The sequence below is a fragment of the Bacteroides clarus genome, from assembly GCF_015555825.1.
Classification (GTDB): domain Bacteria; phylum Bacteroidota; class Bacteroidia; order Bacteroidales; family Bacteroidaceae; genus Bacteroides; species Bacteroides clarus.
The window spans coordinates 1-115,343 of the sequence record NZ_JADNLF010000003.1 but is presented as its reverse complement, the minus strand read 5'-3'; the positions used below and the strand labels follow the sequence as shown (position 1 = coordinate 115,343).

95 protein-coding genes and 4 tRNA genes (1 of these 99 running past the window's edge) are annotated in these 115,343 nt (G+C 43.8%); 44 read left to right on the top strand and 55 right to left on the bottom strand.

The genetic code is table 11. From position 1 onward, the window contains the following. The 6 genes from I2F54_RS04550 to I2F54_RS16165 form a co-directional block, all read left to right on the top strand. On the top strand, positions 1–1,182 hold the 3' portion of the coding sequence (locus I2F54_RS04550; protein ID WP_039950416.1) for a carbon-nitrogen hydrolase family protein. 354 nt of this gene lie to the left of the window's left edge; the window shows 1,182 of its 1,536 coding nt (coding positions 355–1,536); its start codon lies off the left edge, out of view; its stop codon occupies positions 1,180–1,182. A 216-nt stretch (positions 1,183–1,398) separates the two neighbouring features. Next, positions 1,399–4,887 carry an isoleucine--tRNA ligase gene (gene ileS, locus I2F54_RS04545; RefSeq protein WP_195500608.1) on the top strand — a complete coding sequence of 1,163 codons (3,489 nt, stop codon included), beginning with the start codon at positions 1,399–1,401 and terminating at the stop codon, positions 4,885–4,887. Positions 4,888–4,920: 33 nt separating this feature from the next. Then, complete coding sequence (locus I2F54_RS04540) at positions 4,921–5,301, top strand: TraR/DksA family transcriptional regulator (protein ID WP_004290962.1); 381 nt, start codon at positions 4,921–4,923, stop codon at positions 5,299–5,301. Positions 5,302–5,303: 2 nt separating this feature from the next. Next, positions 5,304–5,933: a lipoprotein signal peptidase gene (locus tag I2F54_RS04535; RefSeq protein WP_009120968.1), complete on the top strand. Its 630-nt coding sequence runs from the start codon at positions 5,304–5,306 to the stop codon at positions 5,931–5,933. After that, positions 5,930–6,865, top strand: a complete 936-nt coding sequence (locus I2F54_RS04530; protein ID WP_195500607.1) for a DUF4296 domain-containing protein — start codon at positions 5,930–5,932, stop codon at positions 6,863–6,865. The genes I2F54_RS04535 and I2F54_RS04530 overlap by 4 nt, the downstream gene beginning before the upstream one ends. Beyond that, positions 6,865–7,269, top strand: coding sequence for a hypothetical protein (locus tag I2F54_RS16165; protein WP_022219135.1), 405 nt, complete (start codon positions 6,865–6,867; stop codon positions 7,267–7,269). Before I2F54_RS04530 ends, I2F54_RS16165 begins: the two co-directional genes overlap by 1 nt. On the opposite strand, the gene I2F54_RS04525 is transcribed toward I2F54_RS16165, so the two are convergent. Then, complete coding sequence (locus I2F54_RS04525; protein ID WP_022219134.1) at positions 7,220–7,981, bottom strand: RNA methyltransferase; 762 nt, start codon at positions 7,979–7,981, stop codon at positions 7,220–7,222. The two genes, I2F54_RS16165 and I2F54_RS04525, sit on opposite strands and share 50 nt — an antisense overlap. A gap of 80 nt (positions 7,982–8,061) precedes the next feature. Between I2F54_RS04525 and tamL the strand changes: the two genes are divergently transcribed. Then, the gene (tamL, locus tag I2F54_RS04520; protein WP_009120965.1) at positions 8,062–10,374 is read left to right on the top strand and encodes a translocation and assembly module lipoprotein TamL; all 2,313 of its coding nucleotides are present in this window, start codon (positions 8,062–8,064) and stop codon (positions 10,372–10,374) included. A 103-nt stretch (positions 10,375–10,477) separates the two neighbouring features. On the opposite strand, the gene I2F54_RS04515 is transcribed toward tamL, so the two are convergent. The 3 genes from I2F54_RS04515 to I2F54_RS04505 form a co-directional block, all read right to left on the bottom strand. After that, a complete protein-coding gene (locus I2F54_RS04515) occupies positions 10,478–11,035 on the bottom strand; it encodes a DUF3332 domain-containing protein (protein WP_009120964.1) in 558 nt (185 codons plus the stop codon). Positions 11,036–11,182: 147 nt separating this feature from the next. Beyond that, positions 11,183–11,611, bottom strand: a complete 429-nt coding sequence (locus tag I2F54_RS04510; protein WP_022219133.1) for a DoxX family protein — start codon at positions 11,609–11,611, stop codon at positions 11,183–11,185. 57 nt (positions 11,612–11,668) lie between these two features. Then, positions 11,669–12,955 (bottom strand): NAD(P)/FAD-dependent oxidoreductase, encoded by a 1,287-nt coding sequence (locus I2F54_RS04505; RefSeq protein WP_195500606.1) that lies wholly within the window; start codon positions 12,953–12,955, stop codon positions 11,669–11,671. 195 nt (positions 12,956–13,150) lie between these two features. Between I2F54_RS04505 and I2F54_RS04500 the strand changes: the two genes are divergently transcribed. Continuing rightward, entirely contained in the window at positions 13,151–14,344 is a 1,194-nt protein-coding gene (locus tag I2F54_RS04500) for a BamA/TamA family outer membrane protein (RefSeq protein WP_195500605.1), read from the top strand. After that, the gene (locus I2F54_RS04495; protein WP_195500604.1) at positions 14,331–16,037 is read left to right on the top strand and encodes a phosphoethanolamine transferase; all 1,707 of its coding nucleotides are present in this window, start codon (positions 14,331–14,333) and stop codon (positions 16,035–16,037) included. The genes I2F54_RS04500 and I2F54_RS04495 overlap by 14 nt, the downstream gene beginning before the upstream one ends. Before the next feature lie 77 nt (positions 16,038–16,114). On the opposite strand, the gene I2F54_RS04490 is transcribed toward I2F54_RS04495, so the two are convergent. The 4 genes from I2F54_RS04490 to I2F54_RS04475 form a co-directional block, all read right to left on the bottom strand. Then, the gene (locus I2F54_RS04490) at positions 16,115–16,672 is read right to left on the bottom strand and encodes an NAD(P)H-dependent oxidoreductase (protein WP_009120959.1); all 558 of its coding nucleotides are present in this window, start codon (positions 16,670–16,672) and stop codon (positions 16,115–16,117) included. A 102-nt stretch (positions 16,673–16,774) separates the two neighbouring features. Further along, positions 16,775–16,847 (bottom strand) — tRNA-Lys (locus tag I2F54_RS04485). A 92-nt stretch (positions 16,848–16,939) separates the two neighbouring features. Next, entirely contained in the window at positions 16,940–17,743 is an 804-nt protein-coding gene (locus I2F54_RS04480) for an MBL fold metallo-hydrolase (RefSeq protein WP_022219129.1), read from the bottom strand. Positions 17,744–17,902: 159 nt separating this feature from the next. Further along, entirely contained in the window at positions 17,903–19,285 is a 1,383-nt protein-coding gene (locus tag I2F54_RS04475; protein WP_195500603.1) for a peptide MFS transporter, read from the bottom strand. A gap of 78 nt (positions 19,286–19,363) precedes the next feature. Between I2F54_RS04475 and I2F54_RS04470 the strand changes: the two genes are divergently transcribed. Then, positions 19,364–20,056, top strand: a complete 693-nt coding sequence (locus tag I2F54_RS04470; protein ID WP_022219128.1) for an HAD family hydrolase — start codon at positions 19,364–19,366, stop codon at positions 20,054–20,056. 140 nt (positions 20,057–20,196) lie between these two features. Here I2F54_RS04470 and uxaC read toward each other — a convergent pair whose 3' ends face one another. After that, positions 20,197–21,603 (bottom strand): glucuronate isomerase, encoded by a 1,407-nt coding sequence (gene uxaC / locus I2F54_RS04465; protein WP_022219127.1) that lies wholly within the window; start codon positions 21,601–21,603, stop codon positions 20,197–20,199. Between the two features lie 230 nt (positions 21,604–21,833). Between uxaC and I2F54_RS04460 the strand changes: the two genes are divergently transcribed. The 4 genes from I2F54_RS04460 to I2F54_RS04445 all read left to right on the top strand — a co-directional run bounded on the left by I2F54_RS04460 (position 21,834) and on the right by I2F54_RS04445 (position 25,783). After that, positions 21,834–22,895, top strand: a complete 1,062-nt coding sequence (locus I2F54_RS04460; protein ID WP_195500602.1) for a LacI family DNA-binding transcriptional regulator — start codon at positions 21,834–21,836, stop codon at positions 22,893–22,895. A gap of 62 nt (positions 22,896–22,957) precedes the next feature. Then, positions 22,958–24,436 carry a tagaturonate reductase gene (locus tag I2F54_RS04455; protein WP_009120952.1) on the top strand — a complete coding sequence of 493 codons (1,479 nt, stop codon included), beginning with the start codon at positions 22,958–22,960 and terminating at the stop codon, positions 24,434–24,436. A 163-nt stretch (positions 24,437–24,599) separates the two neighbouring features. After that, positions 24,600–25,034 carry a DUF6078 family protein gene (locus tag I2F54_RS04450; protein WP_195500601.1) on the top strand — a complete coding sequence of 145 codons (435 nt, stop codon included), beginning with the start codon at positions 24,600–24,602 and terminating at the stop codon, positions 25,032–25,034. Between the two features lie 296 nt (positions 25,035–25,330). Continuing rightward, a complete protein-coding gene (locus tag I2F54_RS04445; protein ID WP_129618390.1) occupies positions 25,331–25,783 on the top strand; it encodes a hypothetical protein in 453 nt (150 codons plus the stop codon). On the opposite strand, the gene I2F54_RS04440 is transcribed toward I2F54_RS04445, so the two are convergent. Together I2F54_RS04440 and I2F54_RS04435 are read right to left on the bottom strand one after the other, a co-directional pair. Continuing rightward, entirely contained in the window at positions 25,761–26,282 is a 522-nt protein-coding gene (locus I2F54_RS04440; protein ID WP_009120949.1) for an FHA domain-containing protein, read from the bottom strand. The genes I2F54_RS04445 and I2F54_RS04440 overlap by 23 nt on opposite strands. A 45-nt stretch (positions 26,283–26,327) precedes the next feature. After that, complete coding sequence (locus tag I2F54_RS04435) at positions 26,328–27,419, bottom strand: HU domain-containing protein (RefSeq protein ID WP_195500600.1); 1,092 nt, start codon at positions 27,417–27,419, stop codon at positions 26,328–26,330. 244 nt (positions 27,420–27,663) lie between these two features. Here I2F54_RS04435 and I2F54_RS04430 point away from each other — a divergent pair, with 244 nt between their 5' ends. From I2F54_RS04430 to I2F54_RS04415, 4 genes are read left to right on the top strand one after another with little or no spacing between them, the layout of a single operon-like run. Continuing rightward, on the top strand, positions 27,664–29,097 hold the full coding sequence (locus I2F54_RS04430) for a capsule assembly Wzi family protein (protein ID WP_009120946.1): 1,434 nt from the start codon (positions 27,664–27,666) through the stop codon (positions 29,095–29,097). A 4-nt stretch (positions 29,098–29,101) separates the two neighbouring features. Next, positions 29,102–29,650: a dTDP-4-dehydrorhamnose 3,5-epimerase gene (gene rfbC / locus I2F54_RS04425; protein ID WP_009120945.1), complete on the top strand. Its 549-nt coding sequence runs from the start codon at positions 29,102–29,104 to the stop codon at positions 29,648–29,650. Between the two features lie 3 nt (positions 29,651–29,653). Next, positions 29,654–30,967 (top strand): UDP-glucose dehydrogenase family protein, encoded by a 1,314-nt coding sequence (locus I2F54_RS04420; RefSeq protein WP_009120944.1) that lies wholly within the window; start codon positions 29,654–29,656, stop codon positions 30,965–30,967. A gap of 15 nt (positions 30,968–30,982) precedes the next feature. Continuing rightward, on the top strand, positions 30,983–31,771 hold the full coding sequence (locus I2F54_RS04415; protein ID WP_195500599.1) for a DUF4738 domain-containing protein: 789 nt from the start codon (positions 30,983–30,985) through the stop codon (positions 31,769–31,771). A 14-nt stretch (positions 31,772–31,785) separates the two neighbouring features. Here the strand turns inward: I2F54_RS04415 and I2F54_RS04410 are convergent, their stop codons facing one another. Both I2F54_RS04410 and serB read right to left on the bottom strand, forming a co-directional pair. Continuing rightward, positions 31,786–33,093: a DEAD/DEAH box helicase gene (locus I2F54_RS04410; protein ID WP_195500598.1), complete on the bottom strand. Its 1,308-nt coding sequence runs from the start codon at positions 33,091–33,093 to the stop codon at positions 31,786–31,788. A 210-nt stretch (positions 33,094–33,303) separates the two neighbouring features. Then, positions 33,304–34,533, bottom strand: a complete 1,230-nt coding sequence (serB, locus tag I2F54_RS04405) for a phosphoserine phosphatase SerB (protein WP_009120941.1) — start codon at positions 34,531–34,533, stop codon at positions 33,304–33,306. 276 nt (positions 34,534–34,809) lie between these two features. Between serB and I2F54_RS04400 the strand changes: the two genes are divergently transcribed. Next, positions 34,810–35,313: a thioredoxin-like domain-containing protein gene (locus I2F54_RS04400; RefSeq protein WP_005654168.1), complete on the top strand. Its 504-nt coding sequence runs from the start codon at positions 34,810–34,812 to the stop codon at positions 35,311–35,313. A gap of 231 nt (positions 35,314–35,544) precedes the next feature. Here the strand turns inward: I2F54_RS04400 and I2F54_RS04395 are convergent, their stop codons facing one another. The 3 genes from I2F54_RS04395 to lon are packed head-to-tail and all read right to left on the bottom strand — an operon-like array spanning position 35,545 to position 40,291. Beyond that, positions 35,545–36,687 (bottom strand): LptF/LptG family permease, encoded by a 1,143-nt coding sequence (locus I2F54_RS04395; protein ID WP_009120940.1) that lies wholly within the window; start codon positions 36,685–36,687, stop codon positions 35,545–35,547. Further along, a complete protein-coding gene (gene tgt / locus I2F54_RS04390) occupies positions 36,684–37,814 on the bottom strand; it encodes a tRNA guanosine(34) transglycosylase Tgt (RefSeq protein ID WP_022219119.1) in 1,131 nt (376 codons plus the stop codon). Before tgt ends, I2F54_RS04395 begins: the two co-directional genes overlap by 4 nt. A 5-nt stretch (positions 37,815–37,819) precedes the next feature. Next, on the bottom strand, positions 37,820–40,291 hold the full coding sequence (lon, locus tag I2F54_RS04385) for an endopeptidase La (protein ID WP_009120938.1): 2,472 nt from the start codon (positions 40,289–40,291) through the stop codon (positions 37,820–37,822). 170 nt (positions 40,292–40,461) lie between these two features. Here lon and I2F54_RS04380 point away from each other — a divergent pair, with 170 nt between their 5' ends. Continuing rightward, positions 40,462–41,172, top strand: coding sequence for a tRNA1(Val) (adenine(37)-N6)-methyltransferase (locus tag I2F54_RS04380; protein ID WP_022219117.1), 711 nt, complete (start codon positions 40,462–40,464; stop codon positions 41,170–41,172). 285 nt (positions 41,173–41,457) lie between these two features. On the opposite strand, the gene I2F54_RS04375 is transcribed toward I2F54_RS04380, so the two are convergent. Then, a tRNA-Pro gene (locus I2F54_RS04375) sits at positions 41,458–41,532 on the bottom strand. 198 nt (positions 41,533–41,730) lie between these two features. Between I2F54_RS04375 and I2F54_RS04370 the strand changes: the two genes are divergently transcribed. Both I2F54_RS04370 and I2F54_RS04365 read left to right on the top strand, forming a co-directional pair. Continuing rightward, positions 41,731–42,069: a hypothetical protein gene (locus I2F54_RS04370; RefSeq protein ID WP_087411954.1), complete on the top strand. Its 339-nt coding sequence runs from the start codon at positions 41,731–41,733 to the stop codon at positions 42,067–42,069. Positions 42,070–42,091: 22 nt separating this feature from the next. Continuing rightward, positions 42,092–42,448, top strand: a complete 357-nt coding sequence (locus I2F54_RS04365; RefSeq protein ID WP_009120928.1) for a lipocalin-like domain-containing protein — start codon at positions 42,092–42,094, stop codon at positions 42,446–42,448. A 61-nt stretch (positions 42,449–42,509) separates the two neighbouring features. On the opposite strand, the gene I2F54_RS04360 is transcribed toward I2F54_RS04365, so the two are convergent. The 3 genes from I2F54_RS04360 to spt all read right to left on the bottom strand — a co-directional run bounded on the left by I2F54_RS04360 (position 42,510) and on the right by spt (position 45,473). Beyond that, entirely contained in the window at positions 42,510–43,196 is a 687-nt protein-coding gene (locus tag I2F54_RS04360; protein ID WP_118045656.1) for a hypothetical protein, read from the bottom strand. A gap of 184 nt (positions 43,197–43,380) precedes the next feature. Next, complete coding sequence (locus I2F54_RS04355) at positions 43,381–44,187, bottom strand: M48 family metallopeptidase (protein WP_009120925.1); 807 nt, start codon at positions 44,185–44,187, stop codon at positions 43,381–43,383. Positions 44,188–44,285: 98 nt separating this feature from the next. After that, positions 44,286–45,473: a serine palmitoyltransferase gene (gene spt / locus I2F54_RS04350; RefSeq protein WP_009120924.1), complete on the bottom strand. Its 1,188-nt coding sequence runs from the start codon at positions 45,471–45,473 to the stop codon at positions 44,286–44,288. A 206-nt stretch (positions 45,474–45,679) separates the two neighbouring features. On the opposite strand from spt, the gene I2F54_RS04345 reads away from it, so the two are divergent. The 3 genes from I2F54_RS04345 (at position 45,680) to I2F54_RS04335 (ending at position 49,075) form a co-directional block, all read left to right on the top strand. Continuing rightward, on the top strand, positions 45,680–46,723 hold the full coding sequence (locus tag I2F54_RS04345) for a diacylglycerol/lipid kinase family protein (protein WP_009120923.1): 1,044 nt from the start codon (positions 45,680–45,682) through the stop codon (positions 46,721–46,723). Positions 46,724–46,916: 193 nt separating this feature from the next. Further along, the gene (gene aspS, locus I2F54_RS04340) at positions 46,917–48,674 is read left to right on the top strand and encodes an aspartate--tRNA ligase (protein WP_195500597.1); all 1,758 of its coding nucleotides are present in this window, start codon (positions 46,917–46,919) and stop codon (positions 48,672–48,674) included. A gap of 20 nt (positions 48,675–48,694) precedes the next feature. Next, complete coding sequence (locus I2F54_RS04335; protein WP_009120921.1) at positions 48,695–49,075, top strand: GtrA family protein; 381 nt, start codon at positions 48,695–48,697, stop codon at positions 49,073–49,075. Between the two features lie 15 nt (positions 49,076–49,090). Here I2F54_RS04335 and I2F54_RS04330 read toward each other — a convergent pair whose 3' ends face one another. The 3 genes from I2F54_RS04330 to I2F54_RS04320 all read right to left on the bottom strand — a co-directional run bounded on the left by I2F54_RS04330 (position 49,091) and on the right by I2F54_RS04320 (position 51,832). Next, positions 49,091–49,975 (bottom strand): carbon-nitrogen hydrolase, encoded by an 885-nt coding sequence (locus I2F54_RS04330; RefSeq protein WP_022219112.1) that lies wholly within the window; start codon positions 49,973–49,975, stop codon positions 49,091–49,093. A 34-nt stretch (positions 49,976–50,009) separates the two neighbouring features. After that, positions 50,010–51,125, bottom strand: a complete 1,116-nt coding sequence (locus I2F54_RS04325; protein ID WP_195500596.1) for an agmatine deiminase family protein — start codon at positions 51,123–51,125, stop codon at positions 50,010–50,012. 167 nt (positions 51,126–51,292) lie between these two features. Beyond that, on the bottom strand, positions 51,293–51,832 hold the full coding sequence (locus I2F54_RS04320) for a ferredoxin domain-containing protein (RefSeq protein ID WP_009120918.1): 540 nt from the start codon (positions 51,830–51,832) through the stop codon (positions 51,293–51,295). Between the two features lie 101 nt (positions 51,833–51,933). Between I2F54_RS04320 and I2F54_RS04315 the strand changes: the two genes are divergently transcribed. The 9 genes from I2F54_RS04315 (at position 51,934) to bla (ending at position 62,557) form a co-directional block, all read left to right on the top strand. Next, positions 51,934–52,554, top strand: a complete 621-nt coding sequence (locus tag I2F54_RS04315; RefSeq protein ID WP_022219110.1) for an ABC transporter ATP-binding protein — start codon at positions 51,934–51,936, stop codon at positions 52,552–52,554. 22 nt (positions 52,555–52,576) lie between these two features. Next, positions 52,577–52,855, top strand: coding sequence for a hypothetical protein (locus I2F54_RS04310; RefSeq protein WP_022219109.1), 279 nt, complete (start codon positions 52,577–52,579; stop codon positions 52,853–52,855). A gap of 140 nt (positions 52,856–52,995) precedes the next feature. After that, positions 52,996–53,802 carry an ABC transporter permease gene (locus I2F54_RS04305; protein WP_118468691.1) on the top strand — a complete coding sequence of 269 codons (807 nt, stop codon included), beginning with the start codon at positions 52,996–52,998 and terminating at the stop codon, positions 53,800–53,802. A 44-nt stretch (positions 53,803–53,846) separates the two neighbouring features. After that, positions 53,847–54,941, top strand: coding sequence for a Nif3-like dinuclear metal center hexameric protein (locus tag I2F54_RS04300; RefSeq protein WP_118468688.1), 1,095 nt, complete (start codon positions 53,847–53,849; stop codon positions 54,939–54,941). Positions 54,942–54,946: 5 nt separating this feature from the next. Further along, positions 54,947–55,777, top strand: a complete 831-nt coding sequence (locus I2F54_RS04295; RefSeq protein ID WP_022219106.1) for a zinc ribbon domain-containing protein — start codon at positions 54,947–54,949, stop codon at positions 55,775–55,777. Between the two features lie 79 nt (positions 55,778–55,856). Further along, positions 55,857–57,290: an efflux transporter outer membrane subunit gene (locus I2F54_RS04290; RefSeq protein WP_118468686.1), complete on the top strand. Its 1,434-nt coding sequence runs from the start codon at positions 55,857–55,859 to the stop codon at positions 57,288–57,290. Positions 57,291–57,308: 18 nt separating this feature from the next. Further along, a complete protein-coding gene (locus I2F54_RS04285) occupies positions 57,309–58,406 on the top strand; it encodes an efflux RND transporter periplasmic adaptor subunit (protein ID WP_009120911.1) in 1,098 nt (365 codons plus the stop codon). Between the two features lie 41 nt (positions 58,407–58,447). Beyond that, complete coding sequence (locus I2F54_RS04280) at positions 58,448–61,567, top strand: efflux RND transporter permease subunit (RefSeq protein ID WP_118468682.1); 3,120 nt, start codon at positions 58,448–58,450, stop codon at positions 61,565–61,567. Between the two features lie 72 nt (positions 61,568–61,639). Beyond that, a complete protein-coding gene (bla, locus tag I2F54_RS04275; protein ID WP_195500595.1) occupies positions 61,640–62,557 on the top strand; it encodes a class A beta-lactamase, subclass A2 in 918 nt (305 codons plus the stop codon). A gap of 79 nt (positions 62,558–62,636) precedes the next feature. On the opposite strand, the gene I2F54_RS04270 is transcribed toward bla, so the two are convergent. Further along, positions 62,637–63,086 carry a type I restriction enzyme HsdR N-terminal domain-containing protein gene (locus tag I2F54_RS04270; protein ID WP_009120908.1) on the bottom strand — a complete coding sequence of 150 codons (450 nt, stop codon included), beginning with the start codon at positions 63,084–63,086 and terminating at the stop codon, positions 62,637–62,639. Between the two features lie 96 nt (positions 63,087–63,182). Here I2F54_RS04270 and I2F54_RS04265 point away from each other — a divergent pair, with 96 nt between their 5' ends. The 5 genes from I2F54_RS04265 (at position 63,183) to I2F54_RS04245 (ending at position 68,077) form a co-directional block, all read left to right on the top strand. Continuing rightward, positions 63,183–63,959 carry an AMP nucleosidase gene (locus tag I2F54_RS04265; protein ID WP_022219100.1) on the top strand — a complete coding sequence of 259 codons (777 nt, stop codon included), beginning with the start codon at positions 63,183–63,185 and terminating at the stop codon, positions 63,957–63,959. Between the two features lie 11 nt (positions 63,960–63,970). After that, positions 63,971–64,990, top strand: coding sequence for a DNA polymerase III subunit delta (holA, locus tag I2F54_RS04260; RefSeq protein ID WP_195500594.1), 1,020 nt, complete (start codon positions 63,971–63,973; stop codon positions 64,988–64,990). 880 nt (positions 64,991–65,870) lie between these two features. Further along, positions 65,871–66,329, top strand: coding sequence for a helix-turn-helix domain-containing protein (locus I2F54_RS04255; protein WP_195500593.1), 459 nt, complete (start codon positions 65,871–65,873; stop codon positions 66,327–66,329). 72 nt (positions 66,330–66,401) lie between these two features. Continuing rightward, the gene (locus I2F54_RS04250; RefSeq protein WP_009120903.1) at positions 66,402–67,178 is read left to right on the top strand and encodes a dihydroorotate dehydrogenase electron transfer subunit; all 777 of its coding nucleotides are present in this window, start codon (positions 66,402–66,404) and stop codon (positions 67,176–67,178) included. Then, on the top strand, positions 67,166–68,077 hold the full coding sequence (locus I2F54_RS04245) for a dihydroorotate dehydrogenase (RefSeq protein ID WP_195500592.1): 912 nt from the start codon (positions 67,166–67,168) through the stop codon (positions 68,075–68,077). The genes I2F54_RS04250 and I2F54_RS04245 overlap by 13 nt, the downstream gene beginning before the upstream one ends. Positions 68,078–68,169: 92 nt before the next feature. On the opposite strand, the gene trmD is transcribed toward I2F54_RS04245, so the two are convergent. Then, positions 68,170–68,847, bottom strand: coding sequence for a tRNA (guanosine(37)-N1)-methyltransferase TrmD (gene trmD, locus I2F54_RS04240; protein ID WP_022219095.1), 678 nt, complete (start codon positions 68,845–68,847; stop codon positions 68,170–68,172). 97 nt (positions 68,848–68,944) lie between these two features. Here trmD and ligA point away from each other — a divergent pair, with 97 nt between their 5' ends. Together ligA and dapA are read left to right on the top strand one after the other, a co-directional pair. Further along, positions 68,945–70,942 carry an NAD-dependent DNA ligase LigA gene (gene ligA, locus I2F54_RS04235; RefSeq protein ID WP_195500591.1) on the top strand — a complete coding sequence of 666 codons (1,998 nt, stop codon included), beginning with the start codon at positions 68,945–68,947 and terminating at the stop codon, positions 70,940–70,942. 103 nt (positions 70,943–71,045) lie between these two features. Continuing rightward, positions 71,046–71,939 (top strand): 4-hydroxy-tetrahydrodipicolinate synthase, encoded by an 894-nt coding sequence (dapA, locus tag I2F54_RS04230; RefSeq protein WP_022219094.1) that lies wholly within the window; start codon positions 71,046–71,048, stop codon positions 71,937–71,939. Between the two features lie 262 nt (positions 71,940–72,201). Here dapA and I2F54_RS04225 read toward each other — a convergent pair. From I2F54_RS04225 to I2F54_RS04205, 5 genes are all read right to left on the bottom strand, one after another. Beyond that, positions 72,202–72,275 (bottom strand) — tRNA-Arg (locus I2F54_RS04225). A 20-nt stretch (positions 72,276–72,295) separates the two neighbouring features. Next, positions 72,296–72,369: transfer RNA gene (locus tag I2F54_RS04220), tRNA-Arg, on the bottom strand. Between the two features lie 75 nt (positions 72,370–72,444). After that, positions 72,445–74,742: a patatin-like phospholipase family protein gene (locus tag I2F54_RS04215; RefSeq protein ID WP_009120898.1), complete on the bottom strand. Its 2,298-nt coding sequence runs from the start codon at positions 74,740–74,742 to the stop codon at positions 72,445–72,447. Between the two features lie 176 nt (positions 74,743–74,918). Beyond that, on the bottom strand, positions 74,919–76,967 hold the full coding sequence (gene htpG, locus I2F54_RS04210) for a molecular chaperone HtpG (protein ID WP_195500590.1): 2,049 nt from the start codon (positions 76,965–76,967) through the stop codon (positions 74,919–74,921). Between the two features lie 110 nt (positions 76,968–77,077). After that, positions 77,078–79,606 (bottom strand): ATP-dependent Clp protease ATP-binding subunit, encoded by a 2,529-nt coding sequence (locus I2F54_RS04205; RefSeq protein ID WP_087426375.1) that lies wholly within the window; start codon positions 79,604–79,606, stop codon positions 77,078–77,080. A gap of 464 nt (positions 79,607–80,070) precedes the next feature. Here I2F54_RS04205 and gyrA point away from each other — a divergent pair, with 464 nt between their 5' ends. Then, a complete protein-coding gene (gene gyrA, locus I2F54_RS04200) occupies positions 80,071–82,599 on the top strand; it encodes a DNA gyrase subunit A (protein WP_195500589.1) in 2,529 nt (842 codons plus the stop codon). After that, complete coding sequence (locus tag I2F54_RS04195) at positions 82,583–83,845, top strand: tetratricopeptide repeat protein (RefSeq protein ID WP_009120894.1); 1,263 nt, start codon at positions 82,583–82,585, stop codon at positions 83,843–83,845. The genes gyrA and I2F54_RS04195 overlap by 17 nt, the downstream gene beginning before the upstream one ends. Before the next feature lie 200 nt (positions 83,846–84,045). On the opposite strand, the gene I2F54_RS04190 is transcribed toward I2F54_RS04195, so the two are convergent. The 19 genes from I2F54_RS04190 to tsaD form a co-directional block, all read right to left on the bottom strand. Then, on the bottom strand, positions 84,046–85,173 hold the full coding sequence (locus I2F54_RS04190; RefSeq protein WP_009120892.1) for a universal stress protein: 1,128 nt from the start codon (positions 85,171–85,173) through the stop codon (positions 84,046–84,048). Positions 85,174–85,257: 84 nt separating this feature from the next. Next, positions 85,258–85,539, bottom strand: a complete 282-nt coding sequence (locus tag I2F54_RS04185) for a hypothetical protein (protein WP_005654248.1) — start codon at positions 85,537–85,539, stop codon at positions 85,258–85,260. 200 nt (positions 85,540–85,739) lie between these two features. After that, positions 85,740–86,582 (bottom strand): tetratricopeptide repeat protein, encoded by an 843-nt coding sequence (locus tag I2F54_RS04180; RefSeq protein ID WP_195500588.1) that lies wholly within the window; start codon positions 86,580–86,582, stop codon positions 85,740–85,742. Positions 86,583–86,598: 16 nt separating this feature from the next. Further along, positions 86,599–88,440, bottom strand: a complete 1,842-nt coding sequence (locus tag I2F54_RS04175) for a BatD family protein (protein WP_022219085.1) — start codon at positions 88,438–88,440, stop codon at positions 86,599–86,601. 21 nt (positions 88,441–88,461) lie between these two features. After that, positions 88,462–89,169, bottom strand: coding sequence for a tetratricopeptide repeat protein (locus I2F54_RS04170; RefSeq protein ID WP_087411974.1), 708 nt, complete (start codon positions 89,167–89,169; stop codon positions 88,462–88,464). Continuing rightward, positions 89,166–90,194 carry a VWA domain-containing protein gene (locus tag I2F54_RS04165; protein WP_009120887.1) on the bottom strand — a complete coding sequence of 343 codons (1,029 nt, stop codon included), beginning with the start codon at positions 90,192–90,194 and terminating at the stop codon, positions 89,166–89,168. The genes I2F54_RS04170 and I2F54_RS04165 overlap by 4 nt, the downstream gene beginning before the upstream one ends. An 82-nt stretch (positions 90,195–90,276) precedes the next feature. Continuing rightward, positions 90,277–91,260: a vWA domain-containing protein gene (locus tag I2F54_RS04160; RefSeq protein ID WP_009120886.1), complete on the bottom strand. Its 984-nt coding sequence runs from the start codon at positions 91,258–91,260 to the stop codon at positions 90,277–90,279. Positions 91,261–91,317: 57 nt separating this feature from the next. Further along, the gene (locus tag I2F54_RS04155; protein WP_195500587.1) at positions 91,318–92,391 is read right to left on the bottom strand and encodes an ETRAMP family protein; all 1,074 of its coding nucleotides are present in this window, start codon (positions 92,389–92,391) and stop codon (positions 91,318–91,320) included. Between the two features lie 7 nt (positions 92,392–92,398). Continuing rightward, positions 92,399–93,268, bottom strand: coding sequence for a DUF58 domain-containing protein (locus I2F54_RS04150; RefSeq protein WP_022219081.1), 870 nt, complete (start codon positions 93,266–93,268; stop codon positions 92,399–92,401). 178 nt (positions 93,269–93,446) lie between these two features. After that, positions 93,447–94,442, bottom strand: a complete 996-nt coding sequence (locus tag I2F54_RS04145) for an AAA family ATPase (RefSeq protein WP_009120883.1) — start codon at positions 94,440–94,442, stop codon at positions 93,447–93,449. Between the two features lie 191 nt (positions 94,443–94,633). Beyond that, on the bottom strand, positions 94,634–95,872 hold the full coding sequence (locus I2F54_RS04140; RefSeq protein ID WP_195500586.1) for an HU family DNA-binding protein: 1,239 nt from the start codon (positions 95,870–95,872) through the stop codon (positions 94,634–94,636). A 25-nt stretch (positions 95,873–95,897) separates the two neighbouring features. Beyond that, positions 95,898–96,170 carry an HU family DNA-binding protein gene (locus I2F54_RS04135; protein WP_022219080.1) on the bottom strand — a complete coding sequence of 91 codons (273 nt, stop codon included), beginning with the start codon at positions 96,168–96,170 and terminating at the stop codon, positions 95,898–95,900. Between the two features lie 80 nt (positions 96,171–96,250). Then, complete coding sequence (gene rimO / locus I2F54_RS04130) at positions 96,251–97,549, bottom strand: 30S ribosomal protein S12 methylthiotransferase RimO (RefSeq protein WP_195500585.1); 1,299 nt, start codon at positions 97,547–97,549, stop codon at positions 96,251–96,253. Further along, the gene (ftsY, locus tag I2F54_RS04125; protein ID WP_009120879.1) at positions 97,546–98,505 is read right to left on the bottom strand and encodes a signal recognition particle-docking protein FtsY; all 960 of its coding nucleotides are present in this window, start codon (positions 98,503–98,505) and stop codon (positions 97,546–97,548) included. Before ftsY ends, rimO begins: the two co-directional genes overlap by 4 nt. A 160-nt stretch (positions 98,506–98,665) precedes the next feature. Continuing rightward, entirely contained in the window at positions 98,666–98,824 is a 159-nt protein-coding gene (locus tag I2F54_RS04120; protein WP_005654275.1) for a DUF4295 domain-containing protein, read from the bottom strand. A gap of 14 nt (positions 98,825–98,838) precedes the next feature. Beyond that, positions 98,839–99,027 (bottom strand): 50S ribosomal protein L33, encoded by a 189-nt coding sequence (gene rpmG / locus I2F54_RS04115; protein WP_002560155.1) that lies wholly within the window; start codon positions 99,025–99,027, stop codon positions 98,839–98,841. A gap of 21 nt (positions 99,028–99,048) precedes the next feature. After that, entirely contained in the window at positions 99,049–99,309 is a 261-nt protein-coding gene (rpmB, locus tag I2F54_RS04110; protein WP_004291052.1) for a 50S ribosomal protein L28, read from the bottom strand. 121 nt (positions 99,310–99,430) lie between these two features. Next, positions 99,431–99,898 carry a CinA family protein gene (locus I2F54_RS04105; protein WP_195500584.1) on the bottom strand — a complete coding sequence of 156 codons (468 nt, stop codon included), beginning with the start codon at positions 99,896–99,898 and terminating at the stop codon, positions 99,431–99,433. A 20-nt stretch (positions 99,899–99,918) separates the two neighbouring features. Next, positions 99,919–100,938, bottom strand: coding sequence for a tRNA (adenosine(37)-N6)-threonylcarbamoyltransferase complex transferase subunit TsaD (gene tsaD, locus I2F54_RS04100; protein ID WP_195500583.1), 1,020 nt, complete (start codon positions 100,936–100,938; stop codon positions 99,919–99,921). Positions 100,939–101,141: 203 nt separating this feature from the next. On the opposite strand from tsaD, the gene I2F54_RS04095 reads away from it, so the two are divergent. Next, positions 101,142–105,554 (top strand): translocation/assembly module TamB domain-containing protein, encoded by a 4,413-nt coding sequence (locus tag I2F54_RS04095; RefSeq protein WP_195500696.1) that lies wholly within the window; start codon positions 101,142–101,144, stop codon positions 105,552–105,554. Between the two features lie 134 nt (positions 105,555–105,688). On the opposite strand, the gene I2F54_RS04090 is transcribed toward I2F54_RS04095, so the two are convergent. The 6 genes from I2F54_RS04090 to I2F54_RS04065 form a co-directional block, all read right to left on the bottom strand. Then, on the bottom strand, positions 105,689–106,597 hold the full coding sequence (locus I2F54_RS04090) for a Ppx/GppA phosphatase family protein (protein WP_087426384.1): 909 nt from the start codon (positions 106,595–106,597) through the stop codon (positions 105,689–105,691). 21 nt (positions 106,598–106,618) lie between these two features. After that, complete coding sequence (locus I2F54_RS04085) at positions 106,619–108,667, bottom strand: RNA degradosome polyphosphate kinase (protein ID WP_195500582.1); 2,049 nt, start codon at positions 108,665–108,667, stop codon at positions 106,619–106,621. 47 nt (positions 108,668–108,714) lie between these two features. Next, entirely contained in the window at positions 108,715–109,854 is a 1,140-nt protein-coding gene (locus tag I2F54_RS04080) for a glycosyltransferase family protein (RefSeq protein ID WP_195500581.1), read from the bottom strand. A 134-nt stretch (positions 109,855–109,988) separates the two neighbouring features. Continuing rightward, positions 109,989–110,171, bottom strand: coding sequence for a type II toxin-antitoxin system HicB family antitoxin (locus I2F54_RS04075; RefSeq protein WP_087426478.1), 183 nt, complete (start codon positions 110,169–110,171; stop codon positions 109,989–109,991). 255 nt (positions 110,172–110,426) lie between these two features. Then, complete coding sequence (gene proS / locus I2F54_RS04070; protein WP_009120873.1) at positions 110,427–111,920, bottom strand: proline--tRNA ligase; 1,494 nt, start codon at positions 111,918–111,920, stop codon at positions 110,427–110,429. A 524-nt stretch (positions 111,921–112,444) separates the two neighbouring features. Then, complete coding sequence (locus tag I2F54_RS04065; RefSeq protein ID WP_195500580.1) at positions 112,445–114,565, bottom strand: PL29 family lyase N-terminal domain-containing protein; 2,121 nt, start codon at positions 114,563–114,565, stop codon at positions 112,445–112,447. Between the last annotated feature and the right edge of the window lie 778 nt (positions 114,566–115,343).

Below are 115,343 nucleotides of genomic sequence, written 5' to 3'. Positions count from 1 at the left end.
GCACGCCGTATGTACGAATACCGCAAGGAAATCTGCGAAACGCTGAACCTGAAAGCCATCATGTTCGGCGGACGCATTCCCAATTACCATAAATACGCCGACCAGATACGCCCTAAGGAGTATATCGATAAAGTAAAACAAAAAGAGATTTACGACCCCGTGCTGACTTTCCAGTTGAGCAACGACTTCCACGTGCGTAAAGTGATGCGCAACTATCTCCCTAACGATGAGGAATCCAAGCACTACGCCTGCCTCTTGCAATGGGATAATATTTATTACCAGCCGCCTACGCAGGAGTATATTAGTCCGAAAACCACCGTGCGCGTCGGCCTGGTGCAATGGCAGATGCGTACTTACAAAACATTGGACGATTTATTCGAACAGGTGGAATTTTTCGTAGATGCCGTATCCGACTACAAAAGCGACTTTGTACTTTTCCCGGAGTATTTCAATGCGCCGTTAATGGCGAAATTCAATGACGAGGGAGAGTCGGAAGCCATCCGCGGACTGGCCGCTTATACCAATGAAATCAGAGAACGGTTTGTAAAACTGGCCATCAGTTACAACATCAATATCATTACAGGCAGTATGCCGCTTATCAAAGAAGAGGACGGACGTTTGTACAATGTAGGTTTTCTGTGCCGTCGCGACGGAACATACGAAATGTACGAAAAGATACATGTCACTCCCGATGAGATTAAAAGCTGGGGATTGAGCGGCGGTAAATCCTTACAGACATTCGACACGGATTGCGCCAAAATCGGTGTGCTGATATGTTATGATGTGGAGTTCCCGGAACTATCACGTATCATGGCAGACCAGGGAATGCAAATATTGTTTGTTCCGTTCCTTACCGATACGCAGAACGCCTACTCGCGCGTGAAGGTATGCGCTCACGCCCGTGCCATTGAAAACGAGTGTTTTGTCGTCATTGCGGGCAGTGTGGGTAATCTTCCCCGTGTACACAATATGGATATACAATATGCCCAGTCAGGTGTGTTTACTCCTTGCGACTTCGCTTTCCCCACAGACGGAAAGCGTGCCGAAGCCACTCCGAACACGGAAATGATTCTTGTGTCCGACGTGGATTTGGATTTATTGAACGAGCTACACACCTATGGCAGCGTTCGTAACCTGAAAGACCGCAGAAATGATTTATATGAAGTGAGAATGAAGAAGTAAGGATAAATCCGCGTAACCGGCGGCGAGCTTTTGTCGCGATACACGTATGCAACAATGCATCATTTTAAAATTATCTATTCAAAAATCTCTTTTCTCTAACTTTTTTGTAAATTTGCACCCTTAAAACAAAGAGGATAGCTCCAGGTGCGCTGAAAAGACTCCTCGGGCTATCTCTAAGAGTAGTAAATCGTAAATAGTCAAATCGTAAATATCAAGATGGGTAAGAAGTTTGCCGAATATTCAAAGTTTGACCTTTCGGAAGTAAATAAGGAAGTGTTGAAGAAATGGGACGAAAACCAGGTTTTCGCCAAGAGTATGACAGAACGTGAAGGTTGTCCTTCTTTCGTGTTTTTCGAAGGACCTCCCTCGGCCAACGGTATGCCGGGTATTCACCATGTAATGGCTCGCTCCATTAAGGATATTTTCTGCCGCTACAAAACCATGAAAGGTTTCCAGGTGAAGCGTAAGGCCGGGTGGGACACACACGGGCTTCCTGTGGAATTGGGTGTGGAAAAAGCGCTCGGCATTACCAAAGAGGATATCGGTAAGACTATCTCCGTTGCCGAATATAATGCCGCATGCCGCAAGGACGTGATGAAGTTCACCAAAGAGTGGGAAGACCTTACCCACAAAATGGGTTATTGGGTGGATATGCAGAACCCTTATATCACCTATGACAATCGTTACATCGAAACCTTGTGGTGGCTGTTGAAGCAACTTCATAAAAAAGGACTTCTTTATAAAGGGTATACCATACAACCGTACTCTCCAGCTGCAGGAACCGGCTTGAGCTCTCACGAGTTGAACCAGCCCGGTTGCTATCGCGATGTAAAAGATACAACCGTGGTAGGACAGTTCAAGATGAAGAACCCGAAGCCTGAAATGGCGGAGTGGGGTACTCCTTATTTCTTGGCATGGACTACAACTCCTTGGACATTGCCCTCAAATACCGCTCTCTGCGTAGGTCCGAAAATCGACTACGTGGCCGTACAGACCTACAACGGCTATACGGGTGAAAAGATGACTGTGGTACTTGCCAAAGCATTGCTCTATACTCACTTCAACAAAAAAGCGGAAGAACTTGCATTAGAGGATTATAAACCCGGTGATAAACTGATTCCGTTCAAGATTGTAGGCGAATATAAAGGCCCGGATTTGGTAGGAATGGAATATGAACAACTCATTCCGTGGGTGAAACCGGTGGACGTGGATAATGACGGTAATTGGAGCGTCAGCGACAAAGGCTTCCGTGTAATCCTCGGTGACTATGTGACCACGGAAGACGGTACGGGTATCGTACACATCGCTCCCACATTCGGTGCGGATGATGCTTTCGTAGCCCGTGCGGCAGGTATCCCTTCCTTGTTCATGATTAACAAGCGCGGTGAAACCCGTCCTATGGTAGACCTTACCGGTAAGTTCTATTTACTGGACGAACTGGATGAGAAGTTCGTGAAAGAATGCGTCGATACAGATGCTTACAAAGAATATCAGGGCCGTTGGGTGAAGAATGCCTACGACCCTCAATTTACCGTTGACGGCAAATATGATGAGAAAGCCGCGCAAGCTGCCGAAACTCTCGACATATATATATGTATGATGATGAAGGCAGCCAACCAGGCGTTCAAGATAGAGAAGCACGTGCATAACTATCCGCATTGCTGGCGTACGGACAAACCCGTATTGTATTATCCGTTGGATAGCTGGTTTATCCGCAGTACCGCCTGCAAGGAACGTATGATAGAGCTGAACAAGACTATCAACTGGAAACCGGAAAGTACCGGTACGGGACGTTTCGGCAAATGGCTGGAGAACCTGAACGACTGGAATCTGAGCCGTTCACGTTACTGGGGTACTCCGTTGCCTATCTGGCGTACGGAAGACGGTGATGAGGAGAAGTGTATCGAATCCGTGGAAGAACTCTACAACGAGATAGAGAAATCCGTTGCAGCCGGACTGATGGCGTCCAATCCTTACAAGGAGAAAGACTTCCGCCCGGGTGTATACACGCAGGAGAACTATGACAAGATAGACCTTCACCGTCCTTACGTGGATGATATCATCCTCGTATCCAAAGACGGCAAGCCTATGAAGCGCGAATCAGACTTGATTGACGTATGGTTCGACTCCGGTTCCATGCCGTATGCGCAGATACACTATCCGTTTGAAAACAAGGAATTGCTGGATAGCCATCAGGTATATCCCGCCGATTTCATCGCAGAAGGCGTAGACCAGACACGCGGTTGGTTCTTCACCCTGCACGCTATCGCCACAATGGTGTTCGACAGCATATCTTATAAGGCTGTAATCTCAAATGGTCTGGTACTCGACAAGAACGGCAATAAGATGTCCAAGCGTTTGGGCAATGCCGTAGACCCGTTCTCTACTATCGAGAAATACGGTTCCGACCCCCTACGCTGGTATATGATTACCAATTCTTCTCCGTGGGACAACCTGAAGTTCGACGTAGACGGAGTGGAAGAAGTACGCCGTAAGTTCTTCGGTACCTTATATAATACGTATTCTTTCTTCGCCCTCTACGCAAATGTGGACGGATTTGAATACAAGGAAGCCGATGTACCGATGGCGGAACGTCCGGAAATAGACCGTTGGATTATCTCCGTACTGAACACGCTGGTGAAAGACGTAGACAACTGTTACAACGAATACGAGCCGACCAAAGCCGGACGATTGATTTCGGACTTTGTGAACGACAACCTTTCTAACTGGTATGTCCGCCTGAACCGTAAACGTTTCTGGGGTGGTGGCATGACACAAGATAAGCTGTCCGCTTTCCAAACGCTCTATACCTGTCTGGAAACCGTAGCCAAACTAATGGCGCCTATCGCTCCGTTCTATGCCGATATGCTCTATTCGGACCTGATAGCGGCAACCGGACGTGACAATGTCGTGTCCGTTCACTTGGCCAAATTCCCCGAATGCGAGGAAGAAGCGATAGACAAGGAGCTGGAAGCACGCATGCAAATGGCACAGGACGTTACTTCTATGGTATTGGCTTTGCGCCGCAAGGTGAACATCAAAGTGCGCCAGCCGCTGCAATGCATCATGATTCCGGTTGTGGACGAAGAGCAACGTGCCCACATCGAAGCCGTAAAAGCGCTTATCATGAACGAGGTGAATGTAAAGGAAATCCGGTTTGTGGACGGTGCGGCCGGGGTACTCGTGAAGAAAGTGAAGTGCGACTTCAAGAAGCTGGGCCCGAAATTCGGCAAGCAAATGAAAGCTGTTGCCGCCGCCGTAGCCGAAATGCCGCAGGAAGCCATCGCCGAACTGGAAAAGAACGGTTCTTATACACTGAACCTGGACGGCGCGGAAGCCGTAATCGAAACATCCGACGTGGAAATCTTCAGTGAAGATATTCCGGGCTGGCTGGTTGCCAATGAAGGCAAGCTGACTGTCGCTCTGGAAGTTACCATAACCGAGGAGCTTCGTCGCGAGGGTATCGCCCGCGAATTGGTGAACCGTATCCAGAATATCCGCAAGTCAAGCGGCTTTGAGATAACGGATAAAATAAAGATTACATTATCAAAAAATCCGCAAACAGATGATGCGGTAAATGAATATAAAGACTATATTTGTAACCAGGTTTTAGGAACCTCACTGACGCTGGCAGACGATGTAGAAAGCGGTACAGAACTTGAGTTCGACGATTTCAAACTGTATGTAAGCGTTGTAAAAGAATAAATTATTAATACTAACGATTAAACACGTAAAGTTATGGCAGAAAAGACAAGATACTCGGATGCTGAATTGGAAGAATTCCGCGCCATTATTATGGAAAAGTTAGAGTTGGCACAACGCGATTATGAATTGCTGAAAGCCAGTCTGACAGGTGCAGACGGTAATGATACCGACGATACATCTCCAACGTACAAAGTACTGGAAGAAGGGGCTAATACCTTGTCTAAGGAAGAAACGACACGTTTGGCGCAACGCCAGCTGAAGTTCATCCAGGGTTTACAGGCGGCTTTGGTACGTATCGAGAACAAAACGTATGGTATCTGCCGCGAAACAGGTAAACTGATTCCTGCCGAACGTCTGCGTGCGGTGCCTCATGCAACATTAAGCATTGAAGCTAAAAACAACGGCAAGAAATAAGGATGAAGAAATTTTTCACGAAAGGGCGGATAGCCTTACTCGTTATTTTCTCGGTATTGATTATCGACCAGGTAATCAAGGTGATTGTTAAGACGCAAATGTATTGGCATGAGAGTATACGCATCACTGATTGGTTCTATATCTATTTTACCGAAAACAACGGTATGGCTTTCGGCTTGGAGATATTCGGGAAATTGTTCCTTACTTCATTTCGAATCGTTGCGGTAGGAGTGATAGGCTGGTTCCTGTATAAGTTCATAAAGCATGGCATGAAGACGGGATTTATTGTCTGTGTTTCACTCATTCTGACGGGAGCATTGGGCAATATCATCGACAGCGTATTCTACGGAGTGCTGTTTAATGAAAGCACCTATTCGCAACTGGCAACTTTTATGCCCGAAGGCGGCGGATATGCTCCGTTGTTCTACGGCAAAGTGGTCGATATGTTCTATTTCCCCATTATCGAAACAAACTGGCCTGAATGGATGCCGTTCATAGGTGGAAACCATTTCATCTTCTTCAGCCCGATTTTCAACTTTGCCGATGCTGCGATCAGTTGCGGTATCATAGCACTGTTGCTGTTTTACAGTAAATATTTGAATGATTCCTATCATGTTATAAAGAAATCATGAAAAGGAAAAAACGGATTCAATGGTATAGCGTAATCCTTTTGGCGTTCGGTCTGACAGCGTGCCAGGTTAAAAGACCTGATACGGTCATACCGGACGCCAAAATGGAAAATGTGCTTTATGACTTCCACATTGCAAAGGCAATGGGAGAGGAAGTTCCTTATAGCGACAGTTACAAGCGTGTGCTGTACATTGAATCGGTTTACAGGAAACACGGCATCACTCAAGCCGATTTCGATACCTCAATGGTGTGGTATGCCCGCCATCCGGATGCTCTCACAAAAGTCTACGAGAAAGTGAACCAACGGTTAAAGGCCGAGAGAGACGGTATCAACCATTTAATAGCTTTGCGTGACAACAAGCCCAAAGAATCTCTTCCGGGCGACAGTATCGACGTATGGATAGGCCGGCATATCTATCATCTTACCGGAACGCCGTTGGACAACAAGCTGGCCTTTACGCTTCCTTCGGATACCAACTTCAAGGACAGGGATACACTGCGGTGGACGGTTCGCTTCCGTTTCTTGAGCGGAACGCCCGACAGCCTGCATGCTCCATTAATGGCCATGCAGATTCTTTATGCCAAAGATACGCTGAACGAGATGCTTAAAGTAAAGCGATCGGGTACGGAAACCATTTCTTTATTTGCCGATACATTGGGAGAAATAAAAGAAATACGAGGTTTTATCTATTATCCTGCACAGAAATCTGCGCAAAGTATATTAGCAGACCGTATCAGCCTGATGCGTTATCATGCAACGGATACCTTGTTTAACGTTGATAAAGAAAGTCTGCAAACCGATGATAAGGCGATAAAGAAAGATACGGTTCCGGGCAAACCCGTAGAATTGAAGAAACAGGATGAAAAGAAAGACAGTATCCGCCGTCCTGAAATGCGTCCTCGTCCGAGATTACGCCAAACTACCGAAAAGTAATGAAACGCTTCGCTTCCCATTTTTTGTTCTTGCCCGCATATGGCTATCTAAAGCAATATGCGGTAGAAACGGAGGAAGGTGTGGTTGTACGTTTATTTCCATTAACCGAGGAGATGGAAAATGTGGAATGGTTGCCGGGGGCTATCGTACTGCTGACGCAAGAAGAGTTGAAAGAACCTGACATAAATTCCCCCATACCAAACGCTCAACAAAATTATAGTAAAACGTCCGCAGAATTTTACTATAATTCTAAAAAAAATATAGTAAAATTCCCCCGGAATTTATTAATGGCTCCGCCGCCCTCTATTGACGGGAGTTGCAGACTGCGACCCGTCTATTTCTCTAATTTTGACATTACAACAATGCTGCCTGTCGACGGAACTCGGCACAAACTACTGCGGTAGCAATGGCAACATTCAAAGATTCGGAAGTTTCACGTTCCGACGGATAGTTGGGAATATAAAGTTTGCGATTGATAAGTTGCTCCACCTCGTTTCCTATACCGTTGCCTTCATTTCCCATAACAATCAATCCATGGGCCGAAAGCGGTTGAGTATACATGTTTGCCCCATCCAAAAAAGTACCGTATACCGGTATGTCTTTTAATGAACCTATCAGTTCGGGTAGGGAAGTATAATGCAGTTTTACCCGCGCAATGCCGCCCATAGTGGCCTGTACGGTCTTGGGGTTATAGACATCCACCGTATTGGGCGAACAGAAGATATGCTCGATACCAAACCAGTCGGCAAGGCGGATGATAGTGCCCAGATTACCGGGATCCTGTACATCATCCAATGCCAGACAGAGGGAACGGCCTATAACGGAAGCATCCATTGCTTCTTCCGGTTGTTCAAACACGGCGAGTACCTGTTGCGGAGTTTTCAACAGACTGGCGCGTGAGAGTTCCTCTTCGGAGACTTCGGTTATGTCTTCTACCGATAGATGTTTGTGTGCGGAAAGCCATTCTGCCGTTGCAATCAGAAAGCGGCAACGGAAGTGCCCCAACAAATCGCCTACGAGCTTCGGTCCCTCCGCCAGAAATACTTTATCAGCCTTACGATTCTTCTTCAACTCCAATGAACGGATATATTTGATACGATTCTTACTCAGTGCCATAAGTTGTTTGGTTTTATTTGGCAAAAGTACACGATTATTTCTATATTTGCAGTAATTTATGCGCCAATTAATAACTTAGTATGAAGAAAGGCTTTCGCTACGCACTACTTGCTACCGCCATACTTTTATTAGCTTCATGTTCTGCCACGAAATATGTGCCGGAAGGTTCGTATTTATTGGACGAAGTGCGCATACAAACGGACAACAAGGAAATCAAGCCTTCAAGCCTCTCGATGTATGTCCGCCAAAATCCGAATGCCAAATGGTTCAGCTTGATAAAGACACAGTTGTATGTTTACAACTGGTCGGGCAGGGATTCCACACGCTGGATAAATCGTACCTTGCGACGAATGGGAGACGCGCCGGTTATCTACAAGGCGGAGGAAACCGAACGGTCCGGTGAGGAAATGACAAAGGCCATACAAAACATGGGCTATATGAGTGCCACCGTAGAACCGGTTACACATGTCAAGAAGAAGAAATTAAAGTTGACTTATAAGGTTTCCAGCGGAAAGCCCTATAAAATCCGTTCGCTTAAATACGACATCAAAGATGAGAAAATCAAGGAATACATGCGACAGGATTCGGCAGATACCTATCTGACCGAAGGCATGTACTTTGATGTGAACCGTTTGGATGCGGAGCGTCAGCGCATTACGGACAATCTTCTTCGTAACGGATATTATAAGTTCAACAAGGAGTACATCTCATATACGGCAGATACGGTACGGAATACCTACCAAGTGGACGTAACCATGCATTTGGCGCCTTTTCGGCAGCACAATGACGATACCCCGCAAAATCATCGGCAGTACTACATCAACAAGGTAAATTTTATAACGGACTACAATGTGTTGGAATCATCTGCTTTGAGCAGTATAGAAATCAACGACTCCATACATTACAAGGGCTTTCCCATATATTATAAGGATAAACTCTATCTGCGCCCGAAGGTACTGACCAATAATCTGCGTATTGTACCGGGCAGCTTGTACAACGAACCGGATGTGCAACGTACCTACTCCAATTTCGGACGCTTGCAGGCATTGAAATATACCAATATCCGTTTCTTTGAAACGCAGGTAGGCGATACCGCCAAGTTGAATGCTTATGTGATGCTGACGAAAGGGAAATACCAGTCCGTATCGTTTGAGCTGGAAGGAACCAATTCTGCGGGAGACTTGGGTGCTGCCGCATCCGTATCATTCCAGAACCGGAATATGTTCAAGGGTTCCGAAACCTTTATGATAAAGCTGCGTGGCGCATACGAAGCGGTATCTGGTTTGCAGGGCGGTTATAATCACGAAGACTATACGGAGTTAGGAGCGGAAGCAACCATAAATTTCCCGCGTTTCCTCTTTCCGTTCCTCTCCAACGACTTTCGGAGGAAAATACGCGCCACTACGGAATTCGGCGTACAGTACAATTATCAGATACGTCCGGAGTTTTCACGCATCATCGCCTCTGCCAGTTGGAGCTACAAATGGGGGTTGCAACGCCAGAGGGCACAGCACCGCATTGACTTGCTGGACATCAACTATCTGTACATGCCTTCCATTTCGCAGGAGTTTCGCGACAAATATTTGAATAACGAGCAGAACTATATTTTAAAATACAACTACGACGACCGTCTGATTGTTCGTACAGGGTATAGTTATACATACAATAGCGCAGGACAAGCCCTGATGAATAATGCAATCATCGGCAATTCATACTCTATTCGCTTTAATTTTGAGTCGGCAGGTAATCTCTTGTATGCTTTTGCCAAAATGACAAACATGAAGAAGAATGAAGACGGGGAATATTCATTACTGAGTATCCCATTCGCACAATATGTCAAGGGAGATTTTGACTTTGCCAAGAATGTCGTTATAGACAACCGTAACTCCATTGCGTTCCATGTGGGAGCCGGTATTGCCGTACCTTACGGCAATGCAACGATTGTACCTTTTGAAAAGCGTTATTTCTCCGGCGGTGCAAACAGCGTACGCGGCTGGTCGGTACGTGATTTGGGTCCGGGTGTTTTTCCCGGTGACGGAAACTTCATGAATCAGTCGGGAGATATTAAACTGGATGCAAACATAGAATATCGCACGCGCCTGTTCTGGAAGTTCAGAGGAGCAGTCTTTGTGGACGCGGGTAATATCTGGACATTGCGCGATTACAAAGACCAGCCGGGCGGTAAGTTCGAATTCAATAAATTCTATAAGCAGATAGCCGTAGCTTACGGTTTGGGATTACGATTGGACCTGGATTTCTTTGTTCTGCGTTTTGACGGTGGTATGAAAGCTGTCAACCCGGTGTACAACAACAGAAAAGAACATTTTCCTATTATACATCCCAAATTCAGTCGTGACTTCGCATTCCATTTTGCAGTGGGATATCCGTTCTAACATGAGAATATCCGCCTGAAAAAATATAAAACAAAAGGCTGCGCAATATTCTTTAAAGAACCACGCAGCCTTCTGTTTTATCTTAATTCTTATTTTTCAGTTCTCAACGTGCGGCATAATACGTATTGATCATAGTTGCCTGACGAGCGGCAGATACACCTTGAGCGTCCAAAGTAACAGTCATATCTTCACCGTTAGGTAAAGTCATCTGTGCCGTACCGTCATTGTTCATCTGCAAAAGTTCGGTACTTACGCCGTCTGCTACAACATTCCAGGTATTTAAATCCTTATCGTAGATTAGCTCCATAGATGCGGTTTCATCACCTTCTTTTGTGATGGAATAACCGTTTTCAAGAGTTTCTACCAGGTAGTTTCCGTTTTCGCCTTTTACTTTCTTTACATCACCGATACTTGCCAAAGGATTATTTCCACTCCAGAATTCGATAGAGTTGATTACCAAAGCATCTGCCAAGTAGCATACGCCATACACCGGAATGATGTTGAACGCAAGAAAAACAAGTTCATTGACAAACTTATTGCTGACACCCTGGTTCCAGCTTAACAACTTGCCGTGCAAGGCAAAAGAACCGATACATGAACTGAAAAGAAAAGCACCGCATACCATTACAGTTGCGGCCAATTTCAAATTGAACTTTTTCATAATCACTTTCTTTTATTTTACTGTATTTATTGAGATAGTATCTCATTATCTATTTATAGGTTAGTGCAAATATAACCATTTTTATAAAAAAACACAAAAAAGCCGCAAAAAACAACATTTTGTAAAATAAAAGAATAGCCTTTCTCTCTATTTGCGAGAAAGGGATTTGGAAATCCAGCGGTCTACCGCAAATTTACCCGGGCCTATGATGTACATCAGTACAAATACTACCAAATAAACGAACGCAAGTTCTTTTACCGCAAACGGGTCGCTGCCATGAACGACGAAGAATGCCACACACATTGTAAATATCATGGGAATCATGGCCAGTCTGTATAAGAAACCGATAATAAACGCCATTGAACACGCCAGCTCACCAAAAATAGCCAAGCCGAGAGAAAGAGGACTACCGATACCGAGAGGGTCAGGAAATACCGCGGATAGTTCCTGATAGTTTGCCCATTTATCAATGCCGTGGTTCATCATCAGAATGCCGAACACAACTCTGACCGTTAATAATATAACAGATATAAAGGTACCGTCCGGTTTAGAGGGGAATAAAAATCGCTTTAACATAATCATTCGTTTTTTTAAGTTGATATATACTCTTAACAAATAAGAATGAATAAATGTTTACTCCCGCTTCAATGGTTTGATGATTATCCGTAATGACGGATCGTAAGTAAAGTAGCTCCACATCCAGTCTACAAATATAAACAAGCGGTTTTTTACGCCCACAATACTCATTAAATGAATAAACAACCATACAGCCCATGCCGGAAAACCGCCAAAACGCAGTTTTTTTAATTCAACAACCGCATGATTACGGCCGATGGTGGCCATAGAACCTTTGTTGTGATAAACAAAAGGTTGCAAAGGCAGACCTTGCTCGATACGTTGCAGGTTTATTATTAAATTCCTTGCTTGCTGAATGGCAGGTTGGACAACCTGCGGATGCCCTTTGGGAAAAACATCGGAAGTCATCAAAGCTGTATCGCCAATGGCAAAAATATTGGGATACTCATACAAACGGTTATACTTGTCTACTTTTAGGCGGTTTCCCGGTCCGTAGGCTTCAGCCGGTAAGCCTTGCAGGCTGTTTGCCTTTACACCGGCCACCCAAAATACATTTTTCGTGTCGATTACGGGGCCCTCGCTCAGTACAAGCTTATTGTCTTCATAATTCATCACTCGCGCGTTCAGCTTTATCTCTACATCCCGGCTTCGCAGGTAGTCCGTCACCTCTTGAGAGGATTTTTCTGAAAAAGCAGACAAGAGGCGGGAAGCGCCGTCTATCAGAATGATACGCATTTCGTTGATATTCAAGTCCGGATAGTCTTGCGGCAATACAAACTTTCGCATTTCCGCCAAAGCGCCTGCCAACTCTATCCCCGTAGCTCCACCACCCACTATGGCGAATGTCATCAGACGCTTACGCTCTTCCTGATTTCCGGTATTTTGAGCTTGTTCAAAACTGTCCAGAATTTGATTACGGTTGAACAGGGCTTCCGATGTATTCTTTAGAGCCATGGTCTGCTTGGCCATATCGTTGTTGCCAAAATAGTTTGTATCGCATCCGGTGGCGATCACCAGATAGTCATAAGCCAGCGTACCGATGGAGGTTTCCAATAAGTCGTTCTCCGGAATTACGCGTTGAGCTTCACAAATACGTATGTGGAAATGGTCTCTTTTCTTAAAGATTTTGCGGTAAGGAAAGGAAATGGCGCTTGGCTCGATACCTGCCGTAGCCACTTGATAGAGTAGAGGTTGGAAAATATGGTGGTTGTTCTTATCCAGTAAGACGACCTGATACTTATCACTCTTTAGTTTTCTTGCCAGTTTCAGTCCGCCAAAACCGCCACCTACAATGACCAGTCGTTTACGTCCCTCTTTATCGGGGATATCCATTGCTGTTTTCATATTTCAAGTTGTTCTTTGTTCATTATAAAGAAACACAAGGAATTAAGGAATGTTCTGTCAAGACCCGGGTTAAAATACTCTAAGGAAATTATAGACACTAAATAGGAAGAAATGGAAACAAAAAGGCTCGTAACATTGTTGTAACATGGATTATTTACAACTAACTTTGCCCCGAAGTTTTCTTAGCAATAGAGAATGAGCACAAAACTAAAAGGATGTCTATTATCTTTAATCTTGTTGGTGACTGTAACTGCTGTTCATGCACAAACACATTTGGCAGAAGCAAATACTTCGGCAGACAAGGATTCTGCCATCACCCTTGACTCTGTTCCTGCAAAGCGGAACTTCTTTAAAAAGTTCCTGAATTACTTCAATGACGCCAATAAAGAAAAGAAAAACAAGAAATTCGATTTCAGCATTATCGGCGGACCGCACTACTCCAGCGACACCAAATTAGGACTGGGACTGGTAGCTGCGGGACTTTACCGCTCCGACCGGAACGATACGATTCTTCCGCCTTCCAATGTTTCACTGTACGGAGATGTTTCTACGGTAGGTTTTTATCTGTTGGGAATACGCGGAACGCATCTGTTTCCTCATGACAGATACCGTTTGAATTACAACCTGTATTTCTATTCTTTTCCCAGTTTGTATTGGGGAACAGGGTATGACAACGGAGCCAACAGCGATAATGAAAGCGACTATGACCGTTTTCAGGCACAAATGAAAGCCGACTTCATGTTTCGGCTGGCTCCGAACTTCTACATAGGTCCTATGGCTGTATTCGATTATATATACGGACATGATTTTGAAAAACCGGAATTATGGGAAGGCATGAGCGCACGTACTACCAATCTCAGTTTAGGCTTGTCGTTGCTTTATGATTCGCGCGACTTTCTGACGAACGCATACGAAGGATACTACCTGAGAATAGACCAGCGTTTCAGCCCTGCCTTTTTAGGAAATAAATATGCGTTCAGCAGCACAGAATTGGATACAAGGTACTATCATACCGTATGGAAAGGCGGTGTTCTGGCCGGACAGTTTCATACGTTGCTGAATTATGGAAATCCTCCCTGGGGACTGATGGCAACTTTAGGCAGTTCGTATTCCATGCGCGGCTATTATGAAGGACGTTATCGCGACAAATGCGCGATGGATGCCCAAATAGAACTTCGCCAGCATGTGTGGAAACGGAACGGAGTGGCCGTATGGGTAGGAGCGGGTACTGTTTTCCCGAAAGTCTCCGAGTTCGATGTGAAACATATTCTTCCCAATTATGGTTTCGGCTATCGCTGGGAATTTAAGAAGAGAGTGAATGTACGTTTGGATTTAGGGTTTGGCAAACACCAGACCGGATTTATATTTAATATCAATGAAGCTTTTTAGAGAAATCAAGAAATGGTTTGAAAACCAAGAGAATTTGTTTTATTTGTTCCTGATAATTCTGATAGTACCCAATATTGTACTATGCTTTACGGAACCTATGCCGCCGGTGGCAAAAACGTGTAATGTGCTATTGCCATTCTCCGTCTACTATATAGTGATGAGCCGGTCGAGGAATTGCGGCAAGACTTTCTGGATATTGTTCCCTTTTTTGTTTTTCGGAGCATTCCAAATCGTATTGTTATACCTTTTCGGACAGTCCATCATTGCGGTAGATATGTTTCTCAATTTGGTAACGACCAATTCCAGTGAAGCATTGGAATTACTGGATAATCTGATTCCCGCCATTGTCATCGTAGTATTACTGTACATTCCGGCGTTGATTCTGGCTGCGGTATCTGTCATCAGGAAACGGAAACTGCCGGAACCGTTCATCCACAGAGAGCGCAGACGTGCCCGGATAGCGATAATCATCGGAGTCCTGTCATTGGGAACCGCCTATCTGTTCGATTCCCGCTATGAATTGAAATCGGATTTATATCCGGCCAATGTGTGCTATAACATTGCACTGGCCTTTCAACGTACCGCACAGACACAGAACTATGCAGAGACCTCGAAAGATTTTACTTATCAGGCAAAAGCCGTTCATCCGGGAGAGGATAGGGAAGTCTACGTCATGGTAATTGGAGAAACATCCCGTGCCGCCAACTGGTCGCTTTATGGTTATAATCGTGAAACGAACCCGAAACTTTCCCAAATAGAGGGGTTGACAGCCTTTTGTCACGTGCTGACCGAGTCTAACACCACGCACAAAAGCGTACCGATGCTGATGTCTCCGATTTCGGCTCATGACATCAATTCCATTTATCAACAAAAAGGAGTTATTACAGCATTCAAGGAAGCGGGATATCGAACGGCTTTTTTCTCCAACCAGCGCTATAACCATTCATTTATCGACTTTTTTGGAAAAGAAGCCGATACGTACGATTTTATTAAAGAAGATGCGGAAGACGCCAACTATAATCCTTCTGACGATGAACTATTGAAGCTGGTAGCTGCCGAATTGGCCAAAAATGCTTCCAAACAATTTATTGTTCTCCACACCTATGGCTCTCATTTCAATTATCGGGAACGTTATCCGTCGGACAATGCTTACTTCCTGCCGGATTTTCCGGTAGATGCAGAAGTGAAATATAAGGATAATCTGGTAAATGCCTATGATAACTCCATCCGCTATACGGATGATTTTCTGGCACGTCTCATTGAGATGTTGCAAGAGCAGAATGTAGATGCGGCAATGCTCTATACTTCAGACCATGGAGAAGATATTTTCGATGATAACCGTCGTCTTTTCCTGCACGCATCACCGGTACCGTCCTATTATCAGATACACGTACCTTTCCTTGTGTGGATGTCTGACGGATACCGACGGCATTATCCGGTTCTTCTGCGAAACGCTGAAGCAAACAAGCAGAAAAACATTTCATCCAGCGCGTCTTTCTTTCAGACTATGCTGGAACTGGGAGGAGTGGAGACGCCTTACCGGAATGATTCATTATCCGTTACAAGCGCTTTGTATTCCGAAAAGCCCGGCGTATATCTCAACGACCACAATGAAGCCCGGTCTTTGGATGATATAGGAATGCGCAAAGAAGATTTTGAAATGCTGCAGAAGAAAGGAATAATATATCGGTAAAACAATATTCCGAACACTAAAACAACAAAGAGAGGCAGAACGAATTTCAAATCTTATTCTGCCCCTCGGTTTGTATATTACCAATCACTGCCTGCGTGATTCTTTCCAATCAGAGATTCTATCTTCAGTTTGTAATTATTAGCCCCTTCCGCAATATTCTTTCCGGCGTCTGCCGTTCCCATACCATACGCGACGACAGGAGTTTGCCATACCATTCCGGCATGTATGGCGCTTCCCTGATAAGGTCTTAATAATTCATCTATCGTAAAGTTGTTTCTTCCGCCGCTACGATATGCACTGTATTCGGAACCGGTAGTAACCGCCACCAACAACGCCTTGCCCGCCACTGCCGGAGTCTTAGCCAGATAAGTAAACACCTCATCCTGCCATTTCTTCAACAAAGAAGGAGCCGACATCCAATATAACGGAAACTGAAACACAAGAGTAGACGCCTGGGATATAATCTTGCTCCATAAATCTACATTAAAAGCGTCTTCGGGACGCATTTCATACAAATTGTATATCGCCACTTCTTCCAACTCTTTGATGGCATCCGCCAATGCCTTATTGGCTTGCGAACTTTTAATATCGGGGTGTGCCAGAAGAACCACGACTTGTTTTGCACTTTTATCCATAGTGTATTTTATAAATTAGAAATATCTGTTGATTAGTCACAAAGATAGAAAAACATGGATATATAACAAAAAAGGAACAACTATTGTTGTTCCTTTTTTAAGTACACCCTCAGGGATTCGAACCCTGGACCCACTGATTAAGAGTCAGTTGCTCTACCAACTGAGCTAAGAGTGCATTCTTATTTCCTGTTTGCGGGTGCAAAGGTAGTCCTTTTATTTTATTCCGCAAACAATTCCAGGACTTTTTTCGATGGAATCGGTATCTTTTTATTCAAACTCGTATAGTTCGGAAGGAGTAGTCCTCTTTAAAGCACAGAGTTGCACGTCTTTACCTACAATGATACCTTTCTCTCTCAATTTCCATTCAACGGTTTTATAGGCCAGTTCCGGATGGTTGTTATCTTTGCTTAAATGGCAAAGCCAGATATATTGCAAATGCTCAGTGATATTTTCAGCAAGAAACTCTGCGGTGGCGATGTTACTCATGTGTCCGGTACGGCTGGTGATACGCTCCTTTAAGTATTGGGGATAAGTACCCATGCGCAGCATTTCGTCATCGTAATTGGCTTCCAATATCAGATAATTGGCTTTGCAGATATAATGCGCCGCGGTAGGAGTGATTTCTCCAAGGTCGGTAAGGAAAGAGAACACTTTTCCGTCTATCTCGATACAATAACCTACATTGTCCGTACCGTCATGGGGAACTTCAAAAGATTCGATATGGAAATCTTCCAACTGCATAGGTTGTTGCTTTTCCAGATAACGGACGGACGAATGCAGCTTCTCCGTCATACAGTAACTTTTGTTTATACCTTCGTGAATGCGCGCCGTCGTATAAATAGGTATATTCAGTTTCTCTCCCAGTCCGCCTACCGCCTTTATATGGTCGGCATGGTCATGGGTAACGAACACCGCACGTATCATTTCCATATTGATACCTGCCTCTTTTAATCCTTTTTTTATGGTACGGACAGCGATACCGGCATCAATAAGTATTCCGTATTTCTCTGTGCCTATATAGTAACAATTGCCACTGCTACCACTTGCAAGGCTTATAAATCTTACTTTCATTCTAATCTACTTAATTACAAAAAGCCGTCACTTTTTTGAGAAAAAATGACGGCGAAGACAGTGCAAATGAGGGCAGAATTAAGCGTACTTAAATTATGCCGAAAGCAGCCTGTCTTCGCATTGGGCGACAAATATACGGAAAATATGCAATATAAAAGATTATACTTTCTTCTTTTTGTCGATGAATTCGGTGGTTTTGGCAAAAATCAGCAGAGCTACGGCGGCCACCAATCCTATTCCCGCAAAATAATACCAGATATAATGCGCGTTCATACTGGCCGCTTCCCAAGCTTCCCGACTTGCAAACAAAGCTGGATCGGGACAGTATTTGGTCAGTAGCACACCCGCTATGCCAAATCCGAAAATGGATGACAGAAAAGAATGGAGATGGCTGAACCCGAGATACATACCTTCTTCTCCCTCAGGAGCCTGCAATGAGAAATATTCCAAATATCGTGGAGAAATAAAACATTCCGCCAACGCTTGTACCACAATACCGAGTATCATCATCAAGGTAATATTGCTCATTCCCGCAATAACATCGCTGCCCAACAGATTTCCGCATGCCATCAGCAATGCAGAAACAGGAATCAGGAACATACCGATATTCATGGAAGTAATGGCCGTGCGTTTCGCCATCCATCTGGTGATGAAACTTACACAACAAACCACCACAAAAGGATTTACATTGGCTATCCAACCCGGTTTGGCAGTTTCGCCGGCCATACGGATAACATATTTAGGCATTGTGGCGTACAGTTGCTGTTGCACCATCCAGAATCCCGTTACAATAAGGATAAGAATCAATAAACGCCAGTTTGTGATGATGCGCAGAAAACCTCGTCCTATCTCACTCATACTTTTACCTTCACCTGCCGTATGCGCCGATTTATACAGAAGAATAACGGACAACAACGCCAGAATGGTCATTGAGGCGGAAAAGAAATTGATATAGATATAAGCCTGCTCGCCGATAGCGTTGCGCAACGGATCGATAATGGTCTTTCCTGTAAAAGCGCCGAAGTTCACCATCATATAAAAGATGGAATAACCGCGGGCACGGGTTACTTCGGTGGTTTCTTTCGCCACCGATGCGGAAATAACAGACTTAATGAACGAACCGCCAAGCATGATGACAAACAGCACAGGAACAATCATCCAGCGTTCACTGCTATCGGTCAGTCCCGAAAAGCGTGTCACTTCGCCATATTCCACCAGTCCGGCTGCTTCCAGCAAGGTAGGTAACACTCCCAAGCCCAAATAACCCGCAGACAACAAAGAGAATGCGATAATCATCGATTTACGGAAACCTATCTTATCGGCATAAGCTCCGGTAAATATGGGAAGCAGATACAGCCCGCCCGAGAACAGACCGGAAATCATACTCGCCTCAAAATCATTGAAACCTAAAATACTGGACAGATAAATGGTGAGAACAATAAATACGGCATAATACGCCATGCGTTCAAAAAGTTCTACCGTGTTGCTTACCCAAAAGGCCTTGCTAAAACCTTTGGCATTAGTTTGGGGTGATTGAGTCATCCTTTACTGATTAATTATTACGTTTTTATTACTTATCTTTGCGGCAAAGATAGACAATAACAATAAAACGGACAACGTATGACAGACAAAATAGAAGTTGTGGCATTCGATGCGGACGATACCCTTTGGGAAAACGAGCTTTATTTTCAGGAGTTCGAACATAAGTTCTGTGATTTGCTAAAAGCATATCAGCCATCGGCAACAGTCTCGCAGGAACTGTTTAAGACAGAGATGAAGAACCTACACATGTATGGATATGGTCTGAAAAGCATGATGCTCAGTATGATTGAAACCGCATGCCGGATTACCGACGGAACAGAAAACATGCATTGCGTGGAAGAAATCATCAAATTGGGACAGGAACTTCTGCAAAAGCCCGTCACGCTTTTAGACGGAGTAGAAGATGTATTACTCCAACTGCAAGGAAAATACAAGCTGGTACTGGCAACCAAAGGAGACCTGTTCGACCAAAGAAGAAAGGTGATGAGCTCGGGACTGATGAAGTACTTCTGCCACGTTGAAATAATGAGTGACAAGAAAGAAGCCGATTATCAAAAACTTCTCGACACCATGAAATGCAATCCGCGAAATTTCCTGATGCTGGGAAACTCCGTCAAATCGGATATACTGCCGGTATTGGAGTTAGGCGGATATGCCGCCCACATTCCTTACCATATTACCTGGCAATATGAAACCCATGACGGAAACATAACAAACCCCAACTTCATCCAATTAAAGAACATCAAAGATATAACGGAACACCTCTTATAAGGTAATCTGTCATTCAGAGCGCAACGAAGAATGACAGATAGTATAAGTCTAAAATCAGCAGTATTTAATAAAAAGCCCTTCCACGCTCGCCATAAAGTATCAAGTGTGGAAGGGCTGATTTTAATTATCTCGTCCTTGTCTTAGAACTGGAAGAACTTCTTAGCGTTGTAGTAGCTGATATCTTCAATCATCTGATTTACGCGTTCCATTTCAGCAACAGGAATTTCGCCGTTTTCCACATCACGACCTACGAGGTTACACAATGTACGACGGAAATATTCATGACGCGGATAGGAGAGGAAAGAACGTGAGTCTGTCAACATACCTACAAAACGGCTCAGCAAACCAAGTACGGAAAGTGCGTTCATTTGCTTTTCCATACCGTCTTTCTGGTCGAGGAACCACCAGCCTGAACCGAACTGAATCTTACCGGCAATCGTACCGTCCTGGAAGTTACCCAGCATAGTAGCGATTACTTCATTGGCACACGGGTTCAGATTATAAAGAATGGTCTTGGTCAGTTTGCCTGCCGAATTCAAGCGATCGAGGAACTTAGCCATTGCTTTAGCAGTAGTAAACTCACCGATAGAGTCAAAACCGGTGTCAGGCCCGAGCAACTTGAACATTTTACTGTTGTTGTTGCGGATGGCTCCATAGTGGAATTGCTGTGTCCAGCCCTTCTCCCAATCCATTTCACCAAAGGCAATCAGCATAGCCGACTTGAACTTCAGGATTTCTTCCTTGGTCAATTCGGCGCCGCCATACACTTTATTGAAGATTGCCTTGATTTCCGCATCCGTATAATCTTCCGCATAGAATTCTTCGATACCATGATCGGACAGTTTACATCCTTGAGCGGCGAAGAAGTCATGACGCTTGCGCAAAGCGGCAATCATATCGTCGAAAGTAGAAATAGCCACACCGCTCACTTCCGCCAGCTTCTCTACATAAGCGCGGAAATCAGCAGGAACTTCTACCGCCATCGCCTTGTCGGGACGCCAAGTAGGCAACATCTTGATTTCAAAGCCGCTTTCACGGGTCTTGATATGATATTCCAGTGAATCGACGGGGTCATCGGTCGTACAAACAGCTTCCACGTTGTAACGGCGCATCATGCCGCGAGCCGAGTATTCGGGTTGTTTCAGCTTCTCGTTACATTCGTCATAGATTTCACGTGCGGTTTTAGGGTTCAAAATCTTGTCGATGCCGAATGCAGTCTTCAATTCCAAGTGCGTCCAGTGGTACAAAGGATTACGGAAAGTATAAGGTACGGTTTCCGCCCATTTCTCGAACTTTTCCCAATCGGTGGTGTCCTTACCGGTGCAGAAACGTTCGTCCACGCCGTTGGTACGCATTGCGCGCCATTTGTAGTGGTCGCCACCCAACCAGATTTCCGTCAGTGACTTGAATTGGTAATCGTCTGCTACCATTTGTGGAATTAAGTGACAGTGATAGTCGATAATCGGCATTTTAGCCGCATGTTCGTGGTACAACTTCTGTGCGGTTTCTGTCTGCAACAGGAAGTTCTCGTCCATAAAGTTTTTCATCTTCTTGTGTTTTAAGTATCTAAAAAAATTACTTTCTTGTTATTACACCTATATAGTATTGATTGTAAAGCTGATAGGCCTGATAAGGCTTTTTGCTTTTATTAACCGTTATCGAACACAAAAGTAGAAATTTTACTTGGAGAAACAAAATAATTCGTATCTTTGCGGCAAATATTTATAATATTTAAGTTTTGAACGTAAGACCTTTAAACGCCTTTAGGTAGGAGAGAATGGAAAACAAGAATTATACGATAAAGGACATTGCACGTATGGCAGGCGTGTCTGCCGGAACTGTAGACCGTGTGCTCCATAACCGGGGCGACGTATCCCGCGCAAGCAGAGAAAAGGTTCAGAAAGTTCTTGATGAAATAGATTATCATCCCAATATGTTTGCCATAGGTCTGGCGGCCAAAAAGCGTTATCATGTGGTATGTATCATACCTTATTATATAGAGCATGATTACTGGCATTCCGTGGCGCGGGGAATAGACCGAGCCGCGCAGGAAATGCGTCCGTTCAACGTAGGCGTGGATTACCTGTTTTACAGCCATGCAAACAAGCCTTCTTATCAAGAGGCATGCACGCGGCTTCAATCCGAATCCGTCGATGCGGTATTGATTGCTCCGAATTTTCAGGACGATACTTTGAAACTGACATCGTATCTGGAAAGCAAGAATATACCTTACGCCTTTATCGACTTCAACATGGAGCAGACCCATGCTTTATGTTATATAGGCCAGGACTCTCAGGTCAGCGGATACATTGCGGCCAAGATACTGATGCGCCGTTACCGGGAAGGCCAGGAGCTGGTGCTTTTCCTGAACAACCAAAAGAACAGCCCCGCCGAGGTGCAGATGCAACGCCGTCTGGAAGGTTTTATGCAATACCTTGCCGCCGAGCACCGGAATCTGATTGTACACGACTTTGTTCTCCACAAAGAAAACACCGACGCTAATGAAAAGCAGCTGGATACTTTCTTTGCCGAACATCCCAAAGTCGCTTTAGGAGCCGTCTTCAACTCTCGCGTATACCAAGTGGCAGGCTACTTGCAGAGAAAGAAGCAAAAGCTGGACGCGCTGGTAGGTTACGACCTGCTTCAAAAGAATGTGGAATACCTGAAAAGCGGCGAGGTGAACTATCTTATCGGACAACGCCCCGGATTGCAAGGATATTGCGGCGTTAAAGCGTTATGCAATCACATCGTATTCAAGAAGCCGGTGACTGCCGTAAAGTATATGCCCATCGACGTTCTGATGAAAGAAAACATCGACTTCTACTTCGAATTCGAGTAGTTCCCCAAGCATCGTACAATTTAAATCATAATCCATAAATCATAATTAAAATCAGTTTTAAGATGAAAGCATTAAACAAACAGACGGCTCCCAAGTCCGTTGCTCCCGAGCGAATTATCCAATTCGGTGAAGGTAACTTCCTTCGTGCATTTGTAGACTGGATTGTTTACAACATGAATCAGAAAACCGACTTCAACAGTAGCGTTGTAGTGGTTCAGCCCATAGAAAGAGGTATGGCAGAATGGCTGAACGGCCAGGACTGTCTTTACCACGTCAATCTGCAAGGCCGTCTGAACGGTGAGGCTGTCAACAGCCTGACGCGTATCGACTGTATCAGCCGCGCATTGAATCCGTATTCTCAAAACTCCGCATTCATGGCGCTTGCCGACCAGCCCGAGATACGTTTCGTTATCTCCAACACAACGGAAGCCGGTATTGCATTCGACCCGAATTGCAAATTCACCGACGCTCCCGCATCGTCTTATCCGGGCAAACTGACTCAGCTTCTGTACCGTCGTTTCAAAACTTTCAAGGGCGACAAGAGCAAAGGTCTTATCATCATGCCTTGCGAATTGATTTTCCTGAACGGCCATCACCTGAAAGAATGCATCTACCAGTACATCGAACTGTGGAAAGATGACTTCGGCGCAGATTACGAGAAGTTCAAGACTTGGTTCACAAAGTACTGCTACGTATGCGCTACTCTGGTAGACCGTATCGTTCCGGGCTTCCCGCGTAAGGAAATCGCGCAGATTCAGAAGAAAATCTGTTATGCCGACAACTTGGTTGTACAGGCCGAAATCTTCCATCTGTGGGTTATCGAAGCTGCCGAGAACCTTTCTCTCCGCCAGTTGGCAGAAGAATTCCCCGCAAACAAGGCAGGCATGAACGTACTCTTCGTGAAGTCCGAGGCTCCTTACCACGAAAGAAAGGTAACCTTGCTGAACGGTCCTCACACCGTGCTTTCTCCGGTGGCTTACCTCAGTGGCGTAAACATCGTGCGCGACGCCTGCAACCACCCTGTTATCGGCAAGTACGTCCGCAAAGTACAGTTCGACGAGCTGATGCAGACATTGAATCTGCCCATGGACGAATTGAAGAAATTCGCCGCCGATGTATTGGAACGTTTCGACAATCCTTACGTAGAACATCAGGTGACCAGCATCATGCTGAACTCTTTCCCGAAATACCAAACCCGCGACCTGCCGGGCTTGAAGACTTATCTGGAACGCAAAGGCGAACTTCCGAAAGGACTCGTGCTCGGTCTTGCCGCCATCATCACATATTATAAGGGCGGTGTGCGTGCCGACGGTGCGGAAATCACTCCGAACGACGCTCCCGAAATCATGCAATTACTGAAAGACCTTTGGGCGACAGGCGACACCCGCAAAGTAGCGGAAGGCGTATTGGCAGCCAAAGACCTTATTTGGGGCGAACACGGGGACTTGAACACCATCCCGGGATTAACGGATATGGTTACCGGTTTCTTGAACTCCATTCAAGAAAAGGGTATGCTGGAAACAGTGAAAGGTATTCTCTAAACAAGAACCGATATATAACGAAAGAAAACAGGGTAAGACTTCGGTTTTACCCTGTTTTTTTATACCTGCCACACTAAATATAACAGTAGTTATATGATGCCCGGCCGACTTTTTTCATGTACCTTTACCAGATAATACATATTCATTAAAATCCGAACAAATAATGGAAAACAACTCCGACTTAAACAACCAGGCAGCCCGATACACCCTATGCTTCAACGACTGCTGCGCTAAGGCCGAAAGCTGCTTGCGACACAGTATGACACACTACAATACGGCGAAAAACATCCGACTGTCCGTTATCAATCCCCTCTGTTATCCGGAAGCGGGAAAGGAGTGTCTGCATTTCCGTACAAACAAGAAGATACGGGTAGCGTGGGGTTTCAAAAACCTGTACGATGACATGCCCGCACGCATTTCCCGCGCCATCCACCTCAATTTGGAAGCCATCTTCAATCATTCTCCCTATTACCGATACCGCAATCAAAAGTTGGGACTTACTCCGAAGCAACAGGAATGTATCCGCCAAGTGTGCAGGAAACATGGTTGGAACAAGGAGATCGCTTTCGACCGATACACCGAAGAATACGACTGGTAGGCATCCCGCCCGCGTTTCCCTGCGGAACCGCCGATTTTCTCCCGCATGATATTTTAATTTCCAACGGTTGGTACAAGGAATACCAACCGTTGGTACGTCTTGTACCTTACTATGGTACACGTCGTACCACAGTAGGGTACAGGCCGTACCACGCTGAGGTACGGGACGTACCAAAGGCAGGAACTCCCTGGTACATACACAGGTCTGATAGACAGTGAAGTATACAATATGAATTTGCGAACATATTTTTCCTATCTTTGTTCCCTGTATCAGTAAGATTACCCAAATATAGAAAAATGAAATACGGAGTAAACAGGAAAGTATTGCTTATCACCGCCGGAATCGTGTGGATGGCAGCCGGAGCCAATATCCTCCGGATAGGAATCGTGACATGGCTGACGGATTCACAATATTGGCTGTTCAAGATAGGAGAGGCTACGGTTGTATTTCTTCTGTTCTTTTTGCTGGTCTTCAAGAAACTCTACTACAAGCACACCAAACGTATCGAACAAAAAAAGAAAGAGAAGAATTGCCCTTTCTCTTTCTTCGATGTAAAAGGTTGGATTGTAATGGTCTTTATGATAACGTTCGGCATTACGATACGCTCGTTCCATTTATTGCCGGACGCGTTTATTTCGGTATTCTATACCGGGCTTTCGCTTGCGCTCATGTCCACCGGGGTATTGTTTATACGCTATTGGTGGGTAAGCAGAAAAAGCAATCTGTTTACTCCGCCGCCCGAAGAATGAAGGTGGTGGCGCCGATGGTTACAATAGCTCCGTCCTCAATACGGACACGGTCTTTATCGCCCAGAATTTCATTGTTAAGGAAAGTACCCGTCAGGCTCGGAGCGTCACGCAGCGTATAAACGAGTTTGCCCTGTTTGTTGCGTTTCACGTTGATAACGCAGTGGTTGCGGTCCATGCTCATATCCGAGGTTTCTATCGGGACATTGATAACCGTTCCTACGCAGCGACGGCCTATCTTATTGTCGCCCTCTTGCAAAGGCAGCACTTGCTTGAAGCCAAAGACATTCTCAATGACCGTAATGTTTCCGAAAGCTTCCTTGTATTCGGTCTCGTCCGGATTCTCTTCTTTCTGCGGCGCTTTCATTTTCGTCTTGCCCAAACGTATGCTGAATTGCTTTTTGCAGTTCTCGCAGACAAACACCAAGGACTGGCCTTCCGTGTATTTTGTTTCGTCGAAAGTCAGATAGTTCTCACATTTGGGGCAACGGATACGTTTCATTGAATTGATGGATAGTTGGTAATTAATAATTCACTATGGAGAAAGTCATCTTTTCAGCACCCAGGCGTTCTGAAACGCTTCATCCTGACGAATCTTATTTAAAGCGCGATAGGCTTCCGCTTCTGTGGCGCACGACTGAATGCTGACACGCATTTTGCCGTCACCGATAATCGCTTTGGCGCCGGTATGGCCTTTGGCAATCAACCGCTGCGCCATGGCATCGGCATCCTTTTCGGTTCCTACGCTGGCAATGATGATATGGTAAGGCGTCTTGACGGGCTGAACGACAGGAACGACAGCTGTCGTTTCCGTTTTAGGCTGAACGGGAGCCGCTGCGGACTGCCTGCGGACTTTCACTTCTTTCACGGCAACAGGGGCGACGACTTTTTTACCCGCAGACTGCGACAGGCCGGTTTGAGAGGCTTTCGCCTTCTTAGCGGCTGCCTGCTGATGAACGACAATCGGAGTAATAACCAGCGATTGCTTTTCTATCTGCTCGAATAACTCACCGGGCAGCAGACGGGCATAGTTGGCCTCCACCACTTCCGTATTCTCTATGGGCGCGGAAAAGAAGAAGAACAGAGCCACAATGGCAATCATGGCAACCGCATTGGTCAGATAAGAGGGGTTGATACGAATCTCGTACTTACGCTTCTTTTCTTCCCGGACAACGGGTGCGAAAGGAATGGTCTTGCTCTCGTAAGGCTTACGCAGAACGGCCAGTTCCTGCATCTCGAAACTGTCGAGCCCATATAAGTAAGGAGTGGTAATCTTATTGTCGTACGGTACGAAATCGTAGGCATCGTGAATGTTGTAGCGCAACTCGCCGATATTGGGCAAATCCGCTTTGCCATTCTCATGGAGAAGCGACAGCAGCTCTTTCACCGATTTATCCACAATCCTGGTGGCATCGGAAAAGTCCGTACCGTACACAGCCATATAGGATTGCACCAGCAGTCCGTCATTCATCTTCAACTGCGGATTGAAACCGATAATACGGGTGGGGGGCAGGAAAGTATTTTCTTCCGCCACTCTCATTGCCGGAGTATAATGAGCGACAAATCCGCCCAAACCCGGAACAATGACACAATCATTCTCCAATAACAATACTTCTATGTGCTGCGCTAATTCAATCATGTTGCAAAAGTAGCGGTTTTATCGGATATACGCCACTTTCGGACAGCTTTTCTTATTAACAACTTATAAACACGGCGAACTTTGGAAACTCCTTTATCGCCCATGGCCGATATATTAGATTTTTTTCCTACTTTTGCACCGTCTTCCACATCTCTCTTTAATTAGGACTATAAACTATATTATATATTTTGAAATGAACACAGATAACTGTCAGCACTTAACCAGATACAGACTATTCACCATCATGCGTATCCCTATCTGTTTATTGGCCTTTATTCTCATGGGCGGCAACATGGCAACGGCGCAGGTTTCTCCTTTCGTGGAATACGGGGCTACCGTGCATACGGGAGACAACACTCCTTTATGGCAAGTAAGCAACCAACAGGGGCTCGGCTCTGTTTATGACAATACATACATACGGGGCGGACTGGGCTACAAGCATCAGCTCGGCAAGTGGAAATTCGAAGAGAAGCTGGACATGGTAGCTGCCGTGGGCATGAACTTCAAAGGCGACAAGGACATCTTTATCCAGCAGGCATATATAGACGCGCGTTACAAGTGGCTGGGGCTGTTTGCCGGAAGCCGTGAGAAAGGCGCTCCGTTGCTGAACAACGCTTTGAGCAGCGGTGACATGACATGGTCGGGCAACGCCAGGCCGATTCCCCAAATCATGGTGGGCATCCCCGAGTACCTTTACATACTTCCGCGCCTCGCCATCAAAGGTGAAATATCTTACGGATGGTTCACCGACAACAAATACCAGGAGCGCAAAGTAGGAGCAGGGCATTGGTACACAAAAGACATCAAGTATCATCACAAAGAGGGATTTATCCGCGTCGGCGTGCCTAATGGAAAATGGCAGCTCGACATCGGCATGACGCTCGATACGCAATTCGGCGGAAGCATAGTAGATTCGAACGGCAACGTAGCCAATCTGGGAAACACGTTGAAAGATTATTTCAGAGTATTTATTCCCGGCGCCGGCGATGAAGACAAGCCGTGGAACGACAGCAACTTCTTTCAGGGCAACTTCCTGGGCAGCGAGCAAATAAGGCTGACCCACCGTTCCGATAAGTTCTCAATCAGCGCATATCTGTGCAACCACTTCGACGACTTTTCCGCCATGGGTAAGCAGAACGGCTGGGACGGATTGTGGGGACTTGAAATGAGTTTCAACCATTTCAAACCTGTCAACGCGGTTGTGTTCGAGTTTTTGCAGACTACCAACATGAGCGGTCCGCTGCACGGCTTGCACGAACCCGAAGAAGGCCCTGTGCACAAAACAGGCGGCTCCGACAACTATTACAACAACGGCCTTTACCCCGGCTGGGCGCATTGGGGCATGATGATAGCCAATCCGTTGATTGCGTCGCCCATCTATAATAAAGACGGCGACATGACCTTCAAGTACAACCGTGTAAAAGCGTTGCACATCGGCTGGAGCGGACAGATAAGTCCGGAATGGAGCTACATCGCCAAGATGAGCCACAACAGGACGTGGGGTACTCCCGGCGCTCCCACGCTGGATATTCTGGAGAACTTTTCGGCCTACGCCTCGTTCTCTTATGCTCCCGAAAGATGGAAAGGCTGGAACTTCAACGCTTCTCTTGCCTTGGACATGGGAGAGATATACGGAGATAATTTCGGATTTCAATTAAAGATACATAAATCGTTCTAAAGCAATGAACTACATACAAACAGAAATTGATGGCGTATGGATCATCGAACCGAGAGTGTTCAATGACGCGCGCGGCTACTTTATGGAAGCGTTTAAAGAAGAAGAATTCCGTGCCAACATCGGCGATGTACATTTCGTACAGGACAACGAGTCTAAATCTTCTTTCGGTGTATTACGCGGACTGCATTATCAGAAAGGCGAATACAGTCAGGCCAAACTGGTACGTGTCATAAAAGGCAAGGTACTGGATGTTGCGGTCGACCTGCGCCGTTCGTCTCCTACATTCGGCAAGTACGTCAGCGTGGAGCTGAGCGAGGAGAACAAGCGTCAGTTCTTTATTCCCCGCGGCTTTGCCCATGGCTTTTTGGTGTTGAGCGACGAGGCAATCTTCACTTATAAAGTAGATAACGGCTATGCACCGCAGGCAGAGGCCTCCATTCGCTTCAACGACGAAACCGTCGGTATCGACTGGCCGGTTGCGGAATCTCAATTCATAGTATCAGAGAAAGACGGACATGCCGTATCGTTCAAAGATGCGGAATATTTTGAATAGGATATGAAAATAGCCATTGTCGGTACGGGATACGTCGGCTTAGTAACCGGTACTTGTTTTGCAGAAATAGGCGTCAACGTTATTTGCGTCGATACGAACGGCGAAAAGATAGAAGCGCTGAAGCAGGGAGTGATTCCAATCTACGAAAACGGACTGGAGGAAATGGTAAACCGGAACGCGAAAGCGGGACGCCTGCAATTCACTACTTCTTTGGAAAGTTGCCTGGACGAGGTAGATGTTATATTCAGCGCTGTGGGTACTCCGCCCGATGAAGATGGCAGCGCGGACTTGAGTTATGTGCTCGAAGTGGCGCGTACCATCGGACGCAACATGACGAAATACGTACTGGTGGTAACCAAGAGTACCGTTCCGGTGGGCACTGCCGGAAAAGTACGTGCGACGATTCAGGCTGAACTGGATAAACGGGGAGTACGAATAGAGTTTGACGTTGCTTCCAATCCCGAATTCCTGAAAGAGGGAAATGCCGTGGCCGACTTTATGAGCCCCGACCGGGTAGTGGTGGGAGTAGAGTCCGAACGGGCAAAGCAGCTGATGAGCAAGCTCTACAAACCGTTCTTGCTGAATAACTTCCGCGTCATCTTCATGGATATCCCATCTGCCGAAATGACAAAGTATGCGGCTAATTCCATGTTGGCTACCCGCATCAGCTTCATGAACGATATCGCCAATCTGTGCGAGCTGGTGGGAGCTGACGTCAATATGGTGCGCAGCGGCATCGGCTCCGATACGCGTATCGGCCGCAAGTTCCTCTATCCGGGCATCGGGTATGGCGGTTCGTGTTTCCCGAAAGACGTAAAGGCGTTAATCAAGACCGCCGAACAGAACGGTTATCGGATGCGTGTGCTCCAAGCAGTGGAGGAGGTCAATGAAAAGCAGAAAAGCGTCTTATTTGAAAAGCTGCAGCGACACTTCAGCGGCGATTTGCAGGATAAGACAATCGCCTTATGGGGATTGGCTTTCAAGCCGGAAACAGACGATATGCGCGAGGCGCCTTCGTTGATTCTGATAAACAAGTTGCTGAATGCGGGCTGTAAAGTGCGCGTGTACGATCCGGCCGCCATGACGGAATGCCGCCGCAGGATAGGCGATAGCGTCTGCTACGCTACCGACATGTACGATGCCGCACTCGATGCGGATGCCTTGATGCTGGTGACGGAATGGAAAGAGTTCCGCTTGCCGTCATGGGCTGTCATCAAAAAGGCCATGAGAACCCCGGTGTTATTGGACGGTCGCAATATCTACGAAAAGAAAGAAATAGAAGAACTTGGATTTACCTACCACTGTATAGGTAAATAAAGGAAGGAGACAGACATGAAAAAACTCGTAATAGAGTTGTGTTGCGTCATAGTGTTGGCTGCATGCGGTAATGGTAAGGAGCAAAATACTGTCGAAGAGGACTCTACGGCCAAGGCTCTGCTTCAAGGCGTTTGGATAGATGATGAAACCGAACTGCCCTTGATGCGCATAGAAGGAGACACCATATACTATGCCGATCCCCAGAATATCCCCGTATCATTTAAGATTATACGAGATACGATATATGTGTACGGCAACAATACCGTAACCTACAAGATTGACAGGCAGACCGAGTACAGCTTTTGGTTTCATTCATTGGCGGATGAGATTGTAAAGCTGCATAAATCGGAAAGTCCCGAGGATGCGCTTGCCTTTGAGAACAGGGAAGTGGAAGTCATACCCACTACGGAAGTAGTGAAAAAGGATAGCGTAGTAATGTACAAAGGTACACGCTACCGGGGATATGTGTACATCAATCCCTCGAAGATGAAGGTTGTCCGCTCGTCCTATTCAGAGGGTGGCATCAGTGTGGATAATGTTTATTACGACAATGTCATACATATCTGCGTGTATGAGGGCAGGCGGATGTTGTATGGCAAAGACATTACCAAGAAAATGTTTGCCGGTATCTTTCCTGAGGAGACTTTGAGCCAAATGATTCTTGCCGATATGAATTTTATGGGAGTTGACAACGAAGGCTACCGATACCAGGCAACCTTACGCGTACCGGAAAGTTCCGTATACAGTCTGGCGGATATTACAATCGGATTCGACAATCGGACGGAGATAAAAAAAGCGGAATAAATTCCGCTTTTTACTTATTCTTGTTTCTTTGCCCGGGCAGGCTTTTTGCCGCCTTCCCTGCGTTTGTTGTTATTCCGGTTACCGCCTTTGCCGCTTCCGCTTTTTTCGTTTCCGCCGCTCCGGCGTCCGCCGCCTTTGAAGTTGCTGCGTTTGCGTCCGTCATTGGAGCGCGGTTTATACTCGGGGGCTTCGCCCAATTCTTCCGGCACCGGTATCTTATAGATTTCCTTTTCCAGAAAATTCTCTATGCCCTTGAAGTTCGTCTGTTCCTTTTCGTTGACGAAAGTAAGAGCTACGCCGTCATTGTTGGCACGTGCCGTACGTCCGATGCGGTGTACGTAGTCTTCGCTGTCATGCGGCACATCATAATTGATAACCAAGCGGATATCGTCTATATCGATACCGCGCGCCACAATATCGGTGGCAACCAATATATTGACCCGACCCGCCTTGAACTCGTACATTACTTCCTCGCGCTGCGCCTGCTCGAGGTCGGAGTGCATTTCCCCGACGTTCAGCTTCATCTGCTTCAGCGCTTTGGTTACTTCTTTCACCTTCAGCTTGGAAGAGGCGAAGATTATGACGCGTTCGGGCGTCTGCTCGGCGAAAAGACTGCGGATGATTCCTAACTTTTGGTTCTCATAGCATACATAAGCGGCCTGCACAATCTTTTCGGCAGGTTTGGAAACGGCAAGTTTCACTTCTGCCGGATCGTTCAGGATACTCTGCGCCAGTTGCTGTATCTTGGCAGGCATCGTAGCCGAGAACATAATGGTCTGACGTTCTTTAGGCAGGTATTTCACAATCTGCATAATGTCATCATAGAATCCCATGTCCAGCATGCGGTCTGCTTCATCCAGAATGAAGTAGGAGACGCGTGAAAGGTCTACATATCCCAGACTGAGATGCGCTATCAGGCGTCCCGGAGTTGCGATTACAACATCCGCACCCAAAGTCAGACCTCTTTTTTGCTGCTCGAAAAGCACTCCGTCATTACCGCCGTACACAGCCACGCTGCTCACCGGCATGAAATAGGAGAAACCCTCCATTTGCTGGTCTATCTGTTGTGCCAACTCCCGTGTAGGTGCCATTACTATACAGTTGATGGAATCTTCGGGATGCCCGCCTTCCGAAAGCTTGTTCAATATGGGCAACAGGTACGCGGCGGTTTTTCCGGTTCCGGTTTGTGCAACAGCTATCAAATCCCGGCCTTCGAGTATAACTGGTATTGATTTTTCTTGTATGGGGGTGCACTCGTCGAAACGCATTGCATCCAGTGCTTCAAGCACGTTGTCGTTTAATTTTAGTTCAGAAAACTTCATGAATTTCGTTATATTTGCCACAAAGATAATGCAAACCGAGAACAGAATAAAATGAACTTGTTCATTTTTTATGCCGAGGTGCAGCTTATTTTCGTATTTGGTACAAAGATAATGCAAACCGAAAGTAGAACAAAATAAGCTTGCTAAAAAATAAGCTCCTGCGATAATTAATTATCGCAGGAGCTTACGCATATATGGTATGAACTTATTTTATCGTGGAATATCTATATAAGAATCTTTGAATCCCAGGAAGTAAAGCACTCCGTCCAGACCGATTGTGTTGATGGACTGCTTGGCATTTGCCACGACCTTAGGCTTGGCGTGGAAAGCGATACCCAATCCGGCGATACCCAGCATCGGCAAATCATTGGCGCCGTCACCCACCGCAATGGTTTGGGCTATGTCTACTTTCTCAACTTGCGCTATCAGGCGCAGCAGTTCGGCTTTGCGCTTGCCGTCCACTACATCGCCGAGATAACGTCCGGTCAGTTTGCCGTTCTCTATTTCCAGTTCATTGGCATAGACATAGTCGATACCATATTTCTGCTGGAGATAACGCCCGAAATAAGTGAAACCGCCCGAAAGGATGGCAATCTTATAACCGTATTTCTTCAGAACATACATCAGGCGGTCAACACCTTCCGTAATAGGCAGGTTCTCGGCGATCTCCTGCATGACAGACTCGTCCAGGCCTTTCAGCAGAGCCACCCGCTCGCGGAAGCTTTCCGTAAAGTCTATCTCTCCACGCATGGCACGTTCCGTAATAGCCTTTACCTGCTCGCCGACACCTGCACGTATGGCCAGTTCGTCTATAACCTCGGTCTCTATCAATGTAGAGTCCATGTCAAAGCAAATAAGGCGGCGCATACGACGATACATATTGTCCAGCTGGAAAGAAAAGTCCATTTCCAGTTCGCTGGCCAGTTGCATCAGCTGCTCCTGCATGGCTATGCGGTCTTTAGGTGTGCCTCGTACGGAGAACTCAATACAGGCGCGTGTTTTCGTATCGCATTCATCCAGCGGAATACGTCCCGTAAGGCGCTTGATGGCATCGATATTCATACCTTGCTCCGCCAGAATACGGGTAACCGCCGAAATCTGGCGGGCAGACAACTTACGTCCGAGCAGCGTGAGAATATAACGGTTCTTACCCTGCATGCTCACCCAGTTTTCATACTCTTGCGCCGTAATAGGATAGAAGCGGATAGTGACACCCAAAGACGATGCCTTGAAAAGCAACTCTTTCATGATAAAGCCGGAATGTTGTTCTTCCGTTTTACATAGGATACCCAATGACAGGGTGTTATGGATGTCGGCTTGTCCGATGTCGAGGATGGTCGCATCGTACTTGGCAAGAATTTCTGTAACCGAAGCCGTCAGTCCCGGACGGTCTTCACCTGTTACGCGGATAAGAATAAGTTCTGTACTTAATGGTTGCATAAGTTGTCTATTAATAGGATAACAAGCCACAAAAGTAAGGAAAAATCTCGCCTTTTATGCTAAATAACATAAAAAAGTGCACTAAAAAAGTGAGAAAATTGCTTGTTTATTTGGAAGTTACTTTAAGAATTACTTACCTTTGCACCCGATTTCAGAATTAAAGGCTTTGAGTATCAATGAATTCCTCTCATTGCAAGGTCTGAGAAGATGACGTTCCGGGAAGAAATCACTGCCAAAAAGGACAGTCCCGGATAGTATTAACCAAAATCGTGTTACATGAAATATGTAAAATGGATTTTTGTTGTATTACTAATTGGTTCCTTGACTTCTTTTGTAGAAAAAGACAAACCGACCGGTGGTTTGAATGTGGGTGACATAGCCCCGGACTTTAAAATCCAATCTATGTCTGCCGGGCAACCGTTAGCCGAACTTTCAGACATGAAAGGCAAATATGTGTTGCTTAGCTTTTGGGCAAGTTATGACGCGCACTCCCGGATGCAAAACGCAAGTTTGAGCAATGTGCTTCGTTCCGCTTCCCGCAATGAAAATGTGGAAATGGTTTCCGTCTCATTCGATGAGTACCAATCTATTTTTAAGGAAACTGTTCGTAAGGACCAAATAGTTACGCCCACTTGTTTCGTGGAAACTAAAGGCGAGTCCTCCGGCTTATTCAAGAAATATCGCTTAGGCCGCGGATTTACTAACTATTTATTAGATGAGAATGGTGTGATTATTGCCAAAAACATCTCTGCTGCAGAGCTTTCAGCTTACTTGAATTAAGCGCTTCAATGCACAACGCTGCAACGAAGGGATTAAAGAACCTGTAAGAAGAAAGTGGGGTTTCTTCCGACAACGGGCGGTCTGTCCGCTTGAAAAGAAGGAAGAACAAAACAAAAGAGGAAATGAATACAACAAAAAAGCCGTCCCGCACTTGTGGAAACACAAGAGCGGGACGGCTTCTTATTTTATAATATCCTGTGACTTGCCTTGGCGACAGCTTCCTGCAATAACTTACTTCGGCGCTTTCTTATACAGGTAGAATGCTATGAATGCATAAAGCAGGTTCGGTATCCATACCGCAATGACGGGCGGCACATTACCGTTCACCGCAAATGTGGAGGCAATCGTTTGGAACAGAATGTACGAGAAACTTAATCCCAAGCCTATACCCAGATGCAATCCCATACCGCCTTTTGTCTTTTTCGAAGAAAGAGATACACCTATCAGCGTCAGGATGAACGAGGCGAAAGACATGGCTATACGTTTATGATATTCTATCTCGAACTCCTTGATATTGGCAAAACCACGCTGCCGTTGCCTGTCTATATACTCGCTCAGCTGAGGGCTGGTAAGCATCTCCTGCTGGTTCTTCATGATAAGGAAGTCGGCAGGCTCCATAAACAGGATGGTATCCAGCCGCTCTCCTTTGACGATACTTTCGCGCATACCGTCCATTTCACGAATCATGTAGTCTTTCACTTTCCATTTATGCACGGCTGCCGTATCGTAGGTGATGCTGCGTGCAGTGAGGTGAGACACCAGCTGTTTGTCCTTGAACTTATCGAGTGAAAAGCGATAACCCGTTTTGCTGTAATCCTCAAAACGCTCTATATAGGCAATGACTCCCGAATCGACTTCCAACTGAATATTGCGGGCTGTGGTGGACTTACGGGGCTTATAGTATTTATCCTCGAAATTAAGTCGCGTGACGCTGCCTTTAGGAATGACGTACGAACCGAGACAGAACGTAGTGATCGCGATGATAGCCGCCGACACCATATAAGGACGCAGCATACGCTTAAAGCTCATTCCCGTAGAGAACATTGCGATAATCTCCGAGTTCTCCGCAAGCTTGGAAGTAAAGAAGATTACCGCGATAAAGACGAACAGCGGGCTGAACAGATTGGCAAAGTAGGGGATGAAGTTCATGTAGTAATCGAAGATAATGGCTTTCCACGGCGCTTCATGGGACATAAAGCGGTCCATTTTCTCATTAAAGTCGAATACTACGGCGATGGAGATAATCAGGGCTATGGCAAACACGTATGTTCCCAGGAACTTCTTGATGATGTACCAGTCCAGCCGCTTGAGGAACTTGTTTTTCCCGACAGGCAGTTTTATATTTTTCAGTATCTTCCGGTCAATCTTGCTCATAATCTTGTCGATACACGTTGTACCATCATCGGTTTCCATGTAGAGAAATCACCGGCGATAATATGCTTGCGGGCTTCACCGGCAAGCCAGAGGTAAAACGCCAGATTGTGAATGGAAGCAATCTGCATGGCCAGCAACTCCTGCGCATGGAACAGATGGCGCAGATAGGCCTTACTATATAATGTATCTACGTAAGATGCGCCGTCCGCCTCAATAGGAGAGAAGTCGGTTTCCCATTTCTTATTACGCATATTGATGATACCGTCTTTGGTGAACAGCATCCCGTTACGTCCGTTGCGTGTAGGCATCACGCAGTCGAACATGTCAACTCCGCGTTCGATGCCTTCCAGAATGTTCACAGGCGTACCTACCCCCATCAGATAACGGGGTTTGTCTTTCGGAAGAATCTCATTCACCAACTCTATCATTTCGTACATCTTCTCCGTAGGTTCACCTACGGCCAGACCGCCGATTGCATTACCCTCGGCTCCTTTAGAGGCTATGAACTCCGCCGACCGTTTACGCAGGTCGGGATAGACACATCCTTGCACGATAGGGAAAAGCGCCTGATGATAACCGTACTTGGGTTCCGTTTCGTTGAATCGCGTGATGCAACGGTCCAGCCAACGGTGCGTCATTTCCATCGACTTCTTGGCATAGGCATATTCCGCATCGCCCGGAGTACATTCGTCAAACGCCATCATTATGTCCGCTCCGATAGTACGCTCGATGTCCATTACCCTCTCCGGAGTGAAGACGTGCTTGCTTCCGTCGATGTGCGAACGGAACTCGGCGCCTTCTTCGCGCAGCTTGCGGATACCCGCCAATGAAAAGACCTGGAAACCGCCGCTGTCGGTCAGCATCGGACGGTCAAAGCCGTTGAACTTATGCAGTCCGCCGGCTTTCTCTATAACATCCAATCCGGGACGCAAATAAAGATGATAGGTATTCCCTAATATAATCTGCGCCTTTATATCTTCTTTCAATTCTGTCAGATGCACGCCTTTTACGGTTCCCAACGTACCTACCGGCATAAAGATGGGAGTTTCAATCTGCCCATGGTCAGTGGTAATCAAACCTGCACGCGCATTCGTCTTGCTGTCTGTGTACTGTAACTCAAATGTCATTCTTCTTACTTTTCTATCTTTTCTTTTTTAACGGACAAGTCGATGGCATCAGCTACCTTTTCATCAGTCAGCGCAATGGCAAACACCTCTTTTACGTCTTTCACATAGTGGAAAGTCAGTCCTTTCAGATAAATTTCCTGTATCTCTTCAATGTTCTTGCGGTTCTCGTCGCTGAGGATAATCTCCTTGATGCCGGCACGTTTGGCAGCCAGAATCTTTTCTTTGATGCCACCGACGGGAAGCACTTTTCCACGGAGCGTGATTTCGCCCGTCATGGCAAGGTTGGCTTTTACTTTTCTCTGCGTAAGTGCGGATGCCAGCGAAGTAGCCATCGTTATACCCGCCGACGGACCATCCTTGGGAATAGCTCCTTCGGGAACATGAACATGGATATTCCAGTTGTCGAAAATATCTTCATCGAGATTCAGCAGCGAAGCATGTGCCTTAATGTACTCCAGCGCCAGCATAGCCGACTCTTTCATTACATCACCCAAGTTTCCGGTCAGCGTCAGGCGGCCGCCTTTGCCGCGACTGAGACTGGTTTCGACGAACAGAATCTCACCGCCGACAGCAGTCCACGCCAAGCCGGTAACCACACCGGCATATTCATTGCCTTGATACTTGTCGCGCGTATATTCGGGAGCGCCCAGGAATTCGTACAAATCGCCCGGCTTAATTTCGGTCTTTGCGAAATAACCGTCCGTAGCATATTGACGAGCCGATTTACGCAGAATCTTTCCAATCTTCTTCTCCAACTCACGCACACCGCTTTCACGGGTATAAGACTCTATAATCGCTTCCAGCGTATTCTTGGGAATCTTGATATCGTTTTTCTTCATACCGTTTGCTTCCAACTCTTTGGGAACCAAATGGCGACGGGCAATCTCTATCTTTTCCTCGGTGATATAACCGCTTACTTCAATCAACTCCATGCGGTCGAGCAACGGTCCGGGAATCGTATTCAGATTATTGGCGGTAGCAATGAACATCACTTTCGACAAATCATAATCCACATCCAGGAAGTTGTCGTGAAACGTAGTATTCTGCTCCGGGTCGAGTACTTCGAGCAGAGCGGAAGAGGGGTCTCCCTGACGGTCGGCGCTCACCTTGTCTATCTCATCCAATATAAATACCGGATTTGAAGAACCGGCTTTAATCAAACTTTTGATGATGCGTCCCGGCATCGCTCCGATATAAGTCTTGCGGTGTCCGCGTATTTCGGCTTCATCGTGCACGCCACCCAAAGACATACGGATATACTTCCGCTTCAAAGCAGCCGCAATAGAACGCCCCAAAGAGGTTTTACCCACACCCGGAGGGCCATACAGGCAGATGATAGGCGACTTCATGTCTCCCTTCAACTTCAATACGGCGAGGTGTTCCAATATACGTTCCTTTACTTTCTCCAAACCGTAATGGTCTTTATTCAACGTCTTCTCGGCATTGGTCAAGTTCAGATTATCCGTTGTATAAACGCCCCACGGCAGACTCATCATGGTTTGCAGATAGTTCAGTTGCACACTGTAATCGGGCGATTGCGGATGCATGCGCTCCAACTTATCCACTTCTTTCAGGAAGGTGCTTTTTACTTCTTCATTCCATTTTATGGTTTCCGCTTTTTTACGCATCTCTTCCAATTCCTGCTCCTGGCTGCCGCCACCCAGTTCATCCTGAATGGTTTTAATCTGCTGTTGCAAGAAATACTCGCGTTGTTGCTGGTCTATATCCTCGCGGGCGCGCATCTGGATAGATTCCTTGATTTCGGCGAGCTGAACTTCCCGGTTCAGAATTTCGAGCAAACGATAGGTGCGGGCACGCAATGCGTCAATGCGCAGCAACTCTATCTTTTCATCCTTCTTCAAGGGCAGGTTAGTGCAGATAAAGTCCACCAGAAACATCGGGTTGGTAATGTTCTTGATGGCAAATGCAGAATCCTGCGGAAACATATCCGAAGATTTGATATAGCGTACGGTCAAGTCTTTGCACGCTTCTACCAATGCCTGGAACTCCTTATCGTCTTTTGCGGGAATTTCCTCATTAAGCGTGCTTACACGTCCTTTCAAATATGGAGTAACTTCCGTTATCTCTTTCAATTCAATGCGTTTGGAGCCTTGCAGGATAACGGTAGTCGTCTGATCCGGCATTTCCAGCACACGGACAATCTTGGCAACCGTACCTATTGTATGCAGGTCCTCAAACAAAGGCGTTTCCGTATCAGCTACTTTCTGACACACCACGGCGATATATGTACCTTTCTTTTCTGCCTCACGCACCAATTTCAGGGAAGATTTTCTTCCGACAGACACCGGCATAAACACACCCGGAAACAAAACCATGTTCCGCAGAGGTAATACCGGCAGGATTTCATCAACCTCAATATCCATCAATTGTTCTTCATTCCCCTCAAAATCAGCAATTACAGAAAACGCATTTTCATTCCTATCTTCGATATCACTCAAGTAATTTCTTTTCTTCATCTCATTCTTTTTAGTTTATGTCATATTGGCAGGCCAATAAGGCGTCTGCAAAGTTAGCTATTTCTTCTATTAAATAGGCGTTCCTTTCTTTAAAAAGACAAAAACGATGCCAAAATTGCCGCTATTTTGGCGGCTTTGATTATTTTTGAGTCCGATTAACAAAAACAAATATGCCGAATCCTTATTTCCAGTTCAAACAATTTACCGTCCGGCACGACAAATGCGCCATGAAAGTAGGTACAGACGGAGTGCTATTAGGGGCGTGGGCTCCGGTTCAAGATGCTAAACGAATTCTTGATGTAGGAGCGGGTAGTGGTCTAATATCCTTACAATTAGCGCAGCGTAATCCGGAAGCCGCAATTACCTCTGTCGAAATAGACCCAGCAGCGGCGGCGCAAGCCCAAGAGAATATTCAATCGTCCCCCTGGAGCCATCGGATGGAAGTGGTATGCTGTGACTTCCGCAAGTATCATCCGGAAGACAGATTCGACCTGATTGTTTCCAACCCGCCTTATTTTGTCGATGCCCTGAAATGCCCGGACAATCAGCGCTGCATGGCACGGCACACGAGTGAACTGAGCTATGAATTGCTCTTCGGACATTCGGCACATTTCTTATCGGAACGGGGAAGTATAAGCATTATTATTCCGGCGGAAGTTGAAAAGACGGTGGTTGATACAGCTTGGAAGTATAATTTTCATCCACATCGCCGCTTGTATGTTTTTACCAAACCCGGAAAACCTTGCCGGCGCGTGTTATTGACTTTCGGCTATCAGGATGTACCATGTATCGAGGACAGTCTTTACATAGAAGGAGAGAAGCACGGACAGTTTACCCCGGAGTACATCGCCCTGACCAAAGACTTTTATTTGAGAATGTAAGCTGTGCAAATTCGTCTTGCGGAATAAATATATTCATCCTGAGAGACGGATATATTTGTCTTGTGAGACGAATTAATTCGTCTCGGGAGATGGTTTTATTTATCTCACGAGACAAATCCTTATATAGCAAAAGAACAAGGATTCACCCGCTAACCCGTATAAACAGGTGTGTGGAAGGTGAAGGGCAAAAGTACAAACCCTGTTTATTTATGTATAATCCATCGTCGTCGGAGAGTATCTATGATACAAAAAACGAGCCACTGAATTTCAGTAGCTCGTTTTTTGTCGGGGTAGCGGGATTCGAACCCACGACCCCCTGCTCCCAAAGCAGGTGCGCTAACCGGACTGCGCTACACCCCGAGTGCTTTACTTCTTAAAAGCGAGTGCAAAGGTAAAATCTTTTTTGATATAGACCAAATCTTTTTATGATTTTATCTGAAATAAAATTATAAAAGTCTGGGAAACAATATACGGGAACAGTTAATTATTCTCTGCCTCTTTGATACGTTCTCTTTTATATCTATTTTTGTAGAAATAATCTTAATAAAATCAGAGAATATGAAGTTGACCAAACCTATTTTACTTGTTACCGTTATTCTGTTGGGATGTGCTTCCTGCAAAAATAAAGCCGGAAATACAGAACAGGAAAGCGCAAAGCCCGGTACAGAGGAGATTAACGATTCCGTATATCATGCACAAGGCGTAGTTATGGATGCTACCATGAATGGATTCACAATGGTTACCCCGAAAAACGATACCTTATATATAAGTACAATGGATCAGGATATAGCCTTGGAAGAAGGACTATCAGTAGGAGATACATTAGAGGTTTCGTACACGGTTACCGAAGATGAACCCGGCATTAACATTGCATCTGCCATAACGAAAATACATTAACTCACTTTTAAAAACATATAGTATGAAGAAACTTTTATTGGCAGCCGCCGTATTGGTTATTGCAATGGCCGCTTGTAATGAAAAGCAAAGCAAAGACTCTATCATTGGCTCATGGGTAATGCCTATCGAAGGACAGCCGGGAAAAATGCAGGGTATCAAACTGGAAGAGGGCGGGGATGCATCTTCCATTAATATGGCTACGCTGGTATATAAATATTGGGAGCAACAAGGAGATGAACTTTATCTCACGGTAAAAAGCATTGGTAATGGTATGGAGATAGAGGGGATAGACACCTTAAGAATTGAGAAACTTACGGCTGACTCATTAATCTTAAATTCCAATTACGGCTATACACTACGTTATGTAAGAGAAAAGTAAGATAATAAAGGGGAATGCGCAACAGTCCGTATTCCCCTTCCTTTTTATACCCAAAGAACCATTATTTCATTCTTGCAGCAATAGCCAGCAGCACCCCGAGCACAACACCCAAAATAGCGGCAAACAAAACTCTTACCTCGCCCGGTAACAAGAAAGTAATGGTGTGGGCGGGGTACCAGAAAAAAGGAATCGTTTTCTTAAAAACAAAATTCCATTGCGCATCCCAATTAAGATGCGTAATGATACGCGTCATCGGGATAGGGGTAATAAGACTGCGAAGCGAACCGCCACAATCCAGAATATGTGTATCCGTTATCTTGTGAAATGTCATGAATACAGGGGCAAAGATTGTGTTCATGGCAACAGATATAGCCAGAGCAATCCATAACTTGTCCAAACAGAAACCGCCGTTAATTATCGCCGAGGCATCCGCCATCCCCATATACTCCATAAACTGCGGCACACCTTTAGAAAAGACAATCATCGCCATATTGATTCCCATCCCTAAAATACCCCATACAACCGCACGGGAAAGTACTCCGAATCCTTTTCTGTTATATACTCCGGCACTGATGCGAAGCCCCAGCATCTCACCTAAAGTAGCAAGCACTCCGAATTTCAGGAAACTCATTACCATACCATGTGTGGCATTGAAAGACTTATACCAGCCGTAAACCGCATCACTCACGAAAAAAGGTAAGAAGATTACGATTAGGACGAAAACGAAAAGGAAATCTTGCTTTTTCATTCAAATGTTGTGCTTTTCATTAATAATAACAGCAAACATACTAAAATAAATTCAATATCAAAGCAACCAGACAAGCAAAACCGGTAAATCAAAGCAAAAGTACGTTTTATCCTTTTATTATCAAGAAAAAAGGCAGCATTCAAATGAAATCCTGCCTCTCTCTGTAATTTGGGAATACAATCTCTTATTGCTTGTTTTTCATATATTCATCAGCTTTCTCCTTAGCACGAGCTACTCGTTTCGCCGTATCCGGATGAGATGAAAACATCTTTTGGAATTTAGACTCCTTGGGAGCTTCCGCTGAAAGTTCCAGCAGTTTATTCAAAGCATTATACATGGCATAAGGATCCAAATTATTCTTTATAGAAAATTCAAAACCGTAATCGTCCGCTTCCGTTTCCTGCTTTTGGGAGTATTGCGCACCCGCCAAAGCTTCCGCCATAGCGCCTAACTCGGAATCAGTCAGCTTTGATACGGTAGAGCTTGCAGCGCCTGCGGCATTCTTCACTGCAGAACGAAGATAAGCGCTCTTCATAGCATCTTTGGAGTCTGTATGAATTACATGGCCTATCTCATGACCTACCACAGCCATCACTTCATCATCCGTCATAATATCCATTAACCCGGCGCAAATACGTACGCTGCCGTCACCGCAAGCAAAAGCGTTCACGTCGATAACTTCATAAACGCCAAAGTTTACTTTCAGACCATCCACCTCTTTAATATGCCCGGTCAGTTTTTCCAGACGCTTACCATACTCCGTATCGGGTTTGGTCAAAGGATTGTGAGTATCCATCCATTGCATATACTCCTTGCTCATAGCTGCAATATCCGCATCCGAAAGAGTTATAGCTTTAGCGGCATCAGTGCCGGCCTGAACAACCTTACCTACATTTATTTTCTTACCGCCAATTTTAAACTGCGCATAAGCAGTTGTAGTGTAAGTCATTCCGCATACAATAGCGGCGAAAATCAGAATTTGTTTTTTCATGTTGTTTGGTTTGTTTTAATGGATTATTTTATAAAAGAAAGCCGTTTAACCGACCCACGATTAAACGGCTTTTATCTTTGCTTTAATTCTTCATTCTTTTACTTGATTATTCCCAATTCCCTGAAGCATTTAGTCAACTTCTCAACGGCATAATCTACCTGTTCCTTAGTATGAGTAGCCATCAATGCTACGCGTACCAATGTATCTTGAGGAGCGCATGCAGGCGGAATTACCGGATTGATAAAGATACCTTCATCAAAAGCCATCTTCGTTACGACAAATGTCTTCTCCGTATCACGCACATACAAAGGTATGATAGGCGATTCGGTTTCACCAATCTCAAAACCGGCATCACGGAAACTCTTCAATGCGTAATTGGTAATATCCCATAGGCGTTGAATGCGTTCCGGTTCTGATTTAATAATATGGAGAGCTTCACGGGCTGCAGCCGTTGCTCCAGGCGTACTGCTTGCCTGGAATATATAAGAACGGGCATTGTGACGCAACCAGTTGATGACATCTTTGTCACCCGCGATAAAACCGCCGATAGAAGCCAATGACTTACTGAAAGTTCCCATTATCAGGTCGATATCTTCGGTCACTCCGAAATGGTCGCAAACACCACGGCCTTGCTTACCGAATACACCCAAACCGTGAGCTTCGTCCACATAAATACTGGCATTATATTTCTTTTTCAAACGAACGATTTCCGGCAAATTAGCCAAATCACCCTCCATTGAGAATACGCCATCTACAACAATCAGCTTTACGGCATCCGGCTCACACTTCTGGAGTTCCTTTTCAAGGTCTTCCATATCATTGTGCTTATACTTTAATTGTGTAGCGAAAGAAAGGCGGCGTCCGTCTACGATAGAAGCATGGTCACGGTCATCACAAATAATGTAATCACCACGTCCTACCACCGCGGGAATAATACCTTCATTTACAGTAAAACCGGTAGAAAAACAAAGAGCTTCGTCTTTGCCTACGAATTCGGCCAATTCCTTTTCCAATTCAACATGTATATCAAGAGTACCATTCAGAAAACGGGAACCGGCACAACCTGTACCATATTTTTCAGTGGCAGCTATTGAAGCGTCAATGATTCGTTTGTCGTATGTCAGTCCCATATATGCGTTCGAACCGAACATCAGAACCTTTTTGCCATCCATCATCACCTCTGTATCCTGGTGGCTGTTAATTGTGCGGAAATAAGGGTATACCCCTTTTGCCATAAATTGTTGCGGCAAATCATATTTCGCGAATTTGTCTTGCAGTAAACCCATGAAATGTCTTTTATATAATGAATATTTAATTCTATTAAAAACAAGTTCTTAAAAACAGGGGGCAAAGATAGCAAAATATGTTGTTATCTGTTCCATTTACTCTAAAAAATCTGCTCTAACTCGTTTTAAGAGATTCATATGGTTAAAATTTAAAGGATTTATATTACTTTTGCATGACAGAAAACCCCATAGTAATATCCGTTTAAATGGACGATAGTAAAAAGAAAATATCATTTATAATAAATCCCATATCCGGTACGCAGGGTAAGGAGCAAATATTGAAATGGCTCGATGAAAAGCTGGATAAGAGCCGCTACATACCGGAAGTAATTTATACGGAATGGGCGGGGCACGCCGTTGAAATAGCCGCCCGGAAAGCTAAAGAAGAGGTTTTTGCCGTTGTTGCCATCGGCGGAGACGGAACAATCAACGAGATAGCACGCTCATTGGTGCACACCAAAACGGCATTGGGCATCATCCCATGCGGTTCCGGCAACGGGTTGGCACGCCATCTGCAGATTCCCATGGAGGCAAAAAAAGCAATTGATATTATCAATGAGGGATTGATAGATATCATTGACTATGGTAAAATCAATGATGTTCCTTTTTTCTGTACCTGCGGAGTAGGATTCGACGCATTTGTCAGTCTGCAATTTTCCAAAGCCGGCAGGAGAGGCCCGCTCATATATCTGGAGAAGACACTGCTTGAAAGCCTCAAGTACAAGCCGGAAACATATGAGTTGGAGATGGATGGCAGTACCTCGCGATACAAAGCTTTCCTGATAGCATGCGGCAACGCCTCACAATATGGAAATAACGCCTATATAACCCCACAGGCCACGTTAAATGACGGATTGCTGGATGTTACTATTTTGGAGCCTTTTACCGTATTGGACGTACCGGCATTATCATTCCAGTTGTTCAACAAGACTATCGACCAAAACAGCCGTATAAAGACTTTCCGTTGTAAAACACTTCGTATTCACCGTTCCAAACCGGGAGTGATACATTTCGATGGAGACCCGATGATGATGGGAGAAAACATCGATGTGAATATCCTCAAAAGGGGCTTACAGGTTATTGTACCCAAGAATGCCGAAAAAGACACTTCAAACGTATTGCAACGTGCCCAGGATTACATCAATGGCCTGAAACAAATAAATGAAGCCATAATGGAAGACATTACCCATACGAATAGAAGGATATTGGATAAAGGCAAGGAACAAATAAAAAGACTCAGAAAAAATTAAACTCTACGAGTGACGTTGCAGCTGTTTTAGGATTGATAATTTTACTATCAACTGCTAGATACGGTTGTTTTTTAAAATAAACTCTTCTGTTTTGATACGTCTGTAATATGTTTTATGTATTTTTGCATGATATTTATGCAGTAAAGGGCATTGTATAGCCAAAAGAATAAATTATAAAGTTATATATAATAATATGTATAGATCACACACCTGTGGAGAATTGCGTATCTCCGACGTTAATAAGCAAGTGACGCTGGCAGGTTGGGTACAGCGCAGCCGTAAGATGGGAGGTATGACATTCGTAGACCTTCGCGACCGTTACGGAATCACCCAATTAGTATTTAATGAAGAAGTAGATGCCGAACTTTGCGAGCAGGCCAACCGCTTGGGCCGTGAATTCGTAATTCAAATAGTAGGAACGGTAAATGAGCGTTTCAGCAAAAACAAAAATATTCCTACGGGAGATATCGAAATCATTGTTTCAGAACTGAATATACTTAATTCAGCTTTAACTCCGCCTTTCACAATCGAAGATAATACGGACGGCGGCGATGATATCCGTATGAAATACCGTTATCTGGACTTACGCCGCGCCGCAGTACGCAAGAATCTGGAGTTGCGTCATAAAATGACAATCGAGGTACGTAAATATCTGGATAGCAAAGGATTCATTGAAGTAGAGACTCCTCTTCTCATCGGTTCCACCCCGGAAGGCGCGCGCGACTTTGTTGTTCCCTCACGTATGAACCCGGGACAATTCTATGCACTGCCGCAGAGCCCTCAAACATTGAAGCAATTACTGATGGTTTCAGGCTTTGACCGCTACTTCCAAATCGCGAAATGTTTCCGTGACGAAGACCTCCGTGCCGACCGCCAACCGGAATTTACACAAATCGACTGTGAAATGTCTTTTGTACAACAAGACGATGTAATCGAGCTCTTTGAAGGTATGGCAAAGTACCTTTTCAAGGAAATTCGTGGTGTTGAGTTGACAGAACCGTTCCAGCGGATGCCTTGGGCGGATGCCATGAAATATTATGGAAGCGACAAACCCGATTTACGCTTCGGTATGAAGTTTGTGGAATTGATGGACATCATGAAAGGCCATGGTTTCTCTGTATTCGACAATGCCGCATATATCGGCGGTATTTGTGCGGAAGGCGCCGCAAGCTACACCCGCAAACAATTGGACGCCTTGACCGAATTCGTAAAGAAACCGCAAATCGGAGCAAAGGGTATGGTATATGCCCGTATAGAAGCTGACGGTACTGTAAAATCGAGTGTCGACAAGTTCTATACACAAGAAGTTCTGCAAGATATGAAAGCAGCCTTTGGCGCAAAACCCGGCGACTTGATTCTTATCTTGAGCGGTGATGATGTAATGAAAACCCGCAAGCAACTGAACGAACTTCGTCTTGAAATGGGTAATCAATTAGGCTTACGCGACAAGAATAAGTTTGCATTGCTTTGGATAGTCGACTTCCCCATGTTTGAATGGAGTGAAGAAGAAGGTCGCTTAATGGCTATGCATCATCCGTTTACGCATCCGAAGGATGAAGATATTCCTTTGTTGGACACAGATCCTGCGGCTGTTCGCGCCGATGCTTACGATATGGTATGTAACGGTATTGAAGTGGGGGGTGGCTCTATCCGTATCCACGATGCCCAATTGCAGGCTAAGATGTTCGAAATATTGGGCTTCACACCGGAAAAGGCTGAAGAACAGTTCGGCTTTTTGATGAATGCCTTCAAATTCGGCGCACCTCCTCATGGCGGTTTGGCTTACGGCCTTGACCGTTGGGTAAGCATCTTTGCCGGCCTCGACAGTATCCGTGACTGCATTGCATTCCCGAAGAATAACTCCGGCCGCGATGTCATGTTGGATGCGCCTTCGGCCATCGACCAAAAGCAATTGGATGAACTGAACCTTATTGTTGAGGTAAAAGAATAAAAACCAGAGAACAGGAGAGAGTGAAAGAGTCCACACGTATTTGCCGTTTTGCAGTAATCGGTACGCTAAACGCCTTAATAACAGCAATCACCATCTGGATAATGATGGATGGATTGGATATTAATTACATGCTCTCCAATGTCACTGCATATATACTGGCACAGACTCATAACTTTATCTGGTGCAAGTATTGGATATTCCCAACAGAAAAAAAGAGCAACACTTGGCGACAAGTGCTGCTCTTTTCCATAGCCTTCGGAATGGCTTATTGCGCACAATTCCTTTTCCTCATCGGATTGGTAGAGGGGTTGAATTGTGATGAATATCTCGCCCAGTTCTTGGGACTATTTGTATATGGCGGAGTTAACTTCTTGATGAACAGAAAGGTCACGTTCAAATAAAAGTATTCCTTTCCTTTAATCTAAGAAGCGTTTGGTCAATCCCTCATAAGCATCGATTCTGCGGTCGCGCAAGAACGGCCACCAACGGCGAACATTCTCCGAACGCTCCATATCCACTTCCACTACAATATTTTCCGGCTGTTCATTACCTGCTTGTGCCAAAAATTCACCTTGCGGCCCAACCACAAAGCTATTTCCCCAAAACCGGATACCGTTTGTCTGCATGGAAGGATCGGGTTCATGTCCCACACGATTCACCGAAATAACCGGAAGACCGTTTGCTACGGCATGTCCACGCTGAGAGATTATCCATGCGTTGAGCTGACGGGCTTTCTCATCATCTGTATCACTGCTTTCCCAACCGATAGCGGTAGGATAAATCAGTAATTCGGCTCCCTTCAGCGCCATAAGACGAGCAGCTTCGGGATACCACTGGTCCCAACAAACCAAAACGCCCAATTTCCCCAAAGACGTCTGTATAGGTTCAAATCCCAAATCTCCGGGGGTAAAATAGAACTTTTCATAATAAGCCGGATCGTCCGGAATGTGCATCTTGCGATATTTCCCGGCAATGCTTCCGTCACGTTCAAAAACAACAGCCGTATTATGATATAAACCCGGAGCGCGTTTTTCAAATAACGAGGTTACCAATACAATGTTGTTGGCAGCCGCCAACTCTGAATAGAAACCGGTTGACGGTCCGGGAATAGGTTCCGCCAAGTCAAACAGTTGGGTATTCTCCGTCTGGCAGAAATAGAGTGAGTTGTGCAGTTCCTGCAACACCACTAACTGTGCACCATGAGTGGCACATGCTTCGATGCTCTTGGCCAGATTCATCAGATTAATGCGCATATCCGCAACATTTGCCTGCTGAATAATACCGACTTTTATTTTTCTCATAATCTATATTTCTTTTGAATGTTTTTCTTTTTGTCTATCTGATTACTCCTATCGGATATTGCATCGTGACACAGTGCAGCGAACCATGTTGTTTTATCAAAGCACGACAGTCTATACCTACAATCTCATGTCCGGGAAAAGCTTCTTGCAACACCTCTTTGGCACGGATATCATTCTCCGGCTGATTATACGTAGGATATAACACTGCATCATTAATTATCAAAAAGTTAGCATACGTAGCCGGCAGCCTTTCTCCCTCCACTTCTATTTTATCAGCCATTGGCAGTGCCAACAGTTTATAAGGTTCTCCTGCGAGTGTTCGGAACGTTTTAAGCTGCTCTTCCATTCGATACAATTCCTCATAATGTTCATCATTCACATCCCGGCACTGCACATAAGCAATCGTATCCGGCGAGCACAAACGGACAAGCGTATCTATGTGGCTGTCCGTATCATCTCCGGCCAAATATCCATAATCCAGCCAAAGTACCCGTTCAAGATGAAAGGCGGAGCGAAGATACTCCTCAATCTCCACTTTATTTAACTGACCGTTACGGTTAGGCGACAGCAGGCACTCCGAAGTGGTAAGCAATGTTCCCATACCGTCACTTTCAATGGAACCGCCTTCCAGCACAAAACCTAAACGGTTCACATATCGGCCTTTGAGAATTCCGGTTTCAACAGCCCGGCGTGTTATTTGATTGTCTTTGTCCGAAGCGAATTTCAAACCCCAACCATTAAATGTAAAATCAAGCAGAGAAGGCCCTTCCGTATCTATCATAGTGATAGCTCCATGGTCGCGTGCCCAAGTATCATTCGTCTCACACTCCAGAAAACGAACATTATCCATGTTGACCGTCATGGAGATTTGCTTTTTTACTTCCTCCGGTTCCGGAGTTACGATTAGCAGCAACTCCCGCTTTGCTATTTCGGAAGCAATGGCAATAAAACATTGCTGTACCTCTTCCAGCATATAAGCCCAGTCGGTATTCGCATGAGGCCATGTAAGCTGTATACCGCTCTGTAAAGTCCATTCTGCAGGCAGGTGAGGAGCACGTGTTTCCACCTGGAAGGTCATATTCTTGCCAAAACGCACTTGGCAATCTTTTTCCGTTCCTCCACCCAGGGGAAGTCCAACAAAATATCCCATATCATTCTAAGTCATTTAATTCGTTAAGTAAGGCAATGAAACTCGAGTACCGATATTCCTGAATCTCAATCTTCGTAAAGCCCTATTCTGCATTTCCCTAGTTCTACTTTAGAATTCTGAATCTCAGCTCTACGTTTCCATATCTCGACTTAAGGTTCGGAATACATTTATTTCTTTTCTTCCTTAGGCTTTCTGTCAAAGAACGGATTCTTGGAAGATGCGCTGACCGGAATAGCGAATACAGCCTTGCAATCTTTCAGCCAATTCATTCGCTGCGCAGCCAGCCCCGCAGAAAACATTACCCGGGTATCTACCCTCATATCGGCGGCCATAGCGCAAGCCGATCCGACGGCAATCCCCACATCAACTGTATTCAAGGCGCATGGTACCCCCTCGGAACGTCCGGCACAAGTTGGAAAACCACAATGTCCGCAGTTCAAGCCTTGTGCCTGCTCGCGCGTACCTATTATAACGACACATTCGGCCTGTAAGACATTTGCAGCATCACGAAGAAAGAACTTCATGCCCAGCTCTTCGGCCATGGCAATCATTTTTTCCGAAAGCTTTTTCAAATCTTCTCCCGTAACCAGCGCAGTTTCAATTACATCTACACCTTTTCCTTTAGGCGCCGTACGTGCGGCGGTCATCATTTGTCTCGCCACATTGAGCACATGTTCATGGCGGCAATCCCGTTCGTTTTGTATCATACTTTTTCCTGAATTAATTAGTGATACAAAGATAAAAGTATAAAGTTATCTTTGCAAATCTTTTTTCCTTACCTTTGCAATAAAGACTAAAGTATTTATTTATGCTACAAATAGAGGATGCCAGTATTGCATACGGTGATGAGATATTATTCTCCAAATTCAACCTGCAATTGAAAAGGGGAGAGATTGCCAGCATTTCCGGTTCGTCGGGATGCGGGAAGACATCTCTTCTCAATGCCATACTGGGTTTTACTCCGTTAAAAGAAGGACGTATTACTGTCAATAACATCATATTGGATAAAAACAGCATAGACCTCATTCGCAAACAAATAGCTTGGATTCCACAAGAATTGGCACTTCCATTAGAGTGGGTAAGAGACATGATTCAACTACCTTTCGGTCTAAAAGCCAATCGAACCACACCGTTTTCCGAAGCACAATTATTCAACTGCTTTGAGGAATTAGGACTTGAAAGAGAACTATATTATAAGCGTGTAAATGAGATATCCGGCGGACAACGCCAACGTATGATGATAGCCGTAGCTTCCATGATTAACAAACCTTTAATCATCGTAGACGAGCCAACCTCTGCGCTCGACTCGGGCTCTACGGAGAGAGTACTTGCCTTTTTACGGCATCAAACCCGTAAGGGAACCGCTGTGCTGGCTGTGTCACACGACAAAGATTTTACCGGAGGATGTGACCGGCATATAATAATGTAATCAACCTGATAAAAATAAAACCATGAGTTTTGCCGGATTTGTCTTTGATATGATACGCCGTGATAAGGAGAATCGCAATTTACGTCTTCTTCGCCGGGAACGTCTCAATGAACGTTTAGATAAAATGTACAAAGGGCATGGTATGCCACGAAACACAACAGCAGAAGACATGGAAAAGATAACCAGACTTACCCGGCAAAAGGAATATTCCGAGCAGAGGTACACCGTGCGGATGATGTTGATTATTATGGGAATTTGTATTCTTACTGCGTCTGTATTGGTTTTCATATTTACCCGCTAATTCCATAAGAAAAAAAAGGCCTACCGAAATACTAATGAATTTTCCAAGATTTATTAATAAATTCCTGGAAATTTATTAATAAATTCTTCCGTAATTTATTAATAGCGCTACCTTTGCATTACAAGCTATCGGAAATATTTATGGGAACTATCGACATATCATACCTCAGCCTGGGCATCGGACTACTTCTACTATTAATACCCTTATTCTATATATGGAAGTTCAAGACAGGTCTGCTGCGTGCAACTCTCATCGGTACGGCGCGTATGATTGTGCAGCTTTTCTTCATCGGCGTCTATCTGAAATTCCTTTTTCTGTGGAATAATCCGTGGATTAATTTTCTATGGGTAATCGTCATGATACTCGTAGCTTCGCAAACGGCATTGGCACGCACACAACTGAAACGCAAGATATTACTGATACCTATATCCATAGGCTTTCTGTGTAGTGTGGCATGTGTGGGAATGTATTTCATAGGAATCGTGCTGCGTCTTGAAAATATGTTCAGTGCCCAGTATTTCATTCCAATTTTCGGCATACTGATGGGGAATATGCTATCCAGCAATGTCATAGCCCTAAATACTTATTATAGCGGATTGAAACGCGAACAGCAACTTTACCGTTATCTGCTTGGCAACGGGGCTACCCGTACCGAAGCGCAAGCACCGTTTATCCGTCAGGCCATTATCAAGGCATTCAGTCCGCTCATCGCCAATATCTCCGTCATGGGCTTGGTCGCATTTCCCGGAACAATGATCGGACAGATATTGGGTGGGAGCAGTCCGAATGTCGCTATCAAATATCAGATGATGATTATGGTTATCACATTTACGGCATCTATGCTTTCGCTGATGATAACCATTTCATTGGCTTCGCGTAAGTCTTTCGACGCTTACGGAAAGTTACAACCTGTCATGATAGAAAAAAAAGTAAAAAGTAAACCGTAGTTCGCTACTTTTTCGTATATTTGCAACCAAATTTTCTACTGATAATGAAAATTAAGGAGATAGTAAGCGCCCTTGAACGGTTCGCGCCTCTGCCATTGCAAGACGGATTTGATAATGCCGGCCTGCAAATAGGATTGACAGATGCGGAAGCAACAGGGGCTTTGTTGTGTCTTGACGTTACTGAAGCCGTATTGGATGAAGCGATTGCGTTAGGATATAATCTTGTTATATCGCATCATCCGCTCATTTTTAAAGGTTATAAATCCATTACAGGAAAGGATTATGTGGAACGTTGTATCTTGAAAGCCATCAAGAACGACATTGTCATTTATTCCGCCCACACCAACCTTGATAATGCGCCGGAAGGAGTAAATTTCAAGATTGCCGAGAAAATAGGATTGAAGAATGTACGTGTACTGGAAGCTAAAGAAAACGCTTTGCTGAAGTTGGTCACATTTGTTCCTACAGACCGGGCAGAAGAAGTACGCGCGGCATTGGCATTTGCCGGATGCGGATGTGTAGGCAATTATGATTCGTGCAGCTACAATGTGGAAGGTGAGGGGATGTTCCGTGCCCGTGAAGGCGCCAATCCTTATTGTGGGGAAATCGGTGAACTGCATGTGGAAAAAGAAGTGCGTATCGAAACCATTCTGCCAACTTACCGAAAAGCGGAAATGATAAAAGCGTTACTTACCGCACATCCATACGAGGAGCCTGCATTTGATTTATATCCGTTGCAAAACTCTTGGCAACAGGCCGGAGCAGGCGTTATCGGCGAATTGGAAACTCCGGAAACCGAGTTGGAATTCTTAAAGCGTATCAAGAAAACCTTTGAAGCAGGTTGCCTGAGACACAACAAACTGACCGGACGCGAGATACAAACCGTTGCTCTATGTGGTGGTGCAGGTGCTTTCCTTATGCCGCTTGCCATACGTAACCATGCAGATGTCTTCATCACTGGCGAGATAAAATATCACGATTATTTCGGCCATGATACAGATATCCTGTTGGCGGAGATAGGGCATTACGAAAGCGAACAATATACAAAAGAAATATTTTATACAATAATCCGGGAGTTGTTTCCTAATGTTGAGGTTCAACAGAGTAAAGTGAATACAAATCCCATAAAATACATGTAATTAAAATGGCTAAAGAAGCAAAAAAAGATCCCCAGGAATTGACAGTGGAACAAAAACTGAAAGCCTTGTTCCAACTACAGACTATGTTGTCTAAAATCGATGAAATCAAGACGTTGAGAGGCGAGCTTCCTTTGGAAGTGCAAGACTTGGAAGATGAAATTGCCGGTTTGAGTACCCGCATCGAAAGAATCCAGTCGGAAGTTGCCGATTTGAAATCCGCTATCGCAACCAAGAGAGTGGAAATCGAAACAGCAAAGGCTTCTGTAGCTAAATATAAAGAGCAACAGGAAAATGTACGCAACAACCGCGAATATGACTTCCTGAGTAAAGAAATAGAGTTCCAAACTTTAGAAATTGAACTTTGCGAAAAGAGAATTAAAGAATTCTCCGCTGATGAAGAAGTTAAATCTCAGGAAGCTGCAGACAGTACCGCTGCTTTGGAAGAAAGGCAAAAAGACCTGGACGTAAAGAAGAATGAATTGGACGAAATCATCTCAGAGACCAAGCAGGAAGAAGAAAAACTGAGAGACAAGGCTAAAGAGCTCGAAACTAAAATAGAGCCGCGTTTGCTTCAATCTTTTAAACGTATCCGCAAGAACTCACGTAATGGTCTGGGTATCGTGTACGTACAGCGTGACGCTTGTGGCGGTTGCTTCAACAAAATTCCGCCCCAAAGACAATTGGATATTCGTTCACGCAAGAAAATCATCGTTTGCGAATATTGCGGACGTATTATGATTGACCCTGAACTGGCAGGTATCACTCCCGAAGTGAAAGAAGAACCGGTAAAGGAAAAGCCGACAAGAAGCAGAAAGAAAGCGGCAGACGCTGAATAAATTCCGCAAGAATCGCGATAAACAAATAAAGGTTTAGGTTGTTATCAATCCCATAAAATAACAACCTAAACCTTTTTTTATGAATATAAAAGCTTGGAGCAGTACATTGCTCGTCCTATGTTTTTCTTTTGCGGCATGGGCACAGAACAGCAGCCGCTACTTGGAGAAACCGCTTCCACAAGGCTGGGGAACCGAAACTGCTCATGCCATCCCCGGAGACGATAATATGTTCGACGGCCAAATACAACCCGTAAATGACAAATGGTGGAAGGCTTTTGATGATCCGATGCTCGATTCACTGATAACAACGGCATCCACCAAGAACTTTTCAGTTCTTTCAGCCATAGACCGCATGGATATGGCGAAAACCAATTGGCGAATAGAACGGGGGAGTTTCTTTCCTTCCGTTTCCTTGAATGGTGGATGGGCACGTCAGCAAAGTAGCGGTAACGTAAGTGAAGTGCCACAATCCATAACCGGAGCATACAGTGCCTCGCTCAATGCAAGTTGGGAACTGGATATATTCGGAAATATCCGGCAACGGGTAAAAGCGCAGCGGGAAAATTTTGCCGCCAGCAAAGAAGAATACACCTCTGTTATGATTTCACTGTGTGCACAAATAGCGTCAGCCTACATCGGGCTACGTGAATTACAGCAAGAATTAAATGTCGTCACCCATAACTGCAATACGCAAGCGGCAGTGCTTGAAATTACCCGGGTCCGCTATAAAACTGGATTGGTATCCAAGCTGGATGTGTCTCAAGCCAAGTCTGTATACTATAGCACCAAAGCATCTATTCCTCAACTGGAATCCGGTATTAATCAATATATTACCACTCTGGCCATTTTACTCGGAACTTATCCTCAAGACATTCGCCCCACATTGGAGCAAAACGGTAAACTCCCCGATTATATGGAACCCGTAGGTGTCGGCATTCCGGCCGATTTGCTACTTCGCCGCCCGGATATCCGGCAGGCCGAACGGCAAGTCAATGCACAGGCTGCCTTACTTGGAGCTTCTAAAAGCGATTGGCTACCGCAGGTTTTTCTAAAAGGTTCCGTAGGCTACTCTTCTCATGACTTGAAGAATCTTACCAAACGAAACAGCATGACATTTGAGATTGCGCCAAGTCTTAGCTGGACCGTGTTCAGCGGTACAAAACTGGTGAATGCGACCCGGTTGGCACGTGCGCAATTGGATGAATCCATCCATCAGTTTAATCAAACAGTGCTCACAGCCGTGCAGGAAACTGATAATGCCATGAACGGTTACCGTAATTCTATCAAGCAGATTGTTGCCCTGCGCGAAGTATGCAATCAGGGAGAAGAAACTTTAAAACTATCATTAGACCTCTATAAGCAGGGATTGACCCCTTTTCAAAACGTTCTGGACGCCCTCCGCTCATTGCTGACTTATCAAAATCAGCTGACACATGCTCAGGGTAACTCACTGCAAGAGCTTATATCGCTCTACAAAGCATTGGGAGGAGGATATGAAATCACTAATCTCTAAATTTAAACCGAACCATATATGAAAAATCAAATGTACATCGCCCTGCTTGTCCTACCGTTATTGGCAGGATGCGGGAATAAAAAAGAAGCGGCACATACAATGCCTGCTCCGGAAATCAGCGTAGCCCGTCCAAGTGTACAAGACATTACACTTACTAAAAACTACCCCGGCTATCTGACCTCTGAAAAAACGGTAGATTTAGTAGGCAGAGTCAGTGGTACGCTGCAAACCGTAGCCTATACACCCGGTAGCCGGGTACATCAAGGACAAGTGCTTTTCCAAATTGAACCAACTGTTTATCAAGATAATGTGCGACAGGCGGAGGCGGCTCTGAATACGGCACGGGCCAATCTTGAATATGCGCAGAACAATTATGCCCGTATGCAGGAAGCCGCAAAAACGGATGCCGTCAGTCAGATACAGGTATTGCAATCCAAATCGAATGTGGCTACTTCACTGGCAGCCGTAAGTAATGCCGAAGCTGCATTGAATACAGCACGCACCAACTTGGGTTATTGTACGGTACGTGCTCCGTTCGACGGAACAATCAGTCGCAACCTTGCAGATGCGGGAAGTTATATAAACGGCAGTGCGCAACCTGTAACCTTGGCTACCATTTATAAAGACGATCATCTGTATTCCTATTTTAATGTAGCAGATAATCAATGGCTTGCCATGCTGATACAGCAGGGGGAAAGCATTCCCAAACAGGTCAATGTCAGCTTGGGGAAAGACGGCATACTGAATTATCCGGCACAGCTGGATTATCTTTCGCCCAATGTAGACTTGAATACCGGCACACTGAATATTCGTGCCCGACTGGATAATCCCAAAGGTATCTTGAAAAGCGGACTTTATGTCAGCATCACACTACCTTATGGAAAACAGAAAAATGCAATCCTCATACCTGATGCCTCTATCGGTACAGACCAACTGGGTAAATACGTGTATGTAGTCAATGATTCGGACATCGTGCACTACCGTCACATCGAGACAGGACAACTGATAGGGGACAGTCTGCGGCAAATAAAACAAGGAATTTCCCCGCAGGAAAGGTATGTAACGAAAGCCCTGATGAAAGTCAGAAACGGCATGCGGATAAACCCCGTCCAATAATTCACACTGTATATATCACCATTCAAAAAAAACAAGGAATTATGTTTTCAAAATTCTTCATAGACCGTCCTATATTCGCAACTGTACTGGCACTGCTCATTGTCGTGGCGGGATTGGTCACGCTAGGCATTCTGCCCATTGCGCAATACCCGGACATTACACCGCCTACCGTACAGGTGAGTGCTGTTTATCCCGGAGCCAATGCGCAGACGGTGGCTCAAACCGTCGGTATTCCTATCGAGCAGCAAGTCAACGGAGTAGACGGGATGCTTTATATGTCTTCCAACTCATCCTCATCGGGGGCATATTCGCTTACCATTACTTTTGCAGTAGGTACAGATATTGACATGGCTACCGTACAGGTGCAAAACCGAGTCAGTGTGGCGCAATCATCACTGCCTGCCCCTGTAGTGGTACAAGGAGTTACGGTGCAGAAGCAGTCCAGCAATATCGTTATGTTCCTGACAATGAAGTCCGACAACAAAAATTACGACGGTCTTTACCTCAGCAACTATGCCAAACTGAATCTTGTGGATCAATTGACCCGTGTACCCGGTGTGGGTGCACTCAATGTAATGGGAGCAGGAGACTATTCCATGCGCATCTGGCTCGACCCTGACGCTATGCGTATCCGTAATCTCTCACCGGCAGATGTTTATCAGGCTATTCAGGCGCAGAATGTAGAGGTTAGCGCCGGAAACGTAGGACAGCCTATCGGAAATGACAACAGAAATGCTTATCAATACAGCCTGACTGTAAAAGGGAGGCTGACTTCACCCGAGGAATTCGGTAACATTATCCTTCGTACGGAAAGCGGCGGAAAGATTCTCCGTCTGCGTGATGTAGCCCATATAGACCTGGGCTCGGCATCTTACAGTGTCGTCTCTCAGCTAGACGGAAAACCTACAGCTGCCATCGCCATTTACCAGCAACCGGGAAGCAATTCATTGGACGTATCAAAAGGTGTCAAAACAAAGATGCAAGAGTTATCGCAGAATTTCCCGGCAGGCATACAGTATAATGTAACGCTCGATACAACAGACGTTATCCATGCATCCATTGACGAAGTAATGGTGACTTTCTTTGAAACAACGCTATTGGTAGTGCTTGTAATCTTCCTCTTTCTACAAAACTGGCGGGCTGTCATCATTCCTTGTATCACGATACCTGTTTCACTGATTGGTACGCTGGCAATCATGTCGTTATTCGGTTTCTCTATCAATACATTAACACTATTCGGACTGATATTGGCGGTTGCCATCGTAGTGGATGATGCTATTGTGGTTGTAGAAAACTCCACGCGTCTGTTGGATACCGGGCGATATACGGCACGGCAAGCTGTAACGGAAGCAATGGGAGAGATTACAGGCCCCATCGTGGGGGTGGTTTTAGTATTGCTTGCCGTATTTATCCCTACCACCCTTGTCAGCGGAATATCAGGACAGTTGTACAAACAGTTTGCCTTGACCATTGCAGCCAGTACCGTATTAAGCGGTATCAACTCACTGACTCTGACACCTGCACTCTGCGCATTAATGCTTCAACCCACCAAACCCTCGAAATTTCCTCTGTATAAAGGATTTAACCGTTTGTACGACAAGACGCAAGGAGTGTATGACAAAGCAGTGGGCTATTTGTTGCAACGGCCTTTTGCCGCAATGGCTTCCTATGCTGTATTTACGATAATCGCTGTATTGCTGTTCGTTAAGTGGCCCTCTACTTTTATACCGGAAGAAGATGACGGATATTTCCTCGCTGTTGTGCAACTTCCACCTGCATCAAGCTTGGAACGCACGCAAGCAGTGGGAAAACAAATCAATGCTTTGCTCGACACTTATCCCGAAGTAAAGAATTATATCGGAATATCCGGCTTTTCCGTTATGGGCGGGGGAGAACAGAGTAATGCAGCCACCTACTTCGTTGTCCTGAAAAACTGGAATGAACGCAAAGGGAAGAAACATACGGCATCGGCCGTCGTTGACCGTTTCAATATGGAAGCCTACGGTATTCAGGAAGCTGAAGTCTTTGCAATGGTTCCGCCCGCCATTCCCGGGCTGGGTGCCACCGGCGGGCTGCAACTGCAATTGGAAGACCGTAACAATCTCGGTACTACCGAAATGCAGCGTGCCGTAGAAAATTTAATGGAGCACTATCGTGAGTATCCGGCCTTGACATCTGTCAGCAGCCAATATCAAGCAAATGTTCCTCAGTATTTCCTGAATATAGACCGAGACAAAGTGCAATTAATGGGCATACAGTTGAACAGCGTTTTCACCGTCTTAGGATATTATATGGGGGAAGCCTACGTTAACGACTATGTACAGTTCGGACGCATTTACCAAGTAAAATTGGGAGCTGGCGACCGTGCCCAACGTGTTATTGACGACGTACTCAAATTAAGTGTATCTAATGCTTCGGGAGAGATGGTCCCTTTCTCTTCTTTCACACAGATAGACGAACAACTGGGTATGGACCAAATCAACCGGTATAATATGTATTCTACCGCATCCATTACCTGCAATGCTTCTCCGGGAAGTAGCTCCGGAGAAGCTATCAAGCAAGCGGAGAGTCTGATAAAGAATCAACTCGGTAATGAATTCGGCTACGAATGGACTTCCGTTGCCTATCAAGAGACACAGGCAGGAACAACTACAACTGTCGTCTTTATCATGGCGTTATTAGTGGCTTTCCTCGTACTCGCCGCACAATACGAAAGCTGGACCAGCCCGGTATCTGCCGTAATGGGGCTTCCGGTAGCATTGCTCGGCGCAATGCTGGGGTGTTATGTAATGGGAACTCCGGTCAGCATCTACACTCAAATCGGTATAATCCTGTTAGTGGCGCTATCCGCCAAGAACGGTATCCTGATTGTAGAATTCGCACGTGATTTCCGTGCACAAGGTAACAGTATCCGTGACGCTGCATTCCAGGCGGGACATATCCGGCTTCGTCCTATTCTGATGACTTCATTGGCATTTGTGCTGGGAGTCATGCCACTTCTGTTTGCCACAGGGGCAGGGGCGGGAAGCCGTGTTGCTCTTGGAGCGGCAGTGGTGTTCGGTATGGCGCTAAATACATTACTTGCAACGGTTTATATTCCCAATTTCTATGAACTGATGCAAAAGCTGCAAGAAAAGTTCGGAAAGAATATAGCCAAATAAAAAAGTCCAGTTTCCTTATTTTGAATTAATTTCATACATTTGCGGATTGAGCAAATGTATGAAATTAATAATATGGGACTTAGATATACTTTAATATATGTGTTGTGTTTCAGCATGAGCATCGCTTTGCAAGCACAACAGCAAACATTGGAAAGCAAAATTGACGATTTCCTTAAAGGAAAGAAAGCCATGGTAGGCGTGGCTGTATTGACAGACCGGAACAAAATCCTGCTGCACAACAACAAGATGAACTATCCGTTGCTAAGCGTATTCAAATTCCACGTAGCACTGGCTGTATTGGACAAGATGAACAAGCAGGGAACTCCATTAGACCATATCGTTCATGTAAAAGCATCTCAGTTGCAGCCAAATACTTACAGTCCGTTACGGCAAAAGTATCCCAATCAAGATCTCGATATCTCATTAGGAGAGCTTTTACGATACAGCATCTCGCTAAGTGATAACAATGCTTGCGACATCCTCATAGAATATGCCGGTGGGATAGGGCATATCCATCAGTATATTAACAAGTTAGGTATCTGCAATTTTAATCTGTCCGAAACGGAAGATTCCATGCACCGGAATCCCTCAAAGACATATCTGAATTGGAGTACTCCCGCTGAAATGGTACGATTACTGGAAATAGCTGACACAAAGGAACTATTCGATCCCATATACAAGAATTTTTTATGGAATACCATGATAGCAACCAGTACCGGAAGCAATAAACTGAAGGGATTATTGCCTTCCAACGCAATTGTAGGGCATAAGACAGGCTCTTCCGACCGTAATTCGGAAGGTGTGAAAATTGCAGATAATGATGCCGGAGTCGTAATCATGCCTGACGGAAAGAAGTATTATATCGCCGTTTTTGTAATGAATTCACGTGAGACAGACGATGAAAATGCCGCTATTATCGCCCGTATTTCCCGGATGGTATACGATGAATACTTATCTGAAAGCTATATCTCCCAAGAGGGAGAGAGATAAGTATAGGGCTGAACCATATTCATCCCGTAACTGAATGCCTTTCACTCCCGGAGTGAGTATGATTCGTTTGGTGAGTAATTCAAAGGCTTGTGTAGTCAGGAATATCTTGTAAGAAAGTATAGCCATTCCGCTCATAATCCATACGGCAGCAATAATGCCTGATACCATTGCTCACTATCAGATAGTCCACTTTCAATACCATGTTATAGCGGGTAATCTGATCGAAAACCTTTTGGGTGATTTCTACCTCGGGAGCTTTATATTCTATAATCATACGCGCTGTAAGGTCTCGTCTATAAAGAACTGTATCACAACGTTTTTTAGTACCGTTTAACTGTACCTGCACTTCGTTTGCCATAAGCGCCTGCGGATAACTCTTATGTGCCATAAGAAAGTGCACAAAATGCTGTCGTACCCACTCTTCCGGAGTCAAGGCAACATATCGGCGACGGATAACATCAAAAATACTCCTTTTTCCATCCCTTACAACAATCTTGGCATCAAACGCAGGCAGATTCAGTGAGAACATTCTACTTTAATTTCTTGTTTTTACTTTTTTATTGTATTTTTGTGAGTTAAATAATCGCTTCCTAACGACTTTAGGGAACAAATTTAATGAAATCTTATGAAAACAAAAGAAGAAATCGTAGCTAATTGGCTACCCCGTTACACAAAACGTAACCTGGAAGATTTTGGAGAGTATATTCTGTTGACCAACTTCAACAAGTATGTAGAAATTTTCGCCGAAAAATTCAATGTTCCCATTCTTGGTAAGGACGCCAATATGATTTCTGCCAGCGCGGAAGGAATGACTATTATCAACTTCGGAATGGGAAGCCCTAATGCCGCCATTATCATGGATTTATTAAGCGCCATCCAACCCAAAGCCTGTCTGTTTCTGGGCAAGTGCGGAGGCATAGACAAGAAAAACAGGATAGGAGATCTTATCCTTCCAATCGCCGCTATCCGCGGTGAAGGTACTTCAAACGACTATTTTCCGCCGGAAGTACCGTCATTGCCGGCATTTATGTTACAGCGTGCCGTTTCGTCCGCCATTCGTGACTATGCCCGTGATTATTGGACAGGTACTGTATACACCACCAACCGTCGCATTTGGGAACATGATGAAGATTTTAAAAAATATCTCAAGAAAACCCGTGCCATGGCAGTTGATATGGAGACGGCAACCTTGTTCAGCTGCGGTTTTGCCAACCATATTCCAACCGGCGCCTTGCTATTAGTATCCGACCAGCCCATGATTCCGGAAGGCGTCAAGACTGATAAAAGCGATAGCATAGTAACTCAAAACTATGTAACAGAGCATGTTGAAATCGGTATTGCATCTCTACGTATGATTATTGATGAAAAGAAAACGGTAAAACATCTGAAATTCGACTGGTAAAACCAAGAAACATGGCAAAGCAAGATATTACATGTGACGACATCATAAAGGAGTTGAAAACCGGACAATACCGCCCTATCTATTATTTAATGGGAGAAGAACCGTATTACATCGATCTCATTTCAGGCTATATAACAGATAATGTACTGAACGAAACCGAAAAGGAATTCAACTTAACCGTAGTATACGGCGCAGATGTAGATGTGGCTACAATCATCAATGCTGCCAAACGCTATCCAATGATGTCCGAACACCAGGTAGTAGTAGTGAAGGAAGCACAAAACATACGCAATATGGAGGAACTTTCCTACTATCTTCAAAAGCCCTTGCTATCCACCATATTGGTAATATGCCACAAACATGGTGTATTGGACAGAAGGAAAAAGCTTGCTGCCGAAATAGAGAAGTCCGGTATACTGTTTGAGTCCAAAAAAGTAAAAGATGCCCAACTACCGGCATTCATCACATCTTATATGAAGCGTAAGGGAGTAGATCTTGAACCCAAAGCAACTTCCATGCTTGCTGATTTTGTGGGAACCGACCTCAGCCGCCTTACCGGTGAGCTGGAGAAACTGATTATTACACTTCCAAAAGGTCAGACACGCGTCACCCCCGAACAGATAGAGCATAACATAGGAATCAGTAAGGATTATAATAACTTTGAACTTCGTAGCGCCATTGTAGAAAAGGATGTTTTAAAGGCTAATAGAATAATAAAATATTTTGAAGAAAATCCGAAAACCAATCCAATTCAAATGACTTTATCTTTACTTTTTGGCTTCTTTTCCAATTTAATGTTAGCTTATTATGCTCCTGAAAAGTCTGAGCAGGGCATTGCCGCATTCTTAGGTTTAAAGAGTCCATGGCAGTCTCGTGAATATCTTAATGCCATGCGGAGATATAATGGGGTAAAGACCATGCAAATCATTGGAGAAATACGATATGCAGATGCCAAATCTAAAGGAGTAGGAAACTCTTCATTAAACGACGGAGCTCTCTTGCGGGAGTTGGTCTTTAAAATCTTACATTGATTTCCACATTTGCTTCTCTTTATATAAAAGGAGGAAATATAAAAATAACTCATTTCTATATCATATTGTCACATTTAGGGGGATTTCCCCCTTTTTTTCTATTATCATGATTCCTCAACGGTGTAGAAAAAGAGATAATAAATTGTAATACAATAAAATACGCTAAAAATAAGCCTCTGAGAATCTTTTTTTTCCAACCATTCGGACTTTTATATTGAAAGAAAGCAAAGATTTTATTATTATTACATTACAAAGTAATAGAAGATTAGCCCATTTCTATTTTGTCACCCATTTTCATTTAAGAAAGAGTATGCTCCTCATTAAGTTTAGTAAACTTAATGAGAGAATAGTTGTATGATACAACCATGATATATTACTTATGTAAAAATCAGAATACACAAAGGTACATATTACAACTATATCATATTACAAACATAAATACAACAATAGAAATATATTTGTAAAAGCACTTATTTACAAACACGATATACATTATTACATTTTTATTGTATAAATGGTTAACCGTATTAAAATTAAAAGCTATAACATTGTAAATCTGAGATATAAAACATTTTATTATATCAATAGATTATAAAGATCGGGGGTATAATTAAAAACATTTGTAATATACACATCTTAGCGGGTATAATATAGGAATATACCATTGTATACCAGCTTAATATATGATTATATTAAAGCTAATATCATAACTATTTTTTATATATTCCAAGTGTTTACAAAAATACAAATGACATAAGTAAACAAACGCAGTACTCTTGTGATTTTATTAATATTACATTTTTAATTTGCTTTTGTGATTTCTATTTTTTACTTTTGTAATCAGATTAAAAAGAGATACAATTGTAATAATATCTACGCTATGAGTATAAAGGACAGATTCAAGATGATAATGGACCGGGAACAATTAACTGCGGGAGCATTTGCCGAAAGCATAGATGTAGCTCAAGCCACTATCTCCCATATTTTAAGTTCCCGCAATAATCCAAGTACGGAAGTCATTTTAAAACTGCACAAGCGATATAATGACATCAATCTTGAATGGCTGCTGACAGGGAAAGGAAATATGAGCAATAACTCCCCATCTACTGAAGATGGCGGATTTGACTATCCTTTATTCGCTGACAATCCGGAAAACCTGTCCAATGAGACGAGTGCATCAGAAAATCGCAAGGAAATCGCATTAGAAACAGCACAAAAATTACCTAAAGAGATTGTAAAACAAGAGATTATCTATAAAGAAAGACCACCCAGAAAAATAACTGAAATAAGAATCTTCTTTGATGATAATACTTATGAGACATTCAAATCGGAAAATTAAGGGGCAACTACGGCTATTTGCACAAATTCCCGTATCTTTGCAGCCAAAAGATAATTCTTCTATATAGATAATATGAAAAAATATATTTTAGATCTGACAGTGACTGAGAACGTCCGGCTGCATACCAATTATGCGCTGTTGAAATTGACTTCCTCGTCCCTGCTCCCGGAAATGCTTCCGGGACAATTTGCAGAGATTCGCGTAGATGGTTCACCCAGTACTTTCTTGCGACGTCCTATCTCTATTAATTATGTAGATAAACAACGGAACGAGGTATGGTTTCTAATTCAACTTGTAGGAGATGGAACCAGACGCCTAGGTGAAGCAAAACCAGGAGATGTAATCAATGTAGTGCTTCCATTAGGAAATAGCTTCACAATGCCTGAAAAGCCCTCAGATAAGCTCTTATTAGTAGGCGGTGGTGTAGGTACGGCACCAATGTTATATTTAGGCGGGCAATTGGCGAAAAACGGAAGCAAACCAACCTTTTTATTAGGTGCCAGAAGCGACAAGGATTTGCTGCAATTGGAAGAATTTGCTGCCTACGGGGAAGTATATACTACAACAGAAGACGGTAGTCATGGCGAAAAAGGATATGTTACCCAACATTCTATATTGAGCAAGGTGGACTTCGAGCAAATATATACCTGTGGTCCCAAGCCGATGATGATGGCTGTAGCTAAATATGCCAAAAGTAAAGATATCAGTTGTGAAGTATCTTTAGAAAACATGATGGCATGTGGCATAGGCGCTTGTTTATGTTGTGTGGAAAATACTACAGAAGGTCATTTATGTGTATGTAAAGAAGGTCCGGTTTTTAATATAAACAAACTATTATGGCAGATTTAAATGTAAACATTGGCGAATTGCAAATGAAGAACCCGGTAATGACGGCATCCGGAACTTTTGGATACGGTGAAGAATTCGCCGATTTCATCGATATATCGCGAATAGGTGGTATAATTGTAAAGGGCACTACTCTTCACAAACGTGAAGGAAATCCATATCCGCGTATGGCAGAGACTCCTTCCGGCATGTTAAACGCTGTGGGACTGCAAAATAAGGGTGTCCACTACTTTGCTGAACATATCTATCCGCGCATTAAGAATATAAAAACTAATATGATTGTAAATGTTTCAGGTTCTGCTATCGAAGATTATATGGAAACTGCTGCAATCATTAATGAACTTGTAAATATTCCTGCTATAGAATTAAATATATCCTGTCCTAATGTAAAGCAAGGTGGAATGGCATTTGGTGTCACAGCCAAAGGAGCTGAAGAAGTGGTAAAAGCTGTACGCTCAGTTTACAAAAAGACACTTATCGTAAAACTGTCACCTAATGTTACAGACATCACAGAGATAGCACGTGCAGCCGAAAATGGAGGTGCAGACAGTGTATCTCTTATCAATACCCTGTTAGGAATGGCTGTAGACGCGGAACGCAGACGTCCCATCCTTTCTACGGTGACAGGCGGCATGTCCGGAGCGGCAGTGAAACCTATTGCGCTCCGCATGGTATGGCAAGTTGCTAAGGTAGTAAAAATACCGGTCATAGGCTTAGGGGGTATCATGAATTGGAAAGATGCTGTGGAATTTATGCTTGCAGGTGCCTCCGCTATCCAGATTGGTACAGCAAACTTTATCGATCCGGCAATTACTGTGAAGGTTGCAGAAGGTATTGATGACTACCTAAACAGACATGGATATAAGTCGGTTAAGGAAATAATTGGCGCACTTGAGGTATGACAAATTACAAAGTATAGCCATTCGCAAGTTATTTTCATAAAAAAGGACATTCAAGTTGAATGTCCTTTTTCTTTTTATTTACATCTTACAGATTACTCGCCTAATAAATCAGGGCGCAACTTCCGAGTTCTTTCAAGAGACTGTTGCAACTCCCATTCCTTAATTTTAGCCTCATGGCCGGATAGTAAAATATCCGGAACTTTCCAACCTTTATAATCAGCCGGGCGTGTATATACAGGAGCGGCTAAAAGATTATCTTGAAAAGAATCGGAAAGAGCTGATTGCTCGTCAGAGATAACCCCCGGTATGATACGTACAATCGCATCGGCCATAACAGCAGCAGCTAATTCGCCACCGGTCAGTACATAGTCTCCGATACTAATTTCCTTCGTTATGAGGTGTTCGCGAATACGATAGTCAATCCCCTTGAAATGTCCGCAAAGGATAATGAGATTTTTTGCGAGAGATAGCGTATTGGCCATAGGCTGATTAAACTGTTCACCGTCCGGAGTTGTAAAAATCACCTCGTCATACTCCCGTTCCGCCTTCAAAGCATTGATACAACGTTCTATGGGTTCTATCTTCATAACCATTCCGGCAAACCCGCCAAAAGGATAATCATCTACCCGGCGATATTTATCTTCGGTATAATCACGAAGATTATGAATATGGATTTCTGCAAGCCCCTTGTTTTGAGCACGTTTCATGATGGAGCAATTGAAGAACCCTTCAATCATTTCCGGCAAAACAGTAATGATATCAATACGCATATATTTAATTTTTCCGCAAAAATAGTGTAAGTTAAGAGTAAAAGCAAAAAATATTCGGGAGAAACCCGTATTTTTGCGTTCAAACACCAGAATCATTATGACCATAAAAGAAAAGATAGACCAGCTGCGCGCCGATTTACATCGGCACAACTATAATTATTACGTATTGAATACTCCCGAAATATCTGATAAAGAGTTCGATGACAGGATGCGCGAATTACAAGAACTTGAAAAAGAACATCCGGAATATCAAGATGAAAACTCACCTACCATGCGTGTGGGGAGTGACTTGAATAAGAATTTCACTCAGGTAGCTCACAAATATCCTATGCTTTCATTGGGAAATACCTATTCTGAAAATGAAGTGACAGACTTTTACGACCGAGTGAAGAAAGCCTTGAATGAAGATTTTGAGATATGTTGTGAGTTAAAATACGACGGTACATCCATTTCACTGACTTACGAAAATGGCAAACTGGTACGTGCCGTAACTCGTGGAGACGGTGAAAAAGGCGATGATGTAACGGATAATGTAAAAACAATCCGTACCATACCATTAATACTCCATGGCAATTACCCTGCATTATTTGAAATCAGAGGAGAAATCTTGATGCCTTGGGAAGTGTTTGAAGAGTTGAACCGGGAAAAGGAAGCGCGCGAAGAACCGCTTTTCGCTAATCCACGCAATGCAGCCTCCGGAACTTTAAAGCTGCAAAATTCCGCCATTGTAGCCTCTCGGAAACTTGATGCCTATTTGTATTATCTGCTGGGAGAAGAATTGCCTTGTGACGGTCATTATGAGAATCTGCAAGCAGCAGCCGGCTGGGGATTTAAAATCTCGGAACACACAAAAAAGGCGCACAGCCTTGAGGAAGTATTTGAATACATCAGATATTGGGATACCGAACGCAAGAATTTACCGGTAGCGACAGACGGTATTGTTCTAAAAGTCAACAGTATGCGTCAACAGAAAAATCTCGGTTTTACTGCGAAATCTCCCCGATGGGCAATCGCGTATAAGTTTCAGGCAGAACGGGCTTTGACTCGCTTGAATAAAGTCACTTATCAAGTAGGACGCACCGGAGCCGTAACTCCCGTTGCCAATTTAGACCCGGTACAACTGTCCGGAACTATCGTAAAGAGAGCTTCTCTACACAATGCCGATATTATCGAAGGGCTGGATTTACATATCGGAGACATGGTTTACGTAGAGAAAGGTGGAGAAATCATTCCTAAAATTACGGGAGTAGACAAAGATGCACGCGGTATGCTTATCGGCGAAAAAGTGAAATTCATCACTCACTGTCCCGAATGTGGCAGCAAGTTGATACGCTACGAAGGAGAAGCCGCCCATTATTGTCCTAACGAGACATCCTGCCCACCTCAGATTAAAGGTAAGATAGAGCATTTTATCAGCCGTAAGGCAATGAATATCGACGGACTAGGCCCGGAAACTGTAGATATGTTCTATCGCCTGGGATTAATTAAGAATACGGCAGATTTATATCAGCTCATGACAGACGATATTAAGAACTTGGACCGTATGGGTGAGAAATCGGCGGAGAATATCATTAAAGGAATCGAAGCAAGCAAAGAGGTTCCATTTGAAAGAGTACTCTTTGCCTTGGGTATCCGCTTTGTAGGAGAAACTGTGGCCAAGAAAATAGCCAAGTCCTTTAACGATATAGACGAACTGGAAAATGCGAACCTCGAAAAACTGATAAACATCGATGAAATCGGGGAAAAAATAGCGCAAAGCATTCTGGCATACTTCGCAAATCCATTGAACCGGGAGTTGGTAGAACGTTTGAAATCCACCGGATTGCAGCTCTATCGCAGAGAAGAGGATTTAAGCGGATATACGGATAAATTGGCGGGACAATCCATTGTTATAAGCGGTGTGTTCGCGCACCATTCAAGAGACGAATACAAAGAGTTGATAGAAAAAAATGGCGGAAAGAATGTCGGTAGTATCTCTGCCAAGACCAGTTTTATCCTGGCAGGGGAGAATATGGGTCCAGCCAAATTGGAAAAAGCTCACAAACTGGGCATAAGGATTATGAGCGAAGATGAGTTTTTAGCGCTCATATCCTAACAAATTTCCACAAAAAGCTTTTTTATGGCTTATATTTGTATGGTAAATCGAAAAAAATCGTACTTTTGCGAGTCATTTAATTAGAGATTACTTTATAATACTCATGATACAGACTAGATTGAAAGGAATGGGGGTAGCGCTGATTACTCCATTTAAAGAGGATGAAAGCGTTGATTACGATGCATTGATGCGTTTAGTAGACTATCAGCTTCAAAACAACACTGATTTTTTATGCGTGCTTGGCACTACGGCAGAAACTCCGACACTGACTGAAGAGGAAAAAAAGAAAATCAAGAAGATGGTTATCGAGCGTGTGAATGGGAAAATACCTATTCTGCTTGGAGTAGGCGGAAATAATACTCGCGCTATAGTAGACACTCTGAAGAATGACGATTTTACAGGAGTAGATGCCATTCTTTCTGTCGTTCCATATTATAATAAACCTTCTCAAGAGGGAATTTACCAGCACTATAAAGCAATTTCCGAGGCTACCGACCTTCCGATTGTGCTTTATAATGTACCGGGGCGTACGGGCGTAAATATGAAAGCCGAAACCACCCTGCGTATCGCACGCGATTTTAAGAACGTAATCGCAATTAAAGAAGCATCAGGCGATATCAGCCAGATGGATGACATCATAAAAAACAAACCTGCTAATTTTGACGTTATTTCGGGCGATGACGGCATCACCTTCCCTTTGATTACCTTAGGAGCAGTTGGTATCATTTCGGTCATTGGAAACGCCTTTCCGCGCGAATTTAGCCGTATGGTACGTCTGGCATTGCAAGGAGATTATCAAAATGCGCTGACCATACACCACAAATTTGCGGAATTATTCAAATTGCTTTTTGTTGACGGTAATCCTGCCGGAGTAAAAGCCATGCTGAATGCAATGGGAATGATTGAGAATAAGCTTCGCTTGCCGCTAGTACCTACCAGAATCACGACTTTTGAAGCTATGCGCAAGATATTAAACGAATTGAATATCAAATGCTGAAACAAGCCTTATTAAACTATAAGAAGCCTCGTATAGAAATACGGGGCTTTTTTATTGCAAGAACAGGTCATATTCGCTATATTATTGTGGATTGATATGATATATATCAAAATACGGTTTGATATACATCATATTTATTTTTCATACGATGATAAAATTCTTTCCATGTAGATTAAAAATTCAGCGCCCGTATGTCGGAGAATATACAACGTCTATAAACACAAACAAAAAACCTCTACAACTATATTGCAGAGGCTTCTTGTGATCGCGACAGGATTCAAACCTGTAACCGGCTGATCCGTAGTCAGCTACTCTATTCAGTTGAGCTACGCGACCCTTTATTATTAACAAAAGTGTGACCGCGACAGGATTCAAACCTGTAACCGGCTGATCCGTAGTCAGCTACTCTATTCAGTTGAGCTACGCGGCCTTTTTGTTTAACGGGTGCAAAGATACGTACTTTTTCCGAATTAGCAAGCGATACGCAAACTTTTTTTGAAGAAAATTACTCGATAAACCGGTAATTAAACAGCTGCCAACCGAGTGTCAATCCCACATTCCACTCCTTTTTCGGTGAGCTATAATGATTTACATATGCAGAGATTGCCCCAAAAGGCAATTGGCATATCACAGAAATTTCTCCCATATATTCAAAGCGTGAGAACGCTTTTCCATAATAAGCCTTGTTCAAAGCATTCTTTTTGATAGGAAATATCGGCATGAAGCCATAAAATTCGGAACGGAACTGGAACATATCATTGAGAACAAATATAGGTTTAACTCCCGCCGCCAAAAATTGATTAGCCCGGAATGCCTCATTATACATCAACTTACTATGAGGAGTAGGAGAAAAATCCGCCGCCTGCAACATTGTTGCCGTATAATTCTCCGAAAAATTCTTCGATGAATACAGCATTTCCGCCATCCACCCCAAAGTAAACTTGGGGCTCATAGTATGATAGGCATACTTCATATAAGAGATTTGCAACCAAGACTGCCGGTCTTTAGTTGTAACGCTCGTCTCTGTCGGATTTCCCGGTATGAATCTTTCTTTCCCGCTAAAGACCTGTGCCACCAGCTTTTCAAAATACCCTTTCGTTGCATACTGTCGCGCATTCAACGTACTCCCATAAAATCCGATAGCTCCTCCCAAAAGATTATAAGTGCTCTTATCCGAACGGTCCTTATCGAAATTGATTACGCTGGATTGAAAGTAATTATCTTGCAACTTTCCGTATCCGATACTTATTTCCGCCCGTTTATTAGCCAAAAAAGGCAAGGCTACCATCAACTTTACAAAACGCTCGTCTTTAGAATTGAACGAGGGTTTATCGTTTTTAGAGAAAAGCTTGTCTTTCTTATAATAATCGAATGTACTTAAAGAAGCGATAAGACGATAGGAAGTCGGAATACGGGTAGGAAGGTCTATTTTAGCCATAAGTTGCGCATTATTATACACCTTGCCAATCTGCCCGTCGAGAGTGATTTCTTTGGAATAATAATTCAAGTTCTGATAGCCTAACCCTAAATAAATCTGGTTGGAACTGGTGGTCGAAACACTTCCCCCCATCCGTACAGAGAAATTATCTTCCATCTTCACTTTCAGATGCAGTGAATACAGGTCACTTTCAGTATCATAAACCGCATGCGGGATAATCTCCGAAATCATATTATCGGATAGCAAACGGAAATAACCACGCTTTAAATCCTCGTATGTAAACACTTCGTGGTCTTCATCATGAAATTCTTTCTTGATATACGCCTGCTGCTGCGGATTCGCTCCTTCTATATAGATGTCCCTGAAGCGGAATTGAGGCAAATTGCTTCGATACACCAGACGCCTTAAACGCACATTCTCAGCATTGACCCTCCGATGAATACGGCCTTTTATGGAGTCCATCAAACTTATAGTCCGGTTGTAGCCGATATCGTGCAACTCCTGCAGACGGTCAAAATCCAGAAGACTCACATCATCGTACTTGAACGTCATAATAATACCTAAAGAATCCGGAAGGGTATAATCCGTCTTCTGCATAATCATGTTTTCAAGCTGACTCATCAAATCATTCTCTTTCGGTTTACTGGGATTAGCGGCTACCACACTGCCTATAATGACTCCCGGCCGGAAGTCCTCACGCATAATGTCTGTCGGGAAATTATTATAAATACCACCGTCATAAGCCAAAACGCTATCAATCTCTATCGGCTTGAAAACAAACGGAAAACTCATGGAGGCACGCACCGCATCTCCCAAGTCTCCTTTACGCATAATCAGCGGCCTTTTATTATATACATCGGAAGCGATACAGCGGAAAGGCACGAACAATCGATTGAAATCACCGTTGCACGCTGCCGTAGCGCGTGCGAACAGTTCCACAAAGACCAGATTCATCTGGATGGGATTTACCATGCTTGTAGGAAGTATCTGAGGCTTGATGTGCAACGAATCCTTAAAAGAGAAACGGATATTGAAAAACTCCGGAGTCGGCCGGTTCTGCTTAAAATAGTATCCGTATTTAGGCTCTACCTGACCCGAATACCAGCGTTTGAAGTCTTCGGAACGCAACAAAGCCTCCATATCGTCAGGGGAATATCCCATAGCATATAGCGAACCGATGATAGCTCCCATAGAAGTACCGGTAATGTAGTCGATAGGGATATTATTTTCCTCCAAAGCGCGGATGATACCGATATGCGTCATGCCCTTTGCACCGCCGCCACTCAAAACAAGTCCTACTTTCTGGGCTTGCGCAAGCGGCAGAAGCAATAAACAGACTGATAAAAACAAAAGAAATCTTTTCATGAATGCAGTTTCGAGTGAAATATACTAATTTATTCAATGTTCAAATATAAACAATAGTTTCCAAAAACCTCGTATCCAACGGAAAAAAACATATTCATTACGAAAAAACAAAAAAAAAAAGGGCATTACAACTCATGCGAGTTGCAATGCCCTATATAATAGAAATCTAAAGGGGCTTATTTAATCAAGTCGATACTTCTCTTGACAAAGTTGTTCAGAGCTTCACCCTTCAGCATGCCGTTTTGAAGCAACGCCAAATCAATAAGCTGGCGGACAACTTTATTTTGGGCGGCATAGTTGGCAAACAGACCTTCTTTCTGAGATTTCAATTCTTCCCATTTCTTGTTCAAATCGTTCACTTCATCCTTTTCTGCCGTAGGAATGTCTTCATCTTTCTTGCCTTCCTGCTTCTTTTTCAGGTCATTGCGACGATTGTTTACATCGTCCATTTCTTTTTGAATCGGAGCAACGGCAGCCGCACATTCCTTGTCTTCATCAGCCAAAATCTCTTTTACCAACTTATGGTCGGCATTCAATACCAGATTGAACATGTCCGGCATTTCACCATAGAAACTCATTCCGGCTTGGATATTAGCCATTTCTTTCATACGGCGCATGTACTCGCTTTGAGTAATCATGACCGGTGAAGCGTTTTCACCCAAAGCCTGAGCCATCACGTTGAACTCTGTCTTTTCCATCTGTGGCAGCTGGCTCTTGAAGATAACAGAGAGAGCTTCCTGCTTACCGGCTTCCAAAACATCGCTTTTCTTGTCTTCCTTCACTATCAGGTTGTCAACAACATCACTGTCTACACGGGTGAAACGTACTTTCTCAAACTTCTGTTCCAGCATGCTTACCATGGCAACATCAAGTTGGCCGTCCATCAACAGTACATTATAGCCCTTGTTCTTGGCAGCCTCGATATAGCTGTATTGCTCGTCTTTGTTGTTGGCGTACAAATAAATCAGGTTACCGTCCTTGTCCGTCTGATTATCCTTTATCAAGGTCTTATACTCTTCAAAAGTATAATGCTTGCCGTCTGTATCAGAGAGAAGGGCGAAATCCTTTGCTCTATCATAGAAATCCTCTTGTGTGAGCATTCCATAGTTGATGAAGATTTTCAAATCGTTCCACTTCTCTTCAAACTGTTTGCGGTCGTTCTTGAATATGGATTGCAGACGGTCGGATACTTTCTTCGTAATATATGTAGAGATTTTCTTAACGTTAGAGTCACTCTGCAGATAAGAGCGGGATACGTTCAACGGAATATCCGGTGAATCGAGTACGCCGTGCAGCAATGTCAAAAAGTCCGGTACGATGCCCTCTACGGAATCCGTTACATATACCTGATTGCAATAAAGTTGGATTTTGTTCTTGTTCAGCTCTATATTGCTCTTTACCTTCGGGAAGTACAAGATACCTGTAAGATGGAACGGATAATCCACATTCAAGTGTATCCAGAACAAAGGTTCATCGGACATCGGATACAGGTCGCGATAGAACTTCTTGTAATCCTCGTCTTTCAATTCGCTGGGTTTCAGCGTCCACAACGGATTAGCGTCGTTAATGATATTATCTTCGGCTGTTTCAACCTGCTTACCGTCTTTCCATTCTTTCTTCTTGCCGAATGCAACGGGAATAGGCAGGAAGCTGCAATACTTCTTCAAAAGAGAAGAGATGCGCGCTTCTTCAAGGAATTCCTTGCAATCGTCGTCTATATAAAGAACGATATCCGTACCGCGTTCTGCCTTGTCCGTATCTTCGATTGTAAATTCCGGACTACCGTCACAAGTCCATTTTACGGCTTTAGCGCCATCCTGATAGGATTTGGTGATGATTTCAACCTTCTTGGCAACCATGAAAGCCGAGTAAAAGCCAAGTCCGAAATGACCGATGATGGCATTGGCGTCATTCTTATATTTCTCCAGGAAGTCGTTGGCTCCCGAGAACGCAATCTGATTGATGTATTTGTCTATTTCTTCTGCTGTCAAGCCGATACCATGATCGGATACGGTAATCGTATCCTTACCCAAAGACACGTGCACTGTCAAATCACCGGCTTCACCCTTAAACTCACCGATAGAAGCCAGTGTTTTAAGCTTCTGCGTAGCATCGACGGCATTAGAAACTAACTCACGAAGGAAGATTTCATGATCACTGTACAAAAACTTTTTGATAACGGGGAAGATATTCTCTGTAGTTACCCCAATATTTCCTTTTTGCATACTAAGTTTATATTTTCAGATTTATATTTTTATTGTTTTGGCAAACTGAACACAAAAAAAATGCCAGTCCCGAAGAACTGACATTTTGACTGTTTTATTATAAAAGCTTGTTACGCTTTGGTTATACTCAACTCGTCTTTTTCCTTATCGGCAGAGACACAAATCGTATCACCGGGCTGTAATCCGGCAGATATAATCAGCTCCGAAAGTCCGTCTTCCAGATAATTCTGAATGGCACGCTTCAACGGACGGGCGCCGAACTGTACATCATAACCTTTGGCAGCAAGGAATCTCTTGGCTTCATCATCCACAACCATCTTATAACCAATGTTTTCAACACGCTCATATAAGCCCTGCAACTCTATATCTACAATCTTCGTGATGGCATCCAATGAGAGTTGGTCAAACGTTATGATTTCATCCAGACGGTTCAGAAACTCAGGAGCAAAGGTTTTGTTCAATGCTTTCTGAATCACGCTGCGCGAGTGCTCGTTATCATCCGTACGTGCCTGTGCTGCAAAGCCTACGCCACGGCCGAACTCCTTTAATTGGCGGGTACCGATATTTGAAGTCATGATGATGACTGTATTTTTAAAGTCAATCGTTCTGCCATAATTGTCAGTAAGACGTCCTTCATCCAATACCTGCAACAAGATATTGAACACATCCGGATGAGCTTTCTCGATTTCATCCAACAGTACTATGGAATAAGGCTTCCGACGTACTTTCTCCGTTAACTGTCCGCCTTCCTCATAACCGATATAGCCCGGAGCCGCTCCAATCATACGCGATACCGTATACTTTTCCATATACTCACTCATATCAATACGTATCAGCGCATCGCTGGAGCCGAACATGTATTTAGCCAATTGTTTGGCCAAATGCGTTTTGCCCACACCGGTAGGGCCGAGGAACATAAATGTTCCGATAGGACGATTAGGGTCTTTCAAACCTACACGACTACGTAGAATCGCTTTGGTAAGTTTCTCTATTGCAGCATCTTGAGCTACAACCTTTGCCTGCAAGTCTTCTTTCATGCCCGCAAGCTTAAGGCCTTCCGCCTGAGCCATACGTTGTACCGGAACGCCGGACATCATGGATATGACATTGGCAATTTCTTCCTCACCGACAGTCTGGCGGTCGTCTTTGAGACGAGCTTCCCATTCCGCTTTCATTTCATCCAAACGAGCGGAAAGTTCTTTCTCTCTATCCCGATAGCTGGCAGCCAATTCAAAGTTCTGTGACTTTACGGCTTCGGCCTTCAACACACGTGCGTCCTCTATCAGCTTTTCCTGTTCCTCAATCTCTTTGGGAACATTGATATTCGTCAGATGCACACGCGAACCCGCTTCGTCCAAAGCATCGATGGCTTTATCCGGGAAGTTACGGTCGGTTATATAACGCTCTGACAACTTGACACATGCTTCTAACGCTTCGTCTGTATAGCTCACATTATGATGGTCCTCGTATTTCTCTTTTATATTCTTCAGTATCTGAAGGGTCTCTTCCGATGTAGTGGGTTCCACTATAACCTTTTGGAAACGACGCTCCAAAGCACCGTCTTTCTCGATATTCTTCCTGTATTCATCAAGAGTGGTAGCGCCGATACACTGTATTTCACCGCGAGCCAAAGCAGGCTTCAACATATTAGCCGCATCCATAGAACCTGCAGCAGCACCGGCACCTACAATGGTGTGAATCTCATCGATAAACAAGATTACGTTCGGATTCTTCTGCAACTCATTGATAATGGAACGAATACGCTCTTCAAACTGTCCGCGGTATTTGGTTCCGGCCACAACAGAGGCCATATCGAGCATTACCACTCGCTTGTCAAACAAGATGCGGGATACTTTCTTTTGGACAATGCGCAATGCCAGCCCCTCTACGATGGCCGATTTACCGACACCCGGCTCACCAATCAATACAGGATTGTTTTTCTTACGGCGGCTCAATATCTGCGCCAAACGTTCTATCTCACGTTCACGTCCTACAACAGGGTCAAGTTTGCCTTCTTCTGCGGCACGGGTCATGTCCGTACCGAAGTTATCCAAGACCGGAGTATCGTTGGAAGGCTTCTTCGATGCAGTCTGCGCGGAAGAAGCCGCTCCCTGTCCTGCATTGCGAGAAGAATGGGACATATTCATGTCTTCATCATCATCTTCCTCTTCTTCCGGAAATCCCATACCTGCATTCGGATTAGTAGACTGCATGGTAAGCTGTTCGAATACAGATTGATAACTTACTTGGTTTTCTTCCAGAACAGTAGCGGCCAGGTTATCTCCATCTTTCAATATGGCCAATAGCACATGTTCGGTATCAGCGGTCGCACTCTTTAAAATACGCGCTTCCAGCATACACATCTTTAATATTTTAGCGGCCATTGGCGACAATGGTACATCCGCATCGGGTAACAGGGTGTCATCTTCGGCATCCTTCAAGAAGCTTTCAATGCGTTTTTTTACTTGCTTCAAATCTATATCGAGTCTCATCAATATCTCGATAGCTTTTCCACCGCCGTCACGTAACATGCCGAGCAGAAGATGCTCCGGACCGATATATCTATTTCTCAGCCTGTTAGCTTCTTCCTTGCTATAAGTTATAATATCAGAAACTCTTTGTGAAAATTGATTGTTCATATATTTTTTATCTCCTTAATTAAAGGTTTTGAATTTACAAAGATACGCATTTCTTTATATCGCGTACCATAAACTGATTTAATAATATACAAATCCCGTGCCATAAATCATAATCTACCGGTTTTCCCTTCTACACCTTATATTATAATGCACGATGATACCGCCCGTACCAACGGTTGGTATTCGATGTACCAACCTAAGAAACTTCATGTACCTGAGCTTGGTACGGCTCGTACCTTAGTAAGGTACACCGTGTTCCAAAGGGTGGTATTTGTTTGCTACCCGTATCTATCTTATTCTTAACCGGTTATATATTCAGTAGGGAAGAGGATACCCTAACAAGGCCGTAAGCCTGGAATTCTGCAACAAAGTTTATGAGGGAAAACTTTTGTATATCGTAAAAAAGCAGTACTTTAGCGTGGTTTTTCACAAACCCGCAAATGTATAATTAATAATCTTTTTAAATGCTTGAACAAGACAGAATTATAAAGATTAACATCGAGGAGGAAATGAAGTCTTCGTACATTGACTACTCTATGTCGGTCATTGTTTCACGTGCCCTTCCGGATGTTAGAGATGGTTTTAAACCTGTTCACCGAAGAATTCTTTTCGGTATGATGGGACTGGGAAATACGTCGGATAAACCCTATAAGAAATCTGCGAGAGTTGTCGGTGAGGTATTAGGTAAATATCACCCGCACGGTGACTCTTCCGTGTACGGAGCTCTCGTCCGCATGGCACAGCCTTGGGCTATGCGCTACATGCTTGTAGACGGACAAGGTAACTATGGTTCTGTAGACGGTGACAGCGCAGCCGCCATGCGTTATACGGAATGTCGCTTGCAGAAGATTGGAGAAGAAATGATGCAGGATCTTGATAAAGAGACTGTTGATATGCAAACCAACTTCGACGACTCGTTACTGGAGCCGACCGTAATGCCTACCCGCATTCCAAATCTACTCGTAAACGGTGCTTCCGGTATCGCTGTAGGTATGGCCACAAATATGCCGACTCATAATCTATCCGAAGTGATAGACGCCTGCGTCGCATACATTGACAATAACGATATTGACATTGAGGATTTAATGACTTATGTCAAAGCTCCCGATTTCCCGACAGGCGGTTATATCTATGGCATGAGCGGTGTGCGCGAAGCCTATCTGACAGGTCGCGGACGTGTCGTAATGCGTGCCAAAGCGGAGATTGAGACAACTTCCACTCACGACAAGATTATCGTCACCGAGATTCCTTACGGAGTGAATAAGGCCGAATTAATCAAATCTATTGCCGATTTGGCCAACGAAAAGAGAATAGAGGGCATTTCCAACGCCAATGATGAGTCTGACCGTGAAGGCATGCGTATCGTCATCGACGTGAAGCGTGACGCCAACGCCAGCGTAGTACTGAACAAGCTCTACAAGATGACATTGTTGCAGACATCTTTCGGTGTAAACAATGTGGCATTGGTACATGGACGTCCCCGTTTATTAAACCTGAAAGACCTTATCAAGTATTTCGTAGAGCATCGTCACGACGTAGTTATCCGCCGCACACAATATGATTTACGTAAAGCTAAAGAACGCGCTCATATTTTAGAGGGGTTGATTATCGCATCGGACAATATTGACGAGGTAATCAAAATCATCCGTGCCGCCAAAACTCCGAATGACGCAATCAGCGGGCTGATGGAACGCTTTGAATTGACTGAAATTCAATCACGTGCCATTGTAGAAATGCGTCTGCGTCAGCTAACCGGACTTATGCAGGATCAGCTTCATGCCGAGTATGAGGAAATCCAAAAGCAGATTGCTTATTTGGAAGAAATCCTCGTTAACGATGAGCTTTGCCGCAAGGTTATCAAAGATGAATTAATCGAGATTCAAAATAAATACGGTGATGAACGCCGTTCTGAAATCGTTTATTCATCGGAAGAATTCAATCCGGAAGATTTCTATGCGGATGACGAAATGATTATCACCATTTCTCACATGGGATATATCAAGCGTACGCCGTTAAGCGAATTCCGCGCGCAAAACCGAGGTGGGGTAGGTTCTAAGGGAACAGAAACACGCGATGAAGACTTTGTAGAGCATATTTATCCTGCAACAATGCACAATACCATGATGTTCTTCACTCAAAAAGGTAAGTGTTATTGGCTGAAGGTCTATGAAATACCCGAAGGAACGAAGAACTCCAAGGGACGTGCCATTCAGAACCTGTTGAACATAGACTCTGATGACGCCGTAAATGCATATCTGCGCGTGAAGAACCTGAACGACCAGGATTTCATCAACAGCCATTATGTACTGTTCTGCACAAAGAATGGTGTTATTAAAAAAACATTGCTCGAACAATATTCCCGTCCTCGCCAAAACGGTGTCAATGCCATTACTATTCGTGAAGACGACCGCGTAATCGAGGTACGCATGACTAACGGTAACAATGAAATTATCATTGCCAATCGTAACGGACGCGCTATTCGTTTCCACGAAAACGCAGTACGCGTAATGGGACGTACAGCTACCGGCGTACGTGGTATGACACTCGATGAAGACGGACAAGACGAAGTTGTTGGAATGATTTGCATCAAAGACCCTGAAGCCGAAACAATCATGGTTGTGTCAGAGCAAGGATATGGTAAACGTTCTGATATTGAGGATTATCGTAAGACAAACCGTGGCGGTAAAGGCGTAAAAACCATGAATATTACCGATAAGACCGGTAAGCTGGTAACAATCAAGTCTGTAACAGATGAGAATGATTTAATGATTATCAATAAATCAGGTATCACCATCCGTCTGAAAGTAGCTGATGTCCGCATCATGGGACGTGCCACCCAGGGAGTACGACTAATAAATCTTGAAAAGCGTAATGACGAGATCGGTTCCGTATGTAAGGTTACCTCCGAAAATGAAGAGGATATTATCGCAGAAGAAGATGACACCGCATCAGAAGCCCCTCAAAACGAAATAAATAATGAAAATGAAGAATAGACATAATATTAATTTAAAATTTTCTACAATCATGAAAAGAGTACTATTTTCAATGGTTTTACTGCTTGCTGCCGGCTTCACTTTTGCTCAGGAGAAGAACGTAAAAGAAGCTAAAAGCATTGCCAACGAAGTAAAACCAAACTTTGCCCAAGCAGAGAAACTTATCAATGGAGCCTTGACGAATGCCGAGACTAAGGACAACGCTGAGACATGGGATGTAGCAGGATTTATCCAAAAGAGAATCAATGAGAAGGAAATGGAGAATGCATATTTGAGAAAACCTTATGATACTCTTAAAGTGTACAACAGCGCATTGAACATGTGCAAATACTACTTTAAATGTGATGAGCTTGCACAAATTCCTAATGAAAAAGGTAAAATCAAAAACAAATACAGAAAATCTAATAGTGCTGCTATATTAGCTGCACGTCCTAATTTGATTAATGGCGGTATCCAATTCTTTAATCTGGATAAGAACAAAGAAGCACTCGATTTCTTTGCAACTTATGTAGATGTTGCCATTAATCCGATGTTTGAAAAAGAAAATCTGCTTCAAACAGATACCGTATTGCCTCAAATTGCTTATTATGCAAGCTTAGCTGCAGCCAAAATGGAAGATTACCCAAGTGTGCTGAAATATGCTCCTTATGCAAAAGAAGATAAAGAAGTGGGTAAATATGCCATGGAATTTATTTCTACAGCATTGAAAGCTCAAGGCGATACTATCAAATGGATTGCTTCCTTGAAAGATGGTATTCAAAAGTATCCTGAACATTCATTCTTCTTCGGCCATCTGATTGATTATTATAGCAATAACAATAAGTTTGACGAAGCAATGCAGTTTGCAGATGATATGCTGGCTAAGGATCCTAATAATACATTTTATTTGTATGTAAAAGGATATCTTTATCATAACATGAAAGATTATGATAAAGCTATTGAGTTCTACAAAAAGACTATTGAAGTAGATCCTAACTACGCAGAAGCATATTCTAATTTAGGTTTAATCTATTGCTTGCAAGCACAGGATTTCTCAGAGAAGGCTACTACTGATGTCAATGATCCGAAATACAAAGAAGATCAAGCTACACTGAAAGTTTTCTATGAAAAGGCTAGACCTAATTATGAAAAAGCAAGAGAACTGAAACCTGATCAGAAAGATTTATGGTTGAATGGACTGTACCGAGTATACTATAACTTGCAAATGGGTCCGGAATTCGATGAAATTGATAAGATGATGCAATAATAATAAAAAGAGAGATAGCTCACATTTGGCGCTATCTCTCTTTTACATATTTTATTTATAGTGATATTCTATGAGAGGAGTAGTTATTTCTTTTTTAGTAACCTTCTTGATATATTAAACATAATCACGATTATAAATAAAAAGATTCGATCTAAAATAAAGACCTTATTCTGTATAAGTACTTATTAATGTTAGATAAATTAAGGCTGTCCATAGATAACCAATAATGGCGTATCAGAATGAAAAATCATCTTTCTGGCAATTCCTGGATTGAATAAACGAGAAAATATATTTCGTTTATATGATGTCAATGTAATAATATCTATCTGGTTGGTTTTAATATAGTTATCTAAGCTATTAAGAAAATCATCATTTTTCACCACATCATAGTAAATATCCAATTGCGGATATTGTTTTTGAAAATACTCCTTAATACCACCTAACTTTATCTCATTCCAAGTATCTTTTACATCAGCAAGATGTATTAAAGATACGGAAAAATGAAATGGTTTCAAACTATTAATCAATGAATCAAAAGCTATTAAATCACGTTGATCAAAATTTGTAATAAATGCGATACGCTTGACTTCGCTAAACTGCTTAAATGGTGTATTCTCAGGAATAGCTAAAACAGGTACACGGCTACGTTCAATAATTTCGGCCGTTACACTACCAATCAAATCAATATCCTTTTGATTTTTACCACGTGTACCCATAATAATAATCCTTGGACGGTTTTCTTTAGAATAGCGCAATATTTCTTCTTCCGGAATACCTTCCCTTAAGACACAAGTATACTTTACATCAGGAAATTCTCCGGAAGCGACTTTAGCTTTTACCTTATCGGACAAAGCGTTTAAATCCGAATGCACCTTTTGCAATATGTTTCTTACATTTTCTTCATCACTCAGTTGATAATTAAACACATCACCGTATGGTAATGATGTCGCATAGATAGGTGTAAAATAAACATGAAGTAAAATAACTTCAGCATCTATATTTTTTGCAAAATTAAAGCCGAATTCGCAGGCTTTCAACGAATAGTTTGAAAAATCGACAGGAATCACAACCTTGTTACTTCCTTTCTCTATTTTAGGGGCCTTCTCTCCTACTACTTCTTCAGACAGCCATGCTGAACTTTCAGTGATTTTCAGAGCATGCGGTAAGTCACTTTCTTTTATACGGACACGTACCCCGGAAGATACAACCGGCTGTATCTGATTCACATTATGGATGTAAGTCTCAATACCTTCATTCTCAAGAACATTCTTCAGTATCTGTGCCTTGGCATACGTCAGAATCGCTAATGTTACTAATTTATCTTCCATAAGTCATCTTATTATATCGTTTATAAAACACACAAGAAATCCCAATTGTTTCTCAGCAATTGGGATCCTTTTTACTCTCTCTTCTTAAGCCTGAACGGGTTCAGCAGTTTCACCTGCCATTTCGTCTAAAATCTTTAAAGCCCGGTCAAGAACGGTAGTATCATCAATCATTACTAAACCGCCATCCGGACCGGGTTCCAAATGAATCCCAACACTTTTACCTTCCTTAAAGTTATGACCACCAAAAAAATTTCTTACAGTGTCAACGTTAAGTCCGAGTTCATCGGCTATTCTATGCATACTACCGCTAGGTAATGAGTCTTTGATCTTACGGAGTTCATTAAATGTTATTGTTCTCATATTCATAAATTTAATGTTAATACTTTGGATATTTCTTTATCACGCTATAAACTTAAGGAAAAAAAAAGATAAAACAAACTATTTACTTGTATTTTTCCATTATATGTTTAACATTTCCATAAATACAAAAAGAACCCGCATGAAGTAAAAGAAACCTGTTTTCTTTTATATATCATACGGGCTTTATATTCAGCTATAAGCTTATCCTAAATCACTTCTATTGCAGAAGCAGGAACCCATCCCACTTTACCATCTTCTAAACGAATTTCTTTCCACTCACGCATAGAATTATCCTTAATTTCAATTTTATGTCCCTCATGCAGAACAAACAAACTAGTACCACTCTCACTAGGAGTACTACGTACTGTGACACTTGGAGACAAGATTATGGCATTATTTCTATTCATCAACTCTGTTTTTTGTTCTGAAGCGAAAACATTACTTAATACAACAAATATTAAGAATACAATTCCCGCAATAAATCCACTCTTCTTCCATACGATCTGTTTGGAAAAGAAGAAAAGAGAAAAGGATACAAGCAGAAGAATAAAAAATACGATGCCTAATTTGGCCCAGGCATCTACACTTAAGCAATTTATCAAAGATTTAGTCCAAGTAACAAAAAAGATATCAGGTACTGAAACGACCTTATCTATCGTTTTAGAACGTGCAATCTCCAAATTCGCACGCACATCAGCATTTCCCGGTTGCAACAGCAAAGCGCGTTCATAATTCAAAATAGCTTTGGCTATATCATCAGTTTTATAATAGCTATTACCTAAATTATAATAGATTTCGGCCGCTTCCCCTTTTGTCAACAGACTCTCGTAAATTTGAATAGCAGAAGCATAATCATTTCGCATATATGCACTATCACCTTGTGCTTTTGTTACATTATCATCTGACAGTTTAGTCGCAGCGAATTCTGTATGTGAGCCTATGGAAACAGAGTCTTTAGCAACAGCCAAAGTATCTTCTGTGGCTACATCTTGTCCCCAGACAACTAACACCATTAAAAAACTCAAGGTTAAGGATATTATTTTCTTCATTATTGTGTCCTCCCAATTAATGTTTTATAGAGTTTTCCATTTTGCTGATAACTTCCAAAGAGTCCGAATAAACCTTATCCATGGCCTGATTATCATCTCCGGGAGCGAAACGGGCAAACTCACAATTATTCAATGCATCAAGGAAATCTTTTATCAATACTTCATCCACACCATATTTGCGAAGTTCCCCTTCAATATTATCTTTAGACAAACGTGAAACCGGAATACTCAACTTATCACTAATATACCCCCACAATGCCTTCAAAACCTCATCATAAAAGGCATCTTTCTTATTATCAACCAATAATTTACCAGCCAGCTTCATACGTTTTACAGCTACTTTATTTGCTTTCTTCGTACGCATTTTAGCAACATTGGCATTGGCAGCAATTTGTTTACGATAAATAACAAAGAATAGGATAAATGCAATACCAGGCACAATATAGAATAACCAGCAAAGCAAAGAGCCAAAGAAAAAGTCACCCTTCTGAGAAAGCGTTACGTTATTCTGCTTAATATAACGTATATCCTCATTCAGAACCTTTAAATCTTCCTTATTAGTGAAGTTGGCAATAGTTTGAGCGGCATTACCGCTACCTTTTTCAACATGAAGCTCATATTCCTCGGTTGTTAAAGTCTTATATTCCCGAGATTTAATATCAAAATAACTGAACTTCACAGCCGGAATCTTATACGTTCCCGCATTACGGGGAATAGCAAGATACTCAATTACCTGGCTACCTGAAAGCCCGGCATTTGTCAAACGGAACTTATTATCAACTTTCGGATCATATACTTCAAAGTCTTCAGGGAATTTTACTTCCGGAGTAGAAATTAATTTCAAATTACCTGTACCGGAAATAACAAGCTTCACTGTAACAGCATCATTTGTTTTAACATTCGTGCTATTTATAGAAGAAGAAATACTGAACTCTCCCACTCCGCCAGAGAACCCTGCGGGCTTACCTTCCGGTAAAGCTTTCACGTCAACTGTCAATTGAGGAGTCACTAACGTTTTCTTTACTTCCACATAATTATTACCACCATTGAAAAATGCCTCAAAAGGATCGTCTACATGAGTAGCTTTAGCTATCGATGCGTCAAAGCGCGCCGCATCGATGGTTATCTTTCCCGATTGTTGCGGAAATAGTACAAATTGGCGATATACAGTTGTTTGATAGTTTCTTCCTTTATAATGTTCAAGGCTCCACTTGCGGTCATTAGGCAGTTCTACTTCTTGCGAATGAAACCCCTTAAAATCAGGAAGTTTCACATTATCAAAACCACGCAAATCCACTAAAGTATATATCTTATACGTCAACAAGAACGCCTCTTGCTCATATAAATTTGTCTTACTGGCCGTAGCAGTAATAAACAAATCACTATTTGAAACTGACGTTCCTGATGAAGCACGGCTTGTCGAACCGCTTTGTCTTCCACCATTTCCGGAAGCTCCCCCGCCCGCTTGGTCGGCAGGAAGTACATTTATGTGTACAGAATTGGAAACCATCTGATTACCTTCAGCCGTTATAGTGGCCCCTGGAATAGTAAAACTCCCCTCTGCAGTAGCCATTAAAATGTATGTAAATGTAATACTGCTGGTAGAGGTTGTTTCCCCATTAATAATCTGTACACTTTTTTGTTGGGAACGACTCGGCCCCATAAGCACATCAAATCCTTTTATGGAAGGAGTCCGGAAGTCCCTCACTTTCTGTGTAGTCACTGTATATGATAGCCTGAACTGATCACCTACCGCCACAGCATCAGGGGCAGACGCAGTAAACGATACCTTACCATCGGCAAAAGCATGTATACTGACTATCATCAGTGCCATCCATAAGAAAACTATTTTTCTCATATATATTTCTTATTATATTTATTACCAATCCTTTTCTAAACGACCACCTTGGATAACTTGCTGTTTTTTAACCTTATCCTGTACGTCTTTTTCATCCTGCATCACAGAATTCAAAAGTTGTTCGGCATTTTCTTTAGACATCTCATTGTCCTTTTTCTGCGGCTGAGGTGGTTGTTGCTGATCTTTATTCTGTTGCTGGTCTTTATTCTGCTCTTGCTTATCCTCTTGTTGATCTTGCTTCTGCTGCTGTTGATTTTGATCTTGATTTTGCTGGTTCTGCTGCTGGTCTTTCAACATCTTCTGAGCCAAAGCCAAGTTATAACGTGTTTCATCATCTTTCGGATTATTACGCAATGACTGTTTGTATGCTTCTACCGCCTTTGCATAATCCTTTTGCGACTGAAAAATCACTCCCATATTATGATAAATCTGAGCCAATCCATCCTTGTTCTTTTCCATTTTCGTGGCAGCAACATATTGTTCCATAGCCTCCTGCAACTTATTCTGCTGCGCCAGTGTATTTCCAAGATTAAACATAGAAACTGTAGACTGAGGGTTCACTTCCAATGCCTTACGGTAATTCACCTCAGCATTGACATACACGCTGTCTTTGAAAAAGCGGTTTCCTTTACGAATAAAATCACGTTCGGCTTTTTGAGCCGAAGCCGTAACTGCCATCAACAGCAGTAAAACCAATCCTATATATCTCTTCTGTAACATACGCATCATTTCTTATTGGAAAATAAATGAATATTACGGAACAAAGGGTTCTTACGTTCCAATATCAGCATTTCAGCCAATAATAACAATAAAATAATCCATGCCACAGCCTGGAATTGCTCATTGAATTCTGTATATACCTGTGTTTCCACATCAGCCTTCGCCATTTTATTGACTTCCTGACTAATCGCCTTTTGAGCGCCGTTTGTGTTATCTACACGCACATAAATACCATTACCGGCCTTCGCTATCTCCTGACACATCTGTTCGTTCAGGCGGGTTACAATCACATTCCCGTCACGGTCACGACGATAATCATTGGTTCCTTCCGCCGGAATAGGTGCTCCTTCGGGCATACCCACACCAAGTACATTCACCTGAATACCTTTCTCGGCAGCAGCTTTGGCAGCTTCTACCGCACCACCTTCATGGTTTTCACCATCAGTTATGACAATCACCGCACGCCCTACACCTTCTTGAGGCGTAAAACTGCGGGAGGCTAAATTAATGGCTGCCCCAATTGCCGTACCTTGTTTAGAAATCAATGACGGATCAATGGATTCCAAAAACATCTTGGCTGATATATAATCACTTGTGATAGGAAGTTGCGTAAATGCATCACCTGCAAATACAATCATACCTACCTTATCATTTTCCATTTTATCCACCAACTGTGCCACCAGTCTCTTCGCCTTCTGCAATCGGCTGGGCTGCACATCTTGCGCTAACATCGAATTGGAAATATCCAATGCAATCATCACTTCCACTCCCTGACGCTTCACTGTTTCCAGTTTAGAACCGAACTGGGGACGAGCCAACAGTACGGCAAACAGTCCGATAGCAGCAAACACCATCCAAAATTTCACATCCGGACGGTATTTGGACACATCCGGCATCAGCTGTGCCATCAGTACCGGATCACCGAATTTACGGATATTCTTTCGCCGCCGATAATTGGAATATAAGTAGAAGGCTGCCAGCAAGGGCAGCAACAGCAACAAGTACAAATATGCAGGTTCTTCAAATCGAAACATCTTCTTATTTACTAATTTACGATTTACTATTTACTAAATTTGCGTACGATACAAAATATATCAGAGGAAAAGTCTGCAATTATTACGGTATCTTCTTCAATATAGAGTTACGCAACAAAACTTCCAACAGCACACACAAGAAAGCCGCCAGCGCAAACCAACGATATTCTTCCTGACGTTTACTATATTCTTTTACATTCAGTTTCGTTTTCTCCAGCTTGTCTATTTCCTCATATACCTCTTTCAGCTTCGAATTGCTCGTAGCACGAAAATAATTGCCATCCGTTGTCCCGGCAATTTGTGTCAGAGTCTTTTCATCAATCTCAACCGGCATATTGACATATTGCACGGTTCCGCCTACCGGATAAGGATATGGAGCCATACCGTTAGTTCCTACACCGATAGTATAAACACGGATACCAAAACTTTTTGCTATCTCGGCGGCCGTCAACGGAGATATCTCTCCTCTGTTATTCGTACCATCTGTCAATAGAATGATTACTTTAGATTTGGCTTTACTGTCTTTCAGTCGGGTAACCGCATTGGCAATACCCATTCCCACTGCCGTACCATCCTCGATAAGACCACACTTTACGTCTTTTATCAAATTCAGCAGAACGGCATGGTCTACCGTCAGCGGACACTGCGTAAAACTCTCTCCGGCAAACAGCGTGATACCGACATTATCATTCGGACGGCCATTGATGAACTCGGCCGCCACATCCTTGGCCGCTTCCAAGCGGTTAGGTTTCAAATCCTCGGCCAACATACTGGTAGAAACATCGATAGCAAGCATTATATCAATACCCTCTATTTCGCTATTCTGCCAGCTATCGGTAGTTTGCGGACGGGATAAAACAATAATAATCAGCGCTAAAGCAATTATCCGCAATGCAAACGGCGCATGCAGCAAATAGTTCTTATAGCTCTTAGGGGTATGTGCATAAACACGAGCGTCCGAAATCTGAAGCGTAGCCTCACTATTCTTCCTCTTCATGATATACCATACTATATAAGGTATAAGCAGCAGTAGCAAAAATAAATATTCAATATTGGCAAAAACCATGATATTTACAATTTTACAAATTACGATTTATGATTAAAGCGCACTTCCACTTTTGCATCAGGCAAAATAGTTGTACAACTCCAAACCTATACATACCAGAGAACCGACAAGAGCCGCCGCTAAAGCAACAATTCCTGCGCCAAGCAGTATCTTGGTACGCAAAGAACGTTTTTCAATAACAGTAATCTCAGTAGGTTGCGGTTTAGCATTTTCATCTTCTTTCTCCTTCGTATCGTTGATGAAGTCAATCGCATTAACCAAATTAGCGTCATTCTCATTCATCAGCGGGTTATGCTTGGCAAACTTCACTAAATCCGCGGTCTGGAATAGAGTACGCAAATCGGATATCGCATCCTTATCATTCATTTCCAATAACTTATCAATGATTTCGGAAGAAGTCATCTCCAATGCATTGAAGCCGAAACGATCTTTTATATAAGTACGAATAGCATCTGTCAATTCCGTATAATATTCCTTCGACTGCCCCTTCTGCCATACCTTCTCACTCTTGATGCGTTCTATCTCCTGCATTGCCAATTGATGTGGCGGTAATTTAGGCTCGACTTTCACCTTACGTATAATCGGTTTGTTATCACGGATACGTTTCACGAGGTAGATAAGCAATAGCAGAAACGGAGCGAACAGTACGGCACAAGCGATAGCCATATACCAGTCTTCCCACGCAAAAGGCGCTTTCATTACCGGTTTCGGGCCGAAGAACTGATCGGGATGCAATGTATCCACCGGCATTGAATACACCTTTAACGCCAAAGCCTTGGAACGGTATGCCTTATTATCGACAAGCACTTCCATTGGCGGCAAATAGTAGAGTGCCGAGTCAAAGGAAGTAACAGTATACTCCTGGGTAATCAGCGAGCGCCTGCCGTCATTCAGCATTTGCGTATCCGGCTTGGCTATATCGATAATCTCCACTCCACGCACCAAAGTATCGGTATAAACGGGAAAAATAGCACGCTTATCGGTGTCCAATGATACTTGGAGCTTAATTTTAGCCTGCTCTCCAATAAGGATTTGCAAGGAATCAATTGTAGCATCCACCGTCACCGACTGGGCTACTGTCCTACCCGTCAATGCTGCCAATAATGTTATCAGAAATAAATATCTTTTCATTTTCCGATTAATTTCTTTTCGCAAATAAATTCATCAATGCCTTAACATAGTCCTGATCCGTACGTACCGACACATTGTCTACATTGCTTTTGGTAAACGTATCGTTCAGCTCCACCTGTTTGTTTACCCACCAATCATGGTGAGCACGCCGTACAGCGCGCGAAGAAGTGTCAATCCACTGCTCATGTCCTGTTTCCGCATCTTTTATTTTCATCAGACCTACGGCCGGCAATTCTTCCACACGACGGTCGTATACTTGGATAGCCACGACATCATGCTTACGATTGGCGATAGTCATGGCATTTTTAAAACTCTCCTGGTCGATAAAGTCTGATAAAACAAAAGCAGTACAACGACGCTTCATGACATTCGTTAGATACTCCAAACCGAGACGGATATTGGTTCGGCGACTTTCCGGATGGAAATCGAGCAACTCACGAATGATGTATAGTATATGTTTACGCCCTTTCTTGGGTGGAATGAACTTTTCTATCCGGTCTGAAAAGAAGATAACGCCAATCTTATCGTTGTTCTGAATGGCAGAAAAAGCCAACGTAGCAGCAATTTCCGTCACCATATCTTTCTTCATCTGCTTCACCGTACCGAATTCCAAACTACCGGAAACATCTACCAGCAACATTACAGTCAGTTCACGTTCTTCTTCAAACACCTTCACAAAAGGTTTATGAAAACGGGCCGTTACATTCCAGTCTATGTCGCGTATATCGTCGCCAAACTGATATTCACGCACTTCGGAGAAAGCCATACCTCTACCTTTGAAAGCCGAATGGTACTGACCTGCAAAGATATTATTGGATAATCCGCGTGTCTTTATTTCAATTTGACGGACTTTTTTTAAGAGTTCTGTTGTTTCCATTGATTTATTTAAAATAATCCCATTAACAAAAGACCTTAGCATTTGCTCCCGACAGGAATACCCTTAAGTTTACGTCCTATAAGCCTAAGGTTTGCTGGCAAAAAACCGGGGATTACGAGTGTAAACCTCAGGGGTTATGCCGGCTGATTCCCGGAGTTTCGGATGCATTTGCCACGTGTTAGGGCACTTCAACCTTATTCAATATCTTGCTGACGATTTCGTCCGAAGTCATATTACTTGCTTCAGCCTCATAAGTCAAGCCGATACGGTGACGCAGTACATCATGTGCCACAGCACGTACATCTTCCGGAATAACATAACCGCGACGTTTGATGAAAGCATAACTGCGGGCAGCCAGTGCCAGGTTTATGGACGCACGGGGTGAGCCGCCGAATCCGATCATATCCTTCAGTTCCTTCAAATCGTACTTCTCCGGATAACGGGTTGCGAATACAATATCGACAATGTATTTCTCAATCTTTTCATCCAGATATACCTGACGCACCACTTTACGCGCCTCAATAATCTCGTCAGCTTTCAAGATAGGCTTCACACTCAGCTTATCCCCGTTTATATTCTGGCGTATAATCAGTTTTTCTTCTTCCAATTTAGGATAGTCGATCACAACTTTCAGCATGAAACGGTCTACCTGGGCTTCCGGCAATGGATATGTACCTTCTTGTTCAATAGGATTCTGGGTTGCAAGTACCAAGAAAGGTTCGGGCAGCTTGAAAGTTTCCTTACCTATGGTGACCTGACGCTCCTGCATGGCTTCCAGCAAAGCACTCTGCACTTTAGCCGGAGCACGGTTAATTTCATCTGCCAAGACAAAATTAGCAAACACAGGACCTTTCTTTACTTGGAAAGTCTCGTCTTTCTGACTGTAAACCATTGTACCGATAACGTCCGCCGGCAACAAGTCCGGCGTAAACTGAATGCGGCTATATTGCGCATCGATTAATGAAGCCAGTGTCTTGATTGCTAATGTTTTTGCCAAACCGGGCACACCTTCCAGCAATACATGTCCGTCAGACAATAAACCGATTAACAACGACTCTACCAGGTGCTTTTGTCCTACAATAACCTGGTCCATGCCCGTAGTAAGATTGGTAACGAAAGCACTTTGTCTTTCAATCCGCTCGTTCAATTCGCGGATATCAATTGTTTCAGCCATAAATCAATGTATTTTTAATGTTTAATTTTCATTTTACCCCGACTGAACGCCGGTAATTATATTTTGCTTCCAAAAGTACGGGAATAAATTAACCATAGCAACTAATTTTTATTAAAAAACTATGTGAAACCTTTAGATTAAACTACTTTCATAGAGTTTAGTATTTAACAAAAAAAGAAGCAGTAATATTTTTACTGCTTCTTCGCTAATTTCGGTATCTTTATAGTGGTACCCGCAGGTACATTATCCGGTTTTTTAATAACACCCGGATTATGCTTTACTATATATGGATAAAGCGCCTTAGTACCGTAAAAACGAAGGGCAACTCTGGTCAATGTCTCTCCAGGCTTAATTGTATACGTAGTTTCCGTTCCCACGATAGTATAATTGGTGGAATCGGGAACATACGTGATTCCGGGTTGTTTTTTAGGTTGTGATACAGGTGCGGCAACTGCGGCAGATTCTTTGACAACAGCCGATACATCCGGTTTTTTGGTTACGGGTTCCACCGCAGGCTTCATCGAAACCGTATCCACTTTTACAACAATTACAGTATCTTTATCGGCAATACTATCTGTTAAAGCGGCATCATCCGTCTGTTTATCGACTTCGGCATCAACAATTTCTTCTACCGGTGGTTTGGTTGATAATTTATCAAACAGATCCGGATAATACAAATAGACGACAGTTCCCGCGCACAACAGTACAACAAGAACAACAATGCCGATAAAGTATTTCATTGTAGAAGATTCCGTCGGTCCATCAGTCTTCGCAGCTTTCGCTTCTTCAACACCGACCTCCTCTTCCGAAGTGGCAGAAAGGGTTTCCACAGCTTTTTCTTCCGGACTTACAGTAATTTCCTCCGAGCAACTTTTCGCTTCTTCCGAAGAACTCGTTTCCACCAAACTTTCAGTTTCTTTCGGAGTTTCGATTGCTTCAGGAATATCCGCAATTGCTTCCCGTACAACTTCTACCGGGGGCACGTTTACGGCGTCTTTCACACCTTGAGAACCTTCAGCTTCTCCCGACATTCCCCCTTCTGTCTTTTGCTCTGCTTCTTCCTCATCCTCATTGCCGCTATCTATAGGGGTATCTTCCAAAACAGTGCCGTCATTGAGCACAACCGTTTCAAAATGCGAAAACGGCTTATTGATAATATCTTTCAGAGCAGGTTCCGGAGTAAACGAAACTTTAGTATGTCCTTGTATCTCAAAACGTTCTCCGGTATTGACATTGACACTTTCACGGCTTTCCACATCAATCAGCTTAAAAGCCCCCAATCCCTTTATCTTCACATATTTGTCTTTTTCCAGCGCTTCTTCTATCAACTGGAAAAATTCCTTCACAAAACTATCAGCATTCTTCTTGCTCATGCCATGCTTTTCAGCCAGCAAGTCAATCAAGTCCTGTATGTTTAGTTTTTCATTCATAATATGGGAGATTTTAAAAGAAAGACTACTTAAACTTATCTTTTAACAACGTACTGGGCTTATAGGTTAACACCAGTTTCGGCGGAACCAACATACGTTGCTTCGTTGTAGGATTGACAGATATACGTTCCGCTTTCTTTTTAACTTCGAATGTTCCAAAGCCTTGTACGGAAATCGTATTCCCGTCCTCCAACTGCCGCGTCATATCCGACAACAAAGATGTAACCAATTCCGAGGTATCCTTTAAAGTATACCCCAATCGTCGTGACAATTCAGAAGTAAATTCTTTGTTATTCAAAATCCAAGCTTTAAAATTGTGAACTACGGTGCTATATTAGCAAATCTTCCCCATATATACAAGAAGTTCAGAAAAAATCTTTAAAGAACTCGGCCAAAAAGGTCGAAATCATCGGAGTTTATTATCTCCACCCGGTAAAAGTTACCAATCTCCAAAACCTTGTTTCCGCACTCAATCAATACTTCCGGATCCACCTCGGGAGAGTCAAATTCTGTGCGTCCGATATAATAATCACCTTCCAGACGGTCGATTATCACATCCATCCGTTTACCTACTTTTGCCGCGCTCAGTTCTGCTGAAATACCTTGCTGAATAGACATCAACTCATCCAAACGAGCTTGTTTCACTTCTTGGGGAATGACATCTTCATAATGGGCCGCAGCATACGTTCCCTCTTCTTCGGAATACGCAAACGCACCCATTCTATCGAAACGCACCTTGCGGACAAATTCTTTCAATTCCTCAAAGTCCGCTTCCGTTTCTCCGGGATGCCCTACCATCAGGGTAGTACGCAAATGAATACCGGGAACTTCTTCACGGAATTTTTCTATCAGCCGATAAGTTTCTTCCTTAGTTACATGGCGGCGCATTTTATCCAGCATATTATCACTGATATGCTGCAAAGCGATATCCATATATTTGCAGACATTAGGACGTTCGCGCATTACCCGGAATAAATCCATAGGAAAGTGAACCGGATAGGCATAGTGCAGACGTATCCATTCCACACCCGGTATTTCGGAGATTCTTTCGATTAATTCGGGCAACATCTGCTTTTTATACAAATCTACGCCATAGTAGGTCAACTCTTGCGCAATAACCTGAAACTCTTTCACTCCACGAGCTACGAGATATTTCACCTCATCCAGAATTTCTTCCACCGGACGCGATATATGCCGCCCCGTAATAATAGGAATAGCGCAATACGAACATTTGCGATCGCATCCTTCCGATATTTTCAGATATGCATAATGCCGGGGAGTGGTCAATGTACGCTCTATGTGCAGTTCATCATGATATGCCTTGCCCAAATCCTGCAACAGTTCTTTCCAGTTGAACTTGCCGTAAAACTTGTCAACCTGAGGAATTTCAATGGCCAGTTCTTTCAGATAACGTTCCGACAGGCAGCCCATGACATAGAGTTTCTCCAAACTCCCTTCTTCCTTGGCCTGCGCAAATTCAAGAATCATATTAATGGACTCTTCCTTTGCATCACCGATGAAACCGCAAGTATTAATTACCGCAATCTGTCCTTTCGGACGTTCGGCATCATGCGTCACATGAAAACCCGCTTCTTCCAATTGACGCATCAAATGCTCCGAATCCACCAAATTTTTAGAACAACCTAATGTTATAATATCAATGGTTTTCCGTTTCATGCATTTCCCCCAAACAACGAATCGACAAACTCTTTTTTACGGAACACCTGCAAATCTTCCATGCCTTCTCCCAGACCGATATATTTTACCGGAATTTTGAACTGATCGGAAATACCTATCACAACACCGCCTTTAGCCGTTCCATCCAACTTGGTTACAGCCATTGCCGTAACTTCCGTAGCCAAAGTAAACTGCTTGGCCTGCTCGAATGCATTTTGTCCGGTGGAACCGTCCAAAACAAGCAATACCTCATTGGGAGCATCAGGTACGACTTTTTTCATTACATTCTTAATCTTAGTCAGCTCATTCATCAAGCCTACTTTGTTATGCAGACGTCCGGCCGTATCAATAATCACCACATCAGCATTATTGGCTACCGCAGAGCTTAAAGTATCAAATGCCACGGAAGCAGGGTCGGCACCCATTTTTTGCTTTATAACAGGAACGCCTACACGCTCGCCCCATATTACCAACTGTTCTACGGCTGCCGCACGGAAAGTATCGGCCGCACCCAAATAAACAGATTTACCGGCTTTCTTAAATTGATAAGCCAATTTACCGATGGTTGTAGTCTTTCCTACGCCATTCACTCCGACCACCATAATAACATAAGGTTTCTTCGTAATCGGAGTTTCAAAATCATCTACATCGTCCGAGTTATTCTCAGTCAACAAAGCAGCGATTTCATCGCGCAAAATCATATTCAGTTCCTGCGCGTTCATATATTTTTCATCTGCGGCACGCTTCTCGATACGTTCAATTATCTTCAACGTAGTTTCCACACCCACATCCGAAGTAATCAACACCTCTTCCAGATTATCCAGCACTTCATCATCCACTTTCGACTTTCCAGCCACAGCACGAGCTATCTTGCCGAATACACTTTCCTTTGTTTTAGATAATCCTTTATCTAACGTTTCCTTCTTTTCTTTTGAGAAAAAACTAAAAAATCCCATAGTCTACCTTTTTGTACAATACATTATGCTACAAAGATATAACAAAACTAACAAATAATAAAAGTTGAAGCGATTTAATAACAAAAAAAATCCCCCCACCGATAGATTCGGTGAGAGGAGCTTTATAAGTAATCAGTGCTTCACAGCAACTGCATTTATCTTATTTTTTGAAAAAGTCTTGTACTTTTTCGTTAGGAACCATTTGCTCATCGAAGATGTAAGCGCCGGTCTTCGGAGACTTAACCATCTTGATAACTTTCGTATAAGCACGACCTTCTTTAGAACCATCGTGCAAACTTGCTACTGTTTTCTTTGCCATGGGTTATACTATTATTATTTGATTTCTTTGTGTACTGTTACTCTCTTCAGAATCGGATTGTATTTCTTCAATTCCAATCTCTCGGTAGTATTCTTTCTGTTCTTCGTCGTAATATAACGAGAAGTTCCCGGCATACCGCTATCCTTGTGTTCCGTGCATTCCAGAATCACCTGTACTCTGTTACCTTTTGCTTTCTTTGCCATAATCAGTATTCTCCTCTACTTTTAGCCAATTACTTTAATGCTTTTCCAATCACAATAACCTTTAGCTACTGCATCCTTCAAAGCAGCATCCAAACCTTTTTTATTAATAATGCGCAGGCCGTTAGCGCAAATGCTCAGACTGATCCAGCAGTCCTGTTCTACATAATAGAACTTCTTGTTAAACAAGTTCAAATCAAAGGTTCTTTTTGTTCTTCTCTTTGAGTGTGAAACATTGTTGCCAATCATGGCTTTCTTTCCGGTAATTTGACAAATCTTCGACATTTCTATCTTTATTTTATAGTTTTTATCTATACTTATTTCAAACAGAGCGCAAAGTAAGCACTTTTATCGTTACAAAACAAGTTTTTCCTAAAATAATTCATTGTGCGAGAACATTTTTTCCTCATTTTAGCTTGTCACAGAGCATCGACAGGGCATTTTGAATAGCCGACTGTACATTTCCCGCTCTTCCGCGGTCTCCTTCCTGCTTCATGGTTACGATGTCATTTTTATATGCAGCGGCTATCCACACCGTACCTACCGGTTTTTCCGGTGTACCGCCACCGGGACCTGCAATACCAGAGGTGGCAACCGCACAATCCGTTTTCAGCGTTTTCATCGCACCTTTCACCATTTCGATAACGGTTTCCCGGCTCACCGCGCCGTATTTAGCCAGAGTTTCGGCGGAAACATGAAGCAAATCCTTCTTTATTTCATTAGAATACGCCACAATGCCGCCATTAAAAAACTCCGAGCTCCCCGGAACCGAAGTTATCAAGGCTGCTATTCCGCCGCCGGTACAACTTTCAGCGGTGGAAAGGGACAAATTCTTCGCTTTCAACAATTCTCCTATCTCCTCTTCCGGTTTCATACCTTATTATATATAGAACCTTACAAAGTGACACGTGAATAAGCCGGAGCCTCTATCGGGCAGAAATCCTTATCCAAATACTTAAAATATCCGGTAATGGCAATCATTGCGGCATTATCCGTTGTATAGCTGAATTTGGGAATGAATATATTCCAACCATACTTTTCGGCATGCTCGCGGAAAGAGTTACGCAAGCCGTTATTGGCCGATACACCGCCTGCAACGGTCACTTCCTTTATGTTGTATTGCTTTGTGGCTTTACGCAATTTATCCATTAATATATCGACGACAGTAGCTTCCAGCGAAGCGGCCAGGTCCGTCTTGTGATGTTCGATGAAATCGGGATCATCTTTCATCCAGTCCCGCAACGAATACAGGAATGAGGTTTTCAGTCCGCTGAAGCTGTAATCCAGCCCCGGAATATGAGGTTTGCTGAAAGTAAACGCTTTAGGATTGCCCTGGCGCGCAAGCTTGTCGATAATCGGTCCGCCGGGGTAACCCAGCCCCATTACCTTGGAACATTTATCAATGGCTTCACCTGCGGCATCATCGATTGTCTGTCCCAAGATTTCCATGTCATTGTAAGCTTTCACCAAAATAATCTGGGAATTTCCACCGGAGACCAGCAAGCAAAGGAAAGGAAACTCAGGCTGCACATTATCTTCACCTTCCGCTTTAATGAAATGAGCTAACACATGTCCTGTCAGATGATTAACATCCACCATGGGAATACCCAAAGAACGGGCGAACCCTTTGGCAAACGACACGCCTACCAACAAAGAACCCATCAATCCCGGACCGCGCGTAAACGCCACAGCGCTCAGTTCCTTTTTGGTAACTCCGGCACGCTTCAACGCCTCGTGCACCACCGGCACTATATTCTGTTGATGCGCACGTGAAGCCAATTCGGGCACTACCCCGCCATAAGCCTCATGAACTGCCTGGCTGGCCACGACATTCGATAGCAGGTAGCCGTCCTTGATGACTGCTGCAGAAGTGTCATCGCATGAAGATTCTATTCCTAAGATTATTGTACTCATAGTGTTTATTTACGTTTAAACGCTGCAAAAGTAGTGATAAAAGTAGTATCCATAACGTATTATTTCATATTTTTGTTGGCTGAACAAAAAATTAATCGCCTATCAGAACGCTGAAAACGACAGTACGCTGGGTAATCGGTATAGTATTGGGACTCTATATCGGGATAATTTTATTGCTGAACATTCCTTATGTCCAGCACCGGATGTCCGTACTCGTAGCCCAGGAACTGAGTTCCGTACTGGGCAGCCGGCTTACTGTAGGGCAGATAAACATAGGCCTGCTGAACCGAATCATCATTGATGACTTAATACTGAACGACCAATCGGGGAAAGATTTGCTGAAAATAGGCCGTCTGTCGGCCAAGTTCGAGATACTCCCCTTGTTCAACGGAAAAATATCCATCGGAAACGTGCAACTATTCAGCTTCAATGCCAATCTGGAAAGACCTACGCCACAGGCTGAAACCAATTTCCAGTTTATACTCGACGCTTTCGCTTCCAAAGACACCGTTAAGAAAAAGAGCAATCTGGACCTTCGCATCAACTCACTGCTGATACGTCGCGGAAGAATATCCTATGATGTCCTCTCTGCCGGAAAAACTCCGGGAAAGTTTAATCCGCAGCACATCCGTCTGTCCAATATCCTTGCCAACATCTCACTGAAAGCGCTTCAAAGCGACTCTATCAATGCCGCCATCAAGCGGATGAGTGTTGAAGAGGAACACTCCGGCTTTGAATTGAAGAAGCTGAGCCTTAAGATAGTAGCCAACAACCAAAACATGCGGATAGAGAACTTTGCCATTGATTTACCCAACACTTCCCTGTCAATGGATACTATCCGTATGGAGTATGACAGTCTGGGTTCTCTCGGCAATTTCGCCGATGACGTCCGCTTCTCATTCCGTATGCTGCCTTCGGAAGTCGTGTTGCAGGACTTATCGGCTTTTGTACCCGCCTTCAAACCTTTCAAAGAAAAACTACGACTGGAAACGGAAGCCGACGGAACGGTCAACCAGCTTAATTGCCCAAAGCTGCTAATCTCCGCCGACAACCATTTCCTGCTGAAAGGCGATGTGTCCCTGCAAGACCTCTCACATCCTCAAGACGCTTATATATTCGGCAATCTGTCCAATTTATACGCCGATCCGGACGGCATCGCATTCTTCGTCCGCAACCTGAGCAAAGACTATAAGGGAGTTCCGCCGGCCTTACAGCATTTGGGTACGATATCCTTCCGGGGAGAAATATCCGGGTACTTCACGGATTTGGTTACCTATGGTGAAGTGCGTACGGACATAGGTACTGTAAAGACAGACGTCAAGTTCAGTTCTGATAAGGAAAAGGGATATTTCTCCTATTCCGGCGCGGTAAAGACCGCGGAATTCGAGCTGGGCAAACTGTTGGCTAACGACAAATTCGGGAAAGTAACTTTCAACATGGATGTCAAAGGCAGCCATTACGCCAAGAGATACCCGTCCGTTACGATGAAAGGGCTTGTTGCGTCCATAGATTACAGCGACTACACCTACGAAAACATCACTTTGGACGGTGAATACAAACAAGGCGGCTTCAACGGAAACGTGTCATTCGACGACGAGAACGGCGCCATACAACTGAACGGCTCCATCAACACAGCCGGCAAAATCCCGACATTCAACTTCCGCGCCGATGTCGACCATTTCCGTCCGAACACCCTTCATCTTACTCCCAAATACAAGGACACGGAAATATCCGTAAAGATAAAAGCCGACTTCACCGGAAGTTCCATTAACGACATGAACGGTGAAATCAACATTGACAGCCTGCAATACACCGCTCCCGACCAGAGCTTCTTCATGGACAACCTGCGGATTGCCGCCACTCAGAATGACGAGCGTCAGAAACGGCTGACTATCAATTCCAACTTCCTGCGAGGCACTATCGAAGGGGACTACTCCTATCAGACCCTGCCTACCAGCGTACTCAACATCATGCGGCGTTACATCCCCGCCTTGATATTGCCGGACAAGAAACCCCGGGAAACCGAAAACAACTTCTATTTCGACCTGCACGTTTACAATACGGAGATACTGTCCACCGTATTCCAGATACCGCTGAAAGTATATACCCACTCCACGCTGAAAGGCTACTTCAACGACAAAGCGCAACGCCTGCGCGTAGAAGGTTACTTCCCGCGACTGAGCTACGGAGAAAAGTTCTTTGAATCGGGAGTGATTCTCTGCGAAAATCCGGGCGAACAGTTCCAGGCAAAAGTCCGCTTTACCAACCGGAAAGCAACCGGCGCGGTGAATGTCGCTTTGGAAGCCAAGGCCAAAGACGACCAGATACAAGCCATCTTCAACTGGGGAAACAGCAGCGCCGTAACATACAGCGGCAAATTGGCAGCCGTAACGCAATTCATCCGCCAGTCATCGCAAGAAACGGATAACGATAAACAGCATAAGCCCGCCCGCAAAGGCAAGAAAGACATTCCCGCCCTGAAGACGATTGTCAATGTGCAGGAGACGAACGTAATCCTCAACGACACTATCTGGAAGATACACCCGTCACAAATCGTTGTGGACTCGGGCAAGATACATGTCAACAATTTCTATTTCAGTCATAAAGAGCGTCATTTACGTATCAACGGAACCGTATCCGAACAGCCGCAGGACACCGTACGCCTGAACCTGAAAGAGATAAACATAGGCTATGTATTCGACATAGCCGACCTGGGCGTCAACTTCAAAGGTGAAGCCACCGGCCCTGCATACGCCAGCGGCGTACTTAAAACCCCCGTAATGAGCACCGACCTGTTCATCCGCAACCTCGGCTTGAACGAAGGACTTTTAGGCGATGCCAACATACACGGAGAATGGCATCACGACGTAAAAGGCATCTATCTGGATGCCCGCATACGCGAGAAAGACATCGCCAAGAGCCATGTGTACGGCTACATTTACCCCATAAAGCCCACCAGCTCGCTCGATTTGCAAATCGAGGCCGACAGTACCAACCTGAAGTTCATCCACCACTATATGCAAAGCATCACGCCCGAATTCAACGGACGCGCCAGCGGCCACGTACATTTCTACGGCAAATTCAAAGCGCTGACAATGGAAGGGCGTGTGTTTGGCGACGCTTCCCTAAAGGTAGATGTGCTCAACACCACTTTCTCGCTGAAAGACAGCATACTTATCGAACCGGGCGGGCTTACTTTCCGCAACAACCGCATCTTCGACACGCAAGGACATCAGGGAAGAGCCAACGGCTACCTGCATTACCGACATTTCAAGAACCTGGAATACCGTTTCCAATTCGATGTCAACAATATGCTGGTAATGAACACCAAAGAGTCTCCCGATTTTCCTTTCTACGGCACGGTATATGGTACGGGTAACGCCACCATTGCCGGTAATGCAGCCGAGGGAGTAAACATCGACGTGGCAATGACCACCAACCGCAACACCAACTTCACCTATATGAAAGAGGGTGTCGCCTCGGCAGTCAGCAACCAGTTTATACGCTTCGTAGACAAGACGCCCCGCCGCGTACTCCAAGATTCCATCGTACTTATATCCGAGTTCGAGCAAGCCCAAAAAGAAGTCCGGGAAAAGGAAAGCGATACCGATATCCGTCTGAATCTCTTGATAGACGCCACACCGGACGCTACCATGAAAATTATCATGGACCCCATTGCAGGCGACTACATCAGCGGAAAAGGTACGGGGAACATCCGTACCGAATTCTACAATAAGGGAGATGTGAAGATGTTCGGCAGTTATCGCATCAGTCAGGGAGTGTATAAATTCAGTTTGCAGGAAGTAATCCGTAAGGACTTCATCATCAAAGACGGAAGTACCATCACCTTCAACGGACCGCCGCTCGATGCCACCCTCGACATCCAGGCCGGTTACCTCGTGAACTCCGCTTCGCTGAACGACCTTGTACCCGACGCCGGCAACTACGTCAATCAAACCAACATCAAGGTAAACTGCCTTATGGCTCTGACCGGGCAACTCACCTCGCCGGACATCAAAATGAGCCTGGAACTGCCCAACGAGCGCGATGAAGTGCAGGCATTGGTGCGTAACTATATCCCTACGGACGAGCAGATGAATATGCAGATACTCTACCTGCTGGGTATCGGCAAGTTCTATACCCCGGAGAATGTGGATGCCACCGGCAACTCCAACATGATGTCGAGCGTACTGTCTTCCACCCTGTCCGGACAGTTGAACAATGCGCTTTCACAGATTATAGACAGCAACAACTGGAACTTCGGCACGAACTTCAGTACCGGAGAAAAAGGCTGGACCGACATGGAATTCGAGACAATGCTCTCCGGGCAACTGCTAAACAACCGCCTGCTTATCAACGGTAACTTCGGCTATCGCGACAACCCGATGGCAAACACGAACTTCGTAGGTGACTTTCAGGCCGAATGGCTCGTAAACCGTTCCGGTGACATACGCCTGAAAGCGTATAACGAAACCAACGACCGCTACTACACCAAGACCAACCTCACCACTCAGGGCATAGGTATCGTCTTCAAGAAAGACTTCAATAAATGGAATGAGCTGCTCTTCTGGAACAAGTGGAAATTAAAAAGGTTACGCCAGCAGCAGAAACAATAGAAAAGGAAATGATGATGAAAACAATATAGACAGCCTGCGAAAGTAGCCTTGTCGGTTTGCGAGAGTAGTCATGCAAGTAAACGATAGTAGCCTCGTCGGCCAGTGAGACTACTATCGTAAAGTAACAAGGATTATTACCCCTGCTGCAACAGATTTTTAGTGTACAAACTATCGATGATACCGTCTGCCAAGCCGATGACAGGCACATGTATATATTCCGCTTTCACAACCTCTGCAATCGTGAGGAAAATCTCTGCGGCAGGCACGATAACATCTGCACGGTCGGCCTTGAGACTGAAAGCTTCCATACGCTGTTCGGGAGTAAGCGGTTGCAATTCGTCATACAAAACCTGTAAAGACTGAACGGGCAGGCGCAGTTTCTTCTTATCCTTTTTATCGGCAAGACGATACAGTTTATTGATGTTTCCCCCCGAACCGATGATATTGATTCCCTGAAAGTCAGCCGTAAGACGTTGCAAATCATCCTTCATTTGTTGCCAGCTTTCTGCCTTAACGGCATTGCTCAACATGCGCACCGTACCTATATTATAAGAAAGCGATTGCACCAGTTCACCGTTTGTCAGCAAATTGATTTCTGTACTTCCGCCGCCCACATCCACATAGATGTAATTTCCCATGCGGTCTTCCAGACATTCTATATGATTATTGTATATCATCCGTGCTTCTTCCTGCCCGTCAATCACTTCAATATTGATGCCCGTATCTTTCAGTATCTTCTTTATGATGGATTTTCCATTCTTCGCGTCGCGCATGGCAGACGTGGCGCACGCACGATAATCCGTCACCTCGTATATTTTCATCAACTGGCGGAAAGCTTTCATCAAGCGGCGCAGTTTCACGGCTTTCACATCGGAAACCTCTCCCAAAGCGAAAACATCAAAGCCCAATCGCAACGGAACGCGAAGGAGCATCGCTTTGGAAAGACGCTTGTTCACCAGATTTTCATCCTCTTTAACCTTTTTAATAAGTAGCCGCACAGCATTAGAGCCGATGTCGATAGCGGCATAACATTTTCCATTCATTCTTTTTACTTATAATGCTTTTTATTCCTTATAACTTTTATAAAGTTCCTCTTGCGAACGGAACGGCACATCGTTTTCTGTAGTCCAAGGACGATTCTCTCCGCTTCCGTCGACAATGCTTCCCTGACAATTATCACGAAGCCCGAATTCGATGACTTTACGCAAGTCGGCTTTAATCAGCGGATCGTACACGGGAGTCACTACTTCCACCCTATTGTCCAGATTGCGCGGCATCCAGTCGGCAGAACCGATAAAGGTTTTATCCTCTCCACCCGCAGCAAAGATGAAGATACGAGAATGCTCCAGATAGCGGTCTATAATGCCGTTGATACATATCGTATCACTCACACCGGAAATACCCGCCATCAGAGAACAATTGCCACGTACCAGCAGTTTGACAGGCACACCGTTGGCGGAAGCCTCATAGAGTTTCTTTACCATAGCCGTATCCGTGATATGGTTTATCTTGACAAGGATATAAGCCGGTTTGCCTGCCTGCTTGTTCTTGATTTCATCGTTTATCAGCTTTACAAACTTCTGCTTCATCTCATTGGGCGAAACCAGCAGTTCTTTGAAACGCACAGGTGAATAGGGCTTCTCGATGAATATAAATACGGAATTGACATCGTGCACCACATTGCGCGCGGCAGTCATCAGCATATAGTCGGTGTACATACGTGCATTCCCCTCATGGAAGTTTCCCGTACTGATGCAGGCTATATCATTTCCTGTTTTCATGCCGATATGGGTAATCTTGGAATGTACTTTCAGACCTTCCACTCCGAAAATTACATGGATGCCCGCATCCTGCATCTTCTTAGACCAACCGATGTTGGAAGCTTCGTCAAAGCGCGCCAAGAGTTCGATAACCACCGTTACCTTTTTCCCGTTGCGGGCGGCACAGATAAGGGCTTTCACCACCTTCGAATCTTTAGCAAGACGATAGAGCGTTGTCTTGATGCTTTTCACTTCTTTGCTGACCGCCGCTTCCTGCAACACTCGGATATAATAATCAAAGCTGTGATACGGTACATGGATAAAGCGGTCGCCTTTCTGTATCAGCTTCAGCAGACTCTCGTTGCCGTCCAGTTCCGGTTTTACGACAGGCTCCCATGCGGGATATTTCAAATCCTTGCGGCCGCAATCCGGAAACGACATCAAATCCTTGTGGTTGTGATAACGTCCGCCACCCAACACCGTATCCAACTTGTCCAAATTCAGCTTGTTCATTACACGCTTCAACAAGTCTTTCGGCATGTCGGCATCGTAAATCACCCGCAGGGCATCACCTTTCTTGCGGCTTTTCACTCCTTTGGATATTTTTTGCAGCATGCCGTTGCGCAAGTCATTGTCTATCTCCATTTCCGCATCCTTTGTAAACTTGAACGCATACGCCTTGAAAAAGACATAGTTCAGCCCGGAGAATATCATCGGCAGGCAGTAGCGGATTACATCGTCCAAATACATCAGATAGCTCCCGCTTTCCTTATCCGGCAAACGCACAAAACGCCCGCACTCGGCTACGGGAAGCGCAATCAGTGCATAATCAAAACTTTTCCTACCTTCGGCCTGCATCTTGACAGCCAAATAGATGTTCTCATCCGTTTCATCCGTCAGCTGCCTGACTGCCGAAAGCCATACGGGACTGACAAAACCGCTCAACTTTTGGCGGTAGAACTGACGCACGAACAGTTGCTGTCCTTCATCCAGCTCATCCTCTTTCAGCAGGAAGATGTTTTCCTCACGCAACAGCCGGGTTACCTCATGGATGGCGTGCTCATATTCTTTGGCATACTTGTTATTCAGTTTGTTGATTTGCTTGATAAGCTGGCGGGCATGCTCGCGCTCCGAACGCAGGCTTTTATCCTCGCACTCGGCAATGCGACCGAGCGTAGCCATGCGGACACGGAAAAACTCATCCAGATTATTGGAATAAATACCGAGAAAGCTCAACCTCTCCAGTAAGGGTACCTGCGGCTTAGCAGCTTCCTGTAGGATGCGCCGGTTGAAGTACATCCAACTCAAATCGCGGTCTACATACGCTTCTGATAGTGTCTTCTTATTAATCATCTGTATATATTTATCAATGATTTGCGGGCAAAAGTATGCAATAAGTATTACAATACCATGTCGGACATATTACAATATGAATAAGGAAAAACCGGAGAGGGATAGTATGACAAGCACATAGCCGCCTCTATATGGTGCATTATCCGTCGGTCGCAGCTTTGCACCCAATAGCGGAAATGCGCGTCCGGCTTATAATTCTCGGAGAAGTTCAGCAACCGCCGCAAATCGAATTCGTCAGAAACAACGCCCGCTCCTGTACGGGCGGCATCGTATGCGTTACAATCCTGCTCGATATGTGCGGGAACCATCAGTAAAGGCTTACCCAGATACATCGCTTCGCAAACCGATTCAAACCCTGCGGTTGTGGCATACGCCCTGCACCCCGCCATATAGTGAAGAAACTTCATATCGTCAATCTGATGAAAGCTCAGCGTACCATCTACCTTACACACTTCCGCTTCATCCTGCTTGTCCCAAAAGAAATGAAGCGGCACTTCCGGATGTTCCCTATGCCACGCCTTTATGTTTTCGCCGAAACCAGCATTCACCATATATCCGTGCAGATAATCACCCTCTACGCTCTCGCAGGAAAGCACTTCACGGCGAAGCAGCGGCGGTACGACACGAATACGGGCACGTTCATCGTCTTCCATTTCACGAAAGGAGAGCGCAAGCTTTTGGGATGCTCCTATGCAGGTGAGCCGGGTGAAGAAACGCAGAAGCCACAAACCGCACCGGCTCTTGGCGGGAAATTCGAAATCGCGATGCAGAAAGAGGTACTGGTGACCGATACTGATTTGAGGCACGGACGGACGAAACGCCAGATAAGTAAGTCCGGCCAGCAGTTCATAAAAGTTAATGACCAGTTCCGCGCCGGTTTCCTTGATGCGCCGATGAATGTAGCGCATACTTTGCAGATAGGCCGGTACTTTGACAAGGTTGTACGCCACACTGCGCGACAGGCTCACCCGCTTATTGGCAGGTGTCGGCAGAAAATTCGGACTGAGAAAGCGCTTTACCGGAGCCTGAATACTGCGATTGAAGAACCCGGGCAGATGACGGGAATTGCTTTTACCCACCAGCACTTCCGCTACTTCATGTCCGTTGCGGCGCAGAAGCCTTTCCATGGCAATGGCTTGGGTGAGATGCCCCCGACCCTCTCCTTGAACAATAAAAAGAACTTTCATCTTTGTACAGTTTGTATGTTGTTTACTTTACACGTTTTCGGTAAAAGCCACGCCGGCGTCGCACAGGCATGACTTCAAGAGAATTTATGGAATTGTTATACGTAAAAAGGATGAAATATCTCTGTATAGTGCATTTATACGAATTCCTCAACCATATACATATCGCTGACGAATTCGTCTACAAGTTGTTCCAGATTCTCACAAGCTTCATCCGGCGTGTCGCCATAGGCGCTGCACAAAGGATTATTCATAAAATAGGCATAAAAGCCACCGCCGGCAGCCGCCTCTACGGTGTAATCGTTTCCATTCGGTTTCATGTTCATATCTCTTTTCTTTTTGATGATACAAAGATGTCCGAAAGCTGTTTCAGATGTATGTGGGGAAGGTTACAATTTTATCTCACAAGGATAAAAAGTTATCCCGGGGAGAAAGAAAGTTATCTTACGACGTATATCTATTTTCCTCACGGGATAAAAAAAATCATCCCGTGAGATGAACGGATTCGTCTCACGGGATGAGTTGATTGGTACCGCGGGACGGAAAAATCCGTTCCGCAGGATGAAAATATCCGATTAATAAGAACGTGCGAATATCACGCGGCAGGCAGACGGCTTACCGGTAACCATACATTTGCCCGGCTCCTTATCGCCCGGTACGAAAGATTCAAACGGAATACAGCGGATGGTAGCTTTGGTTTCTTCCTTTATCTTCTCTTCGGTCTCGGTTGTACCGTCCCAGTGAGCCAGGATAAAGCCGCCTTCTTCAATCTTTTCCTTGAACTCATCGTAGCTGTCTACCACAGTAATGCGGCTGTTGCGATAATCCAACGCTTTCTTATAGATATTTGCCTGAATTTCTTCGAGCAGGTCTTTTACGTATTCTTCGATACCGTCGCAAGAACGGGTTTCTTTTTCCAATGTATCACGGCGCATCACTTCCATTGTATTGTTCTCCAGGTCACGACCGCCCATAACCAGACGAACAGGTACACCCTTCACCTCGTAATCGGCAAACTTGAAGCCCGGACGCTTGTTGTCGGCATTGTCGTACTTCACGGAGATACCCATTGATTTCAGTTTGGCTACGATACCGGCAATCTTCTCGTCAATCTTGGCAAGCATTTCGGCATTCTTATAGATAGGCACGATAACTACCTGTATCGGGGCCAGGTGCGGCGGAAGCACCAGACCGTTATCATCGGAATGTGTCATGATAAGCGCACCCATCAAACGGGTAGATACGCCCCAAGAAGTAGCCCATACATATTCCAGCTTATTCTCTTTGTTGACGAACTGTACATCGAAAGCTTTGGCGAAATTCTGTCCCAGGAAGTGGGAAGTACCGCTCTGCAAGGCCTTACCGTCCTGCATCATCGCCTCGATAGTATAGGTATTGAGAGCGCCTGCAAAACGTTCGTTGGCAGATTTCACACCCTTAACGACGGGCACTGCCATGTATTTCTCGGCAAACTCACCGTAGACGTTCAGCATACGTACCGCTTCTTCCTCGGCTTCTTCGCGAGTGGCGTGCGCCGTGTGGCCTTCCTGCCACAAGAACTCGGCAGTACGAAGGAACAGACGGGTACGCATTTCCCAACGGAATACGTTTGCCCACTGGTTGCACAGGATAGGCAGGTCGCGGTACGAATTAATCCAGTTCTTATAGGTGTTCCAAATGATAGTTTCCGAAGTGGGACGGATGATGAGCTCCTCTTCCAGCTTTGCAGCGGGGTCTACCACTACGCCGCCGCCATTCGGGTCGTTCTTCAGACGATAGTGCGTTACTACGGCACACTCTTTGGCAAAGCCTTCCACGTGTTCCGCTTCGCGGCTGAGGAATGATTTCGGGATAAGTAAGGGGAAATAAGCGTTTACGTGTCCTGTTTCCTTGAACATATCGTCCAGCTGACGCTGCATCTTCTCCCAAATTGCGTATCCGTAAGGCTTGATTACCATACATCCGCGCACAGCCGACTGCTCTGCCAAATCGGCCTTTACCACCAACTCGTTGTACCACTGAGAATAATTCTCGCTACGTTTGGTCAGGTCTTTCAATTCTACTGCCATTCTATTTTGTTTTTAAAGTTTTCTATTCGGATTCATTAAACGGAGTGCAAAAGTACAAATTTCTGTGCGAAAAGTGTTTATTGTGTAATCACTATTTTTTGCAGAGTTTATAAATGCAGGCTTTTTCCCCGTAACACCCCGTCATGACCGATCGGTTACAGTAAGTTAATAATCATGCGGAAAGGATGTTAACTTATTACATCCTAAGAAGTTAATATCGTATCATTACGAAGTTAACATCGTATGGCTTGTTGTATTAACTAACGCCTCTATTGTATTGGCACTGGATTAGGAGCAGTATACACTCAATAACAACAGGTTCAAAAAAAGAGTTCTCTTAGAAGAAAATCAGATAGAATCCGAAAGGTTTCTATCTGATTTTTTAGAGTGCAAGCGAGGTTTAAACTCGTGCTCCTCAGCTTATTGGAGAGCTGTTACTATTCTTACGGCTGACAACAGCTGTACTATCGTTAGTAACCTGTTAAAACAAGATAAGTTATCCAATATATTACTTAAACCAACAATTAAAATTTTCTGATGGCACGCGCTTTGAGGCCATTGCCTCTTGAAATAGACTTAGTTTCTACTTGACTGTCATTAATAAATATGGCATATGAATTACTACTATTTTCTACTGTAGAAGACCATAAACTGCCACTCAGCGTTTCATACCCATATTCCGACATTGTTTGGTTAAATTCGTCTAATCCATAATCTACTATTGCTTGCGCACATTCAACTAATTCTTTGGACGATGGAATATACCAATTACTATCAAGTTCACGACATTTCTCCAACCATTTCTCAGGATTCTCATAACCATCCAACATATATACTGTTCCTGATTGAATGCACGAGATAAGCATTCCTGATTGTCCTTCACTTTTGGCTTTACAAATGAAACCCACCGGTATTCCCGTTTGGAAATAGAGATCTCCTATTTGGGAGAATTCATAATCTGTAGTTATCGTAAATGATTCCCAAAGGCTGTGGTTAGTGGATTTCGCAAAAAGCATAATTTGTTCTGTTTTAACATCAAGTGAAGCTGTTAATATGATTTTACCTCCTATTATTTGCCTATTTTCACCTGTATTGTATTCAATACTGTATTGATATCCTCCGATTATGCTAACCTTAACATCATTATCTCCTCCCTCAATGGAAAAGTTGATTTCTATTTTATGTCCAGGAGCCACCTTATAATCTTGAAGTTGGTGGAAAGTGATGGAAAAAGATGTATATTTAGGTATGGTAATAGTATTTCCATCTTTCATTATCAAATAAACATAGTCATCATCATCAGTAACATTCTGAAAGAAATTATCTCCATTAGTTCCGTTCTCCCCAGTTGCCTTACCTAATATTGTCCAGTCTACACCGTTGTTGTAAGATATATACCAGTATCCATCTTCTATCTTTAATTGTGGAGTAATGCCATCTTTACCATTAGTTCCATTGATACCATCAGTTCCATTATTACCATTACTTCCATCAGTTCCTTGTGCTTTTATTTTATGACCATTTTTATCTTTTAGCCAGTCACCATTTAGCGTCCAATAGTATATTTCATCTATATCCTGTTTTACTCCAATAATGGGAGTTTCACCGTCTTTACCGTCAGTGCCGTTGACACCGTCCTTACCATCTTCACCATTACTGCCACTGATTCCATCCTGTCCATCTTTACCATGATAAATGATAACCGGTTCATGTTTTTCAAAATAAAGTTTGTATCCTATTTCTTTACCTTCTTCGTTGATTGTTTCAACATTAGTTATTGCATCTTTCTGTTGCAATACTTCAATAATCGATTGTAAAGACGAAATATTAGAGTTCATCTGTTCACAAAGTTGTTGTAATTTATCAAAAGCATACCAAGTTGGTATTTTCAATATTGTTCCATTCGCTAATGTAAAAATAACATAGTCATTACTTGACTTATAATCTATTTCTTGAAACACACTATCGCCATCTTTACCGTTTACGCCGTCTTTACCATCGGTGCCATCAGCACCGTCTTTTCCGTCATTGCCAGTAGCTTGGCCTATATCAGACCATGTTTTTCCATTATCAGTGGATAAGTACCAGCGACCATTTCTTATTTCAAGTAATGGTGTGATACCATTTTCTCCATCTCCTCCATCTTCACCATCAACGCCATTACTTCCATCTGCTCCATCCACTCCCACTGCTTTAATCATATTATCAAAGTCATCCTTTAACCAATCTCCATTTAATGTCCAATAGTATACCCCATCAGTATATTGTTTTACACCAATAATAGGAACAGCACCATTATCTCCTTTATCTCCCTGTTCCCCTTTATCACCTTGTTCCCCTTTTTCTCCATGATAAATAGTAATAGGGTCACCTTTTGTAAAGGAAATTGTATATCCTATAATCTTATCGCCTTCTTTGACAGGTATAACTTTAGTAACACAGACGTTGTCTTGTAATGCTTGTACCAGCCTCTGCAAAGAGCTGATATCTCCATTCATCTGTTTACAAAGTTTTTCCAATGAGGTTATTCTGTTATCTAATTGATAAATGTTTTCCCATAAATCATCGGTATTAGTCTTACAGCTATAGAATATAGTCATTATAGCTGCCATAATCATAAATGAAAGTATGTTTTTCTTCTGCATAAATAATGAATGTTTTAACAATTAATATAAGTTGTTTTCCACATTTCCAATAGAAAGTGGTTAGTCAGTAGTGATGTGTACAATGTGAGGTATATAATGATAACTGTACACAGTTTTAATTGGCTATACTAAAAAATAAGCACTGTCTGTTTCTTGCAGATATATATTGTAGTCAGTGTTCCCTACTGGCTATTATACAAAAAAGAGACGTGGGAACTATTGAATATTACCACTGCGAGGCTCTGGACTGCCTTTCTTCAAGTAATAAACAATAGCCCACGCCAAACGATATATAGACTATCTTTTCGAGATAGGTATATAACATTGACGTGAGCGTTCTTGCTTATTATCCTTGAAGAATGAAATTGTCCAGATTTCACAGTAGGATAATATATCAAACGCTCTTTGTTAACTATGTCCTTTTCAGCCTTAACCCATTAAGTATCTGAAATTGTTGCAAAGTTACTATTTTACGTTTGATTAACAAGAACTATTCTTTATTAAAATAGATAGATACCGATGTTTAGAGTCTTATGAATTTATTTCTATCTCTTTGAACGATTAAAATACCTATTTCCTATACTACGACGACATTCTCCATCAAGTAGTTTTTCTTTAAATCCTATTGCTTTCTGGTAGTTTCTGTCGCTGGAAATTATACCCGTATTCGCAGGGTTTATGTATTCCTATCGGATTTATTAATATCTTTAATGCCGAATGCTAATTCGTTCAACAGCCGTTGCCGGTTCGTTAGACAATTGTCTAACGAACCGGCAAC

What these genes read in the sequence shown, in the direction of transcription:
- ileS (WP_195500608.1), top strand. Translation starts at nt 1,399, where the DNA reads ATGGGTAAGAAGTTTGCCGAATATTCAAAGTTTGACCTTTCGGAAGTA.
- I2F54_RS04540 (WP_004290962.1), top strand. Translation starts at nt 4,921, where the DNA reads ATGGCAGAAAAGACAAGATACTCGGATGCTGAATTGGAAGAATTCCGC.
- I2F54_RS04535 (WP_009120968.1), top strand. Translation starts at nt 5,304, where the DNA reads ATGAAGAAATTTTTCACGAAAGGGCGGATAGCCTTACTCGTTATTTTC.
- I2F54_RS04530 (WP_195500607.1), top strand. Translation starts at nt 5,930, where the DNA reads ATGAAAAGGAAAAAACGGATTCAATGGTATAGCGTAATCCTTTTGGCG.
- I2F54_RS16165 (WP_022219135.1), top strand. Translation starts at nt 6,865, where the DNA reads ATGAAACGCTTCGCTTCCCATTTTTTGTTCTTGCCCGCATATGGCTAT.
- I2F54_RS04525 (WP_022219134.1), bottom strand. Translation starts at nt 7,981, where the DNA reads ATGGCACTGAGTAAGAATCGTATCAAATATATCCGTTCATTGGAGTTG.
- tamL (WP_009120965.1), top strand. Translation starts at nt 8,062, where the DNA reads ATGAAGAAAGGCTTTCGCTACGCACTACTTGCTACCGCCATACTTTTA.
- I2F54_RS04515 (WP_009120964.1), bottom strand. Translation starts at nt 11,035, where the DNA reads ATGAAAAAGTTCAATTTGAAATTGGCCGCAACTGTAATGGTATGCGGT.
- I2F54_RS04510 (WP_022219133.1), bottom strand. Translation starts at nt 11,611, where the DNA reads ATGTTAAAGCGATTTTTATTCCCCTCTAAACCGGACGGTACCTTTATA.
- I2F54_RS04505 (WP_195500606.1), bottom strand. Translation starts at nt 12,955, where the DNA reads ATGAAAACAGCAATGGATATCCCCGATAAAGAGGGACGTAAACGACTG.
- I2F54_RS04500 (WP_195500605.1), top strand. Translation starts at nt 13,151, where the DNA reads ATGAGCACAAAACTAAAAGGATGTCTATTATCTTTAATCTTGTTGGTG.
- I2F54_RS04495 (WP_195500604.1), top strand. Translation starts at nt 14,331, where the DNA reads ATGAAGCTTTTTAGAGAAATCAAGAAATGGTTTGAAAACCAAGAGAAT.
- I2F54_RS04490 (WP_009120959.1), bottom strand. Translation starts at nt 16,672, where the DNA reads ATGGATAAAAGTGCAAAACAAGTCGTGGTTCTTCTGGCACACCCCGAT.
- I2F54_RS04480 (WP_022219129.1), bottom strand. Translation starts at nt 17,743, where the DNA reads ATGAAAGTAAGATTTATAAGCCTTGCAAGTGGTAGCAGTGGCAATTGT.
- I2F54_RS04475 (WP_195500603.1), bottom strand. Translation starts at nt 19,285, where the DNA reads ATGACTCAATCACCCCAAACTAATGCCAAAGGTTTTAGCAAGGCCTTT.
- I2F54_RS04470 (WP_022219128.1), top strand. Translation starts at nt 19,364, where the DNA reads ATGACAGACAAAATAGAAGTTGTGGCATTCGATGCGGACGATACCCTT.
- uxaC (WP_022219127.1), bottom strand. Translation starts at nt 21,603, where the DNA reads ATGAAAAACTTTATGGACGAGAACTTCCTGTTGCAGACAGAAACCGCA.
- I2F54_RS04460 (WP_195500602.1), top strand. Translation starts at nt 21,834, where the DNA reads ATGGAAAACAAGAATTATACGATAAAGGACATTGCACGTATGGCAGGC.
- I2F54_RS04455 (WP_009120952.1), top strand. Translation starts at nt 22,958, where the DNA reads ATGAAAGCATTAAACAAACAGACGGCTCCCAAGTCCGTTGCTCCCGAG.
- I2F54_RS04450 (WP_195500601.1), top strand. Translation starts at nt 24,600, where the DNA reads ATGGAAAACAACTCCGACTTAAACAACCAGGCAGCCCGATACACCCTA.
- I2F54_RS04445 (WP_129618390.1), top strand. Translation starts at nt 25,331, where the DNA reads ATGAAATACGGAGTAAACAGGAAAGTATTGCTTATCACCGCCGGAATC.
- I2F54_RS04440 (WP_009120949.1), bottom strand. Translation starts at nt 26,282, where the DNA reads ATGAAACGTATCCGTTGCCCCAAATGTGAGAACTATCTGACTTTCGAC.
- I2F54_RS04435 (WP_195500600.1), bottom strand. Translation starts at nt 27,419, where the DNA reads ATGATTGAATTAGCGCAGCACATAGAAGTATTGTTATTGGAGAATGAT.
- I2F54_RS04430 (WP_009120946.1), top strand. Translation starts at nt 27,664, where the DNA reads ATGCGTATCCCTATCTGTTTATTGGCCTTTATTCTCATGGGCGGCAAC.
- rfbC (WP_009120945.1), top strand. Translation starts at nt 29,102, where the DNA reads ATGAACTACATACAAACAGAAATTGATGGCGTATGGATCATCGAACCG.
- I2F54_RS04420 (WP_009120944.1), top strand. Translation starts at nt 29,654, where the DNA reads ATGAAAATAGCCATTGTCGGTACGGGATACGTCGGCTTAGTAACCGGT.
- I2F54_RS04415 (WP_195500599.1), top strand. Translation starts at nt 30,983, where the DNA reads ATGAAAAAACTCGTAATAGAGTTGTGTTGCGTCATAGTGTTGGCTGCA.
- I2F54_RS04410 (WP_195500598.1), bottom strand. Translation starts at nt 33,093, where the DNA reads ATGAAGTTTTCTGAACTAAAATTAAACGACAACGTGCTTGAAGCACTG.
- serB (WP_009120941.1), bottom strand. Translation starts at nt 34,533, where the DNA reads ATGCAACCATTAAGTACAGAACTTATTCTTATCCGCGTAACAGGTGAA.
- I2F54_RS04400 (WP_005654168.1), top strand. Translation starts at nt 34,810, where the DNA reads ATGAAATATGTAAAATGGATTTTTGTTGTATTACTAATTGGTTCCTTG.
- I2F54_RS04395 (WP_009120940.1), bottom strand. Translation starts at nt 36,687, where the DNA reads ATGAGCAAGATTGACCGGAAGATACTGAAAAATATAAAACTGCCTGTC.
- tgt (WP_022219119.1), bottom strand. Translation starts at nt 37,814, where the DNA reads ATGACATTTGAGTTACAGTACACAGACAGCAAGACGAATGCGCGTGCA.
- lon (WP_009120938.1), bottom strand. Translation starts at nt 40,291, where the DNA reads ATGAAGAAAAGAAATTACTTGAGTGATATCGAAGATAGGAATGAAAAT.
- I2F54_RS04380 (WP_022219117.1), top strand. Translation starts at nt 40,462, where the DNA reads ATGCCGAATCCTTATTTCCAGTTCAAACAATTTACCGTCCGGCACGAC.
- I2F54_RS04370 (WP_087411954.1), top strand. Translation starts at nt 41,731, where the DNA reads ATGAAGTTGACCAAACCTATTTTACTTGTTACCGTTATTCTGTTGGGA.
- I2F54_RS04365 (WP_009120928.1), top strand. Translation starts at nt 42,092, where the DNA reads ATGAAGAAACTTTTATTGGCAGCCGCCGTATTGGTTATTGCAATGGCC.
- I2F54_RS04360 (WP_118045656.1), bottom strand. Translation starts at nt 43,196, where the DNA reads ATGAAAAAGCAAGATTTCCTTTTCGTTTTCGTCCTAATCGTAATCTTC.
- I2F54_RS04355 (WP_009120925.1), bottom strand. Translation starts at nt 44,187, where the DNA reads ATGAAAAAACAAATTCTGATTTTCGCCGCTATTGTATGCGGAATGACT.
- spt (WP_009120924.1), bottom strand. Translation starts at nt 45,473, where the DNA reads ATGGGTTTACTGCAAGACAAATTCGCGAAATATGATTTGCCGCAACAA.
- I2F54_RS04345 (WP_009120923.1), top strand. Translation starts at nt 45,680, where the DNA reads ATGGACGATAGTAAAAAGAAAATATCATTTATAATAAATCCCATATCC.
- aspS (WP_195500597.1), top strand. Translation starts at nt 46,917, where the DNA reads ATGTATAGATCACACACCTGTGGAGAATTGCGTATCTCCGACGTTAAT.
- I2F54_RS04330 (WP_022219112.1), bottom strand. Translation starts at nt 49,975, where the DNA reads ATGAGAAAAATAAAAGTCGGTATTATTCAGCAGGCAAATGTTGCGGAT.
- I2F54_RS04325 (WP_195500596.1), bottom strand. Translation starts at nt 51,125, where the DNA reads ATGGGATATTTTGTTGGACTTCCCCTGGGTGGAGGAACGGAAAAAGAT.
- I2F54_RS04320 (WP_009120918.1), bottom strand. Translation starts at nt 51,832, where the DNA reads ATGATACAAAACGAACGGGATTGCCGCCATGAACATGTGCTCAATGTG.
- I2F54_RS04315 (WP_022219110.1), top strand. Translation starts at nt 51,934, where the DNA reads ATGCTACAAATAGAGGATGCCAGTATTGCATACGGTGATGAGATATTA.
- I2F54_RS04310 (WP_022219109.1), top strand. Translation starts at nt 52,577, where the DNA reads ATGAGTTTTGCCGGATTTGTCTTTGATATGATACGCCGTGATAAGGAG.
- I2F54_RS04305 (WP_118468691.1), top strand. Translation starts at nt 52,996, where the DNA reads ATGGGAACTATCGACATATCATACCTCAGCCTGGGCATCGGACTACTT.
- I2F54_RS04300 (WP_118468688.1), top strand. Translation starts at nt 53,847, where the DNA reads ATGAAAATTAAGGAGATAGTAAGCGCCCTTGAACGGTTCGCGCCTCTG.
- I2F54_RS04295 (WP_022219106.1), top strand. Translation starts at nt 54,947, where the DNA reads ATGGCTAAAGAAGCAAAAAAAGATCCCCAGGAATTGACAGTGGAACAA.
- I2F54_RS04290 (WP_118468686.1), top strand. Translation starts at nt 55,857, where the DNA reads ATGAATATAAAAGCTTGGAGCAGTACATTGCTCGTCCTATGTTTTTCT.
- I2F54_RS04285 (WP_009120911.1), top strand. Translation starts at nt 57,309, where the DNA reads ATGAAAAATCAAATGTACATCGCCCTGCTTGTCCTACCGTTATTGGCA.
- I2F54_RS04280 (WP_118468682.1), top strand. Translation starts at nt 58,448, where the DNA reads ATGTTTTCAAAATTCTTCATAGACCGTCCTATATTCGCAACTGTACTG.
- bla (WP_195500595.1), top strand. Translation starts at nt 61,640, where the DNA reads ATGGGACTTAGATATACTTTAATATATGTGTTGTGTTTCAGCATGAGC.
- I2F54_RS04270 (WP_009120908.1), bottom strand. Translation starts at nt 63,086, where the DNA reads ATGTTCTCACTGAATCTGCCTGCGTTTGATGCCAAGATTGTTGTAAGG.
- I2F54_RS04265 (WP_022219100.1), top strand. Translation starts at nt 63,183, where the DNA reads ATGAAAACAAAAGAAGAAATCGTAGCTAATTGGCTACCCCGTTACACA.
- holA (WP_195500594.1), top strand. Translation starts at nt 63,971, where the DNA reads ATGGCAAAGCAAGATATTACATGTGACGACATCATAAAGGAGTTGAAA.
- I2F54_RS04255 (WP_195500593.1), top strand. Translation starts at nt 65,871, where the DNA reads ATGAGTATAAAGGACAGATTCAAGATGATAATGGACCGGGAACAATTA.
- I2F54_RS04250 (WP_009120903.1), top strand. Translation starts at nt 66,402, where the DNA reads ATGAAAAAATATATTTTAGATCTGACAGTGACTGAGAACGTCCGGCTG.
- I2F54_RS04245 (WP_195500592.1), top strand. Translation starts at nt 67,166, where the DNA reads ATGGCAGATTTAAATGTAAACATTGGCGAATTGCAAATGAAGAACCCG.
- trmD (WP_022219095.1), bottom strand. Translation starts at nt 68,847, where the DNA reads ATGCGTATTGATATCATTACTGTTTTGCCGGAAATGATTGAAGGGTTC.
- ligA (WP_195500591.1), top strand. Translation starts at nt 68,945, where the DNA reads ATGACCATAAAAGAAAAGATAGACCAGCTGCGCGCCGATTTACATCGG.
- dapA (WP_022219094.1), top strand. Translation starts at nt 71,046, where the DNA reads ATGATACAGACTAGATTGAAAGGAATGGGGGTAGCGCTGATTACTCCA.
- I2F54_RS04215 (WP_009120898.1), bottom strand. Translation starts at nt 74,742, where the DNA reads ATGAAAAGATTTCTTTTGTTTTTATCAGTCTGTTTATTGCTTCTGCCG.
- htpG (WP_195500590.1), bottom strand. Translation starts at nt 76,967, where the DNA reads ATGCAAAAAGGAAATATTGGGGTAACTACAGAGAATATCTTCCCCGTT.
- I2F54_RS04205 (WP_087426375.1), bottom strand. Translation starts at nt 79,606, where the DNA reads ATGAACAATCAATTTTCACAAAGAGTTTCTGATATTATAACTTATAGC.
- gyrA (WP_195500589.1), top strand. Translation starts at nt 80,071, where the DNA reads ATGCTTGAACAAGACAGAATTATAAAGATTAACATCGAGGAGGAAATG.
- I2F54_RS04195 (WP_009120894.1), top strand. Translation starts at nt 82,583, where the DNA reads ATGAAAATGAAGAATAGACATAATATTAATTTAAAATTTTCTACAATC.
- I2F54_RS04190 (WP_009120892.1), bottom strand. Translation starts at nt 85,173, where the DNA reads ATGGAAGATAAATTAGTAACATTAGCGATTCTGACGTATGCCAAGGCA.
- I2F54_RS04185 (WP_005654248.1), bottom strand. Translation starts at nt 85,539, where the DNA reads ATGAATATGAGAACAATAACATTTAATGAACTCCGTAAGATCAAAGAC.
- I2F54_RS04180 (WP_195500588.1), bottom strand. Translation starts at nt 86,582, where the DNA reads ATGAAGAAAATAATATCCTTAACCTTGAGTTTTTTAATGGTGTTAGTT.
- I2F54_RS04175 (WP_022219085.1), bottom strand. Translation starts at nt 88,440, where the DNA reads ATGAGAAAAATAGTTTTCTTATGGATGGCACTGATGATAGTCAGTATA.
- I2F54_RS04170 (WP_087411974.1), bottom strand. Translation starts at nt 89,169, where the DNA reads ATGATGCGTATGTTACAGAAGAGATATATAGGATTGGTTTTACTGCTG.
- I2F54_RS04165 (WP_009120887.1), bottom strand. Translation starts at nt 90,194, where the DNA reads ATGTTTCGATTTGAAGAACCTGCATATTTGTACTTGTTGCTGTTGCTG.
- I2F54_RS04160 (WP_009120886.1), bottom strand. Translation starts at nt 91,260, where the DNA reads ATGGTTTTTGCCAATATTGAATATTTATTTTTGCTACTGCTGCTTATA.
- I2F54_RS04155 (WP_195500587.1), bottom strand. Translation starts at nt 92,391, where the DNA reads ATGAAAAGATATTTATTTCTGATAACATTATTGGCAGCATTGACGGGT.
- I2F54_RS04150 (WP_022219081.1), bottom strand. Translation starts at nt 93,268, where the DNA reads ATGGAAACAACAGAACTCTTAAAAAAAGTCCGTCAAATTGAAATAAAG.
- I2F54_RS04145 (WP_009120883.1), bottom strand. Translation starts at nt 94,442, where the DNA reads ATGGCTGAAACAATTGATATCCGCGAATTGAACGAGCGGATTGAAAGA.
- I2F54_RS04140 (WP_195500586.1), bottom strand. Translation starts at nt 95,872, where the DNA reads ATGAATGAAAAACTAAACATACAGGACTTGATTGACTTGCTGGCTGAA.
- rimO (WP_195500585.1), bottom strand. Translation starts at nt 97,549, where the DNA reads ATGAAACGGAAAACCATTGATATTATAACATTAGGTTGTTCTAAAAAT.
- ftsY (WP_009120879.1), bottom strand. Translation starts at nt 98,505, where the DNA reads ATGGGATTTTTTAGTTTTTTCTCAAAAGAAAAGAAGGAAACGTTAGAT.
- I2F54_RS04120 (WP_005654275.1), bottom strand. Translation starts at nt 98,824, where the DNA reads ATGGCAAAGAAAACAGTAGCAAGTTTGCACGATGGTTCTAAAGAAGGT.
- rpmG (WP_002560155.1), bottom strand. Translation starts at nt 99,027, where the DNA reads ATGGCAAAGAAAGCAAAAGGTAACAGAGTACAGGTGATTCTGGAATGC.
- rpmB (WP_004291052.1), bottom strand. Translation starts at nt 99,309, where the DNA reads ATGTCGAAGATTTGTCAAATTACCGGAAAGAAAGCCATGATTGGCAAC.
- I2F54_RS04105 (WP_195500584.1), bottom strand. Translation starts at nt 99,898, where the DNA reads ATGAAACCGGAAGAGGAGATAGGAGAATTGTTGAAAGCGAAGAATTTG.
- tsaD (WP_195500583.1), bottom strand. Translation starts at nt 100,938, where the DNA reads ATGAGTACAATAATCTTAGGAATAGAATCTTCATGCGATGACACTTCT.
- I2F54_RS04095 (WP_195500696.1), top strand. Translation starts at nt 101,142, where the DNA reads ATGTCCGTACTCGTAGCCCAGGAACTGAGTTCCGTACTGGGCAGCCGG.
- I2F54_RS04090 (WP_087426384.1), bottom strand. Translation starts at nt 106,597, where the DNA reads ATGAATGGAAAATGTTATGCCGCTATCGACATCGGCTCTAATGCTGTG.
- I2F54_RS04085 (WP_195500582.1), bottom strand. Translation starts at nt 108,667, where the DNA reads ATGATTAATAAGAAGACACTATCAGAAGCGTATGTAGACCGCGATTTG.
- I2F54_RS04080 (WP_195500581.1), bottom strand. Translation starts at nt 109,854, where the DNA reads ATGAAAGTTCTTTTTATTGTTCAAGGAGAGGGTCGGGGGCATCTCACC.
- I2F54_RS04075 (WP_087426478.1), bottom strand. Translation starts at nt 110,171, where the DNA reads ATGAAACCGAATGGAAACGATTACACCGTAGAGGCGGCTGCCGGCGGT.
- proS (WP_009120873.1), bottom strand. Translation starts at nt 111,920, where the DNA reads ATGGCAGTAGAATTGAAAGACCTGACCAAACGTAGCGAGAATTATTCT.
- I2F54_RS04065 (WP_195500580.1), bottom strand. Translation starts at nt 114,565, where the DNA reads ATGCAGAAGAAAAACATACTTTCATTTATGATTATGGCAGCTATAATG.